Annotated in this window: 71 protein-coding genes, 2 pseudogenes and 1 riboswitch (2 of these 74 only partly in view); of the genes and pseudogenes, 26 read left to right on the top strand and 47 right to left on the bottom strand. The window is 45.1% G+C overall.

The window, feature by feature from the left end; genetic code table 11:
• The 10 genes from ACQY73_RS14305 to ACQY73_RS14260 form a co-directional block, all read right to left on the bottom strand.
• Positions 1 to 1,283, bottom strand: partial view of a sialate O-acetylesterase gene (locus ACQY73_RS14305; RefSeq protein ID WP_428667189.1) — the 5' portion only. Its footprint begins 1,387 nt before the window's first position; 1,283 of the gene's 2,670 nt are visible here — the first part of the coding sequence; the start codon lies at positions 1,281 to 1,283; its stop codon lies off the left edge, out of view.
• An 81-nt stretch (positions 1,284 to 1,364) separates the two neighbouring features.
• Positions 1,365 to 1,985 (bottom strand): hypothetical protein, encoded by a 621-nt coding sequence (locus ACQY73_RS14300; RefSeq protein WP_428667187.1) that lies wholly within the window; start codon positions 1,983 to 1,985, stop codon positions 1,365 to 1,367.
• Positions 1,986 to 1,996: 11 nt separating this feature from the next.
• The gene (locus tag ACQY73_RS14295) at positions 1,997 to 3,271 is read right to left on the bottom strand and encodes a TlpA family protein disulfide reductase (RefSeq protein WP_428667185.1); all 1,275 of its coding nucleotides are present in this window, start codon (positions 3,269 to 3,271) and stop codon (positions 1,997 to 1,999) included.
• A gap of 173 nt (positions 3,272 to 3,444) precedes the next feature.
• A complete protein-coding gene (locus ACQY73_RS14290; protein ID WP_428667183.1) occupies positions 3,445 to 4,248 on the bottom strand; it encodes an SDR family NAD(P)-dependent oxidoreductase in 804 nt (267 codons plus the stop codon).
• A complete protein-coding gene (locus ACQY73_RS14285; protein WP_428667181.1) occupies positions 4,245 to 6,350 on the bottom strand; it encodes an alpha-glucuronidase family glycosyl hydrolase in 2,106 nt (701 codons plus the stop codon). Before ACQY73_RS14285 ends, ACQY73_RS14290 begins: the two co-directional genes overlap by 4 nt.
• 186 nt (positions 6,351 to 6,536) lie before the next feature.
• Complete coding sequence (gene tnpA / locus ACQY73_RS14280; RefSeq protein WP_428667179.1) at positions 6,537 to 6,971, bottom strand: IS200/IS605 family transposase; 435 nt, start codon at positions 6,969 to 6,971, stop codon at positions 6,537 to 6,539.
• 25 nt (positions 6,972 to 6,996) lie between these two features.
• Positions 6,997 to 8,217, bottom strand: coding sequence for a mannonate dehydratase (gene uxuA / locus ACQY73_RS14275; protein WP_428667177.1), 1,221 nt, complete (start codon positions 8,215 to 8,217; stop codon positions 6,997 to 6,999).
• Positions 8,218 to 8,305: 88 nt separating this feature from the next.
• Entirely contained in the window at positions 8,306 to 9,202 is an 897-nt protein-coding gene (locus tag ACQY73_RS14270) for a PmoA family protein (RefSeq protein ID WP_428667175.1), read from the bottom strand.
• A gap of 156 nt (positions 9,203 to 9,358) precedes the next feature.
• A complete protein-coding gene (locus tag ACQY73_RS14265) occupies positions 9,359 to 10,528 on the bottom strand; it encodes a Gfo/Idh/MocA family protein (RefSeq protein ID WP_428667173.1) in 1,170 nt (389 codons plus the stop codon).
• 197 nt (positions 10,529 to 10,725) lie between these two features.
• Entirely contained in the window at positions 10,726 to 12,135 is a 1,410-nt protein-coding gene (locus ACQY73_RS14260) for a Gfo/Idh/MocA family protein (RefSeq protein WP_428667171.1), read from the bottom strand.
• Between the two features lie 388 nt (positions 12,136 to 12,523).
• On the opposite strand from ACQY73_RS14260, the gene ACQY73_RS14255 reads away from it, so the two are divergent.
• The gene (locus tag ACQY73_RS14255) at positions 12,524 to 13,684 is read left to right on the top strand and encodes a LacI family DNA-binding transcriptional regulator (RefSeq protein WP_428667170.1); all 1,161 of its coding nucleotides are present in this window, start codon (positions 12,524 to 12,526) and stop codon (positions 13,682 to 13,684) included.
• Here ACQY73_RS14255 and ACQY73_RS14250 read toward each other — a convergent pair.
• From ACQY73_RS14250 to ACQY73_RS14240, 3 genes are all read right to left on the bottom strand, one after another.
• Positions 13,671 to 15,314 carry an NFACT RNA binding domain-containing protein gene (locus tag ACQY73_RS14250; RefSeq protein WP_428668467.1) on the bottom strand — a complete coding sequence of 548 codons (1,644 nt, stop codon included), beginning with the start codon at positions 15,312 to 15,314 and terminating at the stop codon, positions 13,671 to 13,673. The two genes, ACQY73_RS14255 and ACQY73_RS14250, sit on opposite strands and share 14 nt — an antisense overlap.
• 108 nt (positions 15,315 to 15,422) lie before the next feature.
• On the bottom strand, positions 15,423 to 16,097 hold the full coding sequence (locus ACQY73_RS14245) for a ClpP family protease (protein WP_428667168.1): 675 nt from the start codon (positions 16,095 to 16,097) through the stop codon (positions 15,423 to 15,425).
• Between the two features lie 405 nt (positions 16,098 to 16,502).
• Positions 16,503 to 16,979, bottom strand: a complete 477-nt coding sequence (locus ACQY73_RS14240; protein ID WP_428667166.1) for a hypothetical protein — start codon at positions 16,977 to 16,979, stop codon at positions 16,503 to 16,505.
• Between the two features lie 412 nt (positions 16,980 to 17,391).
• Here ACQY73_RS14240 and ACQY73_RS14235 point away from each other — a divergent pair, with 412 nt between their 5' ends.
• The 3 genes from ACQY73_RS14235 (at position 17,392) to porV (ending at position 22,800) form a co-directional block, all read left to right on the top strand.
• Entirely contained in the window at positions 17,392 to 18,009 is a 618-nt protein-coding gene (locus tag ACQY73_RS14235) for a sprT domain-containing protein (protein WP_428667164.1), read from the top strand.
• Positions 18,010 to 18,149: 140 nt separating this feature from the next.
• Positions 18,150 to 21,509: a type IX secretion system sortase PorU gene (gene porU, locus ACQY73_RS14230; RefSeq protein WP_428667162.1), complete on the top strand. Its 3,360-nt coding sequence runs from the start codon at positions 18,150 to 18,152 to the stop codon at positions 21,507 to 21,509.
• Between the two features lie 118 nt (positions 21,510 to 21,627).
• Positions 21,628 to 22,800, top strand: a complete 1,173-nt coding sequence (gene porV, locus ACQY73_RS14225) for a type IX secretion system outer membrane channel protein PorV (RefSeq protein WP_428667160.1) — start codon at positions 21,628 to 21,630, stop codon at positions 22,798 to 22,800.
• Between the two features lie 337 nt (positions 22,801 to 23,137).
• Here the strand turns inward: porV and ACQY73_RS14220 are convergent, their stop codons facing one another.
• Positions 23,138 to 23,545, bottom strand: a complete 408-nt coding sequence (locus ACQY73_RS14220) for a hypothetical protein (protein WP_428667158.1) — start codon at positions 23,543 to 23,545, stop codon at positions 23,138 to 23,140.
• A 153-nt stretch (positions 23,546 to 23,698) separates the two neighbouring features.
• Between ACQY73_RS14220 and ACQY73_RS14215 the strand changes: the two genes are divergently transcribed.
• Positions 23,699 to 24,730, top strand: coding sequence for an acyl transferase (locus ACQY73_RS14215; protein ID WP_428667157.1), 1,032 nt, complete (start codon positions 23,699 to 23,701; stop codon positions 24,728 to 24,730).
• Positions 24,731 to 24,850: 120 nt separating this feature from the next.
• Here the strand turns inward: ACQY73_RS14215 and ACQY73_RS14210 are convergent, their stop codons facing one another.
• From ACQY73_RS14210 to ACQY73_RS14185, 6 genes are all read right to left on the bottom strand, one after another.
• Positions 24,851 to 25,393: an REP-associated tyrosine transposase gene (locus tag ACQY73_RS14210; protein WP_428667155.1), complete on the bottom strand. Its 543-nt coding sequence runs from the start codon at positions 25,391 to 25,393 to the stop codon at positions 24,851 to 24,853.
• Positions 25,394 to 25,562: 169 nt separating this feature from the next.
• Complete coding sequence (locus tag ACQY73_RS14205) at positions 25,563 to 26,942, bottom strand: hypothetical protein (protein WP_428667153.1); 1,380 nt, start codon at positions 26,940 to 26,942, stop codon at positions 25,563 to 25,565.
• A 21-nt stretch (positions 26,943 to 26,963) separates the two neighbouring features.
• Positions 26,964 to 27,755 (bottom strand): nucleotidyltransferase domain-containing protein, encoded by a 792-nt coding sequence (locus tag ACQY73_RS14200; protein WP_428667151.1) that lies wholly within the window; start codon positions 27,753 to 27,755, stop codon positions 26,964 to 26,966.
• 121 nt (positions 27,756 to 27,876) lie between these two features.
• Positions 27,877 to 31,422, bottom strand: coding sequence for a molybdopterin-dependent oxidoreductase (locus ACQY73_RS14195; protein WP_428667149.1), 3,546 nt, complete (start codon positions 31,420 to 31,422; stop codon positions 27,877 to 27,879).
• Between the two features lie 31 nt (positions 31,423 to 31,453).
• Positions 31,454 to 32,749, bottom strand: coding sequence for a NarK family nitrate/nitrite MFS transporter (locus tag ACQY73_RS14190; protein WP_428667147.1), 1,296 nt, complete (start codon positions 32,747 to 32,749; stop codon positions 31,454 to 31,456).
• Positions 32,750 to 32,811: 62 nt separating this feature from the next.
• Positions 32,812 to 34,347 (bottom strand): alginate export family protein, encoded by a 1,536-nt coding sequence (locus ACQY73_RS14185; protein WP_428667145.1) that lies wholly within the window; start codon positions 34,345 to 34,347, stop codon positions 32,812 to 32,814.
• 544 nt (positions 34,348 to 34,891) lie between these two features.
• Between ACQY73_RS14185 and ACQY73_RS14180 the strand changes: the two genes are divergently transcribed.
• Positions 34,892 to 36,133, top strand: a complete 1,242-nt coding sequence (locus ACQY73_RS14180) for an anthranilate phosphoribosyltransferase (protein WP_428667143.1) — start codon at positions 34,892 to 34,894, stop codon at positions 36,131 to 36,133.
• A gap of 83 nt (positions 36,134 to 36,216) precedes the next feature.
• Here the strand turns inward: ACQY73_RS14180 and mnmA are convergent, their stop codons facing one another.
• Positions 36,217 to 37,320 (bottom strand): tRNA 2-thiouridine(34) synthase MnmA, encoded by a 1,104-nt coding sequence (gene mnmA, locus ACQY73_RS14175; RefSeq protein ID WP_428667141.1) that lies wholly within the window; start codon positions 37,318 to 37,320, stop codon positions 36,217 to 36,219.
• A 243-nt stretch (positions 37,321 to 37,563) separates the two neighbouring features.
• Here mnmA and ACQY73_RS14170 point away from each other — a divergent pair, with 243 nt between their 5' ends.
• From ACQY73_RS14170 to ACQY73_RS14150, 5 genes and pseudogenes are all read left to right on the top strand, one after another.
• Positions 37,564 to 38,004: an Arm DNA-binding domain-containing protein gene (locus tag ACQY73_RS14170; RefSeq protein WP_428667139.1), complete on the top strand. Its 441-nt coding sequence runs from the start codon at positions 37,564 to 37,566 to the stop codon at positions 38,002 to 38,004.
• Positions 37,932 to 38,141, top strand: a pseudogene (locus ACQY73_RS14165) (phage integrase SAM-like domain-containing protein); the annotation flags it as partial. The gene ACQY73_RS14170 and the pseudogene ACQY73_RS14165, both read left to right, overlap by 73 nt.
• Before the next feature lie 12 nt (positions 38,142 to 38,153).
• On the top strand, positions 38,154 to 38,810 hold the full coding sequence (locus ACQY73_RS14160) for a tyrosine-type recombinase/integrase (RefSeq protein WP_428668465.1): 657 nt from the start codon (positions 38,154 to 38,156) through the stop codon (positions 38,808 to 38,810).
• 905 nt (positions 38,811 to 39,715) lie between these two features.
• Entirely contained in the window at positions 39,716 to 40,099 is a 384-nt protein-coding gene (locus ACQY73_RS14155; protein ID WP_428667137.1) for a hypothetical protein, read from the top strand.
• Positions 40,100 to 40,124: 25 nt separating this feature from the next.
• On the top strand, positions 40,125 to 44,486 hold the full coding sequence (locus ACQY73_RS14150; protein ID WP_428667135.1) for a M4 family metallopeptidase: 4,362 nt from the start codon (positions 40,125 to 40,127) through the stop codon (positions 44,484 to 44,486).
• 310 nt (positions 44,487 to 44,796) lie between these two features.
• On the opposite strand, the pseudogene ACQY73_RS14145 reads toward ACQY73_RS14150, so the two are convergent.
• From ACQY73_RS14145 to ACQY73_RS14100, 10 genes and pseudogenes are all read right to left on the bottom strand, one after another.
• A pseudogene (locus tag ACQY73_RS14145) lies at positions 44,797 to 44,990 on the bottom strand (ISLre2-like element ISRsl1 family transposase); the annotation flags it as partial.
• A 263-nt stretch (positions 44,991 to 45,253) separates the two neighbouring features.
• Entirely contained in the window at positions 45,254 to 47,491 is a 2,238-nt protein-coding gene (locus ACQY73_RS14140; RefSeq protein ID WP_428667133.1) for a xanthine dehydrogenase family protein molybdopterin-binding subunit, read from the bottom strand.
• Between the two features lie 44 nt (positions 47,492 to 47,535).
• Positions 47,536 to 48,555 carry an FAD binding domain-containing protein gene (locus ACQY73_RS14135; RefSeq protein ID WP_428667131.1) on the bottom strand — a complete coding sequence of 340 codons (1,020 nt, stop codon included), beginning with the start codon at positions 48,553 to 48,555 and terminating at the stop codon, positions 47,536 to 47,538.
• Positions 48,548 to 49,090 carry a (2Fe-2S)-binding protein gene (locus ACQY73_RS14130; RefSeq protein WP_428667129.1) on the bottom strand — a complete coding sequence of 181 codons (543 nt, stop codon included), beginning with the start codon at positions 49,088 to 49,090 and terminating at the stop codon, positions 48,548 to 48,550. The genes ACQY73_RS14135 and ACQY73_RS14130 overlap by 8 nt, the downstream gene beginning before the upstream one ends.
• 460 nt (positions 49,091 to 49,550) lie before the next feature.
• Positions 49,551 to 51,725 (bottom strand): catalase, encoded by a 2,175-nt coding sequence (locus ACQY73_RS14125; protein ID WP_428667127.1) that lies wholly within the window; start codon positions 51,723 to 51,725, stop codon positions 49,551 to 49,553.
• A 257-nt stretch (positions 51,726 to 51,982) separates the two neighbouring features.
• Positions 51,983 to 52,504, bottom strand: a complete 522-nt coding sequence (locus ACQY73_RS14120) for a ferritin-like domain-containing protein (RefSeq protein ID WP_428667125.1) — start codon at positions 52,502 to 52,504, stop codon at positions 51,983 to 51,985.
• 242 nt (positions 52,505 to 52,746) lie between these two features.
• Positions 52,747 to 53,730, bottom strand: coding sequence for a gliding motility-associated C-terminal domain-containing protein (locus tag ACQY73_RS14115; RefSeq protein ID WP_428667123.1), 984 nt, complete (start codon positions 53,728 to 53,730; stop codon positions 52,747 to 52,749).
• Between the two features lie 55 nt (positions 53,731 to 53,785).
• Complete coding sequence (locus ACQY73_RS14110) at positions 53,786 to 58,708, bottom strand: hypothetical protein (RefSeq protein ID WP_428667121.1); 4,923 nt, start codon at positions 58,706 to 58,708, stop codon at positions 53,786 to 53,788.
• Between the two features lie 70 nt (positions 58,709 to 58,778).
• Complete coding sequence (locus ACQY73_RS14105) at positions 58,779 to 70,022, bottom strand: FG-GAP-like repeat-containing protein (RefSeq protein WP_428667119.1); 11,244 nt, start codon at positions 70,020 to 70,022, stop codon at positions 58,779 to 58,781.
• A gap of 470 nt (positions 70,023 to 70,492) precedes the next feature.
• Positions 70,493 to 72,802, bottom strand: a complete 2,310-nt coding sequence (locus ACQY73_RS14100) for a DUF11 domain-containing protein (RefSeq protein ID WP_428667117.1) — start codon at positions 72,800 to 72,802, stop codon at positions 70,493 to 70,495.
• Between the two features lie 717 nt (positions 72,803 to 73,519).
• Between ACQY73_RS14100 and ACQY73_RS14095 the strand changes: the two genes are divergently transcribed.
• The 7 genes from ACQY73_RS14095 to ACQY73_RS14065 all read left to right on the top strand — a co-directional run bounded on the left by ACQY73_RS14095 (position 73,520) and on the right by ACQY73_RS14065 (position 80,496).
• Positions 73,520 to 74,221, top strand: coding sequence for a LytR/AlgR family response regulator transcription factor (locus tag ACQY73_RS14095; RefSeq protein WP_428667115.1), 702 nt, complete (start codon positions 73,520 to 73,522; stop codon positions 74,219 to 74,221).
• A gap of 56 nt (positions 74,222 to 74,277) precedes the next feature.
• On the top strand, positions 74,278 to 76,305 hold the full coding sequence (locus ACQY73_RS14090; protein WP_428667113.1) for a tetratricopeptide repeat-containing sensor histidine kinase: 2,028 nt from the start codon (positions 74,278 to 74,280) through the stop codon (positions 76,303 to 76,305).
• A 129-nt stretch (positions 76,306 to 76,434) separates the two neighbouring features.
• Entirely contained in the window at positions 76,435 to 77,745 is a 1,311-nt protein-coding gene (locus ACQY73_RS14085) for a hypothetical protein (RefSeq protein WP_428667111.1), read from the top strand.
• 37 nt (positions 77,746 to 77,782) lie between these two features.
• Positions 77,783 to 78,460 carry a sensor histidine kinase gene (locus ACQY73_RS14080; protein WP_428667109.1) on the top strand — a complete coding sequence of 226 codons (678 nt, stop codon included), beginning with the start codon at positions 77,783 to 77,785 and terminating at the stop codon, positions 78,458 to 78,460.
• A gap of 159 nt (positions 78,461 to 78,619) precedes the next feature.
• On the top strand, positions 78,620 to 79,006 hold the full coding sequence (locus tag ACQY73_RS14075) for a helix-turn-helix transcriptional regulator (RefSeq protein WP_428667107.1): 387 nt from the start codon (positions 78,620 to 78,622) through the stop codon (positions 79,004 to 79,006).
• A 429-nt stretch (positions 79,007 to 79,435) separates the two neighbouring features.
• Positions 79,436 to 79,792 carry a PadR family transcriptional regulator gene (locus ACQY73_RS14070; protein ID WP_428667105.1) on the top strand — a complete coding sequence of 119 codons (357 nt, stop codon included), beginning with the start codon at positions 79,436 to 79,438 and terminating at the stop codon, positions 79,790 to 79,792.
• A gap of 14 nt (positions 79,793 to 79,806) precedes the next feature.
• Complete coding sequence (locus tag ACQY73_RS14065) at positions 79,807 to 80,496, top strand: hypothetical protein (RefSeq protein WP_428667103.1); 690 nt, start codon at positions 79,807 to 79,809, stop codon at positions 80,494 to 80,496.
• A 219-nt stretch (positions 80,497 to 80,715) separates the two neighbouring features.
• Here ACQY73_RS14065 and ACQY73_RS14060 read toward each other — a convergent pair whose 3' ends face one another.
• The 15 genes from ACQY73_RS14060 to ACQY73_RS13990 all read right to left on the bottom strand — a co-directional run bounded on the left by ACQY73_RS14060 (position 80,716) and on the right by ACQY73_RS13990 (position 105,677).
• A complete protein-coding gene (locus ACQY73_RS14060; RefSeq protein WP_428667101.1) occupies positions 80,716 to 83,115 on the bottom strand; it encodes an ABC transporter permease in 2,400 nt (799 codons plus the stop codon).
• A gap of 481 nt (positions 83,116 to 83,596) precedes the next feature.
• The gene (locus tag ACQY73_RS14055; protein WP_428667099.1) at positions 83,597 to 84,238 is read right to left on the bottom strand and encodes a hypothetical protein; all 642 of its coding nucleotides are present in this window, start codon (positions 84,236 to 84,238) and stop codon (positions 83,597 to 83,599) included.
• 81 nt (positions 84,239 to 84,319) lie between these two features.
• Positions 84,320 to 85,135, bottom strand: a complete 816-nt coding sequence (locus ACQY73_RS14050) for a serine O-acetyltransferase (protein WP_428667097.1) — start codon at positions 85,133 to 85,135, stop codon at positions 84,320 to 84,322.
• A 64-nt stretch (positions 85,136 to 85,199) separates the two neighbouring features.
• The gene (locus ACQY73_RS14045; protein ID WP_428667095.1) at positions 85,200 to 87,218 is read right to left on the bottom strand and encodes a family 2A encapsulin nanocompartment cargo protein cysteine desulfurase; all 2,019 of its coding nucleotides are present in this window, start codon (positions 87,216 to 87,218) and stop codon (positions 85,200 to 85,202) included.
• Entirely contained in the window at positions 87,202 to 88,122 is a 921-nt protein-coding gene (locus tag ACQY73_RS14040; RefSeq protein WP_428667093.1) for a family 2A encapsulin nanocompartment shell protein, read from the bottom strand. Before ACQY73_RS14040 ends, ACQY73_RS14045 begins: the two co-directional genes overlap by 17 nt.
• A gap of 188 nt (positions 88,123 to 88,310) precedes the next feature.
• The gene (locus tag ACQY73_RS14035; RefSeq protein ID WP_428667091.1) at positions 88,311 to 89,141 is read right to left on the bottom strand and encodes a sterol desaturase family protein; all 831 of its coding nucleotides are present in this window, start codon (positions 89,139 to 89,141) and stop codon (positions 88,311 to 88,313) included.
• Between the two features lie 144 nt (positions 89,142 to 89,285).
• Positions 89,286 to 90,545, bottom strand: a complete 1,260-nt coding sequence (locus tag ACQY73_RS14030; RefSeq protein ID WP_428667089.1) for a YeiH family protein — start codon at positions 90,543 to 90,545, stop codon at positions 89,286 to 89,288.
• A gap of 37 nt (positions 90,546 to 90,582) precedes the next feature.
• The gene (locus ACQY73_RS14025) at positions 90,583 to 92,046 is read right to left on the bottom strand and encodes an APC family permease (protein WP_428667087.1); all 1,464 of its coding nucleotides are present in this window, start codon (positions 92,044 to 92,046) and stop codon (positions 90,583 to 90,585) included.
• 91 nt (positions 92,047 to 92,137) lie between these two features.
• Positions 92,138 to 93,304: an LLM class flavin-dependent oxidoreductase gene (locus ACQY73_RS14020; protein ID WP_428667085.1), complete on the bottom strand. Its 1,167-nt coding sequence runs from the start codon at positions 93,302 to 93,304 to the stop codon at positions 92,138 to 92,140.
• A 4-nt stretch (positions 93,305 to 93,308) separates the two neighbouring features.
• Positions 93,309 to 95,018 (bottom strand): amidohydrolase, encoded by a 1,710-nt coding sequence (locus tag ACQY73_RS14015; protein ID WP_428667083.1) that lies wholly within the window; start codon positions 95,016 to 95,018, stop codon positions 93,309 to 93,311.
• Between the two features lie 112 nt (positions 95,019 to 95,130).
• Positions 95,131 to 96,609 (bottom strand): RagB/SusD family nutrient uptake outer membrane protein, encoded by a 1,479-nt coding sequence (locus tag ACQY73_RS14010; RefSeq protein WP_428667081.1) that lies wholly within the window; start codon positions 96,607 to 96,609, stop codon positions 95,131 to 95,133.
• Between the two features lie 175 nt (positions 96,610 to 96,784).
• Positions 96,785 to 99,970: a SusC/RagA family TonB-linked outer membrane protein gene (locus tag ACQY73_RS14005; RefSeq protein ID WP_428667079.1), complete on the bottom strand. Its 3,186-nt coding sequence runs from the start codon at positions 99,968 to 99,970 to the stop codon at positions 96,785 to 96,787.
• Between the two features lie 103 nt (positions 99,971 to 100,073).
• Positions 100,074 to 100,955: a DUF1684 domain-containing protein gene (locus tag ACQY73_RS14000; RefSeq protein WP_428667077.1), complete on the bottom strand. Its 882-nt coding sequence runs from the start codon at positions 100,953 to 100,955 to the stop codon at positions 100,074 to 100,076.
• Positions 100,956 to 101,001: 46 nt separating this feature from the next.
• Positions 101,002 to 102,462, bottom strand: coding sequence for a RagB/SusD family nutrient uptake outer membrane protein (locus ACQY73_RS13995; protein ID WP_428667075.1), 1,461 nt, complete (start codon positions 102,460 to 102,462; stop codon positions 101,002 to 101,004).
• Between the two features lie 38 nt (positions 102,463 to 102,500).
• Positions 102,501 to 105,677, bottom strand: a complete 3,177-nt coding sequence (locus ACQY73_RS13990; protein WP_428667073.1) for a SusC/RagA family TonB-linked outer membrane protein — start codon at positions 105,675 to 105,677, stop codon at positions 102,501 to 102,503.
• Between the two features lie 929 nt (positions 105,678 to 106,606).
• A riboswitch (SAM riboswitch) is annotated at positions 106,607 to 106,703 on the top strand.
• A 181-nt stretch (positions 106,704 to 106,884) separates the two neighbouring features.
• Here ACQY73_RS13990 and ACQY73_RS13985 point away from each other — a divergent pair.
• The 6 genes from ACQY73_RS13985 (at position 106,885) to ACQY73_RS13960 (ending at position 112,718) form a co-directional block, all read left to right on the top strand.
• Positions 106,885 to 107,511 (top strand): YceI family protein, encoded by a 627-nt coding sequence (locus ACQY73_RS13985; protein WP_428667071.1) that lies wholly within the window; start codon positions 106,885 to 106,887, stop codon positions 107,509 to 107,511.
• 109 nt (positions 107,512 to 107,620) lie between these two features.
• Entirely contained in the window at positions 107,621 to 108,091 is a 471-nt protein-coding gene (locus tag ACQY73_RS13980) for a protein-disulfide reductase DsbD domain-containing protein (protein WP_428667069.1), read from the top strand.
• Positions 108,092 to 108,282: 191 nt separating this feature from the next.
• Positions 108,283 to 109,467 (top strand): cysteine desulfurase family protein, encoded by a 1,185-nt coding sequence (locus ACQY73_RS13975; RefSeq protein ID WP_428667067.1) that lies wholly within the window; start codon positions 108,283 to 108,285, stop codon positions 109,465 to 109,467.
• 359 nt (positions 109,468 to 109,826) lie between these two features.
• Positions 109,827 to 110,372 carry a carboxymuconolactone decarboxylase family protein gene (locus tag ACQY73_RS13970; RefSeq protein WP_428667065.1) on the top strand — a complete coding sequence of 182 codons (546 nt, stop codon included), beginning with the start codon at positions 109,827 to 109,829 and terminating at the stop codon, positions 110,370 to 110,372.
• Positions 110,373 to 110,384: 12 nt separating this feature from the next.
• Complete coding sequence (locus ACQY73_RS13965; protein WP_428667063.1) at positions 110,385 to 111,185, top strand: mycofactocin-coupled SDR family oxidoreductase; 801 nt, start codon at positions 110,385 to 110,387, stop codon at positions 111,183 to 111,185.
• A 372-nt stretch (positions 111,186 to 111,557) separates the two neighbouring features.
• The gene (locus ACQY73_RS13960) at positions 111,558 to 112,718 is read left to right on the top strand and encodes a CotH kinase family protein (RefSeq protein WP_428667061.1); all 1,161 of its coding nucleotides are present in this window, start codon (positions 111,558 to 111,560) and stop codon (positions 112,716 to 112,718) included.
• Between the two features lie 39 nt (positions 112,719 to 112,757).
• Here the strand turns inward: ACQY73_RS13960 and ACQY73_RS13955 are convergent, their stop codons facing one another.
• Positions 112,758 to 113,756, bottom strand: a complete 999-nt coding sequence (locus tag ACQY73_RS13955; RefSeq protein WP_428667059.1) for a glycoside hydrolase family 43 protein — start codon at positions 113,754 to 113,756, stop codon at positions 112,758 to 112,760.
• 277 nt (positions 113,757 to 114,033) lie between these two features.
• Between ACQY73_RS13955 and ACQY73_RS13950 the strand changes: the two genes are divergently transcribed.
• Positions 114,034 to 114,159: a hypothetical protein gene (locus ACQY73_RS13950; protein WP_428667057.1), complete on the top strand. Its 126-nt coding sequence runs from the start codon at positions 114,034 to 114,036 to the stop codon at positions 114,157 to 114,159.
• A 51-nt stretch (positions 114,160 to 114,210) separates the two neighbouring features.
• On the top strand, positions 114,211 to 115,343 hold the 5' end (the start) of the coding sequence (locus tag ACQY73_RS13945) for a VWD domain-containing protein (RefSeq protein WP_428667055.1). 1,603 nt of this gene lie beyond the right edge of the window; the window shows 1,133 of its 2,736 coding nt (coding positions 1-1,133); the start codon lies at positions 114,211 to 114,213; the stop codon falls past the right edge of the window.

Here is a 115,343-nt window from a genome sequence, read left to right as displayed (position 1 = left end):
AAAATTCCCTTGATTTTCAGGGGAAGAATTGGCGCGATCATGGCATTATAAAGGGCATTAGGCTGGTTTTGACGAACCAATCCACCACCAAAACCCGCAAAATTTATCGGTTGATATACTTCTCCGACTTTATACTGCCAAGTGCCTTTAAGGTCAATTTCCTGCCCGCCGGTCGTCATAAAATAGGGTTTATCAGGTACAAAACCACCTTTGCCTGCGGTATTTGTGACCCGAATCACAAAGGTGTTTTTGCCGGCTTTGAGCAAGTTAGCGGGAATTTCGTAGCGACGAGGAGGATATTGATAGGTGACATTCCCAATTTTTTTACCATTCACGTACATTTCGTCGGCATCAACGATACGCCCCATGTAGAGTTTTACGGATTGATTCACCCAATTTTGTGGAATTTCAATTTCCCGGCGATACCACACCACACCATTCAAATCTTTCAATCCTTGGTCTTCCCAAAAGCCGGGGATGTTGATGTTTCGCCAACCTTTGGGTTGATAGTCAACACTTTCCCAATGCTCAATTTGCCCTAAGTCCTGAACTTGCGGGCGAGATTGTGATAAATTGGGTCTTCTGTTGAAGGAATTGACGTAGACGGTATCTTTATTTTTTTGAATAATTTTCTGAATGTCCGGTAAACGTTTAAAGCCTTCCTCACTTATCCAAGCCTCAATGGGCGTACCGCCTACGCTGCTGTTGATGATTCCGATAGGTACTTTGTATTTTTCGTAAAGATCTCGGGCAAAGAAGAACGTAATTGCCCCAAAACCAAGCACATCTTTTGGATTGGCAGCTTTCCATTCGCCTTGCGGAAAATCATCTTTGGGGGCATTGAGTTCAGTAAGGGTTTGTACAAAAAAATTACGAATGTCGGGGTAATCAGCATTGGCAATGTCGTCGGGATATTTTTCTTTGACGCGCTCCATCGGCAAGACCATATTCGATTGTCCCGAGCAAAGCCACACATCGCCGAAAGCTATGTTTTTGAGTTTGATTTCATTTTTTCCTTTCAAAATCATTTCGGCTCCCGTTGCAGCAATCTGGGCGGGAAGTTGAATTTCCCATTTTCCGCTTTCAGGTGTAGTGGTTTTGAACGTTTTTTTGTTGAAAATCAACTCGACTTTCTCTTTGGGCGATGCCCATCCCCAAATTTTAATGGGTTGATCGCGTTGAAGTACCATTCCGTCGCTGATCAAACGGGGTAAGCGAATTTGTGCTACGCAAAGTGCGTGGCTTAACAGCAACCATCCGGCGGCTAATTTCAGTGTGCGCATGGTTTAAGAGTAGGTTCTATTTGTAAGGGTTATTGTTTGATTCGTTCCGTCAGGGTGTCGGATATTTTGAAAGCAAAGCAGTTATTTGACTGCCGTGAAAATGCGGGTTTGGGTAAGCTTGGCTTCTTCGATTTGATTTTTGTTGTGAGCGCACACAAACAGTCCAAGCAGCATCGCTTGGGGGAGATCAAAATCGGGGATTTCAACGGTCCAAAAAGGGTTGCCGATTTTGGCTACCGATACAAAAAAGCTGCGGCCACGGCGCTCCAACTGTAAAATATCGGGGTGTACAATCGGGGCTTTGATTTCCTCAATGTTGGTGCCCGTTTTTTTTCGATACTGAAAGGCGGTGAGTCCATCGGCGTGGACGGTCAACGAAACCATGGCAGCGCTGGTATCTAAGCTACTGCGGTACATCCAACCCGTCTTGCGGTGTGGATCGGTGCCTTTGCCGGAAAGGGTGGCTTGGGTAGTAGCGATAAAGTCACCAACGGTTTTGCGGTATACAAAATGCAGTTCATCTTTCTTAAACCAGATATTCTCTCCTGAGCCTAAGAGTTGATACGTTTGCGTAGCTTTGTCGTATGTGGCTGTTCCTGTGTGCAATACCTTGCCAATATCGGCGTGATTCTCAAAAATACCGACCGGATTTTGAGCCATTGCACGAAATGACAACAGAAACAGCAATACATACGATTTCATAGCAGAAGGGTTTATTCGATCAATTTCAACAATTCGGTAAGAGTATCAGGAGAACTGGGTCGGGAGGCATCGGCAAAAACGATCTTTCCGTTTTTGTCAAAAATCATGTAACGGGGAATGCTGTTGATGGAAAATTGGCGTAGAATCTGTGCATTCCAAGCTCCGTTTACGTAGCCGTGCTCGCCGGGGAGTTGTAATTTTTCCAGCGCCTGTTTCCATGCTTCCGGGGTTTGGTCAATGGAGATATAGAGAAAAACGATCTTTTTCAATTGTTTTTCCGTCAGCTTCTCGTGCATTGCTTTCGAATACGGAAATTCGGCCCGACACGGCCCACACCAACTTGCCCAAAAATCCAGATAAACGACTTTACCCTTAAAATCAGATAAATAGAATTCTTTGCCTTCGATAGTTAAGAAGGCAATTTCATCGCCTTTTTTACCTGCTTTAGCAGGTGCGGGGGCCGGCTTTTTCTCTTCTTTGCGGGTGAGGACTTCATTACACTTTTCGGAAGCCAATTTTAAATAGCGCTCAGATTGAGGCAGAGCCTTCAACAGATCGAACGTGTTTACTACGGCTTCTTTGGGAGTATTGATACAATTGGCGCGCAGCAAATGACAAAGATAGAATGGCAGTATATTGCCGGAAAAATACCGTCGGGCAAAAGCCGCTTTATCGTTCATTGCTGCTGCCAAATCGGTGTATTTATTGAAAGCGTGCTCTCTTGAGTTGAAATAAGTGACAAATACTCCCAGAAAATCTCGGTAAGCCGGGGTTAAAAACGCCTCTTCATCCGCGATTTTTTTAGGATCAAGCGCCTCGGTCATGACGTTGGGTAATGCTGACAGTTTGAGATTTTTGGTATCGGCATTGCTTCTGGTGACAGTATAATTGAGCAGCCAATGCCAATAATTCCAACGAGCTGTATTTTCGACGTAATGCTTGAACGAGTCAGAGAATTTTGAAAAATCAGGATGGTTTTTAAAAAATTCCATCTGTTTGTTACGCTCCTTGAACAGCTCAATTTCGCGACTGTCAGCCGTTTGGGCAAACAAGAGTTCATATTGTTTTTTCGGGTCAAAATCGTTGGCAAATTTTTGCTGAAATTCTGCCCAAAAAGCTTTTTGAGCAGGATTCTCCCACAAAGCATTGTACTTTTCCAATACACTTGGCGCGGCTCCCTGTTGGAAAATATCAATGGAATCTCTGCCGGTAAAAGCAGCGGTTGCCTGCGCAAAGAGGTGAGCGTTCAGTACGAAATATCCGAAAAACAATAGCAAAAATCTCATCGTATAAGGTAGTTAACTGTGTTGATTGTACGAAAAATACCCTTATCAAAAAGCATTTATCGTACCATAAATGTTAAACCCCATCTAAATCTTCCCCTTTTAGGGAAGACTTTATTTTATTGATTATCAAGCGATTTTTAGTTGAAAAACCTTGATAATTATTTTTTAGAATCTTAGAAACCAATGGAATTGCCACCGTCGACGGGCAAGGAAGCGCCTGTAATGTAAGAGGCCGCCTCTGAGGCCAGAAAAACGGCTGCCCAGCCAATGTCCTGCGGCTTGCCGAATTTCCCCATAGGTGTACGGTTAAGTGCTTTGTTCATGCGGTCAGGATCGCTGCTCATGGCAGTTTTCATCATGTTGGTTTCAATAAAACCCGGCGCAATGGCATTGACCCGAACGTTGAATTTTGAAAACTCAGACGCCAGCACTTTGACCATACCTTCCACCCCTGATTTGGATGCCGCATAGGCCACCACCCTGTCAATGCCATAATAAGCCGCCATCGACGAAATCATCAATATAGAACCGCTTTGACGGTCGATCATACGTTTGGCGCAAGTGCGGGTCAAGGCAAAAACGGCATTAAGATTGGTGTGGATGATCCGGTCAAAATCGGCGTCGGTGACTTCCAGTGCGGGCTTCTTCATGTTGATGCCTGCATTGTTGACTAAGATATCTATGTTGCCATAGGTGGCCTCAATGGTTTCCACAAGCCCTTCCAACGACTCCAATTCTGTGACGTCATTGACCACATAATGCGCTGATTCGCCCAATGCTGCCGTGGCTTCCTGAAGTGCATATTCACGTCTTCCTGTAATGATAACCGTTGCGCCGGCGTGGGTCATGCACTGCGCAATGTCGTATCCGATGCCGCTGCCGCCGCCCGTAATGAGCGCAATTTTTCCTTCCAATGAAAACACGGATTGGTTATTTACTAAGGTTAATTCGCCGGTTGAATTTTCTTTCTCTGTCATCGCAAATGATAAATTTCCACTAATTTTTTAACTTCATTTAATGTTCTTTCGGGGGGTGTCAAAGGCTTCGGAATAGGCATTTTGGCAAATTCGCCAAAGTACAATACGCACGCATCCCGCCACCAAAGCGCTTCTTTTTCCTGTATTTTCAGTCTCCCGTTTACGTTTGCGTAGGTTTCAGGGTCAATGTCTGCTTTTATACTTTCCCACGTTTTTCGCAGGTTTCCGACCTGCACCACGCCATCGTAATAGCGCACACATAATTCATCCCAAAGGCTTCGGCCGGTACTTAATTTTTTAGACCAAGGCACGTGATGAAACCAAAGCAAATAGTCGAGTGGGCATTGCTCAGGGTTGCCCCATTTTTTCTGAACCTCGGGACTGTATAACTGTAAAGCATTGCTCAGTTTTCCCGTTCGGTCAAAGCCTAATCCGATGGAATCGGCTCGGTGGTAATACATGGATGTCCAATCCGGGCGGGCGCTTTTGGCAAGCCACGGCTCCGGGCCGTAGTGGTGGCCTTCGCCCATCATGTGTGCCGTGCCCAGCGGATAGGTATAACTCACATAAATCGGGTGTGATTTCAGCATTATATCCGAAATTTTTTGCGCCACCGGTTTTGACTTGGTGAGCGTCATCTGTATCCATTCAGACGCAATTTGCGCTGATGATAATGAATGATCCCACGCCAATCGGCCAAAGGCGTACCAATTGCTTTGGTTGAACGGATGCCCGCACCAATTATCGTCTGAACCCGTATTGGCTACGCCGGCCATTAATGAATTGGCGGCATTGTAAAGACTACCGTCAATGACTTTAGCCACAGTAGACCCTTGTCCTTTAGTGTAAGTGTCTGAATCCAGGCATTCTTTGAACATCGGCGCCAAATAGGTCAGGTGCGTAGATTGCCCCAAATATTCCTGCGTGATCTGAAATTCCATGCCCAAGGTAGTTTTGGGAAAAGCCCCAAACATGGGATGGAAAGGCTCACGCGGCATGAAATCAATGGGGCCGTTTTTGACCTGTACGATTACTTTTGGATCAAAAGTACCATCAAGCGGTTTGAATTGAGCATAACCTTCTTTGAATCGGTCGCCGTTGGGATCGGCATTGTACACAAATGCCCGCCAAATGACGATACCGCTGAAAGGTCGCATGGCTTCGGCCAACATATTGGCACCGTCGGCGTGAGTGCGTCCGTAATCCTGCGGCCCGGGTTCTCCTTCTGAGTTGGCTTTGACCAAATAGCCGCCAAAATCAGGAATGTATTGGTGAATCTCTTTGGTCTTGTCGTTCCACCATTTGCGGACTTCGGGGTCCAACGGGTCGGAGGTTTTGAGTCCGCCCAGTGTTCTTGGCGATCTGAAATTGACCGAAATAAATACTTTGATCCCATACGGGCGCAGCACGTCGGCCACGGCTTTGATCTTTTCGAGGTATTCCGCCGTCAAGAACCGTGAACTGGCGTTGACGTTATTGATGGAAGTGGCGTTGATTCCGATGGATGCATTGGCGCGGGCATACATGATGTAGCGCGGATCAATGCGGTAGGGTAATTCCGTCCATTTCCACATAGAAGAACCTGCATAACCGCGTTCTACGGTACCGTTGGCATTGTCCCAATGATTGAGCATTCGGGTTTTTATCTTTGGGCTACTTGTAACGGAAATATTCGCAAGTGCTTTGCCCGTTTGAATATGTCTTAACAAATCAAAAGCGCCATATAAAACGCCTGCCTCGGTTTTGGAAGAAATAACAATGTTGCCTTTTTCTGTATAAATTTCGTAGCCTTCCTCGGATAAATTGGCGGTTGAAGGAGCATTTTTGTTCACACTCAAAATAATTCCTCCCGTCGAAGTTGCCGTTTTTACAACAGTTATTTTTTTACCCAACAGCCCTTCAATTCCCATTTGCAGTTCTTCTGTCGCTACTTTAATGGTCTGATGATCGGTAGCTGCCGCTATAAATTTCGTGAATGGCGCGTAGCTTTCCCGTTGCTTCACATCTTTGATCAAATCATAGTTAAGCCAAAGCCGCGAGCCATCATCTGCGAAGGCGGTAGAGGAAATAAATAAAAGAAAGAGAAGGATCTGTTTTGTCATTGATTCTATTTGGCTAAAGCCATTGTTGATTTTTTATTAGTTATCTCCAGCTAAAGCAGGAGGCAATTCAATTTTTAAATTTCCTATAAGGATAATTTATTTTTTATTTTCCTGTTTTCATGCATTGTCTCCTGCTTTAGGAGATAAATAGGTAAAGAATAGCATTGGCTTTAGCCAAATCTTTTATCATTTAAATTTTTGAAAATCATATTTCTCAATGAATTCATTATACTCATGAGCAAATGTTTTCTTTTGATGATGTTCTTCCTGATGCCTGATATAATTTCTTACCCTATCTACAACAGATTCAGAAACTGATACCGCAAAATATTCATCCTGCCATTCAAACTTTTCTCCACAAATTCCGTGTTTGTTGATCCAAAAAGCAGATTCCCCTTTGATCAACTGCATAATTTTACTCATACTTTGGTCAATACCGAGAGATACAAGGCAATGAACGTGATCTGTATATCCATTGATAAAATCAATATAAATACCTTTTTCTTTGGCGTTTTCTTTAATATGAGTAAAAATGGTTTGACGAATCTCGCGGGTGTGCATAAACGGGATTCTGTTTTTAGTTGACCAAACAAAATGAATCCATACTTTGATAAAAGGCATAATGTAGAAATTGACAAAGCACTGTTTATTCTTCCGAAAGATTTCTTGTGATTGCCATTTCCAAGCCGCGCAATTCGGCCAGTCCTTTCAAACGACCAAGGGCCGAATAGCCCGGATATGACTTATCACGACCTGTTTTGTTCAAATCATCCAACATCTGGTGCCCGTGGTCGGGGCGCATCGGAATTCGAACTTCCTTTTTGCCTTGTTCCTTTCTCCTTTTTCCTTCAATGACAAAAGCTTTTACGACTTCATACATGTCCACATCGCCGGCCAAATGAGCCGCTTCGTGAAAATTGAGTGGATTCTCCTCTCTTTTAGTTGTCCTAAGATGTACAAAATGGACTCGGTCGCCGAAACGTTCAACCATTTTTGGCAAATCATTATCAGGCCGTACACCCAGTGAACCGGTGCAAAACGTAATGCCGTTGGCACGCACGTCGCAGGCATCCATCAACTGCGCCAGATCTGCCTCGGTACTGACAACTCGCGGCAGGCCTAAAAGCGGCTTTGGCGGGTCGTCAGGATGAATGCAAAGATTGATCCCGACTTCTTCCGCGACGGGAGCCACCTGTTGGATAAAGTAGTACAAATGTTGTCGTAACTCCTTATCGCCGATGTGTTTGTAATTGTTCAATAATCCTTGGAAAGTAGCTAACTCAAAGGCTTCGTTTGAACCGGGCAATCCCAACAGAACGGTATTTTGAAGCGTGGCCAGTGCTTCGGATGTCATGCCTGTAAACTTCTTTTTTGCGGCCTCCTGCACTTCCGGTGTATAATCTGCTTCGGCATTGGGGCGTTGGAGAATGCACAGATCAAACACCGCAAAATCTTCCCACACAAACCGTAAAGCCAATGCTCCGTCGGGCATTTGGTAGTGAAGGTTGGTGCGTGACCAATCCAATACAGGCATGAAATTGTAGCAAACGGTTTTTATGCCGCAGGCCGCTAAATTTCTAAGTGATTCTTTATAATTATTAATGTACTGCTCCCGACTCGGTAAGCCTTTTTTGATGTCTTCGTGAACAGGTAGACTTTCCACTACTTCCCACTTCAACGGGACATAGCGATCATTACCTGCTTCAATGAGTTGAATACGTTGTTGGATAGCTTCCACGGACCAGACTTCTCCAACGGGAATTTGGTGCAGCGCCGTGACAACGCCCGTACAACCCGCCTGACGAATGTCCATCAATGAAACAGGGTCGTTTGGCCCGAACCAACGCATCGTGTGTATAAATGCCATTTTCTGTGTTTATAACATCCAGTACCACGGCCCGAACTTTGTGACACTCACTGCCGTACTCCGTGAAACTCTGTGGTTAAATAAAAAATTACTCTGCTTTATATTTCTCAAATAGACTCGCCACGTTGGCGGTTTGGTGATTGCCTGAATGAACCAACACACGATAACGAAGCGTTAATTTCTCTCCTTTTTTCATCGTTGTCGCTTTATCATCCTGCGGCCAATACATGGGTGTAGGCGAGAAAAAACCATAGTCGCGGGTGAACCACGGCGAAGGGTACCAAGGGTTGGAAGGATGTTGCATGATCGTGATGCCTTCTACCTTTTCGCCTCTTTTTCCTGAACAGTCGATCCACGGTGATTTTACGCCAAACGTGCCTTTTTCGGCTTGATTTCCTTCGGCATTGATCATCGTTCCTCCGTTGATAACGGCCAGATCAGGGTCAATGCGGCCGCTGAAAAGCGAGTGGTTCGTTTTCTGAATCGTTACATCCATCAATGTTTCCATCGTGATGTCAACATCGATCTGATAAAGGTCTTTGGAAGGAGCGGTTATGGTAATGGTACGAAAATCCTTGATGGGAGCATTTGCTTCGGGACGACGCCAGATGCACTCATTTTCAATCACGACTTTGTCGCCACCCGATTGGACAATATCTGCCCGTAACGAAATGATTTGTCCTTTTTCCAATCCTTCCTGCCAATAATTGCCACCGTTTACTTTATCGCAACCAAAAAACAACGAACTGTGGTGAGGATAATTTCCATTGCGCATAGATGTAACGCCGGCATTGGAAGGCCCATTGACGGGAAAGAAAAAGGGGTATTTTTCGTCCTGCGAAAAGATGTAACTCGTGAAAAGATTATTGTTAATGCTGATATCAATTTTTGAGTTGCTTTTTACGGCCGTAATTTTTGTTTGAGACCAACCTTTCACAGTCAAAAACACGACTGTTAAAAAGAGAATACTTTTAAAAGAAAGCATGAATTAATATAAATGGATGGTGTAAATCATTGGTTTGTTTCCTTCCCGTAGGGGCGGGCCTTGCATCTGCCCAACATTGCGTCTGCCTATCTCATTTGCCTCAAAAATTATCGATGAGAAGAAGGGCAGACGCGATGCCTGCCCCTACATGACTGTCTACGCCTTCAAATTGATCTGTTGGGCGTTTTTTTGTGCTTTGAGGGCTAATTCGGTGGCTAAGAAACAATGCGTCTGCGTCATAGCCGTTTCGGTACGATTGAGAATATCATCGACGAGTTGACGGCCGTAAGGTAATTCCTGTTGGGTACAGTCAATGTAGCGAGTCTCTTTTTGGTCGGTCAGGAACAGGTGATTACCGCCGTCGCGTCCGCCGATGTCGATGTTCTTACGGATCTCAATAAATCCGTCAGTACCTAAAATCGTCAAACGTCCGTCGCCCCATGTTTTTAACCCATCCGGTGTGAACCAGTCAACGCGAATGTAACCCATGCCGCCGTTTCCACGCAGCATTACATCGCCAAAGTCTTCAAAGTCAGGGTATTGTGGGTAATGTGTATTGCCGATCTGGGACGCTACCACTTCGGCTTGGGTAGAGTTGGTGAAGTATAAATATTGGTCAAACTGGTGAGAGCCAATGTCGCAGATAATTCCTCCAAACTGTTCTTTATGGAAAAACCATTCGGGACGTGTTTTTGGATTCATGCGGTGCGGCCCCAGTCCAATCGTCTGAATTACTTTGCCGATGGCTCCTGCTTTCACCAATTCTCCTGCTTTGACCGTGGCTCTGTTTTCAAAGCGTTCGCTGTACATGATCGAATAAATGCGACCTGTTTGTTTTTGCACTTTGCGTACTTCGGCGAGCTGTTCGAGGGTTGTAATGCCGGGTTTGTCAGACATGAAATCTTTGCCGCTTTTCATGACTCTCACCCCAAGCGGAGCACGTTCGTTGGCAATGGCCGAGCTTAAAACGAGTTGAACGGACTTGTCGTCCAAAATTTCTTTTTCGCTTGACGCGAGTTTGGCTTGTGGGTAACGTTTGGCAAACGCCGCTACCAGATCCGCTTCTTTGGCGTAGTACGATACCAACTGCCCGCCACCGCGTACTACCGATTCGACCTGGCCATAGATATGGCTGTGGTTCATACCGATGACCGAAAATTTGATGCGGGGTGTATCGTACTGAATTTGCTGAGGTGAAGGAACAACTTTCTCGGTTTTGATATGACCAAAAGCTTCATTGGAAAGCATAGGAAGTGTTATAAGACCTGCGGCCGATGCTACCGATTCTTTCAAAAAAGTACGTCGTTGATTCTCGGAATTTTTCATGGATTATCTGGTTAGTGTGCAGCTTTTTCAAAAGCTGCACCACAATTTTTTGGGTTTATTGGGTTTGTGGTGGCGGTTTTGAGAAACCGCTACCACATTTATGGACAGGTGCAGGCGGTTTCTCAAAACCGCCGACACGCGAATCAGTGAAGTGTGAAGTGGGTTTCTCAAAACCCACTTCACACTTCACTGATTGTTTAAGACATTTTTATATTGGTTGTGCCGTAAGGTTTGCGTTGCGGACGGCTCAGCATGGCGTTTGCCTCATTGTCGTTGACAAAACGCTCCGCTTTGGGATCCCACTGCAATTTACGTGGCAGTTTCATCGCAATGTGGCTTACCAAACAAACGCTGCACGCACGGTGTCCAACTTCTACGGGCGAAATCGGCGCTTTACGCGTTTTGATACATTCGAGCCAGTTGCCGTGTTGTTCGTCGCTTTTGTACAGGTGAATTTCGTTTTCACCGATAACCGACGTCAGGATTTTAGGATCGCTGGCATCTAATGCTTTACTGCTGTTGGCTTTAGAAACGGGATCACTGGCCGAGGCTACATAATTGCCTCTTGATACAAAGATCCAACCTTCGGTTCCTTCATAACGGATTCCATTGGGGAAACCTCCGCTGGTGTACATGGTGATGCCGTTGGCGTATTCGGCTTTGACCATGAAGTCTCCGTGAACATTCCACAAACCTGATTTGGGAAATTCAGCCACCGATTGTACTGAAATGGGCCCTGTTAGTTCGGTGTCCATTCCCCATGCTGCTGAGTCAAAATGGTGTTGTCCCCAGCCCGTGATCATCCCCGCACCAAATTGCTCAATGCGCAACCATCCCGGACGGCCATAGCCCTGCTGTGGGTGAACACCAATTTCGGTATAAGGCACTTCGGGAGTAGAACCAAGCCACATATCATAATTAAACCCTTTGGGAACAGGCATCGTTGGTGCCGAAGGCCCTGATGGGTCGCCGGGAAGACCTACTTTTACGGTATGCAGTTTTCCAATGCGGCCATTGCGTACCAATTCAGCCGCAATTCTGAACTGCGGTGAAGAACGTTGCTGCGTTCCTACCTGAAGCACTGTCCCTTTTTTACGAATAATATCGCTCAACATACGCCCTTCGGCAATGGTCAGGGAGGTAGGTTTTTGAAGATAGACATCTTTTCCCGCCAATGCAGCCTCAATGGCAGGTTGTGAATGCCAGTGGTCAGGGGTACTGATGATAACGGCGTCGATGTCTTTGTTGAGCAACATTTCGCGGTAATCATCGTACATTTTAGCCTCAACATAGTTGGCATTGCCCGTTTTTTTGGCGTAATAACCCTCGACGAGTTTCTTGCCGTCTTCCAGACGGTTTTTGTCCAAATCACAGACGGCAATCATGCGCGCTACATCGTGCTGCAACGTGCCGACCATGTCGTGGTCGCGACCGATGCGGCCGCAGCCGATCTGGCCGATATTAATTTTATTGCTTGGGGCATTTTTGCCGAACACCGAAGCAGGGACAATCGTCGGAACGCCAATGACCGTGGAGGCTACTGCGCCTTTGGCAGTCAGTGCTAGAAATTTTCTTCTGGAAACGGAGGTTTGAGGTGATTTTGACATAGAAATGTTTAGGATTTCTTTTGGATGAAATTTTAAAACAAACTTCAATTTTTAAGAATAAGAACGAATGGCCTCAGTAAAATGATCATATTGAAATTGTACAATTTTTTTAATTATCGGCAATGCCTGTTCTAAATGCTGTTTAGCGTAGTGTAGACTAAAATGTAGTTAATGTTAGGGGAAGATGTCTAAGTTTCAAAAATATCATTGAATTATTTTAGAAAAAATCAAAATGTATCTATCGGAAACGTTTTCGGAAACGCAACCGATAGCTATTTTAAAATGAGTTATTTTATATATTTTTGTGAAATTGTATAAAAGGCAACACTTTGCCCATAAATGAAAGCGAATTGATTTTTATTGATAAACTTGGAAAAATTCAATTTTGATGGCAGTTTGTGAAAAATGCGGTAACGGCGAAAATGTGGTAAAGTCGGGTTTTGTACGGGGAAAACAGCGCCTCTTTTGCAAAGCCTGCGGGGTTCATTTTACCGTTGTTTCGCCGCACCGAGAAAGCCCGAAAACCCCGCACCAAACAACCATTGTTGATATTGCCAAAGCGTTGGGGGTAGCACCTTCTACGGTGTCGCGGGCGCTGAACGGAAGTACGGATATCAATGCCTTGACACGTCAGGAAATTCTTCGCGTGGCAACTGAGATGGATTATCGTCCCAACTTGCTGGCACAGAGCCTTCACCGGGGCGAGACGCATACCATTGGCGTAGTTATTCCTGATATAGAACGCCCTTTCTTTGCGGGCGTATTGGCCGGAATCCAGAAGGTGGCAACTGAAGCGGGTTATCGCGTAATGATCTGCCAATCAAATGAATCACATTCGACCGAAACACTTAACGTACAGGCGCTTGTAGCGAGTCGGGTAGATGGTTTGTTGATCAGTCATTCCAAAGAAACTACCTCATTTGAGCACATCAAATTGCAGCTTAGAAAAGGGTTACCTATTGTTCACTTCGACCGTGTGTGCAATGAAGTCGAAACTGCTAAAGTGGTTCAGGAAGATTCTGAAGGAAGTTTTGCTTTGGTTGAGCACTTGGTTTTGCAGGGGTGTCGACGCATTGCTGTCTTTGCCGGTCCGCGTGAGTTATTGATCAGCAATGCACGTTTGGAGGGCTACAAAGCTGCTTTGACCAAATATGGTATTGCGTTGGATGAAGCATTGATTTACCACAGTAATTTCAAAAAAGGCGAGCCGCTATCTGCTTTGAATGAATGGATGGATTTGGCCGAAAAGCCCGACGGCATTTTTGCGGTTCATTACGCCAATGCCATCGAAATAATTGTAGAATTGAAAAAACGAAATGTAAATGTACCTTCTGATATAGCTGTTGCAGGATTTGGGGATGAACTGATCGCCGAACTGATCGAGCCTTCTTTGACGGTTTTTCACCTTTTTCCCTTCAATGTCGGTGAAACGGCCGCCGCACTTTTGATCGACAATATCATTCACAAAGATACTTTTGAGCCCGTGGTGCAAAAAGTGAAAGGTGAATTGATCATCCGGCAGTCTTCGTTAAGAATTAAACCCCTTTAGGTTCAACCATTACCACTTCTTCTTTGTCCAAGATCACTTCTCCCTCGGGCAGACCTTTGGGTTTTCGTACAAACTTTTTGGGAGTCATAATGACGGGGCAAAGGGTCTCGTTGCGTCGTTTGGAATACCACGCTGCTATTTGCGCGGCACGCTCAATGACACTGTTCGGAAACTTCTTACCGGCTTTGTATTTTACCACCACGTGCGAGCCGGCTACGTCGCGGGCGTGGAGCCAGAGGTCTTCTTTATAGGCGTACTTCTTGGTTAGCAAATCGTTGTTTTTGGCGTTTTTGCCTATTAGAATCACATAGCCCTCAAATTCCGTATGTTTGAACAGCTGAGTAGGAGATAAAATGGGCGTTTCGCTCAGCAAGTTATTTGTTTTGAGGTATTTACGTAATAATTTTAGCGACTCAAATTCTTCAATCGTGCTAACATGATTTTTAAGTTCTTCCAATTCGCCTTCTCGCAAAGCAATGTTTTCCTGCAATTTTTCGATCTCTATGCGCTCATTTTTTGATTTGCGGTAATATGTCTCGGCGTTTCGTTGAGGTGTAAGGTCGGATTTCAGCTTAATGTCAATATCTTGATTTCGGTAAAAATCAAACAAGGTCACTCGTTCGGAGCGTTCGGGAATTTGATGGAGATTCGCCATCAGGATATGACCGATCTCTTCGTTTTTTACCTCGCCGTCTTTTCCCACTAACTTCTGAAAAGAATCTTCCAAATATTGCTCGGTGCGATGAATGCGTTTTTGCAAAATTTTAAGTGCTTCTCCTTTTTCTTTGGCAATGACGCCTACGCGATTGTAAGTAGTATAGAAATCGTTGATAGCAACAATGGCACTTGTGTGTTCCCGCATCACTTCGCCAAGCGGAACAAGCGTAAGCGTAGGTTGATGATTCCAAAGACTGATCGTAAACGCAGGACGTGAGAGCAGCGTAAGCGTATCTTGGATGATCTGCCAGCGTTGCTCGGGATGTGCTGTAGGGGCAGGCCTTGCGACTGCCCCCGTAACAACGCTTGCTTGGGCAGACGCAAACAGTACGCCGCGCGGGCCTGCCCCTACAAATTGTTCTTCCAAATATGCATTCACTTCCTTTCCAAAAGTTGGAAATACTTTACGATGGTCACAATTGGCAGCTTGGTATGCTTCCCATGTCTGGTCTAGCTCACGGTCAAGTTCTGACAAACGCAGGTTATTGTCCGAAACCAATCGGTTATGAAATAGGTCAATGACTTCATCATTTTGGAATAATACAGCATTGGAACGATTGCCGAATAACTTAAAGATCAAGGTAAAATTATTTTCCAAGACCAACCCAAACGCTCGTTCATTTTCGAATTGACGGACGTCTACTACTTCCAGATCATACAGATTTTCAAACAGATCGGCACTGTTTTGGCGAGCGCGGTTGAAATCTTCGGGGAAATTAAGGCAGGCAAAATCGGGACGCAATGTGGCGCGGATGTAGAAAGGACGGTAGTAATTGTTTTTCCCACGAGCGTGAGCCAATGCAATAACCAATTCATCTTTCTCCTGACTGAAACATTCCATAAACTTCAGTCCCTTAACCAATGGACGAAGTGCTTCGGTCAAATGCCGTAAAAAATGGTAATTCTGATGCATGACACAAAGGTAGGCGTCAGGAGCGAGAAGTAAGGAATGAGTCATGAAAAAAGCGTCTGACGGTTCAAAACCATCAGACGCCCGTCACTTATATACCACAGATAATGACTATTTTTCGCGCGTCAATACCTCGTCGATCAAGCCGTATTCTTTGGCTTCAATAGCACGCATCCACTTATCGCGGTCAGAGTCAGACTCAATTTTTTCAATCGTTTGACCGGTGTGATTCGCCAAAATTTCGTACAATTCTTCGCGTAGTTTTACGATCTCACGTGCGGTGATTTCGATGTCAACCGATTGACCCTGAGCACCTCCCGAAGGTTGGTGGATCATGATACGAGCATGCGGAAGCGCTGCACGTTTACCTGCCGCACCACCTGCCAGCAATACAGCTCCCATCGAAGCGGCCAAACTGGTACAAACGGTAGCTACGTCAGGGCGAACATACTGCATAGTGTCATAAATTCCCATTCCTGCATACACCGACCCGCCGGGGCTGTTGATGTACATCAAAATATCTTTTTTAGGGTCAGCTGATTCCAAAAATAATAATTGAGCTACTACGATGTTGGCGATCTGGTCGTCGACCGGCATTCCGAAAAAGATAATGCGGTCGGCCATGAGGCGAGAAAAAACATCGACCTCACGGAAGTTCATCGGGCGCTCTTCGATGATGGCGCGTGTCATGTTTTCAACGGTATGATTCACGTAGCCATCTACCGTAAGGCCACTCATACCCAAATGTTTTACTGCATACTTTCTAAATTCTTGTCCGTGGTTCATGGTTACTGATTTATGTGCCCGGGCACAGTTAATGGTTAATAATTCTTGTTATGGTCGTCTTCAATAAATTGGAGTTACTTTAATGAACACTAAAAAACCGCTACTTGGTTCGATGGACAAAAATGCAGAATTTAGTGGTTGATTGTTGTCAGTTTAGCCAACAAATTATCAGAATTACCTATATCTGAGTAAAACGATTCAGTTTCAGCGCTTTTCAAGCAGTAACTCGGTCGTCATTTGAGGTACTTTCAGATACAGAAGCAAAAAAGGATGTAAAGAAGAAACGAAGGAGGAAGACTTAAGTGAGGCAATAAGCGTTAATTATAAAAACGACAGCCTATCAATCAACAAAAGACGTTTAATTGATTGATAGGCTGTTAATAATAAAGCGGAAGCAGAATTATTTTATTCTTCCGTTTCTTTTACTTTAGGTTTGCGGCCACGGGGTTTTCCCGTATAGGGTACCTTTTCCGCCTGATCTTTAACTAATTCCAATTCGAATGCCGTTACGCCTTCGTATTCAAATGAACTAATGATGAAGCTGTATTTGGTATCGCTGTAATCAACGCCACCTGTTTTTAATATAACCCCCAATGGAATAGTAAAACTCTTTGCCGCTTTAACCATTTTAAATAGATCCGGTTCGCCGGCAGTAGCAGGAACCAAATAAAGAGAAGAGAGTTTGCGTTTACCGGCTTGAGATCCGATTTTGAAAAGAGTGCCAGAGGGGTCAATGCCCAGTTTTTCTACGATCTTGTCAGGAAAAACAAGCTTTCCGGAACCGGAAATAGAACCTTTAAGAATAACCGGTTTGCTTGCCTTTTTTTCGACAGGCTTACTGTTTTCGAGTGGTGAAAAGAATTTAAGTGCTGAAACTTTCATACAAAAGAGTATTTTAGTGTAAATTAAAACGCAAACATACAATCAATTAAGAATTTGCTCTATATTATTTGAAAAAATATAATTAATATAATTAAAAAAAACGTGAAGTGGTCCGGTTTTTACAAAGGTATTTTCAATAAACCGGTTTTTTAAAGAGGCATATAAAAGAAAAAAAGTAATCTTCAGAAGTTTGACTGATTTTTTTAACCTTGCAACTCGTTTGTGCTATTTCACCTTAAATTTTAATTAAAAATGCCTGTTCGATTTTGTTAAGCTGCAAGCATCGCTTTAAATTAAAAGGCCTCAATTGAATCGTTCTTTTTGAAAGAATATTTATTTTTCCGGCCATTAAGGTATAATTTGTATACTGATTTTGGGATAGAATAGTTTGTTTTCAGATTTTAATTATTGCATGTTGGTGGAAGCAAAAGTGGTGATGATGGAAATTTTGGAGGGACATGTCCCGGCCGCTTCAGTAAGGTATTGTTATCAATTGTGGGAGCGTTATCAGTTTGATTTTGTGGCCTCTAAGCCCCGACGAACACGACTGGGAGATTTCAGAGCGCAGCCCGGTTATCGTGAACGCATTACGGTCAATGTAAATTTGAATCCTTATAATTTCCTGATTACTTATTTACATGAGGTGGCGCATTTAGAAGTGTATCGTACGTATAAACGCCGTCAGCCGCCGCATGGGAAAGCTTGGAAAAGTCATTTTTACGGATTACTTGTTCCCGTCATGAACGATACGGTGTTCCCTATTTCTGTTTTAACTCCCCTTCGGCATTATGCGCAAAATCCGACGGCTTCTACCGGAACACACTTGCCGCTGATGCAGGCGCTTAAAACGATTGACGCTCCTCAAACAGACTTGGTCATGGTAAGTCAAGTATCCGAAGGACAGCTTTTTCGACTGAACCAAAAAGTTTTTGTTCGAGGTACGATGCGTCGTACACGCATCGTTTGTGTAGAGAAAGTTTCTCAAAAAAAATATTTGGTGGCAGCCCATGCATGGGTTGAAAAAGTATAAAAATTTAATGGAGAGTGTGCGCAGTGAAGAAAACTACTACACAGGATTGTATTGAAAAAACGAAAGATCAAAAGGACAGGAAAAGGTCGACCGGCCTAATGTATTTTTGTTACTCGTATTATTGTTTAGTTTTTTATTTTATGTTGCAATCGGCGTTGCCCGGGATTGCTCAAACATCTGTGTTAAATGAAGGGCGTTTGTTTAAAATTGGAATTACACAAACGGGAGTTTATCAGCTTGATGCGGCCTTTTTACGGAAAATAGGGGTTAATCCTACCGAGATCAATCCTAAAGATTTGCGATTGTTCGGCAATGGAGGCGCTATGCTTCCGCAGCTCAATAAGACACCGCGCGCTACTGACCTGACCGAAAATGCGGTAATGGTAAAAGGAGAAAATGACGGACGTTTTGATGAGGGAGATGCGCTTTGGTTTTTTGGAAAAAGTCCACATGAAATAGGATATGATTCCACCCAAAAACGTATGACTCACCAATTGAATGTTTATTCGGATACTACTTTTTATTTCCTGCAGATTGGCACACAGCCCGGTTTACGCATTCAAGCACAAAAGGCAGGAACCGGCGGACCGGTATTGACTGCTTTCGACGATTATGTATTTCTGGAAAGTGAACTTTATAACCGTGTACAGTCCGGAAGAGAATGGTGGGGAGAATATTTTGGAACCCAAACGCGGCAGGAATTTAACGCTGATCTGAGCGGTGCGCTATCCGACTCATTGAAGTTAACGGCAGCCACCGTGGCGTCGGCACAGGTGGCTACAAAGTTTGTTTTCGCCATCAACGGGCAACCGGTAGGAGAGCAATCCATGGGAACAGTTTCGGCCATGAGTGCTACAAATCGCTATGATTTAAGGGGCCAACGAACACAGCAAACACACTCTGCAAAGTTGACCGTCAATGCAACGGCTCCTGCTCGTGTTACCATTACCGCAACGTTTGATAAAGCAGGCCAGTCCAATGCTGATGGGTACATTGACTTTGTAGGATTGCAGGTAAAGCGTACTTTGCGATTGTACGATCAACAAACTGTTTTTCAGAACATAAGCTCGCTTAAGCAGGATTCTGTTCGCTATAGTATCGGGCAAGCTAACGCTCAAATGCAGCTTTGGGATATTACCGATCCGCTTCGACCACGAACACAATCCTATGTTATAAATGGTTCGGAAGCAACTTTTGGGACTGCCGGCAAAACGTTGAAGCGGTTTGTAGTGTTTGCGGAGAATCAATTAAAAACACCTGTTTCATTTCAGCCCATTCAAAATCAAAGCATCAGAAGCTTGGCTACTCCCGATATGGTAATCATAACGGCGCCCGTTTGGCAGAAGCAAGCGCAAAAACTTGCTGATTTTCGGCAACAAAATGATGGACTGGAGGTGAAGGTCGTGACAACGGCACAGGTGTATAATGAGTTTTCTTCGGGACAGCCTGACCCAACGGCGATGCGGGATCTGGCCAAGTACCTGAATAATAAACAACCTAATAAACTCAAATACCTGTTGCTGTTCGGGGATGCGAGCTATGATTTCAAGAATAACCTTAAAGCCCTCTCCGGTACGGAAATAGCCAATTTTGTGCCGACATACGAAAGCAATGAATCGGCACATCCGGTACGCAGCTTTTCTTCGGATGATTATTTTGGCTTTTTAAAACCCGACGATGGCATTTGGAAAGAAGACTTGGAAGGAAATCATACGCTGGACATTGGCATCGGAAGGTTGCCGGTCAAAACAATTGAAGAAGCGGAAGCGGTAGTGAATAAATTAATAAGGTATAATTCTAAACGCTCAGAAGGAAATTGGCGGCAGCGCATTGTCTTCGTAGCCGACGATGGTGATTCAAATCTTCATCAGCAGGATGCGGATGATCTCTCCAAAATAGTGGCCGGATCGGCTCCTGCCTATAACCTGCAAAAGGTATATGTCGATGCTTATCCTCAATCGGGCTCCAATTCTCAGCGTGCCCCGGGCGCAAGTGAGGCCGTTGATCGTTACATAAATGAAGGGGCGTTTATCATGAATTATACGGGACATGGCGGAATTTCTACGTGGTCGGATGAACAGATCGTGACCTTACAAAACCTGTTTAATTGGCGTAACTTAGATAATTTACCTTTGATCGTAACGGCCACCTGCGAGTTTGGGCGCTATGATAATCCCGGAGAAGTATCCGGCGCGGAAATTGCCGTAGTAAGCCCGCGAGGTGGAGCCATTGCCATGCTCTCTACTTCGCGACCTGTGTACGCAAATACTAATTTTTTGGTGAATTCGGCTTTTTACAGGGCGGTTTTTCAACCCCTAAACGGACAGATGCCGCGCCTTGGAGATGTAATGAAAGTGACCAAAAATAAGAGTTATTACGATGTTCTCAATCGCAATTTTACGCTGTTAGGCGATCCTTCTTTGCGATTAAATTATGGCGATTACCAAGTAAGTGTTGTGGTAAATGATACCCTTAAAGCAGGCCGATTGGGTAAGTTATCGGGGGAGATAAAACAAGGCGCGGCCTTAGCAACGGATTTTAACGGAACGGCCATTGTGACCGTTTATGATAAAGAAAGTCAACTGCTTACCCTTGGCGACCAAGCCCGGGGTGAAGCGCCTTATGCAACCCCTGCTAATCCCAAAATGACGTATGGGTTATACAATAAGAAGATATTTGAGGGAAAAGTGAGCGTAAAAGCGGGTAAATTCAGCGCACAATTCATTGTTCCTAAAGATATTGACCCAAAATTTGGAAACGGAAAGGTGGAAATATATGCCGCTCGGGCAGACAGCCTGGCCGATGCAATGGGGGGTAGCACTCAACTCATAGTGGGAGGAAAAGATTTAGCTTTGAATGATACAAAGCCTCCGGTACTGCAAATGTATTTAAACAACAAACAATTTGCAGATGGCAGCCAAGTAGAAGACAGCCCTCTTTTTATTGCAGAATTAAGTGATGAAAATGGCCTGAATTTTGCTGCAAATATGACTGTAACTCTGAATGATACATTAACCATACCGTTAAATAATTATTTTATAGCAAACAAAGATGATTATCGTTCAGGTAGTATTCAGTTTCCGTTTCACAGGCTGCCTGCCGGTGAGTATACCTTAAAATTGAAAGTAGAAGATACGTACAATAATATCACAGAGGGGGCGTTGAGGTTTAGAATAGGTGAGGAGATAAGACTCATCAAAAATATAATTGCCTATCCTAATCCTTTTGTTGAACGTACTAACTTACAGCTTGAACTCGTTGATGTAGGAGATGATGTAGAAATTACGGTTCAAATTTTTGATATAAACGGAAGGATAATTCGTACCGAAGCACAGACTATTTATAATTCGGACAAAGTTTTGGAACTATTTACATGGGATGGCACCGACCACTCAATCCAAAATGTTCCAAAGGGCGTATATCTGTACAATGTATGGGTTCACTCGCTGACAAGGCAACAAACTCAGCGTCAAAGCGGTAAGTTAATAATGGTAAAATAGATTTTGAAAATAGTAATTAATATCTTTGCACATTCTTAAACAGAACTCTATTTTTGAAACGCCCATATCGTGATTTTGAGGAAGAAGGTACGGGTAATAGTGGCAAACAAATCTCCTTATGATAAGAAAAATCTCTCCCATTTTTACACTTTTGGGTTTTTGCGGTTCCTTAAATTCATTGGCACAAATTACTTCCGGTGGGCAGGATAGCACAGGTGGACGCCCGGTAGTAGCCTCCGTACCGTTTGCGGCCTTTACGCCCGATGCACGCAGTGCAGCGATGGGAGATGCCGGAGCTGCCCTGAGTCCCGATGCCAATTCGGTGTACTGGGGAGCTGCAAAATTGGTCCACGCCAAAAAGGAATACGGAGTAGCTCTCTCCTACACTCCCTGGCTGCGTAACATTACTGAGGATATGTCCTTTGCCTATTTGTCGGGCTTTAAAAAAATTGGCAAAAACCAAGCGGTCGGTATTAGCTTAATGTATTTTGACCACGGTAAATTTGAAGCCCGTAACAACTTCGGTACGTCATTAGGAGATTATTATTCAAATGAATTTTATGGTTCAATCGCCTATTCCCGGAAATTGACAGACCATTTTTCGATGGGTTTGAACGTGAAATATTTGGTTTCCAACCTCGGTAACGGCGTTCAACTCTTAGGAGGCTCTGCATTGAAAGCAGGACAGACTGCCGCAGGGGATATCAGTGCCTTTTATCAAAACGAAAATATAGACGAGGGGACCGGTAAAGGCTGGCATTACTCGGGGGCATTGATGATTCAGAATATTGGCGGAAAAGTTAATTACGGTGGTACTACAAGTGGTTTTATTCCAACTACCCTTAAATTAGGCGGTACCGCTACGCGTCACATTGACCCATTAAATAAGATCACTTTCGCGTTGGATCTGAATAAATTGATGATTCCTACGCCGGGTGGTACTGCTTCAGGACAAGATGTCGGAACTATTTCGGCAATGTTCAAATCCTTTGGCGATGCACCGGGTGGCTTTAGTGAAGAACTTCGGGAGTTTATGATCGCAACCGGTGTTGAGTATTGGTACAACGATGCATTTGCCGTTCGTTTCGGATACTTTAACGAATCCAAAACCAAAGGAAATCGCAAGTATTTCACCGTAGGTTTCGGAGCACGTATACAACAGCGTTACGGAATTGATTTTGCCTACCTTATGCCTCAAACCCAAGGAAGTCCATTGGCCAATACCTTCCGTGTCTCGTTGGTCATTGATATGTTTAAGAAAGCCGCAGACGTAGCAGAAGATATAGAATAAGAATTAGACAGATATACAAAAAAGGGCAGTTTGTTACGACAGACTGCCCTTTTTTATTGAATCTGTAATGTATCACGCAACGGGGATTTACGAGAGAGTTTCGTGCCTAAAGGTAGTTAGAAGTATCTTTTGATGAATTGCCCAAATTGTCCGGTTTTCCTTTGCCTCTATACGTATCTTGCCACCCTAAGTAAGTGTACGGGTAAGTATTGTAACAGCTATAGCACGATAACTATTCCGAGAAAACAGATTTTGTGGAACATAAAAAAGTGTTTTGGTAAAACTCCGGAGTTTTACCAAAACACTTGTAGAAAGAGAAACGATTGCGGCGTTTTTCTTACAATAAAGGTACAGAGAGTGTATCGCTTTCTACTGCATTGCTGACATTAAGAGCGCGATCACGAACTCTTATTTGAAATTTAACAGTAGTTAACTTCGCGTTTTTTGAATAAGGAAAATAAACGGCATAATCCAGTTTTCCCTCGATTGGGCCTTTTTTGCGGTCCGGTTTCAATACCGGAAAGAACAACTTAGCATTAGCGGCCAGAATTACTTCTTCAAATTTATTACCACTTACTTTCTTAAAGGTACGGAGCTCATAATTCCCCCATATGTTGTAGTTTGCATTGCCACGGTTATCGGTACTTTCGCCTAAATCACCATCGCCATCTTTAAAATCAATGGTAATGACAACCGAATCCTGTTTTGATTTTGAAAAAGGTTCAATAACCTCGAATTTATCCATGCTGTTAAACACAATTTCGGGCACAGGACTATAAGACGGGGGAGTCCAACAACTTGTTGTAGCAGCAGATAATATAAATATGGTAAGGAAAAAACGAAAGATGGTCTTCATGGTTGGTAAAGTTATCCGTAATTTGTAAAAAAGTCAAATTTGATGATTCGCCGTCAATATTTAAAACAGTTAGTGAAAAATGTTACGTCCGATAGTTTTGAGGACACAGCATTAGCGATTTTTCGTTGGCAAGCCGGCTCCAATCCGGTTTACCATGAATACCTGCGTCATTTAAATTGTGATCCTGAAAAGGTTCAGTCGCTGACGCAGATTCCTTTTATGCCGATCGGTTTTTTCAAAAAACATGCCGTTTTCACAGAATCGCCCATTATTCAGACTACTTTTGAAAGTAGCGGAACGACCGGCGCCCAAACCAGTCGTCATCATGTGGCTGATTTGGAATGGTATAGTGACATTAGCATTAAGATTTTTGAACAAACATACGGTTCATTATCGAACTGCCATTTGTTAGCTTTACTGCCATCCTATCTTGAACGAAATAACTCGTCTTTGGTGTATATGGTTCAGCAATTTATTGCGCAAACAAACTCGTCCGTTTCGGGTTTTTTTCTGCACAATGTGGATGAATTGTTGATAACCCTCAAAAATCTCGCCCCAAACCTCGACGGTCGTACCGTGATTTTGTGGGGAGTGACTTTTGCATTGCTTGATCTGGCCGAATTCAGCGAAGAAAAAGAGTTGGAATGCTTGCGAAATATTGCAAGTCTGATAGTCATGGAAACGGGTGGGATGAAAGGCCGTCGCCGTGAAATGCTCCGCGAAGAAGTACATGAGGTGTTGACAAAAACATTTGGAGTAAAGGCCATTCATTCAGAATACGGCATGACAGAATTGCTCTCTCAGTCGTACTCAAAAGGTGATGGCATTTTTAATACCTCAGCCACGATGCGGATTTTACTGCGCGACATTAATGACCCGCGAGCCGTATTTGATAAGCCGCAGGCAGGACTTCGCTATGGAGGAATTAATGTAATAGATTTAGCCAATCTTGATTCCTGCGCTTTCATTGAAACGCAGGATTTGGGCCGTTTTGTGGGAGAAGATGCTGCACAATTTGAGGTGATCGGGCGCTTTGATAATTCGGATGTGCGCGGATGTAATTTGATGATTTGACGCGGGGTTATGAGTAACCCCGGCGGCGGTTTTGAGAATTGCAGCGGCGCACCGCCCGCCTGCACGCCTAATGTGCCTTCGGTTTCTCAAAACCGAAGCAAGAGGTTGCTCACAACCTCGTTAAAATACTTCCAAATAATGCAATAGCTCAGATTGTATGTCAAAATGCCAATATTCGTAAAACTTTGCGCTTGAATAAAGATAATCAGTGGCTTCTTTAACAATTCCTGCCCTTACCGGATTTTGGTGCATGTAAGTAAGTTTAGTTTCACACACATCACGGCTGAAAATCACGACATCATCAAATTCGTCATCCCATATTTTATAGTGCTGAGACCGATGTTCATACACGAGTTCGGGTAGAATTTCCGGGTGAGTTCTAGAAATATAGGCTCTCAATTGTAACGAACTGTATTTCTTAAAATCGCGCAGGTACTTTGATAAAAAATTACGTTCCTGAAAAAATACAATGAAATGAATATGGTTGCTCATAAGAACATAACCGAGCAATTTAGCCTGATAGCGTCGATTGTAAAAACGGAAATTATCAAATAAAATATCAAAGCACTGTTTGTCAAACAAAAGGTATTTGTGTTGATAACAGGAAGTTGTAATAAAAAAGCAGCGTTCGTCGTCAGAAAATGCAACTCGTTTGGTCCCCATAATTTACGGCAGATTTTAATAACCATGCAGGCGGTTTTGAGAAACCGCCTGCATGGTTATGACGCAATAAAGAGCTATGGGTAACTTAGAAGGAGCTGTAGTGTATAGTAAGAGCGGTTTTGAGAAACCGCCTGCACATTGTAGAAAAACCGCCTGCACATTGCCTACATTAAGGCAACCTTTCCAACGTCACTTCTACAAAATCGCCGGCAGGGGCATTGCAGGTGGGGCATACATATAAAAGAGGCAAGGGCGCGGGAAGTTCGGCAACGGTGAGGCAGTGTTTACAGCGCATTACCGTCTCGGTCATAATGGGTTTGAGCGTAGCCGTTTTTCGCGTGAGGCTTGTCTTTTTTTCGGTTGAAAGTTGCTCATAATATTTCTGTGCCAAACGTCGCAGGACTTCGGGGAGGTTTTTGCGCGCTACGTCGGCCGCAAAGGTTTCCCATTCGGTATTTCCAATAAAGAAATCGGGAGAATGAACAATGCGAAAACGTTGGTAGTCAGTAGAAAGTGGCTCAATAACAATGGTTGATGTGGTGTCGGCGTTCCGTTGACCAATGCTGAAACTAAGGCTTGAAGTACGAATGCGGGTGCGTTCAAAAGCATCAACGAGCTCTGTTTTGAGACGCAGCGCCGCCGCATCTGCATCGGGCAATTGCCAGTTAAGTTCGAGCGAAGAATAATGCGTGTGAATTCCCCAAATTCCCAATAGTTTTTCCCATTGATAAATGGTTTCCTTTGGAATATCACGTATAATGAACGTTTTGAAAGGAGTAGGATAGAGGCGACCGATCTTGACATCTTTGCAAAGCTGACAAAGCGCTTCAAGAAACGACGCTTCAAATTCATTATCGCGTTGATAAAGGCCGATCCAATAGCGCTCATCGTAACGGTAAATTCCCTCGTGGTGCGGGTAAGGTTTGGGCGTAAGGTTGAGTTCTTTCTGAATACGACGCGAACGTCCCGCAAACTTGGACGTAACAAGTTGAAATAACTCATCAAAACTACGAATGGAGTCGGATGCTGACCAAACATGTTCTATTGCCTTGACCCATTCCGCAATTTGTTCTCCGTCCAATAATTCAGGCCATACCTGCATGGTTCCCAAAGCAGGTAGATTGACCGCCAAATACCAAAACGAAGGCGTTGGCGAGGCGATAAAATTAAGTTCGCCCGTCAGCGGACGAATCAATTCCTGGGTAGGGTCAATAAGGTTTATTTTGAGGCGCGGTTTAAAATCAAATTCATCCAAAATGTCTAAATAATCGCCCGACCGCAACCATGATAATTTAGGGAAAATATTCTGCGCCACCACCGATGACACAATGTTTGGATGAATCGGAATCTCGCCTTCTACCTGAAATCCTTGTAAGCTAAGGTGCTCTCGGAGCGCAGGAAGCTGAGAATCAGTACAGGGCATTAACAAATCCTGCCGAAAACCTACCTCCATTTTTCCCAGTGCCCATTGGCGTGATACTGCCGCCAATCGTTGAAGCTCGTCGGGTGTCACTACGCCGCCCGGTGTTGAAATACGGAGATAGGCCATTGGGTTTGAGTATTAACCTGTTCAGATATTTTTTTCTATTTCCTGCAAATACGCTTTTACGGCCTCCTGCGCTTCAACTTTAAGCTGAATGGTCGAATTAAAAAGATGTTTACGCAGATCCTCATAAAGTTCAATGGATTTCCACAAGGCAGCAACCAAAGAAATTTTGTTCATTTGACCTACGGTTTGGGTAAGTTCGGTAAAATCCTCAGGGGCCAATTTGGCCTCTACTTTTCGAACACCGCGCGGTTGATTTCCGTTCTTGATATGTAACAAAGGTCCCAAAACGACCATTCTTAAAAAGCCGAGAAAATCAAAGGCTTCAAACAGTTCGCCTCGGCCTATCTTCAACGTGGCATAATGGATCCAAACCCAAAACCGATCTTCGATCCATTGATAATCAGGATAAGGCCAAGCGGCTTGCGTTTTCTCAATAACGGTTGTCAGTTGATTGTCGCGTTCCCATACCACAATTGGGTTTTCCACTCGGTGATAGAATTCATCCAAAGTTATAAACTTTATGTCTACGTGCAGAAGTGGATTGGTATATAAACAGATAAGTACGCGCGAGTCGCCTACGTGTTCACCTGTAAAAGCGGAAAGAATCGTTCCGAGTTGATCGGCAACGGCTTTCATCTGCATCGGATCATCGGATAATTTGGTGGTGGAGACCAAAACAAGGTCAAGATCAGAGTACGAATCGGTTTCGTTGGTGATCCATGAACCTGCAATAGCGAGTCCGATCATGTCGGTAGACTTTCGTAAAACAGCGATGGCATTGTTGACAAAAGGTTGAAAAATAGCGTGTTGCATAACTATGTTCGTTTTGGGCAATTATTGCAAAACCTTTTCCGCAAATTGAAAGTTCACCCAATACAAGATTTATTATTTCCGGGTTTCGAAAGAATCAACTATTGACATCATCCTTCGCTTGTCATTTCTGAATTTTTTCTCCTGACTTTTCCAGACTCTTCTGAAGCATGGCTTTTACTTCCGGTCGGCAACTGCCGCAACCTGTTCCGGCACCTGTTTGTTGGCAAAGCACCTGAAAATCAGTACAGCCTCCTGCAATGGCCTCCCGTATATTTCCATCGCCGACATTGTTGCAGGAACATACCGGTTTGCCTTTGAGAGCGGGGGCACTTTTTCCGCTTCGGAGCAACTTGAGGCGTTTTTCCGAAAGTTCGGTTTGGTGTTGGATCAAAGATTTGAATTCAACAAATTCGGATTTATCTCCTAACAAAATCGCCCCAACAAGTTTATCCCCATGAATGATGCATTTTTTGTAATACCGTTTTTGCTTGTCCATAAAAAGCACTTCCTCGTATTCCGCACCTGCGCCGTTGGCGGGAATTTCGGTCATGCCCAATGAACACAGCTCTAATCCTTCCATTTTTAAAATATTCATGGAAATGGTGGGCCGATAATAACTCTGAATATCTCCGTTGAAGTAAGCGCATAATGCCTCTGCTTGCTCTTCGGCGGCGGCAGTGATGCCAAACTGTTGTCCTTCAAATTCGGCCACTTCGCCAATGGCGAAAATGGACGGATCGGAGGTTTGAAGATACGCATTCACCACCACTCCGCGCTGAACATCCAACCCTGCTTTTCGTGCTATTTCTACGTTGGGAGTTGTTCCGATTGTAAACACGACGGCGTCACAAACAATTACTTGGCCGGACGTCAGTCGTACGCCGGTTATTTTGTTGTTTTCACCTGTCAGGTATTTGACTTCATCGTTATAGTAAATATCAATGTTGCGGTCTTTGAGTTCCTCGTGCAAAAGAGCGCTGGCCGTGGCGTCGAGTTGGCGATTCATCAGGCGTGAAGCGCGGTGGATCACGGTAGCACGATGCCCGATATGGCGGAGTGAAGCCGCCAATTCCAGTCCCAACAAACCTCCACCCACTACTGCAATGTGTTTAGGTTTCTCGTTGGGAGTGAGATGATTAATGTCCAAATAGCGCATCAGACCGTCGGCATCCTGCCGTGTGCGCATGGTAAAAACACCTTCCAACGAAACATCATAATCCCGTGGCGTAGCTGCTCGGCTGCCCGTTGCAATAATCAAACGGTCATAAGAATGCGTATTTCCCTGCGAATCACGAACGGTTTTGCGCTCACGATCAATGTATTCGATACTTACCGCTTCGTGTAGATGAACCAACGCCCGTTCATCGTCCTGCATTTTGAGCAATTTTTCCCATCGCATGGCGCCGCTGATATAATCGGGCAGCATGACGCGGTTATAAAATGCAAACGGTTCTTTGCTGAATACATGAATCTCGTCGATGAGATTATGCCGGCGATGAGACGTAACAAACGTATACGCTGCGGCTCCCGCACCAATGATGATGATACGCTCTTTGGGTTTTTTGAATTTTTGTACTTCAACCGCCGAATATTTAAAGTCAGGTTCTTTGGAATAAGGGTCTACCAGATCGTTGGTAATGTTATTGGCACGGACGGCATTTTTCTGTAAAATCTTGCCCCAATGCATGGGCAAAAACACGACACCCTGACGAATATCTGTGGTGATTTTAGCGGGCACCTGTACTTGCCCACGAGGATTTTGGATCGTTACGATGTTGCCTTCTTTGATGCCGCGCTCGGCGGCGTCAAGAGGGTTAATTTCTAAAAAGGCCTTCGGAATGTGTTGATTCAACTTATTGACCTTGCCCGTTTTAGTCATCGTATGCCATTGGTCACGGATACGTCCCGTGGTCAGCACCAACGGAAATGCTTCGCTGAGTGATTCGGATTGATTACTGTCGGGAACGGCTTTAATCTGTGCTTTTCGGGAAGGTGTATAGAATTGATGATCGCCAAAAAGCCGAGGCGTTCCGTTGGATTGAGCAGTTGGTACGGGCCATTGAAATGTGCCTTGGGTACGCAATCGCTCGTGCGATAAACCACTGATATCTACATTTGTGCCTTTGGTAAGTCGTACGTGTTCATCGTAAATTTCGGCTGCATTTTGGTAATTAAACGCGTGGCCAAAACCCATTTTATGGGCAAATTTGACGATAATTTCGCTGTCGGGCAGGGCTTCGCCAACGGGTTCCATGAATTGATTAAGGTACGAAACTCTCCGCTCGGAATTGGTCATGGTACCCGTTTTTTCGCCCCATGCTGCCGCCGGAAGCACCAAGTCGGCGTAAGCGAGGGTGTCTGAACGGTTCGAAATATCCTGCACTACCACAAATTTGGCGGCTTGGAGAGCTTCTTCCACAAGGTGAACGTTGGGTAGGCTTACCAGTGGATTGGTACACATGATCCAGATGGCTTTCATGCGTCCGTCTTTGAGCGCCTGAAACATTTCGGTAGCCGTTAGTCCGGGCTTAGGATTGAGGGAAGGCACCCCCCAAAAATCCGCCACTTCTTGGCGGTGGGTAGGGTCGGCCAAATTGCGATGAGCGGGCAGGAGGTTCGATAGCCCACCTACTTCCCTACCGCCCATTGCATTGGGTTGACCGGTCAACGAAAACGGCCCCGACCCTGCCTTGCCGATGTGCCCTGTAATTAGGTGCAGGTTGAGTAAAGCCAAATTTTTGTTCACTCCGATAACGCTCTGGTTGAAACCCATGGCCCACATGGAAATAAACCCTTTGGCCTTGCCGATGTATTCAACGGCTTGGTGAATGTCGTGGAGGCTGATGCCGCAAATCTTAGCGGCCTCCCGCATGTCGCGTTCGGCCACTTGTACGCGGTAGACGTCAAAACCTTCGGTGTAATTTCTGATAAAATGTTCGTCAATGTAGCCTCTGGAAATCAATCCTTTGGCAATGGCATTGAGCAACACAACGTCGGTGCCGGGTTTGACCTGAAGGTGCAAATCAGCCATGCGTGCTGTATCTGTACGACGCGGGTCTACTACAATAAACTTAACGCGTGGATTGGCCGCCTTGTGCGCTTCCATCCGACGGAACACTATGGGATGATTCCAGGCAGGATTTGAACCTGCAATGAGAAAGCAGTCTGCCAGTTCAATATCTTCGTAGCTGCACGGAACAGAATCTTCACCCAACGCCATTTTATATCCCACCACCGCCGACGACATGCATAAGCGTGAATTGGTATCAAGATTATTGGACCCGATGAATCCTTTAATGAGCTTATTGACCACGTAATACTCTTCGGTCAAGCATTGGCCTGATGCGTAGAAACCCACAGAATCGGGGCCGTATTTCTCAATAAACGTCTTGAAAACTGCCGCAGCACGTTCCAGTGCCGTATCCCAGCTAACCCGTTGCAAAGCGGATTGCCTGTTATGGCGCATTTGAGGATACAATAACCGGTCGGTTGTATCCATGACGGTATAGTGTAGATTTCGCCCTTTGGAACAAAGCATCCCTTTGCTCGACGGGTGGCCGGGATCACCTTCTACAGAAATTCGCCCGTTGCGGGTTTTACTGACCACTACTCCGCAACCCACACCGCAGTAACAGCAAGTGGTTTTGTATGACGATGTTCCATTCATAATGACGCCGAAAAGTATTCGATGGTTTTGGTTACGCGGTTTGTAATTCCGTTTCCGTTTTTTCAATCGTTACAGTACGCCCAAAATTGACCAAAAATAACAGCAGTCCGACTGCTGCGACAATCCCGCCGATGTACATAAAAGCTTGGCCGTAAGTAATGGATTGTGACTTAAACAGGAAGCCCATCAGCATACCGCCGACGTTTCCTCCGGCCCCTACTACACCCGAGATTACTCCCACGGCTTTAGGATTGATAAATGGAACGATAGCGTACGTACCACCGTTGGCCATTTTCAGAAACATGGCAAAGGTGAGCATTGACACAATGGCCATGGTCAAATTGCCTGCTTGGGCAAACAATAAAATTCCGCAGCCTTCCAGCAGCAGCATTGAAGCAAGCATAATGCCTTTGCCCCGCATACCGTATTTTTTACCTATTTTGTCGGCCACGATTCCCCCGACCGCGCGGGCAAAAATGTTCATAAAACCAAACAGCATCGCCCAGAATCCGGCTTCCGTTTCTTCCATGTGGAAGTTATCGAAGAAGTAAAGCGCCGCTACACCGTCGAAGGTGATTTCCATGCCAAAGCAGCACGCATACGCAATCGCCAAGGCCCAAACGCGAACATCGGCGCAGGCTTGCCAAAAAGGAACGGTTGATTTAGCGTTGGTATCTCGGTTGATCTCATCGTAGTTGCCGGCGGGCGTGTCTTTGGTATATTTCCAATAGACAAAGGCCATTACCAACATCATAAGGCCCGGCACGATCATGGCCAAGCGCCACGCATCGGCTTTGACGAAACCAAACCCAATGATGGTTGCCATGATGAGCGGCATGGCCAATTGGGTAATACCTCCTCCTAAGTTACCCCAACCGCCGGCTACGGCGTTGGCCGTCCCTTTGATGTTGGGCGCAAACATGGACGAAGTATGAAATTGGGTAATGACAAACGAAGCCCCAATTACCCCAATCGCTAAACGAAACAACAGAAAGGAAGTATAATCGTGCGCCAGCCCTACGAGCATGACGGGCAGAGATCCGATCAATAACAGTGCCGTATAGGTTTTGCGAGGCCCCCAACTGTCACACAATTTTCCGATGATGAGGCGGGCAAAAATGGTGGCCGATACGGCTGCAATGATGGTATTGCCAACCTGAGGTTTGGTCAATCCCAAATCGGCCCGAATGGCCGGCATCAGGGGCGCAATACCGAACCAACCAAAGAAACAAACAAAAAAGGTCATCCACGTAATGTGGAATGTACGCATTTGGACGCCGCTGAAACGCAGCACATTGAGCTGAGAAAGTGGTTTATTGGCAGACATTGGAGGCAAAATGTTGAGGTGGAAAATAGAAGTAAGAGTACGTTGTTAATGAATAAAAGCCATTACTTGCCGGCTTTGGTATAGAGGAAATCGGGGCGAATATTGAGCATCAAATACGCCCAATTCGCACTATGTTTCGTTTTATCCATCGTTCCCAATTTGGCGTATTCGAGGCTGTTGGAGCCTTTTAGATAACAATAGCCCAATTCCACATTGGTAAACCGGTTAAGGTTGTAATTGAGAATAAAGTCAAACTCGTTGCCTAACTGACGATTTATTTTACCACCTGTAGCGTCTAAGCTGTTTTTCATATCGTTGGCCAACGCAAAATGGTGAATATCAAACGTGAAGTAGAGGTTGGGATTTGCTACATATTTGGCCTTGAAAAATGCATTTGCCAAGCCACCTGCGGGTGCGCCCGTACCTACATAAAAATAATCCATGTATCCCCAATGTTTGTGTGGCGTGCCGTAAAGCGGGTCAAAGCGGCGGTCTTTGTTGTCGGGAGAAACGGTGTTATTTCCCGAAAGAAATTCATATCCCGGTCCGAAGGAGAATTTGCCTTTTTGGATCGAAACGTTGGCACCGTAATGATATGCACTCAGGCTTTGTCCGTCGCGATTTTTGCCGCCTTGTTTGTACGCAAAGGCCTGCCACGCAATTTTGCCTGATTTAAAAGCAGCATTGGCGATCAATCCCGTGAGCATCGCTCCGTAAGTAATGCGACTGTTGACACCTTCTACGTCATACCGCCGCCCATATACTACACCGTTTGCGGTGCTGCCGAGGCTGTCTATACGGTACTTCTGAAAATCGTCTTTGAAGAAGAGCCCGGAAAATTTAGTTTGTCCAAACTTACGGCTGATGTACAACATCTGCATTGCTTTGAACATCTGATTTTGTCCGTTGGTGCTGAGAGGCGAAGCCAACACCGGTGCGCCGCCTTTGCCCGAAGTAGGCAGGAAATCTGTTGGAATACTTACAAAAACTCCTTTGGAATTAGCGACTGTTGCGGGAGCGTTACCCGCCGCATAGAATGTTCCTGCGCGGCCAAAAGCATCAGAGTTTTGGTTGAAGGCTACCCCAAAATCAATTTGCCAACCCTTTTTTACACCCTTAAGTAGCGCCATGTCAAAGCGCCGTCCCTGCTGAAGCCAATCCAGATTACCGAGCAGTCGCACGTCATCGTACACCAATTCCTGACGCCCTATTTTGAGGGAAAGGTTATCAAATGCCCTGAATTTGAACGTAGTATCGGCACGATTAGCCAAGATGATTTCGGCCCAGGCTTCGTGTAAAAACAATTTGGAACCATCGGCATTGTTGATAGATGCCGCATCCTGTCCCCACACCCGCACGTCACGAACGTTTATGCCAAACGTTAGCCGATCCCATTTGTAGCCAAAATTAAGACTTGTACGCTGAGAAGTAAAGGCTGCGGGGTTTGTACCGGATTTGGGAAGATTACCAAGACCATCGCGCAATTCAGTTCTTGTTCGAAGTTGACCTTGCAGTGAAAGTTGAGCATGAGTAATTTTGCTCAACGAAAAGATCAAAAGAAGCACACCAAAGCACTTGCCGTGTAATGGTTTTTTCATAAATTTGTAATGTTTTAAGTTAATCCCTAATTTAAAACTGCTAATAGCCCCGTCAGAACCGCCATTCTGCGGGGTTTTTCTTTTTCCTTACCAACGCGCGTCCGCCAACGCTGTTATAAGTTTACGTAAGAGCAACCGATGTTATGAGGTGGGAATGAATATATTTCTTTAAAAAATACTATTTGCATAGACACTTTCTCTTTAAAGATAAATTCTTGTAAAAAACTTAATCAAAAAATATAGTTCTTGAAAAAAAGATTATTAGAAAAGTTTATACATTTACTTTATTCTTTTATCAGAATAATATTTGCCTTTATGAGTTGCTTAATAATTTTACTTAAAGGTATTGTAAAAGTGGACTTTCTCCAAATATTAGTTCATAATTTTGAGTAAAAAACTGAAAATTCTTTATTTTTTATAAAAGTTTCTTTTAAAAAGTACTATTTGTGGGATTGTAAATTGTAAAGTGTTGAAATTTTAGTTTTTTAAACTAAGTAATTTTTGAGTAATTGTGAATGAACTTGATTTCGCTTTAAAATACAATTTGAATACTGCACTTGCCAAAGGAATTAAGCAAGTGGGTATCGGCAAACATGGCAGCAAGCCGCTCTCTACGGAGCTGGTGGAGGAATGTTTGCAGGAACTCAAAGGCGGCCAAGCCAATGAGTTACAAAAAGGCGCTTTCTTTGGCGCTTTGATGATGAAAGGTCCTACGGAAGCCGAAATGAAGTTGGAATCATACCTTGGGAAACACGCTTTTACCAATCCGGTTTTTTTTCTGAATAAATTATGCCCTGATCTACCCCAGCACCTGTTCCCAATTGGCGTGAAACTCCTCAACGGGAAATCATTGCAGGTTTCAGAGGCTCATCAATTGGGTGACTTTTTGATGTCGGAAGAGCTTTGCGAGACCTTTAAAGGGATGGCTGTGAGTATTATGCGTGTGCGATACGAAACAAATGACGAGTACCAAGGTTTGCACAATGCCGTTGCAAGTACGTACGCGCCGGGGTTTCAACGACATGTGAAAACGAAATTTCCCATTATTCAATTGGCAGAGCCGTTTGATGGCGTAGAGCATTCATACATGATCACGCCGTTGCTGGCGTATTTCTTTCAGGAACGTAACTACAATGCTGTTACGGCGTTGGGGCGCTCTTCGGGACCAAAATATAAATTTAACTCTCACGATCTATACCTTTACTTGGGAAGTTGGCTGTTGGCCGACAATCATGAGTTGCTCGAAATGAATCCTACGTTTGGTTGGGTACTTGATCAAAAAGCATTATCGCCTTCACTGGACAATTGGGTAGAGCGACGCAGAACGACCATTAAACGCCCGTTTTTTGCAACGCTCGAAAAAATCCTGAATCCGTGTGGAGCGCGCATTCTGGTTACATCGGTTTTTCATATTACGTATCAGATGAAAATGGCAGAGTTGGCCTTAATGGCGGGTTTTGATGGCGTAATGGTGTTGAAGCGCGGTCTGGAAGGCAGCCTCGCACCTTCTACGGCAAAAGCAAGTGGGTTATTATGTGCGGTAAGAAATGCCAATAATCATTTATTCTTCACCCGACTTGAACACGATTTTCCCGCTTTTACGACCTTTCGCACCGAAGCAGACGACGAAATTTCAGCTCCAACGGCTGAAATCAATGCAGCTCTTATTCGAAAATATATCCATAATGGCCGTACTGATTACGCCGATTTTGATATTCGGGTAAACTACGCCAAAGCCTTATACATGAGAGGATTAGACTGGATCGAAAGCCAGATCGGGTATTGATTAGTTTACCATATAAGACATAGAGGGGCAGATAAGAAATTCACTTATATGCTTCTTATATGTCTTATATGGTAAAAAAGGATTTACTGACGAAAGCTTTTGCTGATCCAACCGCCACCAATGACATCGTCACCTTCATAAAAAACCGCCGCCTGACCCGGTGCAATGGCGCTGACAGAATCATGAAATAATACCTGAATGCGATCGTCACCTTCCTGAATGATCGTGGCAGGCGTACCGTCGTGTTTATAACGAACTTTGGTCACAGTCTCCAACGGCCCTGCCAGACGGTCATATTTTTGAAGATTCAATTTTGATACGTACATGCCATTGCGTTCGAGGTCTTTATCGCGGCCTAACACAACTTCGTTGGATTCTTTACGGATTTCCGTCACAAAGACCGGATACCCCAACGCAATGCCTAAGCCTTTGCGTTGACCAATGGTATAAAAAGGATAGCCCTCGTGTTTACCCACCACCGTTCCGTCCTGCATTACGTAATTGCCGCCCATTACCTGGTTTTCGAGTTCAGGCATACGGCGTTTCAGAAAGCCCCGATAGTCGTTATCGGGAACAAAACATATCTCGTAACTTTCTGATTTATTGACCAAATCCATGAAGCCGCGTTCTTTGGCCATTTCCCTGATTTCGGTTTTACGTAAGTGTCCGAGCGGAAGTTTGGTACGCGCCAGACTTTCCTGCGATACACCCCATAAAACATAGCTTTGGTCTTTCCAGGTATCAACTCCTTTAGATACAAAAAAACGATCGTTTTCATGTCGCATGTTGGCATAATGGCCCGTAGCAATGAATTCACAATCAAGACGGTCGGCGCGGCGCAGCAGGGCATCCCATTTGATGTGCGTGTTGCACAATACGCAGGGATTGGGCGTGCGTCCTTCGAGGTATTCGCCCGTAAAATGGTCGATAACGTAATCGCCGAATTCTGTTCTGATGTCTAATATATAATGAGGAAAGCCCAGTTCGACGGCCACGGTGCGAGCGTCGTTGATAGAGTCCAGGGAGCAGCACCCTGTTTCTTTTTTGGATCCGCCGCTGCCGGCATAATCCCACGTTTTCATGGTCATGCCAATGACTTCGTAGCCTTGATCGTGTAATAATACTGATGCCAGAGAACTGTCAATGCCGCCGCTCATGGCGACTAAAATGCGTCCGTGTTTGCTCATAATTGTATTTGATTGAGGTTCAAAGCCTCAGGACAAATGGTTTTATGTGTATTTATCTGTACTTACTATGTGCTAATTGTCAGTGTGTTATGATTTTTGTTAATGCATAAAAAATTACTAAAAACCACATTTTGTTTTACCTCTGTTGTGCCAAATTGCTATTTTTATTTAGCCGGACAATCATAGTGATAAAGGCTAACATTTTTTTTCTGAAATCCATTCAGTCACCCCCCCCTTAATTTTATGGCATCTTCTATAAAAGTAGTCTTGAGGAAAAAAGCCAATAAGGAAGGAAAATTTCCGCTCGCCATTCGTGTTACCGTTAATAGAAAGTCATCTTTCACATTTTTAGGAATAAATTTATATGAAGATGAGTGGGATGAAGCCACTCAGCAAGTTAAGCCGAAAAAGAAACCAGGAAAGGGATCTTTTTATCAGGAAACTTTGGCAAGAATGAATAATAGTATCATTCAGAAAAAAGCTGAAATTACCAATAAATTGCCGGAAATAGGCGGGCATCAGAAAGATGTGTCTTCTAAAGCTATTTTAAAGCAGGTAAAGTCGAAAGCCGGTAATTCATTTTTGCACAGACAAATTCATTTGTTGAAAGCTTGCGTAAACAGGGAAAGTATAATCGTGAGAGTACGGAGAAACCTCGCATTAATCGGTTTCGCACATTCTTAGGTGGTAAAGATAAAGATATATCCTTTTCTGAAATCACAATTTCACTACTGAATAAATTTCAGACCTACCTGAAATCTGAACACAAAGTAGGAGAAAGAACCATTGTGAATCATCTGATTACTATCCGGACAATCTTTAATCTGGGAATTATGGAAGGACTGGTTGATCAAAAATACTATCCATTTGGTAAGGGAAAAATAAAAATTAAGATTCCGGACTCGGTCAAAATAGGATTGAATACAGATGAGTTAAAATTGCTGGAAAATGTGGACCTGACGGATGCGCCTGAGGAGCTTATGCACGCCCGAGATATTTGGTTGGTGTCATTTTATTTTGCCGGAATGCGTATCTCGGACGTATTAAGGTTAAAGCATTCTGATTTTCAAAATGAACGGTTGCATTATACCATGGGGAAGAATGCCAAAACAGGTTCTCTCAAAGTTTCGGAGAAAGTTCTCAAAATTCTTGATAAGTATCCTAAAGCAGGTAAGCATGACCTTATCTTTCCTGACCTACAAATTCTTCCTGATATAAAAGATACCTATGAAGTTCAAAAAAAAATTCCTGTAGCACTCAGACGAATAGATAGACATCTGAAAAAAGTCGTTGAAATGGCAGGTATTAAAAAGACAGTTACCATGCATATAGCACGACATACTTTTGGTAATTTATCAGGCGATAAAATACCGATTCAATTGCTACAAAAATTATACCGTCATACCTCTATTACCACGACGATTGGTTATCAGGGTAATTTCATTCATAAAGATGCAGATGATGCATTGGAAGCTGTTATTGGAGTATAATCCCGAAATACTGTTTCTTTGATTAATTGTTAAAGCCCTGCGGGTATTCTCCCACAATCTCGCATCAGACTCAATAAATAACAAAATTATATGTAAGTTAAATACTGAGTTTTAATCAATATAGCGTCAAATAGAATACTTACGGGACTTTTTCGCTGATTGACCCTTAGCATCTTTTTAAAAATTGTTGTAAAAATACCGGAATTCCGGTATTGATTTTCCATTGTTTTCTATCGTCCTTTGTCAAAAAATTATTACTATTAACACCCTAATTCAGTCATTATAAGGCATCTTTATTAATGCCGTGAATTATTGTGTAATATTTCGTTTTTGAAAAAGAAACGGTTTATTGGCGGCACTTTACTTTTTTAAAAGCTTTACAGTTGGTATTTACCTGGACCTTAAAAGTAATTGAGCCCCTCGCGGTTGTCAGGCAATAGAATGAATTTATTAGATAAATCAGATCGAAGATGCCGAAGAGAGTGCTCAAACGAATGAGTTGATCTATTCTTTTCTGGATCAGACATCTCTTGGATTATTCTCAAAAACTCGTATACGCTCTCCAAAGCTTGTGCAATAGAAATGTACTTTTTAGAAAAGCTCTAACCTTTTTCACCCATGTACATAGGTGATATATTGGTATAAATAGTATATTCCTCCAACTGAATCACTACCAATTGGAAGTCGATGCGCTATCAAACAATATTTTAGAGAAGCTCATGGCTACCTGAAAGCCAATCGGAACTAACTGTTTTATTAAAAGTATTACAGACTTAATCATATATCAATAATATCACTTCTATGAAACCTTTCCTATTTTCGCAGGATCCCAACCTATGGCGACTCTTTAGCGTTTTACAATGTTAGACTTGTTTAGACATTAAAATATTCAACTAATTAATCTTATGAAACATCTCCTCAAGCCATTACTCTATCTATTAGTATTGCTTTCAATGAATTTGAGCTGTAACAAAAAAGAACCTTGCGATGATGGCATCTGCTGTGGCCCTTCTCCTCAAAACTTAGTCCTTATTAAATCTCTGGACAATTCCAAAGCGGATGTAGGTAATTCTGGTTTAGTTATTGAAGGCGTAGGCTATGCTCGATTTTGTATCCTCCAGGAAAAACAAGAAAACTTAGTAAATCTAAAACCAACTTACGCAGATGGGCAACCACAACCTTTCAAATACCGTGTTTGGGGGAAAGTATTTGAATGTGTGAATTGCCCTACTGTGATAGTTGGAAAAGTACTCTATGTTCAGATTGGTAAAATTGAAATGGTTAATTAAATAAAAAACCTAAATCCTAAAACTTATGAAAAAACAATTATTAAGTATCATACTTATACTTGAGTTGTCCTGTATACCTACTATAGCTCAAAAATATCAACCCAAATACTTGAAAGACAAGGATGAATCATTCAATCGTCTGATCTTAAATGCTACTGAAAATGGGTGGATTGAGTTTAAAAAAGAAGCAAAAATCAATCCCAATACCTTTTTTAAAGTCTATGGAAAAAACTTGGGGCTTGATCAGCAATATGATTTCAAGCTTCTTAAAGAAGAAACCGATAAAAAACAAAATCGACACCAACGATATCAGTTGTATTACAAAAACATTCCGCTGGAAGGCGTTGAATTTACGCTTCACTCTTCTATCGAAGGAGTGCTTACACTGGCTCATGGCCGGATACCTGACGGCCTGGAATTTGATGTATCTAAACCTATTCCTGAAAGCAAGGCTTTTGATTTGGCGTTGGCTTCCATGAAATTGAGCTTAGCTGATTTTGAAAAGAAAGAAAAAAATGCCAGAAAGGGTGAGTTACTGTTTACCAAATTGTCAGAAGAAGCCATCGCAGCTAATTTTCGTTTAGCCTATGCTTTCAAAATCTATGGTAATGAACCCTTAAACGCTTTTCAGGTATATGTAGATGCTAATACAGGAGAAATAATTAAAAAAGTCCCCTTAATTCATTCAAATTTTGATCAGCAAGACAGGTCAGACAATTCAATATCAACGCAGGAGTCCTCCCCACAAATCAAGATTCCTAACACTATTACTGCACCATTAGTAGCCTCAACCTTTATTCCTAATTATGCACGTTACCTCAATGGGCAAGGCAACATTACATTTGAAACTGAAGTCAATCCTGTCGATAACACACAATTTCGGCTGAGTGCTTTTAATGGAGCTCTCATTACCAGAAGAGTAGTAAACGGAAATACTGATTGGAATACTTTACCTGATGTTACTAATAATTCCAGTAATTGGCAGGCCAACGTTCAATCTCGGGATGCTCAAACTGCCCATTGGCTTATCCAAAGAATGTATCAATACATGAGCCAAGCTCCGGATGTAAACCGAGATGGTATTAACGGTAACCTATTTAGATATCCTAGGGTTCTAACTGGTCGTCCTATATTTAATGCTTTTTGGAATTTAAATGATGCTATTGAGTTCGGTAGAGACGATACTAATAATAATAACAGTATGGTTATGATTGATGTTTTAGGGCATGAATATATGCATGCCGTTACTCAATTTACTGCTAATCTCGCCTATGTAGCTGATGAATCAGGGGCTTTAAATGAAGCAATATCAGATATTTTTGGCACGGCTCTGGAACGAAACGTATTGCCTAACGATTGGAATTGGTTATGCGGCGAAGATTTAGGGCCTAATCGGCATTTCAGAAATATGGCCGCACCGGGTTCTGTCCCAAATGAAGGTAATTTAGGCAGATATACTCAACCGGAGGTATATTGGGGTGCGAACTGGTATACAGGCAATAATGCGAGCTTATATGTTCATATTAATAGTGGTGTATTGAATAAATGGTTTCATGCAATTTGTACAGGTCAATCTGTCAATTCTAACATACAACTTCACCCTATTGATTTTGATAAAGGGATTGCCATAGTTTATAAAGCTTTAACAGTATATCTACAATCTTCATCCAGATACTCTGACATGGCTAATGCCACTATCCAAGCTGCCAGAGATTTGTATGGCAACTGTTCGATAGAAGAAGAAACAGTACAAAATGCATGGAGCGCTGCTAATATAGGAGGGTTATTTTTTCGAAGTTGTGGAGGAACAGGAGGGTTGGCCAATGGTTGTTATAATATCAAAGCAAAGCACTCAAATAAAATTCTTCAGCCTGAAAATGGGAATAATGGTGCCAGAATTCGCCAGTACGATGCAAATGCAACAGTAGATCAAATTGTAGAAATTTCAGCAGCTGATAATGAATCGTATTTTATTCAGTCAAAAGCTACTGGAAAAGCATATGAAATTCCCAACACTTCCAGTGGCGATATTCCTGTTCAAGCCAGTGATTTCACCTTTGACAATCGTCAAAAATGGTTATTGGTTCGCCGTACAGATGGCTCTTATTTAATGTTACCTAAACTGCTTCCCAGTCATGCCGTAGACGTAGAAGGAGTGAGCCAAAATAATGGAGCTGGAACCATGGTATGGGGTGGAGGAATTCACGATGGAGATAATCAGCATTTCTTTATACAATCAACAGGGTGCGAGGTAGCTCCTCCAAGTTGCAATAATACTGGTAGTATTACCTATCAACGTTGGGATAATATTGGCAGTGGAACCTCTATTCAAGACTTACGCAACAATACAAACAACCTTAACAATTCGCCCAGTTCGACTCAAACACTGTCGCTTTTTGAGGCTCCTGAAAACATTGCTGATAATTATGGAGTTCGTATTCGGGGCTATGTATGTCCTCCCACCACAGGGAATTATACTTTCTGGATTGCAGGAGATGATAATGTTGAACTTTGGATTAGTCCTAACGATCAACCAACAAATCTCAGCCGAATTGCCTACCATACAGCTTGGACTCCAGGAAAAGAATGGGGATGGTTTAGCACGCAGCAATCCAATCAAATATTCTTACAGGCAGGTCAACGTCGTTATGTAGAGGCCCTCATGAAAGAAGGGGGGGGAGGTGATAATCTTTCAGTAGGCTGGCAATTGCCCAATGGAGCTTTGGAACGCCCGATCCCGTCCAATCGAATTATTCCGTATTCAGGAGGTGGCTGTACCCCTCCCGATGCTCCCACTTTGACAGCCAGCATCAACCCAATTAATTCAGGCCAAAGCAGCACGTTGACCGCTTCTAATTGCAGTGGCACGGTCAATTGGTCCACAGGTGCTACCGGCTCCAGCGTCAGTGTAAGTCCAAGCCAAAGCACTACTTATACTGCTACCTGTACGGTCAATGGGTGTACCGGTAGCAACGGTAGTATTACTCTAAATGTGAACATTAATAATGGTTGCGGAAGTGGAACTGGTCTGACGGCCAATTACTATGGAAACCATGATCTCACAGGAAATCCTATTGCTACTCTAACACAGGGGCCTATTGATATTGCCGGAAATGAGAGCCAAACTATTTCCGGAACCGGTGTAGCAGGGCTAAATGTATCCGCTCGTTGGGAAGGACAAGTAGAAGCTCCTGTCAGCGGTAGTTATACCTTCAATATACGTACTGATGATGGCGTTCGGGCATGGTTTGACAATAATCAAGTCGTGAATGATTATGGCTACTATCCTCCCACTGACCACAATTTTACCGTTACCTTGAATCAAGGACAAAAATACAATATCAAAATTGAATGGAAGCAAGGCAATGGAGGATATGAAGCTAAACTGTTCTGGGCTTACCCGGGGCAGAGTAGCCAAATTGTACCTGTTTGCCGGTTGTATCCTACAGGAGGTGGCTGTAACGCTCCCGGTGCTCCCACTTTGACAGCCAGCATCAACCCAATTAATTCAGGCCAAAGCAGCACGTTGACCGCTTCTAATTGCAGTGGCACGGTCAATTGGTCCACAGGTGCTACCGGCTCCAGCATCAGTGTAAGTCCAAGCCAAAGCACTACTTATACTGCTACCTGTACGGTCAATGGGTGTACCGGTAGCAATGGAAGTGTCACCCTCAACGTGAATGGAAGTGGTGGGTCTTTGAACCAATGTTTAGAGTCTGAAAGTTCAACCGGAGATGGAGTTATCACCGGCGATCCCAATGCATCTAACGGTAGTACGCGTGGCCATGAAACCAATAACAATGCCCACTATGTAGACTATGTAGTGACAGGGGTTCCTTCTGCAGGTACGTACTATGCCAAACTACGCTACTACTCTGCTACCGCTCCGGTGGTCAACGTATCAGTCAATGGAGGCAGTACGACAACGATAAACTTAGCTAATAGTGGTTCATGGAATATTGTATGGACAGAGCAAACCTTCCAGGTAAATTTGACCTCGGGTACCAATACAATCAGGGTACAGGGAGCCGGTGGAGGAAATTGTCGGCAAGATCGCCTGTGTGTAAGCAATAATCCTCCACGAATTGGCGTAGTAGGGAGCAAAGAAGCAATCAGCTTGGAGAGTACCGAAGACTCCATGTTACAATTGTACCCCAATCCCACAGATGGTATGGTGACCGTCAAGTATCAACTCGCGAAAGGGAAAAAGGCTTCCTTGCAATTTATCAACATGAGTGGACAGGTGCTGGTACAAAAGGCTTTGTTAGGTGAAGGTGGCTGGCAACAAGACCAAACGGATCTATCAAGTCAACCGGAAGGTACTTATTCCGTTCGTTTGGAAAGTGATAAACAGGTCTTTACTCGCAAGTTTTCTATAATAAAGTAGTGTGTTTTTAATTGAAATAAAAATGCCCGCAAAGTTATGGAGTGCTTTATTCAGCAAATAATAAATCCATAAGCTTTAACTCTGTCGTAATGTATTTAAGAATAAAGCGGGGTTCGCCTCGCTTTATTCTTAAATACATTGTTTGATGAAATCTGTAGCCATGCACACGGCACTCAGAACTGTTTTAAAATATCAATTAAGAGGCTTTCACATTAATTGAATCATTGCTAAATAAATTATACTTTCGCTATTTTGAGTGTGTTTTTCGTAGTCTTTTGATAGTCTTCGATGGGTGCATTTCAAATTGTCATTAAGCATTGATAGGTTGGATAAGCGGTTCTATTTTATTTCTGACTATGTCCGACCTGCCACTCATTGCACAAACACATAAGTTTAAAACGCGCTGTACACCTGTTATTCCTCCTCTCTTTCCCGAGTGCTTTCATCGTTTTGGACCAACGTGCGATGTGCTGATCCAATCGCCCCTGAACCCATCAGTAACCCTGTTTAGTCAATAGTTTGTCTATGTCGGCAACTTTGAAAGTTAAATTTATGCCTTTGATGCAGGTACACTGTAAGCACCCCTAAAATCGACCGGTTGTGAACCTGAGAAGTCCTTTGAAGCAGTACGCAAAAAAGTTAGATAATGAATTTTATGTTGAGTATATCGCTAATGAAGTGCAACAGCTAATGAAGCCTTTTACCGGAACCCATAAACTCACTTCGAATACTTTAAAGAATCGTTGATTGGCAATGGGCAACCGGGTTCATAAAAGTTCATCAAAATGAATCGGCAGCTTATTAATGCGCTTGCCTGTCGCATGGAATATCGCATTGGCAATCGCGGCCGGCATGGCTACCAAGCCGATTTCACCCACCCCTTTTACACCCAATTCATTGATGAGTTCATCCTTTTCATCGGCAAAGATCACTTCCAGTTCGTTGATATCGGCATGAACGGGAATATGGTACTCACCAAGGTTTGTATTGATGTATTTGCCGATCTTTTCGTCAAGGATCGTTTCCTCATGCAACGCTTTGCTGATTCCCCAAACCATCGATCCGGCAATTTGGCTGCGTGCCGTTTTAGGATTGATAATTCTGCCGGCTGCTACCGCCGTAACGGCTCGGGTAACCGTAATGGTTTTTAATTCTTTATCGATTTCTACCTCCACAAAAGAGGCACTATGCGTCGCCAGGCTGTATTTTCTTAATTTCAGCAAATGTGGTTTTCCCATCTCGGTCGTTTTGATGACCTGCCCTTTATTGAATGCGATAATAGCTTTAAAAGAAACAAAAACAACCGGATTATTCTTTAAGTGAATGTTACCGTCTTTGAAGATCACATCGTTTTCACCTGCCTCACTCAAGGGGGAGTTTTTTATTTTTTTAGCTTTCTCTAAGAGCTTTTTTCTCAACGCCTTAGCCGCCATAATAATACCAACTCCCGTAGAAGAAGTCATGGCCGAACCGCCCTGAAACATTGAAAAGGGCTTGGCACTGTCGCCGTAACCAAACGTCACATCCTCCATCGGCAAACCCAGTGCATCGGCAGCGATTTGTGTCATGACCGTAAGGGTTCCGGTACCAATATCCGTTACTGCATTATTCACTTCCAACTTTCCTTCCTTCGTGATAATGGCCTCAACACGGGCAGGAAACTGATAAGCATCCCAGATTCCTGTTGCCATGCCGTAACCCACGAGTTTGTTTCCGCGCGTCATGCTCCCGGGCTCAGGGGTACGTTTATCCCATCCGAATTTTTCAGCCGCCTTCAAGTAGCATTCCATGAGGGCTTTGCCGGTATAGGGTTTCTCCGAGGATGGATCTGTTTCTGAATAATTTCGCAATCGGAGTTCAAGCGGGTCAATTGCCAGCTTATAAGCCAGTTCATCCATGGTGCATTCAATGGCATGCATTGCTGTAGAACCGCCCGGAGCACGCATATCGATCGGTGTATACACATCCAATGGAACAAGCTTATACTCAAAGAGGGTATTGGGAGCTGGGTATAATTTATGGCTCCATTGTGATAAGGTTTCCGAGTAGTCTTCAAACTGAGAGGTTTCTGAGATCGCCGAATGGCCCATGGCGGTGAGTTTGCCATTCATGTCCGTACTAAAGCGAAGGTTTTGAACGTTCTGTGGTCGGTGCCCGAAGGAAAACATTTGTTTGCGGTCGAGGGTTACACGAACATTGCGCTTTAAGTGAAGTGCGGCCATGACGCATAAAAAAAGCTGATATTGCGGTCGCAACCCTGCCCCGAAAGCACCGCCGACAAACGGCGCCAACACTCTTACATCTTTATAATGCAGGCCAAACACATTGGCAATAAACACTTGGTCATTGATCGTGCCCTGCGTTTTATCATAAATGGTGAGTTTACCATCCCCTTCATAGACCGTTGTAGTGGCAAACAGTTCAATCGGATTATGGTGTTCCGCACTGTGTCGGTATTCCGATTCCACTTTCACTTCGGCATTTTCAAAAGCTTCTTCAAAGTCACCGGTCGGCTTGGGTGGCGGTGGTTTTAACAGGGTGGCGAACCCTTTTCCGGCATCCCTTGCTTTGTCAAGATTATTGTCCAAACACGTTTCAAAAGGCTCCTCTTCGTATTCGAACCGTACCAAGGTTGAGGCATAGCGGGCTGTTTCAAAATCGCGGGCCACCACCAACGCAATCGGTTGACCGTTGTATTTTATTTCGTCGTCGTACAGAGGCTTAAAAACAACGCCCGGCGGCGCATCCATATCGGTATATTGCAAATCAAACCAGGCAAGACTCGGACGGTTTTCATGCGTCAACACTTCAATGACACCGGCTATTGCTTTCGCGATATGTGTATCAATACTGACAATCTTGCCTTTGGTAATGGTGCTGTTGACCACGTAGCCGTACAGCAGGTCCGGAACGTTGTATTCTCCCGCATATTTGGCCGTACCGGTTACTTTCAGTTTTCCTTCCAAACGGCTGATCGATTGTCCTACTGATGGTTGTGTTGACATAAACGCTTCATGATATGTGTTGAATGATCTATTCAAAATGATAATTACAGCGATGGCTGTGCCCCGGGTAATTGGGTTTCGGGCTGCAGGGCCATCATCGCATTTCGAATAATGGCTCTTTTGGCTAACTCTATTTTGAAAACATTATATTTAAACCCTTTGGCTTCCTGTAAAATAATATCTGCCGCAGCGGCAAAGCTCTTCGCGATGGCCGGCTTATTTTTTAAAAAATCTTCCGCTTCCTGTACACGCCAAGGCTTATGGGCTACCCCGCCTAAGGCTATTCTTGCCTCTTTGATCATATCACCCTCCAGTTCCAACCCGGTAGCCACCGACACAAGGGCAAACGCGTAGGAATGACGGTCGCGCAGTTTCAAATAAGAATAATTTTCAGAAAATCCTTTTGCCGGCAGATCAATGGAAGTAATGAGTTCCCCGGGTTGCAGGTTATTGTCCAGTTCAGGAGTCGTGCCCGGTAAACGGTGAAAATCAGTAAACGGGATACTGCGCGCTCCTTTGCTGCCGGAAACATTTACAACGGCTTCCAACGCCGCCAGCGCCACGCACATATCCGACGGGAAAACGGCAATGCAATCCAAGCTCGTGCCCAGTATGGCATGTATACGGTTATAGCCGTTGAGTGCCGAACAGCCTGAACCGGGGTTACGCTTATTGCAGGGCACATCCGGATCATAAAAATAATAACAACGGGTGCGTTGCAGAAGATTACCACCGTTGGTAGCCATATTTCTGATTTGCCCGGAAGCCCCGGCGAGGATGGCCTTTGACAGCAACGGATAACGTTGTTCAATCAACGGATGATAGGCGGTGTCGGCATTGGTCACAAAGGCACCCAATCGAACACCTCCGGCTTCTTTTTCCTCAATAGGCTGATTTTTATTCAAGTGATTGATATCCACCAGTAAGTCAGGATGTAAAAGATTGTATTTCCAAAGGTCAAGCAAATTGGTACCTCCTGCAATAAACATCGCTTTATCGTTTGTGCTTACGGCATTCAGCGCTTCGTTGATATTGCCTGCCTGTATATAGTCAAAATTATTCATAGCCGGCTCTTTCTTTTACTTCCATGATCGCATCAATAATTCCGACATTGGCTCCGCAACGGCACAGATTTCCGCTCATGAGCTCTTTTACTTCTTCCCGTGTTTTCGCCTTCCCTTCCTTCAATACCCCGATGGCGCTGCAAATTTGCCCGGGTGTGCAATATCCGCACTGAAACGCGTCATGTTCGATGAATGCTTTCTGTAACGGATGAAGCTCTTCTCCGTTGGCAATTCCCTCGATGGTAGTAACATGTGAACCATTTTTCATCACGGCCAAGGTCATGCAACTCAGAATGCGATTGCCGTCGCAAAGTACCGTACAGGCACCGCATTGTCCGTGATCACAACCTTTTTTGGTACCGGTCAGATCCAGGTATTCGCGCAGGGCATCCAACAGTGATACCCAAGGCGTTAACTCTATTCGTTTTTCGAAATCATTAACGATAAGTGTCACCCATTTTTTACGTGGCGAAGAAATTATAGGCAATCCCGGTTCTTCAGTCGTTGCCGGTTCTAACGAGGAAGATATGTCCATGTGCAGTGCGGTTTAATTATTTGTAAAACAGCTGCCTGCAAACAGTATACCGGCCGATCAAGCGTTTTTTTGGGGTATAAAATACGATCTGATCTCCCCAAATGAGTAAACAATTTCTCATTCAGGCAGGACACTTTTTACTATTCCATTCCGGTTTCAAAGTATAATTGGGTTTGACCCATGAATCGAAAAAATTGTCCGGGAAAGAAGCAGACGTGTTTTCGAAAAACAGGCAATGTATTTCAGTAGACAGGCACCGCTTGCCGGAACAGTAACCTGTTCCTTTGGCAAGAAGGTCTGTTCCATGAGTGATTTTTTCTTTCCAATCGGTATGATATTAATGTCTTAACCATAATAATCCACTCAACTCTTAGGCCGACAAATTTCAAGTCGGCAGTGCTAAAAAACCCGCAGGCTATTTGCCTGCGGGTTTTTTAGCATTTCAGGAAAGCAATCCAATTTAAGCAGGTACTTTGTCCTTCTTCTCACGTTGCCAAAAGCGGTGCAATGAGATGGCGTTTATGAAATCCGTCGCCAAATCTTTGGCCGTATCGCTGACCAATACGCCTTCCAATACCTCAGCCGTCTCTGTATAGTTTGCAGGAATTTTTCTGCCAAAATACGTAGCTTTCAATACCGGTAGTGCAGAGGCATCGGCCGCAATGGCTTTGCAATGTTTAAAGGCTTCATTCAGAAAATGAACAGCATCTGCTTCCGCTTCCAGTGCGGCAACACTGTTAGTTCCTCCGGGTACATAGACAGCATCATACAGCACCGAAGCGGCCGTTAGAAAACTTTTATCCGCTTTGATCTTTTCATTATTTTCCGAGACAATATAGCCCAGTTTCGGGGCAATTACTTCTACCACCGCACCCTGAGCCACCAAGGCTTCCTTCATGGTTTTAAGCGATTTTTCATTTACCCCTTCGGCCGCTAAAATGGCTATCTTCCGCGTGAGAACGGAATCCTTTACGGTAGAAGCCATGCTTAAGGCCTCCGAAATTTCCAGAGAGCTTTTGACGATTACGGGTTGGTAAGCAGACACATCGGCATCGGCCGGATAACTTTGGTTCAGCGGCATTTCTAATGAAGAAGGAATGGATAATCCTAGATTGTAAGCCACTTTTGCCGCCAGCCCTTTGTCGACATACCAAAGCATTTTGAGCATCCGCAAGCGGATCGCTTCCGTTTCCACTTTCCCCAATTCGAAGCTCAGCGCATCTACTATATGCGCCTGTTCGTAGTCCGACTGACTGTTAAAAAAAAGCGTTGCCTGACTGAAATGGTCAAAGAAGCTTTGGCTGCGTCCACGAATCTTGTGGGCTTCTATGCGCTCATTGTGGCTTGTAAAACCACCTTCACTTCGTTTAGCCTGAAAAGGGCAGCCGCCACTGATCGTATTGGGATCATAGCTTGTTTTGCCCTGATTAACGGTTTGCCGCATGTGCCCATCGCGCTGATTATTATGAACGGGAGCAATCGGGCGATTAATGGGAATCTCGTGAAAATTGGGACTGCCCAAGCGCGTAAGTTGCGTATCCGTATACGAAAACAGTCGCCCCTGCAAAAGCGGATCATTGGTAAAGTCAATGCCCGGCACGAGGTGTCCGGGATGGAAGGCTACCTGCTCGGTTTCGGCAAAAAAATTGTCCGGATTACGATCCAGCGTCATTTTGCCAATGCGTATTACGGGCACCAATTCTTCGGGAATGAGTTTGGTGGGGTCCAACAGATCAAATTCAAATGTATGTTCGTCTTCTTCCGGTACGATCTGAACACCGAATTCCCATTCCGGAAAATTACCGCTTTCGATAGCGTCCCACAGGTCACGCCGGTGAAAATCGGGATCTTTGCCTGAGATCTTTTGGGCTTCATCCCAACAGACCGAATGGACGCCCAATAACGGTTTCCAGTGAAATTTCACAAAGTGCGATTTCCCTTCTTCATTAATGAATCGAAACGTATGAACACCGAAGCCTTCGATCATGCGCAGACTTCGGGGAAGGGCGCGGTCGCTCATGACCCACATGATCATGTGCATACTTTCGGGCACAAGCGAAATAAAATCCCAAAAGGTATCATGGGCCGAGGCCGCCTGTGGAATTTCATTGTGCGGTTCGGGTTTCACGGCGTGGATCAAGTCCGGAAATTTGATGGCGTCCTGAATAAAAAAGACAGGGATATTATTACCGACCAGATCATAATTGCCTTCTTCGGTGTAGAACTTAACGGCGAACCCTCTGACATCGCGCGCCATGTCACTGGAGCCGCGTGAGCCCGCGACGGTAGAAAAGCGCACAAATACGGGCGTTTTTTGGGAAGAATCCTGCAGAAATTTTGCTTTAGTATATTGAGCCATAGACTCATAGACCTGAAAATAACCGTGGGCTGCTTCGCCGCGTGCGTGAACGACCCGTTCGGGAATACGTTCATGATCAAAATGAGTAATTTTTTCGCGTACTATAAAATCTTCCAGTAAGGAAGGCCCTCGCTCCCCCGCTTTCAGCGAATTTTGATTATCATTGATCTTTAACCCCTGATTGGTGGTCAGGAATTGGCCTTGGCTGTTTTCTTTGTTGACGGCAAGATCATCCTGTTTTTTGTTGGACTGATTTTCATTGGTTGAGTTTTCCATCTTTTTTTATCGGGTTGAATTTTTTGAAGAATACGATTTTCATCTATCCATTTGTTACGTATTGATTTGATAATTAATCGTAGGATCATTTTAAAAACGCCTGTCATACAATCAATTTGGCTTATTTAAAAAGAACTCTCTCCAAAGAGCGCCGGTATGAAAATACCCCCCTTCAAAGAGAGCTCCGCCAATTGCTTACAATCGGGTAAGATCAAATGCAACTTTTACCACTTTGGCCGGTCAGGCATCTGATTCTTCTACGCTTCTTCGGCGGCTTCCACGTTGATGGAGCTTTCGGCAATGGCAGACAATTTGGTGTCCGCTACTTTTTCTTCTTCCAAAGTTTCGGCCAATAATTTAGCCGCCTCTTTTTCGCCCAGTGTTTTGGCAAACGAAACCAATGTACCGTACGTGGCAATTTCATAGTGTTCCACTTTTTGACTTGCCGCGATTATTCCCGCATCCCGCACCACGCCTTCCTGTGTGCTTTCCATGATTTCTGTTGCTTCTTTGATCAACCCTTCAATGGCCTCACATTTTTTGGCCTGCGGCTCAATTCCCAGCACCTTGAAAACGTCTTCAAGTCGGTCAACATGCCCTTCTGTGACGGATAAATGTTCGATGATGGCGTCGGACAATACGCCGGAAGTTGCTTTTTTAGCCATTTTTGGAAGCGCTTTGGTCAGGGCTTTCTCAGCGTAATAAATGTCTTTTAAGCTATCTTCAAATAATTCACGCAGTCCGGTAGCCACCTCTGATTTTTTAAGATCGGTTTTCATGTTTTTTACACTTAAGAAGGTTTGAATAATGATAAGTTCGTAAATGCCATAACTCAGGCATTTATCACTATAAGCTGTAAAAAAATATGCCGAATAAATTCCGGCTGATAATGAGGCAGAAAAACCCCGAAACGACAACAGAGTTTTCTCAATGAGGTGTACCTGCCTCATCCGCTTTTCAGCAAAAATCCTCGCCGATATCATCAGCGAGGATTTTTAATTTGCAAAATTATTGATAACTCCTAGCGCGCAATGGTAAGCGCTCTTCGATACTGTTGCCCGTCGGCCGTTTTGATGATATAAAAATACGTACCTTCTGATACGCCCTTACCATCTCCGTCCAATCCGTCCCAATCGTTGCGATAGTCAGCATTGCTATAGATCAAGACCCCGAGGCGATTGTAAATCTGCAGATTGATCTTTATTCCTTTTTTATTACGTAACGCAAACACATCATTGACCCCGTCGCCATTTGGAGAGAACCCTTCCGGAATGCCCAGATCGTTGTCCTCAATGCCAATACTTACATTGGCAATGGGGTCCGGATCGGGAACCGTAACCGAAGGATCAGACGGCGTAAGGGTGGGAGGTTTGGTCGTTACCGAAGGCCCGGAAGAGGAATTAGGGGATACATTGGGGCATGCTTCGGAAATCACCGGAATGGTTACATTACTGAAACTGCCCGATTTTACCACTTTGAGCTGAAATTCATCGCCGTTGGCCACTACCTCAGACAAGCCGGATTTAGGGAACGTTTGCGGAGTATACCACAAAACCTGAGAGGGAGTGCTGATGCCGGTGTTTGTAATATCAAACTGAATTGTGGCAATACTCATCCATTCCAAGGTTACTTTTTGAGGTTTTTTTCCTGAACCGGTGTAAAAAACATTGAGAGATAACAATCCTTGAGCACTATTTTCCGAAGAGCCGTTCAAATTTTGCGTTCCGTACTCCTGACCGTTGGCCGCTTCGCGACTGAAATTTTGTTGTTGAACAATGGTAGGTCGGGACAAAAGGCGCCCGTCATAACCAAAACGAAAATTGGCATCTCCCAGATAAAAAGGTGATTCTTTCTGAATTGAACGAATTTCCACATCCATCTGCACCCGTTTATCAATACAATCCACTTTTTTGAGCGTGAGGCGGGCATTGAAAAAAGCCTCCTGTGCCAGACCTGCGCTTAATGTTGCGGCATACAGCGCAACGGTAAAAAATAGCTTTTGCATGGTTTTTCAAAGGTTAAAGCCCACTTGGTTTTGCCAAGTGGGCTTGTGAATCCAACTAACGAGGTACTACCGAGTAACGGCCGTTGTTCTTCTTCCAAATCACGCTGTCTAAGAAATTGACGTCAGCGTCCATGTTGAAGTCACCGTAGAGGTATTTGTCAAAGAAACCGCTTTCACCTTTCCACAACTGCGAATCATTGAAGTTGATGTCATAGTTATCAGTAAACGTGTCTTTCTTACCGTCAGCAGCGTGCATCATCCATTTGCCATTTACTTGGATTTGCCCAAACGATGGCGGGTTGTTAATAACGTAGCTGTCCTGTTGGGTAAAGTCGAAGTTGAGCGTATTGCTCTGCACTTTTACTTTTCCTGACATCACTCCCATGTGGTTGCGGTGCTCAATGACGAGATAGTAGTTACCCGTTGGCAGACTATAACACGCGTCTGTGAAGGTAATGTGTCCGTCGTCGTGTAACAGGGCCGCTTTGCGCAACACGGTTGAGGTAACCGAAAGCGAATCAGTACGTAATGAAACCAATACCCAATCCACCACGGTGGCAGCGTAGGTGATACTTGGTTTACCCTCAGTACCGGTGTAGTTCCAGGGAGCACCCGTATACGGTTGACCCACAGGCGTATCCACCCCGAATGGCCCTACGTGGGTTTGACCCGGCAATAATCCGCGTTGATTGAGCATTGTACCCATTTTACCGGTAGCAGAATCATACGGTCCTTCGAGCAGCACTTTCAGATTCAACGTCACACAAACCGTTGCGGAGGCATCGGCCAAATCCGGCAAGCCGTCACCGTCGCTGTCCGGCAGGGTGTATTTACCTGTACCGTCCAAAACGCCGATCTCCTGTGTATCCGGGATGTTGTCGCCATCATCGTCCGTATCGGTGGCGTTTGGTGTACCGTCGTTATCGGTATCCAACACTTTGCCCGGTGCTTCCGCCGTATCCAAGATGCCATCGCCGTCATCGTCCGTATCGGTCGCATTTGGTATGCCGTCGTTGTCGGTGTCAAGCGGTTTGGGATCCTGCGTATCCAAGATGCCATCATCGTCATCGTCGGTATCGGTTACGTCAGGGATCGTGTCGCCGTCGGTGTCTTTGGCATCGCCGTAAACTGTCGGTGCACCGTCCAACACGCCTATGATTCCGTCATGGTCAGGGTCGCAATTGGTGCTGCAAATAACTTGACCTGTCGTGGGGTCGAAGATCGACGAAGGCAATCCTGCACTCACACCATCAGGAGTGGTACCGTTGAGGGCATCGTAAGGATCTTTTTTGCCGTCGCTGTCTTTGTCACCCAAGCTGCCCAGAGCAGTAATGGCTGTCGGAATGGCTCCCGTCGTTGGATTGATCGTACCGTCGGCAATACCGTTACCATCGGCGTCGGCCAAACCCGCTTCCGCTACATCGTTGATGCCGTCATTGTCACTATCCAAATCAAGGTAGTTTGGAATGGTGTCGCCGTCGGTGTCGCAAGTAGCGGCTGCCGGAGAACAGGCGGCGTTTTCGACCGTATCCAAAATACCGTCACCGTCGTCGTCCAAATCCAAATCATCCGAAATGCCGTCGCCGTCGGTGTCTTTGGCATCACCGTAAACTGTCGGTGCACCATCGACCACACCCACAATTCCATCATGGTCAGGGTCGCAATTGGTGCTGCAAATAACTTGACCGGTCGTTGGGTTGAAAATCGACGAAGGCAGTCCTGCACTCACACCGTCCGGAGTGGTACCGTTGAGGGCATCGTAGGGATCTTTCTTGCCGTCGCTGTCTTTGTCACCCAAGCTGCCCAGAGCGGTAATTGCTCCCGGAATCGCACCCGTAGTCGGACTCACTACTCCATCGGCAATACCGTTGCCATCGGCATCAGCTAATCCCGCTTCCACTACATCGTTGATGCCGTCATTGTCACTATCCAAATCAAGGTAGTTTGGAATGGTGTCGCCGTCGGTGTCGCAAGTAGCGGCTGCCGGAGAACAGGCGGCGTTTTCGACCGTATCCAAAATACCGTCACCGTCGTCATCCAAATCCAAATCATCCGAAATGCCGTCGCCGTCGGTGTCTTTGGCATCGCCGTAAACTGTCGGTGCACCGTCCAACACGCCTATGATTCCGTCTTTGTCAGGATCACAATTGGTGCTGCAAATCACCTGACCGGTCGTTGGGTCGAAGATCGACGGAGGCAATCCTGCACTCACACCATCCGGAGTGGTACCGTTGAGGGCATCGTAAGGATCTTTCTTGCCGTCGCTGTCTTTGTCACCCAAGCTGCCCAGAGCAGTAATGGCTGTCGAAATGGCTCCCGTCGTTGGATTGATCGTACCGTCGGCAATACCGTTGCCGTCGGCGTCGGCCAAACCTGCTTCCGCTACATCGTTGATACCGTCGTTGTCGCTGTCGAGGTCGAGGGAGTTAGGGATGCTGTCACCATCGGTGTCGCAACTCGCGGCAGAAGGTGAGCAGGCGGCGTTTTCGACCGTATCCAAAATACCGTCACCGTCGTCATCCAAATCCAAATCATCCGAAATGCTGTCGCCGTCGGTGTCTTTGGCATCGCCGTAAACTGTCGGTGCACCATCTAATACACCCACGATTCCGTCATGGTCAGGGTCGCAATTGGTGCTGCAAATCACCTGACCGGTCGTGGGATCGAAGATCGACGAAGGCAATCCTGCACCCACGCCGTCCGGAGTGGTACCGTTCAGAGCATCGTAGGGATCTTTCTTGCCGTCGCTGTCTTTGTCACCCAAGCTGCCCAGAGCGGTAATTGCTCCCGGAATCGCGCCCGTAGTCGGACTCACTACTCCATCGGCAATACCGTTGCCATCCGCATCGGCCAAACCTGCTTCCGCTACATCGTTGATGCCGTCGTTGTCGCTGTCCAAGTCGAGGGAGTTAGGGATGCTGTCACCATCGGTGTCGCAACTCGCGGCAGAAGGTGAGCAGGCGGCGTTTTCGACCGTATCCAAAATACCGTCACCGTCGTCGTCCAAATCCAAATCATCCGAAATGCCGTCGCCGTCGGTGTCTTTGGCATCGCCGTAAACTGTCGGTGCACCGTCCAACACGCCTATGATTCCGTCTTTGTCAGGATCACAATTGGTGCTGCAAATCACCTGACCGGTCGTTGGGTCGAAGATCGACGAAGGCAATCCTGCACTCACACCATCAGGAGTGGTACCGTTGAGGGCATCGTAAGGATCTTTTTTGCCGTCGCTGTCTTTGTCACCCAAGCTGCCCAGAGCAGTAATGGCTGTCGGAATCGCTCCTGTGGTTGGATTGATCGTGCCATCGGCAATACCGTTGCCATCGGCGTCGGCCAAACCCGCTTCCACTACATCGTTGATGCCGTCATTGTCACTATCCAAATCAAGGTAGTTTGGAATGGTGTCGCCGTCGGTGTCGCAAGTAGCGGCTGCCGGAGAACAGGCGGCGTTTTCGACCGTATCCAAAATACCGTCACCGTCGTCATCCAAATCATCCGAAATGCCGTCGCCGTCGGTGTCTTTGGCATCGCCGTAAACTGTCGGTGCACCGTCCAACACGCCTATGATTCCGTCTTTGTCAGGATCACAGTTGGTGCTGCAAATCACCTGACCGGTCGTGGGATCGAAGATCGACGAAGGCAATCCTGCACCCACGCCGTCCGGAGTGGTACCGTTGAGGGCATCGTAAGGATCTTTTTTGCCGTCGCTGTCTTTGTCACCTAAGCTGCCCAGAGCAGTAATGGCTGTCGAAATGGCTCCCGTCGTTGGATTGATCGTACCGTCGGCAATACCGTTGCCGTCGGCGTCGGCCAAACCTGCTTCCGCTACATCGTTGATGCCGTCGTTGTCGCTGTCGAGGTCGAGGGAGTTAGGGATGCTGTCACCATCGGTGTCGCAACTCGCGGCAGAAGGTGAGCAGGCGGCGTTTTCGACCGTATCCAAAATACCGTCACCGTCGTCGTCCAAATCCAAATCATCCGAAATGCCGTCGCCGTCGGTGTCTTTGGCATCACCGTAAACTGTCGGTGCACCATCGACCACACCCACAATTCCATCATGGTCAGGGTCGCAATTGGTGCTGCAAATCACCTGACCTGTCGTTGGGTTGAAGATCGACGAAGGCAATCCTGCACCCACGCCGTCAGGAGTGGTACCGTTCAGAGCATCGTAAGGATCTTTTTTGCCGTCGCTGTCTTTGTCACCTAAGCTGCCCAGAGCGGTAATTGCTCCCGGAATCGCGCCCGTAGTCGGACTCACTACTCCATCGGCAATACCGTTGCCGTCGGCATCGGCCAAACCTGCTTCCGCTACATCGTTGATACCGTCGTTGTCGCTGTCGAGGTCGAGGGAGTTAGGGATGCTGTCACCATCGGTGTCGCAACTCGCGGCAGAAGGTGAGCAGGCGGCGTTTTCGACCGTATCCAAAATACCGTCACCGTCGTCGTCCGTATCGGTCACATCAGGAATGGTGTCACCGTCGGTGTCAAGTGCAGTTGCATTTACCTTTAATTTAGGCTGGAGATTGTTGTTATTGGGCGAGTCGTTAAACGCGGCAAAGTTACTTACCGGTTGCACATTGATATTGGTCACTTCAAAACCCGGCGACAGTGCTGTCCCGATAACTTGAAGTGTAATATTTCCGCCGCCAAAAGCAGGAATCGCCGCAGTATTGCTGCCGCGCCATGTATCCGCTCCCAAATAGGTCCAGGTAAATAAAGCCCCTCCTCCTCCGGCAGGAATGGTCGTCCCGTCTGTGGAATAGTAGTTATTAGCGGTACTTATGGTCAATTCGATTGACCCTGCCGGAATTGGGCTTGACCCTGAATTTGAAAAACTAACTGTCAAAAGCGCGGTTTGCCCCACATCAACGCTGCCGGGTACGAAATTGGCCCCCGTAATGGCCGGTTCTGCATATTGAGCAATGAGGTTAGTCAGAGTAAGCAGAACAAAAAGAAAACTCAAAATGATATTTTTCATCAGATTATTCATTTACAGTTCAAAAAAATATCAGGGATTTCCACCGGAAACCCCTGATAACGAACATCTTTTAGTTCTGTACAGACATGCTTACCACAGAAACATTGTTATTACTATTCACTTCTCCCCCTGAATTAGGAGTAACGTTGGTAGTAATACTCGCCGTTGTACCTGCGATAGTTGCCGTTACGCTGATAGCTACTCTGCTTCTGCCACCTGCCGGAATTACCACGCCTGCTTTAGAAGTAAACAGGAGCCCGGTACCGGTGTTGGTCATCGTCCATGAGGTGTTATTGACCGTTTCCGTAGTGATGACAGTTGTTGTTGTCAAAGTAGGACTGAAGTCAAACGTAAACCCGGCAGCTGATGGAACAAAGAAGGCAATCGTTCCGGTGGTTGGGTCATTTTTGATTTCATTGATGTTGATTATCACCATCTTTGAATCCCCAACATTGAACGTCATACTTCCAAACGTAGCATTAGGGAATAAGTCCGGTTGTCCAACAATCGTGCTTGGTACATCACCGTAAACTGTCGGCGCACCGTCTAACACTCCTGCGATTCCGTCTTTATCAGGATCGCAATTGGTGCTGCAAATAACTTGACCGGTCGTTGGGTTGAAGATCGACGAAGGTAATCCTGTGCTCACGCCGTCCGGGGTGGTACCGTTCAGAGCATCGTAAGGATCTTTTTTGCCGTCGCTGTCTTTGTCGCCTAAGCTGCCAATCGCCGTGATCGCTCCCGGAATCGCACCCGTAGTCGGACTCACTACTCCATCAGCAATACCGTTGCCATCGGCATCAGCTAATCCCGCTTCCACTACGTCATTGATGCCGTCATTGTCACTATCCAAATCAAGGTAGTTTGGAACGCCGTCGCCGTCGGTATCGCAGGTGGCCGAAGCCGGAGAACAGGCGGCGTTTTCAACCGTGTCGGCAATGCCGTCACCGTCGTCGTCTGTGTCCAGATCATCCGAAATGCCGTCATTGTCGGTGTCTTTGGCGTCACCGTAAACTGTCGGTGCACCATCCAACACACCCACGATTCCGTCATGGTCAGGGTCGCAGTTAGTGCTGCAAATAACTTGACCTGTCGTTGGGTTGAAGATCGACGAAGGCAATCCTGCACTCACGCCGTCCGGGGTGGTACCGTTCAGAGCATCGTAGGGATCTTTCTTGCCGTCGCTGTCTTTGTCACCCAAGCTGCCCAGAGCAGTAATCGCTCCCGGAATCGCACCCGTAGTCGGACTCACTACTCCATCGGCAATACCGTTGCCATCGGCATCAGCTAATCCCGCTTCTACTACATCGTTGATGCCGTCATTGTCACTATCCAAATCAAGGTAGTTTGGAACGCCGTCGCCGTCGGTGTCGCAGGTGGCCGAAGCCGGAGAACAGGCGGCGTTTTCAACCGTGTCGGCAATGCCGTCACCGTCGTCGTCTGTGTCCAGATCATCTGAAATACCGTCACCATCTGCGTCTTTGGCATCACCGTAAACTGTCGGTGCACCATCTAATACACCCACGATTCCGTCATGGTCAGGGTCGCAGTTGGTGCTGCAAATAACTTGACCGGTCGTTGGGTTGAAGATCGACGAAGGTAATCCTGTGCTCACGCCGTCCGGGGTGGTACCGTTCAGAGCATCGTAAGGATCTTTTTTGCCGTCGCTGTCTTTGTCGCCTAAGCTGCCAATCGCCGTGATCGCTCCCGGAATCGCACCCGTAGTCGGACTCACTACTCCATCAGCAATACCGTTGCCATCGGCATCAGCTAATCCCGCTTCCACTACGTCATTGATGCCGTCATTGTCACTATCCAAATCAAGGTAGTTTGGAACGCCGTCGCCGTCGGTATCGCAGGTGGCCGAAGCCGGAGAACAGGCGGCGTTTTCAACCGTGTCGGCAATGCCGTCACCGTCGTCGTCTGTGTCAACATTATCCGGGATGGTGTCACCGTCGTTATCGGCACACGCCTGAATCGTTACTACAACAACAACTGAGGCCGGGCTGTAGCAAGTGTTGGTTGCGTCAAAATAGAATGCGTAGTAAGTATTGGCGGTGGCTAATGTAGGAGAGCCATAAGCAGTACCCGTGTGCGCATTGTTGGTGAACCAAACCAGCGTTGTATTTGCCGGGGTTGTGCTCGTAACCAAACTGTTCAGGTTGACCGTAGCAGCAGGACAGGTATTTGTGGCAGTAGTTGCTGACAGTACAGGAGCTTTCGTTCCTGCGTTACAGATAATAAAGCCGCAAGATAAAAATGTACTCTCCGTTGCGCCTGTACCCGTTGCAAACTTCGTAGGTATGTTCGTAAAGACCGGCGTAAGCGCAAAGCTACCGCCTGAAGTGGCTAAATAAACATAAATACCATTCTGAGCCGCACTTCCGTCATCAAGGGTGGTTATGTAGTCCGCGATGCCGTCGTTGTTGACATCCGTAAAGTAGCTTTGCCGCGCACTTGTGTAATTGGCAAACTTGCCGTTGTCGCCGGCGGGTGTCGTCGTTACCAATGTGACCACAGCGGTTGTCTGGAACGTACCGTCACCGTTGTTGAGGTAGGCCCAGATTTGAGGGGTGCCGTCAAAGCTCTCAGCGTGAAGGTAGTCGAGGTCGCTATCGCCATCCACATCGGCAAATTGTGAGTATTCGCTGCTTGCCGAACCTGATGACTTGGAACCTCCTGAATTTTGAATATCCGCATCAAATACCGGAGTGGATTGGAATGTACCATCGCCGTTGCCCAGCCAAGCCGTCATGTGATTGGGGTCAAAAGTTCCGACCAAATCAATCGAACCGTCGTTGTTAATGTCGGCCACAAGGAATGATTCCGAGGCTGATACACCACTTGTATGACGGACACTAATGGTGGAACCGGTTAGGCTTGAGGTAATTCTGGTTTTGACAAACGTACCATCGCCGTTACCGAGATACACATGGATTTTATCATCATCGCCCGAGAAGATATAATCGATCTTTCCGTCGTTGTTGGCATCGCCCATCCAGCCTTGTTCTTCGGCCGACTGTCCCGCAAAGATCTTTCCGTCCGTACCGCTTTGCATTCCTGTCGTAACAATAGACGTCGTTTGGAACGTGCCGTTGCCATTGTTCAGATAGACATAAATGCTGTTGCTATTGTTTTCCGTTACGTGAATCAGGTCTTTGAAACCGTCATTGTTTACGTCTGCATTGTAGGTAGAAGCAGTAGCATCATCCCCAAATACTTCCGTGCCGTTGCCGTCGCGGTCAAAGCCCGAGATAGTGACACTGCTGGCGGTGCTAAACGTACCATCACCATTAGATGCCCAAGCCGAAATACCCAACGACGACGAGTTTGACGAATTCGCATTGTCGTCTCCGTGAATAAACGCCAAGCCCACGTCACAGGTCACAACAGTCAACTCACGCCCAAAGGTGAACACATCGCCGTTTTTAAAGTTATAAGTGGCTTGCTGACCGTTTAATGCTACTTCATCGATTGTTCCGGTGGCAAAGTTTCCATCGCCATCGGTATCCACCAACATGTAGGTAGCATTTGAGCCCAATTTTACCGTTACCGTACCCACTGTACCTGTTTCCTGCACTTTCCAGAACCGATTCATCCGTTTGAAAGGCTGCACAGGAGAGAACGATGTTGGATTATAAACAGTAGAGAAACCGATGGACTGGCCGTTATCACCCCAAAGCATGAAGCTCCTGTCGGCGGCAAAACTGTCCGCATTCGTTGCATTATCAACGGCAATACTACCCAATCCAATAATTGGTTGGAGACCGGTATTGACAGATTTCGATTGCTTTTGGAGTAATGTACTCGAGGCATCTTTACCAATCCCTGCTATATTGTTATTATAGCTACTATTGGTTGTCGAGTTCCAGATCACAGTTCCATCGGAGGCGATGTAGTTTCTGCCGGTTGCTGACCCTGCATCATTTACCATCGTTATGCCATATTTAATGGCCAGATAGGTATTGATCTTATCAATATCCGCGGCCGTCGTCTGATAGGTATTGTAGCCGATTATTTCCGCTATTGTACCCGAAAAGCCCTCGCTGCTGCCATTGTAACCAATCTCCAAGGTCGTTCCCACCGTCAGAGCAGTATTGCCGGTTCTGGTATTGATGTTGCCACCTTTGATATAGTTCTTAATGGCACCGCCGCTACCGGCCGCTAAATTGTTGAATGCGGAGGTAATCAAATCCACACCGCCGGCAGTAGGTACGTAGGTTTGGTGATACCCATTGTCCTGAAAGGCTGTGCCATCCAGGTCCATTCCAACATCTGAGGATCTGATTTCGAATGTTGGGAAATCACCCACACCGCTATTGTGCATCTCCGCGACCGTGTATTTTCCCGTTACGACAGATGGCTGCACCACGTAATAAAACGTCATGGGTGAGTTGGTCGCAAACAAGGTCGGATTGGCGGCCGTTTTTTCAAGTCCTTGGTTATTTGCTGCGTTAAAGGCAAGTCCGGGGTTGAAGTTGATCGAATTCGAGGTAAATGAAGGTTGTTTGCTCGCCGTTGACTGCGCGACTGATAAGCCGGGCGAAGCCTGATTTGTCCAACTTGTGACAGACGACCCTGTTTTAGTAACTCCGAGGTCCGCTTTTAACCATAACTGCAAGCCTGTACTTACTCCACCCGGTGCAACTGTAACGGGAGTGTTACATCCTGCGAGCCACGCATAGGAGGTGTTGGTGTTTTCGTAGAGCCACAACAAATCTAACTTGCCATCACCGTCTAAGTCAGCAATGTGGCTGCTCTCCGTTGGTGTGAAGCCTCCTAAAGCTACGGTTCCCGTGCCGTTTGCGACACTGTTGCCGGTGAAGGTTCCTATGTCTTTAATGGCCGCAGTAGCAAACGTACCGTCACCATTTCCCTTCCAGATATATGCACCGGCAGTAGGCACAGAGGGGCCGGCATCAAATAACCAGACAATGTCCAGCTTGCCGTCACCATCCGCATCCACAAGGTGTGTACTCTCGTTGCCGGAAAAGCCGATGGCTAAGTTGTTATTACCACCGGCACCGGTGTAGCCGGTTTTAATAATTGCCGTATGTTGGAAGGTGCCATCGCCATTACCCAACCAGACGTAAGTTCGGTTTTGCGACTCATAAGCCCACAGGATATCCGCTTTGCCATCGTTGTTGAAATCGGCTAAATGGGTGCTTTCGGTAGCAGTAATGCCGCCAAAAGCTACTGTTGTGCCTCCACTGGAGCTGCCTTGTGCAACGCCATTGGCAGTAAAGGTGCCTGAGCCGATGTCTTTGATCGCAGCGGTGGCAAACGTACCATCGCCGTTTCCTTTCCAGTAATATACACCGGCGTTGGCAACCGTGACGCTGGCATCATATAACCAAACGACATCGATCTTGCCATCACCATCTATATCCGCCATGTGTGTACTCTCGTTACCTGAAATACCAATCGACATTACGCCATTAGGTCCGCCGGTGTAACCGTTCTTGACAATGGCCGCGTGTTGGAACGTACCGTCACCATTCCCCAACCAAACGATCGAACGATTGGTGCTTTCGTGCAGCCAGATCAAATCAAGGTTTCCATCACCGTTGGCGTCGGCAATGAACGTACTTTCATAAGCACTTGTTCCACCCAGACCAATGTTGTTGGTGCCCTGTTGCAGGCCGTTGGCCGTAAAGGTGCCGACATCTTTGGTCACATCAGTGGCAAAGGTTCCATCCCCAAGACCTTTCCAGATATATACCCCGGCAACGGCAGGAGTAGTCATGCCGCCGTCAAATGCCCAGACCAGGTCCTTTTTGCCATCTTTATCAATGTCGACAAGGAACGTGCTTTCGTTGTCCGTCTCGCCGGGATTCATTTTATTGCCGATCCCGCCGGTATAGCCGGTCTTGTAAACCGCTTCTTTTCTCCAGATGCCCGAACTACCGCTAAAGCAAGGGTTCGAAACCGGCGAAGCGCTCGGCGTCAAGCCGTCAACCATATCGTAGGTATTGGAAGCAATTTTGGCCGGAACTGTCCCCGGAGCAGTACATCCTGCGAGCCACGCATAGGAGGTGTTTGTATTTTCAAAAAGCCATAATAAATCTAACTTGCCATCACCGTCTAAGTCAGCTATATGACTGCTTTCCGTTGCCGTGAAACCTCCTAAAGCCACATTTCCCGTACCGTTTGCTACACTATTTCCGGTGAAAGTGCCGATGTCTTGGATGGCAGCGGTCGCAAAAGTGCCATCGCCATTTCCCCGCCAGATGTATGCACCGGCATTTCCGACTGCCGGACCGGCATCAAATAACCAGATAATGTCCAGTTTGCCGTCACCATCAGCATCCGCAATGTGTGTACTCTCGTTGCCGGAAAAGCCGATGGACATTACATTACCGGAACCGGCCGTGTAACCGGTTTTAACAATGCCTGTATGTTGGAAGGTACCATCTCCATTGCCTAACCAGACAAAGGTTCGGTTTTGAGATTCATGCGCCCACAAAATATCCGCTTTGCCATCGCCGTTAAAGTCAGCCAGATGCGTGCTTTCCGAGGCGCTAATGCCGCCAAAAGCTACTGTTGTGCCTCCACTGGAGCTGCCTTGCGCAACGCCATTGGCAGTAAAGGTGCCTGAGCCGATGTCTTTGATCGCAGCGGTGGCAAACGTACCATCGCCGTTTCCTTTCCAGTAATACACACCGGCGTTGGCAACCGTGACGCTGGCATCATATAACCAAACGACATCGATCTTGCCATCACCATCTATATCCACCATGTGGGTACTCTCAGTGGCGGAGAGGCCAATCGACATTACGCCATTAGGTCCGCCGGTGTAGCCGTTCTTGACAATGGCCGCGTGTTGGAACGTACCGTCACCATTCCCCAACCAAACGATCGAACGATTAGTGGTTTCGTGCAGCCAGATCAAATCAAGGTTTCCATCGCCGTTAGCGTCGGCAATAAATGTACTCTCCGTAGCACTCGTTCCTCCCAGACCGATATTGTTGGTGCCCTGTAGCAGACCGTTGGCCGTAAAGGTGCCGACATCTTTTGTCACGGCAGTGGCAAAGGTTCCATCCCCAAGACCTTTCCAGATATATACCCCGGCAACGGCAGGAGTAGTCATGCCGCCGTCAAATGCCCAGACCAGGTCCTTTTTGCCATCCTTGTCAATGTCGACAAGGAATGTACTTTCGTTGTCTGTCTCGCCGGGATTCATTTTATTGCCGATCCCGCCGGTATAACCGGTCTTGTACACCGCTTCTCTTTTCCATATTCCCGAAGTGCCCGAAAAGCAAGGATTCGGTACCAGCAAAGCGCCAGGCGTCAAACCATCGACCATATCGTAGGTATTGGAAGCAATTCCTCCGGCACCTGTAGAATAGTGTCTCCAATCGACCTCACTTCCTGTAGCGGGATAGTAGGTCAATACACCACCTGTGGCAATATTTGCTCCTGCCGGACCAAAGAGCGCCGGGTTTTTGTCGGTCTTGGTGTTATCATCCAACCCATCTTGGTCGGCATCGGTATTCACTTTCGTGATAGCTGCCTCCTGCGTATCCAAGGTGGTATCATTGTCCGAATTGGTATCCAGATAATCAGCATTGTCGGTTCCATCGGTATTGATGGGTGTTAAGCCGGTTGTACCGTAAGCTACCAAGCGTCCCTGTGCATCGACCGAAGTGCCGGGTACTGTATATCCCGCTGTGGTTTGGGCTTCTACATTGTCGGGAATGCCGTCGCCGTCGGAGTCGAGGTCGAGGTGGTTCAGAAGACCGTCGCCGTCCAAATCCTTATCCGGGATGTTTATCAAATAACTGAAAACCTGATTGGCCGTATTGATCCCAATACCTAAAACCAGATTATCGGCATGGGCTGCGCTTGTGTTATCTGAATTGGTGGCCGTAAAGGTGCCGGTATTGATGGTTCCCGTATTGAGATTTTCTTCGTGTATAGCACCACCCGCTACAAAGTAATAGCCAAAAACACTGTTGCCTGTGCCAATGTCTACGCCAATGAAGCGTCCTTCAGCAAAGGCTGCCCGGGTATTATCGGAATTGGCGGCTGTAAAGGTGCCTGAATTGACCGTGCCGGTATTGAGGTTTTCTTCTTCCAGTGCGCCACTGCCATCGGGTTTGAGGTAATACCCGAACACCTGACCGGTGGTACCTTTTCCAAGTCCCAAAAGCCGCCCATCCAGCAATGCCGCCCGGGTATTGACGGAGTTGGCAGCGGTAAACGAGGCGGTATTTAAGTTGCCGGAATTGAAGTGTTCTTCGACAACGGCTCCTGTGGAGGTTACATAATACCCAAACGTGTTGCTTGCGTTTACGATAAGCCCCAAAAACCGATGTTCAAAGAACGCCAGGGTGGAGTTATCAGTATTGGCAGCAGTATAGAGGTTGGCCAACAGGTTGCCGTTATTAAGGAGTTCTTCGGAAATACCGGCAATAGGCAATTCCTTGGCATCGAATATCCCATCATTGTCATCGTCCAAATCGGCGGTATCGAATACGCCGTCTCCGTCGGTGTCGAGAAGTGGTTCTGTCGAGTCACGGTAATCCACATCGCCTACGTTGCCGGTGTTCGGATAGGTCGTAGCCGGATTGGTGATACCGGCATTGACCGGGCCGAAGGCGTTGTCATTTGTATCAACACTATTGTCCAATCCGTCGTTGTCCGTATCCGAATTGGCCAGCGTCAAAGCCGCCTCCGCCGTATCGTTGCCTTGAGTATTGTCCGAATTGGTGTCCAGATAATCAGCATTGTCAGTTCCATCGGTATTGATGGGTGTTAAGCCGGTTGTACCGTAAGCTACCAAGCGTCCCTGTGCATCGACCGAAGTGCCGGGTACTGTATATCCCGCTGTGGTTTGGGCTTCTACATTGTCGGGAATGCCGTCGCCGTCGGAGTCGAGGTCGAGGTGGTTCAGAATACCGTCGCCATCAATATCCATATCCGGGATGTTCAGTTGATAACTGAAAACCCCGTTGCCGGTATTAATGCCAATGCCTAAAAGCCGACCCTCCAGCAAGGCCGCCCGTGTACTAACGGAATTGGCCGCTGTAAACGTACCCGTATTGATGGTCCCTGTATTCAGATTTTCTTCGTGTACAGCACCACCCGCTACAACATAATAGCCAAAAACACTATTGCCTGTACCAATGTCTATGCCAAGGAAGCGCCCCTCAGCTAAAGCCGCCCGGGTATTATCGGAATTGGCCGCCGTAAACGTGCCTGAATTGATTGTGCCTGTATTCAGATTTTCTTCTTCCAAAGCTCCACTGCCATCAGGTTTGAGGTAATAACCGAAAACGTGGCCGGTGGTACCTTTTCCCAGTCCTAAAAGTCGCCCGTCCAGCAATGCCGCTCGGGTATTGACTGAATTGGCGGCCGTAAACGAGGCGGTATTTAAGTTGCCGGAATTGAAGTGTTCTTCCACAACGGCTCCTGTGGAGGTTACATAATACCCAAACGTATTGTTTGCGTTGACAATAAGTCCCAAGAACCTATGTTCAAAAAACGCCAACGTTGAGTTGTCGCTATTGGCGGTAGTATAAAGGTTGGTTATCACGCCACCGGTATTAAGGTATTGTTCGGAAATACCGGCTACCGGCAATTCCTTGGCATCCAATATTCCGTCATTGTCATCGTCCAAATCAACCAGATCGGCTATGTTGTCGCCGTCAGTATCGATGAAAGGTGTACTTATTGAAGAATTCCTCCAATTAACCTCACTTCCTGTAGCGGGATAGTAGGTCAATACACCACCTGTGGCAATATTTGCTCCTGCCGGACCAAAGAGCGCCGGATTTTTGTCGGTCTTGGTGTTATCATCCAAACCGTCATGATCTGCATCAGCGTTCACTTTTGTAATATCTGCCTCCTGCGCATCCGGAGTGACATCATTGTCCGAATTGGTATCCAGATAATCAGCATTGTCGGTTCCATCGGTATTGATGGGTGTTAAGCCGGTTGTACCGTAAGCTACCAAGCGTCCCTGTGCATCGACCGAAGTGCCGGGTACTGTATATCCCGCTGTGGTTTGGGCTTCTACATTGTCGGGAATGCCGTCGCCGTCGGAGTCGAGGTCGAGGTGGTTCAGAATACCGTCGCCGTCAATGTCGGAATAAACAGACGCCATGAATGTTTCCTCGAAGCCACTGTAACCGATATCATTCAGCGGGAGGCTTTGCGTAACTGCGGCATTAAATGTACCATCTCCTTTTCCGGTATATACATAGATGATATTCGCGATTTCGTTTATCTGCACGATATCGTTGTTTCCATCCCCATTTACATCTCCTAAGAATGATTGCTCAACTGTGGATAGTCCGGCATCAGCTATGGTCATTAACTGCGTTGAGACCGTATTGAATGTTCCGTCTCCAACCCCGGTATATACCCCTATAAAATCAACGAGATCATTAAACGTTACGATATCAAGGATTTTATCATTGTTTACATCGCCCAGGAACGTATTTTCAGAATTGCCTGCACCTACATCCACAATGGTTATATTCTGCGTAACGGGGCCGGTGAATGTTCCGTCTCCATTCCCTGTGTGAACATAAATATGATCGTTCTCATTAACATTGATCAGATCGTTTTTACCATCACCATTTACATCTCCCATGAAGGATTTAGATCCAAGGGAGTACCCGGCAGCAGGTACGGTGATACTTTGACTTACACCGGCCTGAAATGTACCATTTCCAATCGCTTTATAGACCCAAATAGCGTTTGCCAGTGAGTTGTATTCTACGATATCAGCCAATTTGTCGCCGGTTACATCTCCGAGAAATGTCTCCTCAGAAGCCCCTACACCTACGTCGGCAAGGGCCATGCTTTGGGTAATGGCCGGATCGAACGTGCCGTCTCCATTGCCCGGTTGTGTATGGATAAGATCCGTCCCTTCATGCACATGGACAAGGTCACCGATCCCATCTCCGTTTACATCTCCATACATCGAACGTTCGGAAATACTTTGTCCGGCGTCCGGGACATCTACCGGGTTAGTCTTCACCGGTTTAAACGTGCCGTTTCCAATGCCGCCAAAGACATAGACCGCATCTCCTGCCTCGTTGTATGAAAATATATCCATTGGCAACTCTACGATGTCCAATATTCCGTCATTGTCATCGTCTAAATCGATACTGTCGGTTATGCTGTCACCGTCGGTATCCGTTTCAATGGTTAATATCTGATTGGTTACGTCCTTAAGGTAGTTCGTCATACCGGAGATATTATGACCGATTTGGTCCTTCACACCAAAAGTTACTCCCAACATCCACAACGGAATCAGAAGTAACGGACTGATTTTTAATTGATTGAATATAAATGGTTTCATGATTTTGAAACGGGTTTAATGATACAAATAATTTTAACCTCACCTCAGTAGCACAGAGCGCCCTGCCCTTCCTATGTGAAGAAGGTTTGAGATAAGGTTGACCAATAGGCTTGCTTCAACCCGAGCTTAGGTAATACCTGTTTTTTCCAAGAGTCACAAACTCTGTGAATTTCTTCAACGCTGTTCGTCCTTCTTCACCACGTTTCTTCCTGTGCCGAGAGGGAGGCTTTCGGAAAGTAGGTACCGGCAAAAGCCACGGTATCAGCAGATGACTCAGCCATAGTATTACCCAATTCCTCCCTTGACCGGGAGGTGCAGCAGTAGTAGGTCGCTTTTTCATAAGGAACTTGTTTTGGTAAGAATAAAAAAGGTAGTACAGTAAGAATAAGGGATAGATAAAAGGGGTATTATTTTGGAATGGCCTGCCCACAAGTCATTTACGAGGTTAGGGACAGGCCGGCGCAGTTCAATTATTTGAGCAAAACACCATTCTTCTTGGTTTTTTTGACGACGAACGGAATGCACAGGTCGGCGGGGCAGCAATTGCCCGGAATGAATACAATGGGGCAGCAGCCCGAAGCGGGACAAGTTTGATCGGTGGCCGTGAAACTGTAACTTCCTATCTGCGTCACCAGAATCACATTGGTAGTCCCCACCTGCGTAGTAGTACCGTTGAAGGTGCGGTACCAGATCACGTTGGTGTATCTGGCAGGGACCGAAATCTGCGCCGCTTCATTGCTGCAAAGGGCAATCGGCACCGTCACACAGGCATTGTCGGTGATGGGTATAGTCACCGGTTGCCCATCGGTACTTACGACGGCGGCTTCGTTGAGACTCACCCCGGTCGACAGGATCTTGGACTGAACGGTAATGACTATACTATCGCCCGGTGCAATGCGAGCAATCGTCCAAAGGGCAACATTTCCGTTGATCGAAGTGGCCGTCGGTGTCGCACTTACCCATTGCATGGTTGTGGGCAGTGAGTCAACCACTATTACGTTGACTGCCGTGTCAGGTCCTGCATTTTTGATCACCAATTTGAAAGACGCGACGTCTCCGAGCTCGGCCTGTGCGGCAGAAGTGCGGGTTTTCTTAATGGAAAGTGTCACATTGCGTGGTTGGCAAAGTTGGCCCGGACAAAGGGTGAGCTTTTCAAATACCGGTGCCGGTGGTACGGGAGTCAGGGTATAGGTGTTACCCGTGATGCGGACTTCGTTCATGCCGGTTTCCGGAAAATCAACGCCCGTTTGCCAATTGAGGTCAAAACAGGAGGCATTCGTGCTGCCCACGTAGTCAAACTCAATGCAGGCTACGGCTACCCAATCAGCCGTTACCGGCTGCGCCGTTGGAGTGCTGCCCGGAGAGGGAGAATACTTGACGTTGAGCGACACAATTCCCGCCACGCCGCTGACGGCACTTCCCTGTAAATCCTGAGCGGTGTAAGGTAAGGTGGCAAAATTGGCCTGTTGCACAATTTTAGGATTAACTAACAGGGTAGTGTTGTAATTAAAACGGAAATTGGCATCGCCCATCAAAAATGTACTATTGGCGTCTTTGGCTCGCACTTTTACAAGTATCACAGCTTTTTTGGTGACGCAATCAAAGCTTTTAGCGGTGAGTTGGGCGGCGTAACTGCTTGTAGAAGCAACGGTACAATATTGGGTTGGACACAGGGTAAGGTTATTATAAATTGTACCCGATGCGGTGGCTTGAGAAGTATAGGCAAACGGAGATTGGTTGGTCACCGTTATTTGGTTCATGCCGGTAGCCGGCAGGTCGGTGCTTTTTTGCCAATTCAGATCAAAACAAGCCGTAGAGGCATCTCCCGTGAAAGTAAATTCGACCACGCCTACGCTCGTCCAGTTTGTCCCGACCGAAGCGGGAGGACTGCTGCCGGCATATTTTACATTCAATGAAACCAGGCCATTGCTGCCGCTCACACCGCTTCCCTGTAGGTTTTGAGAAGTATAGGCTCCGCCCGAATAATTATTTTGCGCAAAAAGGGTTGGGTTAGAGAGTACTGTCGTGTTGTATCCGAAACGGAAGTTTGCATCACCCATGTTAAAGATACTGTTGGCATCCTTTGCCTTGACCTGCACGTCTACCTGTACCTTTTTAGTAATACAATCAAAATTCTTAACCAATAGTTGTACCCCAAAACTGCCGGTAGAAGGGGTGGGTGTTTGGCAAATTTGACTTGGGCACAGCGTAAGTTTATTAAATACGCCACTTGCTTTGACCGAATGGTTGGTGAACGTCAACGGCGAGGCCGTGGTAACGATGATTTCGCTCATGCCGGTCACAGGCGGTGTTTTATCGGTCTGCCAGGTCAGGTCCACGCAATTGGTGGCCAACGGGGAAACCAGATCAAATTTGAGATCGGCTACGGTCAGCCAGTTGGTGGTGACCAAGGTGGGCAATGACTGCCCTCCATACAGCACATTGAGTGAGACCAACCCATTGGCCGATCCTTGGGTAGAACCCTGTAGATTGAGGCTATAGGTCGAATTGCCGCTGAGAGCTCCCGCATTGGGACTGATGGCCGGATTGGAAAGGGCTAATGAACTGTATCTAAGCCGAAAGTTGGCATCTCCGAGGAGAAAGGTACTGTCGGCATGATTGGCTTTTACCTGTACCTGAAGAGTAACTTTGTTATTGATACAATCGGTTTCTTTCAATACCAATTGTACTGCAAACGAGCCTTTTTGGGCGTACCCCTGCGCCCCGACTCCCAATAGGAATAACAATACTATGCTACTTAGATGTAGTAGTTTTTTCATGATAAAAAAAGATTGTGGAAGAAGTTAAACGTGTATAATGTAGAGAAGGGGTAACTGATAAAAGCCGTGAAGAAGCTGAAAGTCAAACGGTTATTGTTGAGCTTACAGATGAATACCAAAGCACGAAAAATGCTGCGGTAAAGAAGTACCGGACCGGTAACGGAAAAGCTTTTGCATAGTTCTCCCGTCACACCATTTTTTTGATAAATTTGCATGGTGCAAATGCTTTTAAAGTATTTGACATTTTGGGGTAAAAAGCGCAACACACTTTGGTCGGTACGGCGCGCTTTTACCCTTTTTTTATGTGATTACAAAGACATAACTTATAATCGGTCAGTATTTTTTCGCCAATGAGAAAAATGCAATTATGTCGCCGGATGCTTGAAAAAGTGCATGAAGAGTGATCAAATCAGAATAAATTATATCCAAATAGTGTTTCTGGCCTCACAAAATCCCGTTTTCTTCTTATAGGTATATATTTATCTCTATTGAGTATATATTATGGAAATTTGCTTAGTTATTTATCCCTATCAAATAGCATTTAAATAGAATGAAATGGTCGGTTTGCCTAGATAAAATCGTCTATTATTGCAATCAAATGGACGCTATCCGGCATATTTATAAACACTTTGGTATAAATCATGTGGTTTGTTTGTATTAGATTTGTATGTGCAGCTTAATCGTTGCAGTCACCCTAATTCCGCCTTTTGAAAACTCATGAAAAATTATTTACCACTGATTGTCGAAGACGACGAAAGTTCGACTTCGATACTTAGGGAGTATTTGCAAAAACTCCCCTTCCTGCAAAAACCAATTGTCTGCAAAACAGCCTTTGAGGCCTTGGGAGCGCTAAAACAACATTCTTTTGACATGGTCTTTTTGGATATGTACTTACCCGACCTGTCAGGCGAAGAGCTCCTTCAACTTCTCCCCAAACGCCCTCCTACCATTATCACCACTTCCGATCCTAACTTTGCCGTCAATTGTTTCGATTTTGATGTTGCTGATTATTTAATGAAACCCTTTTCATTTTTGCGCTGCGTCAGAGCTGTCAATCGAGCGTTGGAAATGCAGGTATCTGACAACAGTGTTGCCGATGCCCACAGTATTTTTTTGAAAGTGGGCCGCCAATTAAAGCAATTTCACTACAAAGACATTGATTACGTAGAAGCCTTTGGAATCTATTCTAAACTTATCACCCACCACCAGGTTACCGTAGTCAACGAAACCATTACTTCTCTGGAAGAGCGATTGCCTAAGCGTAATTTTGCCCGGGTTCAGAAATCATACATTGTCAATGTGGAGAAAATAGCCACGTATGATACCAAATACCTGCAGCTGGGAACAACTAAAATTCCCATTGGACTAACTTACCGTAATTCTTTGCAAGGTTTTTGGAATTTAATTGACAAAGGCTGAAAATCAATTGTTAGTACCCATTCAAGAGCCTCTACCACACTTTTATTGAAATATACATGCGATCTGTCAATGGTGAAACCCTTCATCAAGGCTTGATTTTGGCCAGTCTTTTGGGGTTATCAATGGCCTTTTATCCCCTGTTTGCCCAAAATAGCTTAAAACCCCTTCCTCAGAACTCTCCTTCTGCTCTTCTAAAACAATACGACTCATTAGCATCAGTATACCTCCATTCCGGAGAAGCTGATAAAATGTATCTTATGGTGCAAAAAGGGTGGAATCTGGCAGTTAAAGATAAAAATGAGCGTTATCAGGGAATTTTCTTATTACAGAGGGCCGGTTATTTTAAGAGAAAATATAATGCTGATTCAGGGCTTTTCTATGCAAATAAAGCCATGCCCATTCTGCAACGGCATAAAGAATGGAAACGGATTTCCCAATTGATGTATCGGAAAAGTACGTTTTATTTGGATAATCAAGACCAGGTAAATGCGGTCAGAGAACTTAGTGCTTTGCTCCATTTCAACGAAAAACACAACGAGCATAGCAGTAACGGAAGCATATATCATCTATTAGCCTTTACTTTTAATCGACTCAATGATACCATCAATGAAAAGAAGTACATATTGAAACATCTGGCGTTGGCTGAGAAACTTAAGTCTGATGGTGATCGAGCATATGCTTACAGTGCGTGGGCATATTTTCTGGGTCGTCAAAAAAAATACCGACTTGCTCAGGTATACCACGCTAAATCATATGCCATTATTAAACTTAAAAAAGAGGATGAACCGATAACGGAAAGTCTACTTTCTATGGGAGAAAATCTCATTATATTAAAAGATTACCCACAGAGCCTTAAGCTGTTGCGCAAGGCAGAAGAAATTTCGCAGAAACATGCTTCTGAATCGGGGTGGAATGCGATTCTTTCCACGAATTATGCCCACATTTCATCCCTTTTTTTGGCTACCGGAAAGCCAAGGGAAGCGCTCAAGTATGCCCGTCGCTCTTTTGCCTTAGTAAAAAATGAGCCATTGCGCTACGAATACTTAATTCGAGCCCTAAAAAATCAGATAGCAGCCCAAAAAGTGTTGGGAAGGCATAAGGATGCCCTCAATTCCTACGAGCAACTGCAAACTGTAACGCAAAGTATTGATGCAAACAAAGACCGGGAAATCGCTAAAAACATTGAAGCAAAATATCAGTTTGAGAAAATAGAGCGGGAAAAAGAATCGGCCGAGAAAAGTTTACAAATCAAAGAATTGGAGTTGCAAAATCAGCAAAAGCAGAGAAAACTGCTTTCAGCGTTATTAGGCCTTTTTGCCCTGTTATTGTGTGGCGGGTTTTGGATCTATCAAAAAAATCAGATTTATAATCACCGAATCAGTAAGAAAAATCAACAATTGGAGGTGCTGAATGAAACGAAAGACAAATTGTTTGGGATCATTGGTCATGATTTACGCGCCCCCGTCGTTGATCTGATCAACACCATTACGCTGCTTGAAAATACCGGTTTGACCGCCGAACAACTATCAGTCCAATCGTCCGTGTTACGAAAAAAAGCCATTACGCTTCAAACGATCCTCAACAATCTGTTGTATTGGGCTTTTTCACAACGACATCTCCTGCGGGCTAACCCACGACGTATTCCGCTGAAAAACAGTATTGAAGAAGCATTGGATTCTCTTAATGGATTGATGCAGGAAAAATCCCTTGAGGTAAAATGGTTGACGGTTCCAAAAAACAGGATCTATGCCGACGAAAATCACGTACAGATTGTTTTATATAACGTACTGCACAATGCCATCAAGTTTTCCCCTTATAATAGTACGATTGAAATCAATGCCACGACGGAAGCTCCTTATGCTGTGTTGCGAGTCAGCAATAAAGGGAAAGAATTTGAGTGGGAAGGTTCTGCCGTGAAACCAATACCTGCCGTATCTCATCAGGGCACTTTAGGAGAAAAAGGCACGGGATTAGGGCTGTTGGTATGTGCAGAATTGATGAAATTAAACCAAGGCACTATTCGGGCTCAGCGAAGACCTACCGAAGGTACCACTATGGTATTGGCATTTTCATCTTCCATTTAGATCGACGGTAGATTTCGCACCATTCATTATTTTGATAGGTACTTACCCGATTGATTGGAGTTAGAATTACCAAAGATGCTTGTTCCGGGAATATGCTTCCACCCTTTCTCTCAACTTTGCACGCGATTTATGAGCGCTAAACCTCTGAAATGGAGGTTTGTTTTTTGTTGGCTTTGGGTACTGTCAACGAATTCCTATGACTTATTTTCCCAAAACGAGTTAAAAACACTTCAAAAAAGCAATCGATCTGCTTCTGTCCTTTTAAAACAATACGATTCATTGGCGTCGGCTTACTACATTTCTGCCGAAACAGATAAAATGTATACTAGCCTGCATAAAGGACTGACTTTAGGAATTCAAAGCAGAAATGAACGCTACCAGGGTATTTTCTTATTACATAAGGCACTGTATCTAAAAAGAACGAAGCAACTTGATTCCGTGACTTTTTATGCGTATAAAGCGTTTTCCATTCTTCAAAGATATAAAGAATGGAAGCATGTTTCTCGAATGATGTATCTGTTGGGCATGATTCATCTGGATAAAAATGACCAGGTAGGTGCGTTGCAACAGCTGATTGCACTTATCAGATTTAATGAAAAACACAATGAACATACCAATACGGGAAGTGCGTATCATTTATTGTCCCGTACTTTTCACCGGCTCAATGATCCCCTTAACGAAAAAAAATATATACTGAAACATCTGGCATTGGCCGAAAAGCAGAATTCCGATTACCATCGACTATATGCCTTTGAAGCATGGGCAGGCTTCCTGACAGATCAAAAACAATATAACTCGGCCGCTGTCTATTTTGCTAAAGCGTATGAACTTGTTAAACGTCAAAATAATGAAGATGCCACCGCCGGTATCCTGATTACGATGGGTGCGAATTTTATCGCACAAAAAGAGTACAAAAAAGGCCTTGCGGCCTTGCGTTCGGCCGAACAGATAGCGCTTAAGTACATCCCTGAACCGGGTTGGGTTCAGACCCTTGCTACTGACTATGCCTATATTTCATCGCTGTTTTTATCTTCCGGAAAGCCGAAAAAAGCGTTGGAGTATGCCCGTCGCTCGTTGGCACTGATAGAGAAAAAACCGCTCCTCTACGACTACCAAATTCAAGGGTTAAAAAATCAGGCAGCCGCCCAAAAAGCATTGGGGCTTTTCCGGGAAGCGCTCAACTCCTATGAACGCCTGCAAGTTATAACACAAAGTATTGATATAGATAAAGAACGCGAAACCGCTAAAAACATCGAAGCAAAATATCAATTTGATAAAATAGAACGGGAAAAAGAATTGTCTGAGAAAGATTTACAAATCAAAGAGTTGGAGTTGCAAAATCAGCAAAAGCAAAGAAAGTTACTTTCAGCTTTATTAGGCCTTTTTGCTATACTATTGTGTGGTGGGCTTTGGCTCTATCAAAAAAAATCAAGTTTATAATAATCAAATCAGCAGGAAGAATCAACAACTGGAGGTGTTGAACGAAACGAAAGATAAACTATTTGGCATCATCGGTCATGATTTACGCGCTCCTGTCGTTGACCTGATCAATACTATTACGTTGCTTGAATATACGCACACAAGTGCGGGGCAATTACCGGCATTATCTTCTTCATTACGCAAAAAGGCCATTACCTTTCAAACAATTCTCAACAATCTGTTGTACTGGGCTTTTTCACAGCGCCGGCTTCTGAGGGCGAACCCAAAAACCGTATCATTAAAAAATACTGTTGAAGAAGCATTGGACTTACTTAAGGGGTTGATGCAGCAAAAATCCCTTCATACAGAATGGTTTACCGATTCTTCAGCGTTGATTTATGCCGACGAAAACCACGTACAAATTATCTTATACAACGTGATACATAATGCCATTAAATTCTCTCCCCATAATAGTGCAGTTCAAATAGTTATCACACCGGAACCTTCGTATGTAGTGTTGAGGCTAACCAATAAAGGAGAAAAATTTGAGTGGGAAGGTACCCTTACGAAACCAATACCTGCCGTATCTCATCGGGGTACTTTAGGAGAAAAAGGCACAGGGTTAGGGCTATTGGTTTGTGCAGAATTAATGAAATTGAATAAAGGGAAAATCAGAGCTTATCAAGCCTCAATGGAAGGAACAACATTGGAATTAATTTTTCCAAGGCCTTCATAGATTAACCGTTGATACCCTTGAATATGCTTTCATGATACTTATCTTTTAGTTTTATACTATTAATCAAGAAGTTCATTTCAATCGACAAAAAAGGTGCTAAAACGGCATTATTTTGGTAAAAGTATCTTTAAAATAGTTTACTTAAACCAACCGACGATTATGAATACAATACCTGCACTACAAAAAAGCAATGCTGTTTCCGATGCTTCCCTTGAAATTAAAATTCATGAATTTTACAGAGGAATGTTAATTAATCCTCTAAAAAAAATACCTCCAATTTCCACCATTGCCTCCGGCATGAATATGACCGTGCCCAAGTTTCAGGCAGCCTTCAAAAGAATCTATGGACATGCTCCTTATCAGGCTTATATGAATATTCGATTGGAATATGCCAAACAAATTTTATGCACCGGTCAATTTCGTGTATGGCAGGTTTCGGCAATGTTGGGTTACTCCCAATCCGCTAAATTTGTCTTAATATTCAGAGAAAAAACGGGCCTGACCCCTAAGCAATTTGTGCAAGTAAATAAAAAGAAACTATTATAATGAATCGTTTTCGTTAATGTGATTTGTCATCACTTAAATCGTTTTTATTGAAGAAATTTATTTACTGTATGTAGTCAAACGGAAATGGATAGAAGTTACTGAAAAAAACAAGCTTTGCGGTTGACTACATACACAATTATTAATGTGACCTGAGCCCATATTGCAGCCTCAGGAATGAGTGGGTTGTCGGTGGGTTTTTCAGGTCGTGAAAAATCAAGAGATACCTGATTTGTATAACACCGTTTGTCAAGCTATTTCAGGGATATACAAGAATGCTTGTCAGGTTTACTGAGGAAATAGCTTTTTTATAACCTGTTATCTGTGAAAAATGTCTCACCAAAGAGCGGTCCGCACTGCGGTATTTTGTGAAGTTTTAAAAAAAAATATACCTAAGATTCAGTAGTATTTAGATATTTAGTATATTTGGGAATGAATACTACTTCTCATCAACTACTTAAGGGCAGTCTCAGTGCCATCATTCTCAAACTGCTGGCCGACTCCCAATGGATGTATGGCTATGAAATTTGCCAAAAAGTAAAACAGCTAACCGATGGCCAACTTAGGATTACAGAAGGAGCCCTCTATCCCGCTTTGTATAAACTGGAAGCCGACGGCCTACTGATAACAAAAACCCTGGTAGTGGAGGGCCGTGCCCGAAAATATTATTCCATTGCACAAGATCAGCAAGGTACTGCCGAAGATCGACTGGCTCAGATCGAGCAGTTTCTCTATCAGTTGCAACGCATATTAACCCCCGGCCATTTAAGTAAGCTTTCCACTACCTAATTAACCTTATAACTATGACACACTCCCAACATTCCGGTATCGTTACCTTTCTGACCCAAAAATGTCAGTTGATCGAAACCGCCTTTATTGAAGAGATGACGGACCACTTTGTGGCCTCCGTGGAAGCTCGGATGACCGATTCACTCTCCTTTGAGGAGGCGCTCCGGCAGACAATTGATGATTTTGGTGGACAAAAGAAGATTCAAAAGATGGAATGGTGCTACCGAAAGGTTTTTCTGAAAAGTCTGCTTCGAGACTGGTGGGCGCTGGTAAAAAGTCAATTCTCGAAGACCAAACGACTCCGAATGCTGACGGTCGTCGGTCTGACTACGTTTCTAAGCTTCTATTTTGGACTGATGGCCGATTTTGAGGGTGTAATTGAACGGAACATTTTATGGACTTCAATTCAGGGGGGCAGTGTTTTCTCAGTCATCTTGTTGACCTTGTTTTTACTTCAACGTATTATTCCCCAATTCAAAAAAGTGGGGATCGTAAGGACTCCCCGCTTATTAAGGACAGTTCTTTCCTATCTGCTGTTTGCCGGAGCTTTGTTGCTGTGTATAGGCATTAGTAGTCTGGAAATGCCCATGCTCCTCAAAGCACTTAGTTATTCTATCTTATGGTCAACGTCTGCTGTATTGTTAATGGCCTACTTGGAATACTCGATGAAAACAGACCCTGACTCGTGGTACCAAACCCAATAATCGGGTAGCAGACATCAAAATTGCTTACTGTCTCAGAAAAACGCCCGTGGCTGTTGCACAACTCATGTCTCTGGTTTTCCTTCTGAGAATTAGAAAAGCAGATAGTTGTCCAACAGCCACGCCCGTTTCATGAGGCGGGCAAGCATGGCTCAGCACCGCCGAAACATTCCGAATTTCAAAGAGTCGGCGGTGCTGAGCCAATACATATTACTCCACTTGTCATTGTGCCCTCAAATAGTTCACCGGGTTGGCAACGGCGGCTTTCAGTGCATGACCCAGTACGGTTGCGGTAGTAATAAGGGCCATTAAGGCAATGGTTGTCAGGAATAACCAACCGTTCACCTCGATCCGATGCGCATACTGCTGCAGCCAGCCGGAAGTCAGCCACCAGCCGAGGGGTGCGGCGAATACAAAACCGATCGCCATCAGTCTGCTGAACTCCTTTCCAAAAATCCATAGCGTTTGTGCTGTGCGTGCGCCAAGTATCCGGCGGATTCCAATTTCTTTTGCGCGGGTTTCAGCCATAAACGTTACCAGACCGTACAAGCCAAGACAGTTTATCGCAATGGCAATGCAGGTAAAGATCTGCACGAATTCGGCTAATAATTTTTCCATTTTGCTGAATGAATTCAGGAGCCCGTCCATCGACGAAGACTTATACACTTGGTCAGGCACAACCTGATCCCAAATCCTTTGTAAAGCCCTTTCAGGCAAACTTTCCCGGTTTGAAGTGAAGGTAAGCACTGCCATCGCGGTTTGTTTCAGATCGTGGATTAAGGTAACCGGAACTATCGGAGAATGTAAGTCGCCACTTCTGAAATCTTTCACTACCCCCACAATGGTACGGTCGGCATCTTTGATCCGCATCCGTCTGCCGATCACTTGGGTCGGCGAAGAAAGACCCAGCCTTTTTACCATGATTTCGTTCACCAGAACCTGTTGCCCGGTCGTGTCAGCCACATCGAAATTGCGCCCCGCGACAAGAGTCAGTCTAAAAACCTCAAGATAGTTATCATCAACAGCTCTAACCCGCGTTTCAAATGGCTCCTGTTCACTTGCCGTGTGATAACTGAAAGAGACGGGCCGATTGTACCGTGATGCCGGTGGATCGCTTGCAAAGGTAATCGATTCAAGTCCCGGTATGCGTTGCCATCCGTGCTTCAACCTTTCATATTGGGCCGGCACCTGCTGCGGAAGCCATATAGCGAGCATCCGTTCGTGACGAAATCCCCAATCTGTTTTTTGCATATGGCGTAGCTGTGCGGTTATTACCAAAACGACAATCAGAAATAATTGGGTAAGCAGGAATTGACCTGTAATGAGTGTCCTGCGAATATTCAGCCCACCGACACCACGGCTTAACCCGCCGGTGAGTACTTTGGCGGGATTAAAACCGGAGAGCACCATCGCCGGATAAAATCCGGAAAGCACCGTAACGCCAATTAGCAGTGGCAAAAACCAGCGCAATGCGCCGGGTTTCAATAGGTCCAAAATTGTAATTGACGGTCTAAGTGTCTCGACCTGATCATTGAGCGTTTGGTTTACAAAAGGCATTGCAAGCTGTGCCAGCACTAACGCCACGACCATTGAAAGCAGCGTGATCAATCCGGTTTCGATCATAAATTGTTTTAAAAGCTGAAACCGGTTACTGCCAACGACCTTGCGGACGCCAACTTCGCGCGAACGTTGTAAGGCCTGTGCAGTCGCCAAATTGATGTAATTAATGCAGGAAGCACCTACCAGCAAGAGACCCACCGCTATTAACGCATACAGTACCGCCCTTGGGGCCATTCCGCTGCGTTGGTGGTTAAGCTCTGCCAGCGGAAGTACATGGTAGGAAAAGTGGCTTAACTCGGCCGGGGGTAAATGCTTTTTCCTGATAGCCCGCAAGGCGCCAAGCAGCTGATCTGCCGTTGAACCTTCACGCATGAGCACAAAACACATGCTCTGAAGACCCAGCCAATCCTGCATGTTCGCCTGCGATTCCAAGACCGGAATTGTAGCATAGGAAATGAGTCCGTCAAAGCGCAATTGCGTATTTGCCGGCGGATTTTTAATTATACCGGTGACCGTGAGATTAGTGCGGTTGTCAAACCGAAGTGTTTTTCCAACCGCCGCGGTTGTATTGAAGTATTTTTCGGCATATCGCTCACTGAGCACGATGGTATTTGGCGATGACAGCGAAGTTTTAGCGTTTCCGCTGATCCATTCTACCCCGAAGAGATCAAAGTATTGGGGCTCGGTAAAGCACATATTTCGGGCTTCATTAAATTTTTTTGACCATCCCCCCTTGCCGTTAGGGACGCTGATCATCCGGCCAAAGATGGTTTCCAGTCGGACAGCACTTTCGACAAACGGGTAAGTTCGGCGCAAAACGTCGGCCAATGGTCTTGGTGTGGCATCAGTTTGCATCGTCGATTCTTGATGGACGTCTGTTACTACCCAATGCGAACGGTCAACATGCGGATGATATCGGTCAAAGGTCAGCATGTAATTGACGACCAGAAAAATCACCAGGCCGCCGGCGAGCCCAATGCTTAGGTTTGCGATTCGGATAATGTTTACCTGTTTTTCACGCCGGATGCGGCGCCACGCCAATGAAAGGAAATGTACGAGCATAAGAATTATTTTTTTATACTAAAACAACATTTATATATAAATATACTATATATAAAAGATATTGTTTTCTTATTTTCTCATACTAACAATTCCGTAGGTATGGCAGATATCTTGGAAAACAGTTGCTGTTGAAAGCTCAAAAAAAACCTTTCCTGAAACAACCGCGCCTGTTTCGTGAGACAATAATTTATTTATATAGTGGAGTAGTGATAGGTAGTAGGTGGTGATGCGGGTGACTGTGTCAATCATAACTAGGGGTGATAAAACAAAAATGCTTATTTTTTTCGAACCCTCCGCGGCGGCGGTCCGACCTTTAGGGTGAGGAAGGATTCAAAAAAAATAATTTTAATGAGTTACAAGAGTCAGCGGCGTCGGCCGTCCGATTTTCGCGTAAAACTTCATAAGGAGTTCTTCGTTGTAAAGCTGAATGAGGCCGATGGCACCGGGGTGCCGGCGCGCTTGTAAAAAATCTCCCATTGCTCTAACCGCTGATTAATATCAATATCATCAGTATAATCAATAAGTTGATGAAATTCCTGTATATCCCGGGGCGGCCCTTTAGACCTAAAAGCTTTATCGCCCATTTGTGGTTTTCAGGTACTGAGCCGATCAAAATATGCAAACAACCCAACGATTTAAGATGGGGCAAAAAATGGGGAAATAACTTTTGATTTTCTTCCAATAAACGGGCTGCCTGAACGATATTCCAAGCCCCTTTTACTTCATTGCCAAATTTAATTTTTGTTACAGCGAATTGCATTTTCAGCTCAGCCCTTAAAAATCGGTTATAGGGAGAGTTTTTATCCAATTCAGAAATTGATTCGAGTCGCTCTTCTTCTTGGTCAATAAATCTTTCGTAAACTGCTTGGTTATCAGAATTAAGCGCTTCAATCATTTCTATATAGTTTTCTACGTAAATTTTGAAAGGATTTTGATTCTTTTCCAAGACGATCAATTTCTTGCCGGCCTCCAATTTCATCTTAAATACTTCAGAATACGCTTTTTGAAGGGTAGGAGTAAAGTCAAAATCATTCGCCCGGGCGTGATAAATAAGTCCTCCCAAACAGAGAAAAATAAAAATCAGAGAGCGTGATTTTGTGAAACTGAAATTTAGCAAAGCCATAGTTGTGTCTTGTTGAAAATGGCCGGAACATACGATTTCAAACGAGATTATACCGCAGCCTTTTGGATGTATAAAAACGGCTTAAGTTGGCAATTCCTGTTTAACTTCGATTCTGAGCTGATGGGTGTTGAACACCTGTGAATTGGGAGCAACGCTTTTGGTGAGAAAAACGCTTCCGCCAATCACACTGTTTTTGCCAATGACCGTTCTTCCGCCAAGAATGGTGGTTCGGGCGTAAATAATGACGTTGTCTTCCACGGTAGGGTGGCGTTTGGTTTCGGCCAGTTCTTTGGCTACCTGCAACGCGCCCAAGGTAACACCTTGATAAATAGAGACATTATTGCCAATGATGGACGTAGCTCCGATCACGATTCCGGTGCTGTGATCGATCATGAAAGGAACGCCGATCTGAGCCGCCGGGTGAATGTCCGTTCCGGTATTGCGATGCGCGTATTCGCTCAGAATTCGAGGCAAAACAGGTACATTTAGCTCTGTAAGACGATGCGCAATGCGGTACACGGCAATGGCATAAAATCCCGGATACGAAACAATGACTTCGTGAATGCTGGTAGCGGCAGGGTCAAATTCATAGATCTTATTGGCATCAAGCCGCAGGCTATTGTAAATGTGCTCGAGCGAATCATAAAAAGCAACCACAATGCTTTCAATATCAATCGTTTCAGGGTCAAGGTAACTCAAAAGAATATTCTCCAGATCGATTTGGTTTTTCTTCAAAATTCCAATATAAGTTTCCTTTTTATGCAGACGGTTATTGGGAAACAAAAACTCAAAAAGGTCATTCAACCAGCTGATGGAGCTTTGTATCTTGGGCGTAGCTTCCCATTCGGCCTTATGAGTTTGATGCAGAACATCAATAAATGCTTGACTGCTTGGCATTTTAAGAAATAGATTATACTGTTTCGAAAGCCGGAGAAGGTCAACTTCGTCCGGCTTTCATGGGTTATTTTTTTGAATGAATATGTTGCAGACGATGCAGAGTGCTTACAAGTAGATCCACGTCGGCGCAGGTATTGTAAAAGGCCAACGACGGACGAACCGTGCTTTCCAGACCGAACCTGCGTAAAATGGGCTGGGCGCAGTGGTGGCCCGTTCTGACCGCAATCCCTTCTTTATTAAGGGCTTGTCCCACTTCATCGTTGGAATACCCTTGCAGCGTAAATGACAACACGCTTGCTTTTTCATGAGCGGTACCGATCAACCGCAAGCCGGCAACTTCTTTGAGTAGTTTTGTGGCATAAACCAATAGATAATGCTCATATTGGTTGATCCGATCAATACCGATTTTTGATACGTAATCCAACGCAGCGCCTAATCCGACCGCATCGGCAATGTTGCCCGTACCTGCTTCAAAGCGGGAAGGAGCAGTGTGGTATTGTGTATGTTCAAACGTTACATCTTTGATCATGTTGCCGCCTCCCTGCCAAGGTTGAGTTTCGTTCAACAGCGCTTCCTTGCCGTAGAGTACACCGATGCCCGTCGGACCAAATACTTTATGACCCGAGAAAACAAACCAATCGGCATTGAGGTAGCGTACATCTACCCGCATGTGAGAGACTGATTGAGCGCCATCAACTAAGACTTTTGCCCCGGCCTGATGCGCCAATTCAACGATCTGTTTGGCAGGTGTTACTGTTCCTAACGCATTGGAAACCTGCGTAAACGAAACCAGTTTGGTTTTGGAATTCAACAATTTTGTATATTCGTCCAAAAGAATTTGCCCGTTGTCATCCACGGGAATAACGCGGAGTTTTAACCCTTTTTTAGCAGCCAATTGTTGCCAGGGAAGAATATTGGCGTGGTGTTCGAGGTGACTTACGATGATCTCATCGCCGGGTTGTAAGTTTTGCTCACCCCAACTTTTAGCCACTAAATTGATGGCTTCCGTTGCTCCTCTCACAAAGACGATTTCGTTGGTTGAGCCGGCATTTAAGAATTGACGAACTTTTTCACGGGCGTCCTCATAAGCATCCGTAGCACGGGCGGCCAACTCGTGGGCTGCCCGGTGAATGTTTGAATTTTCGTGCTCGTAAAAATAGCTGATTCGCTCAATGACCTGCCGGGGCTTTTGCGTGGTGGCGGCATTATCCAACCACACCAACGGGCGGCCATTTACGCGTTCCTGCAGAATAGGAAAGTCTTTTTTTATCAGATTGACGTCAAAAGGAGGACCGGCGATTGAACTTACACCCACTTTCCCGGTTAAGTCAGGCGTAGAAAACGGGCTTGTTTCGGTGACAAACGGTAAAGAAGCATTACCCGCCAAAAAATAGTAAGATGCCTCGTTAAATCCCGGAGCAGGCGAAGAGGGCAGTTGCGGTTTAACGGAAAATACATTGATTGACGCCAAAGCTTCCCTTAAATCAGTTTCATACGATTGTTCATTGGCAAATGGCAACGCTGAATAGGCATTGGTTTTTTGAGCAATGGAAGGAGAAATTCCGCTTCCCGCTACTGATTGCGGCACTTTTCCTTGTCCGGCAAAATGCGGGTCGGGCAAACTGGTCTGCGGATTTTTTAAATCTACGCCGTTGCCCTGATTTCCGGCCGAGGGGGAGATTCCGCTCCCTGCCACCGATTGCGGCACTTTTCCCTGCCCGGCAAAGTTCGGGTCGGGCAGGTTGGTTTGAGTGGGCGCTACGTTAAAAACATTTCCCTGCTGAATGGCCGAAGGAGAAACGCCGCTTCCTGCCACTGACTTAGGGATTTGACCTCCCGCAAAATGCGGATCGGGCAAACTCGTTTGCGGCTCGCCAAGATTAAAAACATTGCCTTGACTCAGCAAAGGGTCGTATTTCTTAGCAGGTACAGGCGGCGGAGTAAACCCAAACGTGGGAATACCTCCGGGAAGTGCGCGAAAAAGCTCATTGGCCAATTGCTCAATGGCTTCCGTATCTGCGAAATTGCCCGATGGAATGCGCTCATTGAGCGGCAGATCAAAAGAATCAGTAGTTATACTCATGGTATTTTCCAATTTCTACATCATCCAGTACGGCAATCGCATCGTCAACCAATACTGCCAATGAGCAATACAATGAAATCAAGTAAGAGGCAATCGCTTTTTCATTGATGCCCATAAATCGTACCGATAAGCCGGGCGATTGTTCCCCCGGTAATCCGGGCTGATATAATCCCACCACCCCTTGACGACTCTCTCCCGTCCGTAACAACAATATCTTTGATTTTCCATCTTCAATGGGCACTTTATCCGATGGAATCAACGGAAGGCCGCGCCACGTGATAAATTGAGAACCAAAAAGGGAAATGGTTGGCGGCGGTACACCACGACGGGTACATTCACGGCCAAATGCGGCAATTGCCAGTGGATGAAGCAAGAAAAAACCCGGCTCTTTCCAAACCTTAGTAATTAATTCATCCAGATCGTCAGGGGTAGGAGCGCCCGTGCGGGTTTTGATTCTTTGCGAAGGCGCAACGCTGTGCAGCAAGCCGTATTCTTTGTTATTGATCAATTCACTTTCCTGTCGCTCTTTGATCGTTTCGATGGTCAGGCGTAGCTGTTCGCTGATCTGATTGTAAGGCTTGCTGTACAAATCCGAAACACGCGTATGCACATCCAATACCGTATTGACCGCGCTTAAATTATATTCCCTCGGATTTTCGATATAATCCACAAACGTCTGAGGTAAAGGGCGTTCGTCACGGCCTGAGCAATCAACTTCTACGTTGTTGGCATCTTTTACTTTATTGAGACGATATACGCCCGATTCAACGGGAATCCAGTTCAATAAGTGCGTCAACCATCGCGGCGTAATGGTTGACATCTGGGGTACGGTACGGGTGGCAATGGCTAATTGCCTGGCAGCTACATCACCGAGTGCGGTCTGCTTTTTGTTCAGTTCTGACATGTAAAAAAGAATTATATTATATATATTGATTATATAGAGTAATTTGTACACTTTTAATCCAATTACTCTTTATGCTGCAATAATAATCCATTAGTTCTATATTATAACATACTATATGAAAATTATTTTTAAAGATTGTTTGGGGCGCCATGATGCGTTTCAGTTTTATAAAGGAAATGCATTGTCATTTATTTTGACATCTCACTTCTTTCATCCTTTGATTTGAAAATAGGATACCCAAGTTGAACATACCATGGCTCTTCATGGTAATCTTCCAGCCCAATCGTTTCGGGGTATTGGCGGGTAATTTTACCGGTTCCGAAAATGATGTCCCAAATAAAAAACATGTTTCCGTAGTTTCCATTGATCACTCCAATACCATCTTTATCGCTTGCGGCATGGTGTGCGTGATGCGTGGCAGGAGTCGAAATGACCCTTTCCACCACCCACATGACGGGATGCAGCCATTTGATAGCATACAGCGGTTTATCCCAACGAATACTTGAGTGAGCGGAAATGCCGATCAGAATCTTCAGAAAATAGCCAATAATAAATGCCTCTCCAAAGCCGAGAAATACCAAAGCGGTTGATACGATCCGTGAGGGAAAGATCAATAAATAAACCCACGAATTTCTACCGGATAAAAATACACTCATTTCGGGAGCGGAATGGTGAACACGATGTCCTTTCCAAAGCCACTCATACGTATGAGCGGCGCGATGCCACCAGTACTGAGTGAAATCTTCTAACACGCACGTAATAAGTACACCTGCCCAAAGGGAGATTCCTGCAAAATAATTATAGTAACCGGGGAAAAAGTAATTGAGCACATAGGCGGTAAACAGAAAACTCAGCGGTCGCGTAATGACGCTCGACAACGCTAAACCGGCAAAAGTGATGTGCCATTCGTTTTTGGTCCATTTTCCGCTTTTAAAGGCACCGGTCAAAAATTCGCCTAAACTGAAAAAAATCAACAGAGCGAGAATCTCGTAATAAATTAAGCTGTCAGTAAATTTCATAATTGGAAAGAATTTAAAAGTTAAAAAAAGATTTAATATTTAATATGATCTATAGATCTAGAGTATTTTTAATGATAGATTTTTACAACTGTTTCGTAGTTCCTGACACATCTAACCCTTATCAGATGTGCCGGGAACTACGTATTAGCGAAAAAGAAAATACGATACCGCCAACGTAATGAAGATGTTGAAAGTTTGAGCAATCAAAAATGCGTAGAGTGGTTTTTTGTTTTCGGCATTGAATAGATCTGAAAAATTGGTTTCCAAGCCAATGCTCGTAAATGCCAACGCAAACCATAAACCCTGTAAATTTTTAAGACTTCCTTTGACGTTGTTGACCGTTTCGGGAGTAAGAAAGAACGAAAACAGCACAGAAGCCGCCAAAAAACCAATAACAAACTTGGGGAAACGTTCCCAAATGATACCTGCCGTCGGTTTCGTGTCTTTGTCTTTGGCCAACGGGTGGTTGGTATAAGTCCAGTAAACCGAGATGGCAAATGCTGCTACACCTAAGAGGACGTTCTGTGAGAATTTAACAATGGTGCTGATTTTCAGGGCAGTTTCGCCTACCAACGTACCGGCGGCAGCCACTGCGCCGGTAGTATCAATGGTTCCTCCCAACCAAGCGCCGGTTACTTCTTCCGAAAGGCCCAACCATTTGGCAACATACGGTTGAAAGATCATCATAGGTACGGCTACAATCAACACCAACGAAATGACGTAAGAAAGTTTTTTAGAATCGCCTTTGATAGCACCTGCGGTAGCGATGGCGGCTGATACTCCGCAAATAGAAACAGCACTGGAAATAATGAGCGAAAGTTCTTCATCAATGCCCAGTTTTTTGGAAACCCAAAATGCAAAATACCAGACTGATATTACCACGATCAGGGCTTGAATTAACCCTAATGAACCTGCTTTGAGAATGTCGGAGAAAATGATGGTGGTTCCCAACAGTACTAATCCGATTTTTACAAATACTTCGGTCGAAAGTGCTGATTTGAGCCAATCGGGCAGTTTAACAAAATTGCCGATCAAAAGCCCAATGGCTAAACTGAAAATTACGGCTTCCAGATTAATGGATTTTACTCCGCTGTTGCCCGCAATGATGAGGGCAATAACGGTTAGAAAATAGACAATAGGCAGACCAATCAAAAAAGGCTTTATTCCTTTACCCGTCAGTAAGGCACCGGCAATGGCAACTGCCACAACTGCAATGAGTTGGATAAGAATAATTTGTATATTTTCTAAAGAAAGTACTTTTCTAAACAGGTCTCCGGTATCTTTCCAACCGAAGGTAGGTACGGGTAGAACAAAACCCACAAGGGTAATCAATAAAATGGCAAAGCCCAATACAACCACGGTCCAGTCTTCGGAAAGCAGCGATTTTTTCGAAACGGTTGACATATCTTAAAGGAGAGATTAGGTTTAGAAAGTAAAGAATCTATTTATTGTTTGCTTGGTCAGAAGATGCGGTTTCATTCGTTGGAAGATCATGTTTTTGATCCTGCCTAAATTGAATTAAATAATAAATCGGAATCCCCAATCCGGCAATAATCAACCCCGGCCAGGTATAAGTAGGTTTGTAGATGATAAGTAAAATACAAAACGCCAAACCCATGACAATATAAATAGCCGGCAGAAAGGGGTAACCGAAAGCTTTATAGGGTCTTTCAAGCGTTGGTTTTTTTACTCTTAATACAAAAATAGCGGTGATGGTCAGCACGTAGAAAATCACGACCACAAACGAGATCATATCAAGCAAATCACCATAACGACCGCTCAGGCTTAACACTACTGCCACCGCAAACTGAATCCAAAGCGCGTAGGAAGGAACGGCATTTTGATTCAGTTCACCCGTTTTTCTAAAAAATAAACCATCCTTGGCCATGCTGTAATAGACTCGTGCACCGGCCAGAATCATGCCATTGGCACAACCGAATGATGATACTAAGATCAACACCGCAATCACGGCCGTACCGCTGTTGCCAAAAATGGCCTGTGCCGCTACAATGCCCACACGGTCTTTTTCGGGCGTTCCGATGGCTTCAAGGGGTAATACGGCCGTAAACATCACATTGACAGACACATAAATGAGCGTGACGACGGCAGTTCCAAGAAGTAAACTCAGTCCGATGTTACGTTTTGGGTTTTTGATTTCGCCCGCCACGAATGTCACGTTGTTCCAGGCATCGTAGCTAATGACGGTCCCTACCAATGCTGAAGCAATAGCGCCCCATAAAGCCGGCGTATTGGGGTATTCTTCAAACGAACCGGTGAGTGTCAATTTTTGTAAATGAAAGGCATCTGCCCAATTGGCCTGCCACACGTCAGGTTTCAGGAAAATAAATCCGAATAAAATCAGCACCAACAAACTCAGTAACTTCGTGCCCGTGAACGTATTCTGAATGATTTTTCCCAGCTTAACTCCTTTTGTATTGAGATAAGTCAGCAGAAAAAGCAAGGCGATGGAAGACAGTTGCGCGGGAGAAATTTTGAATGAATTTCCTACTCTGAAAGCCACCAAATCTTCGCTGAAAAACGGAAAGAAATAGGCTAAAAACTTAAAAAAAGACACACATACGGCAGCAATGGTTCCCGTTTGAATTACGGCAAACAGGCTCCATCCATAGACAAAAGCCACCAGAGGATTGTAGGCCTCTTTGAGGTACACATATTGCCCGCCGGCTTTGGGATACATGCCGCTGAGTTCTCCATAACTGACGGCGGCAGTCAGCGTCATGAAGCCGCCAATGAGCCAAACAATGATCAACCAACCCGCCGAGCCGACGTTTCGAGTTACATCGGCACTGACAATAAAAATCCCTGAACCGATCATACCACTGGCTGCCAGCAAAGCGGCATCAATGAGCCCTAATTCCCGTTTAAATTCTTTCGTTTCGGTCATGTTATTATTTTTACCATATAAGGAATATAAGTGCATATGAGCTTATTTTTCAACTACTTATATTATCTTACAGGCCTTATATGGTTTATCATTAAATAAGTTCAGCAGTAGTCAGCGGCGTCACCGGTATTTCTTCAGGAATTCGATTTTGCAGGCGCGGCATGGAGACATTTGGTAAATGAGGCAAAACCAAATCTGCGAAGTAATTAGCCTCCTCAATCAAGGGGAAACCTGAGAAAATAAATGCCCGAAACCCCATATCCATGTACCGATTCAGCTTGGCAATGATTTGATCGGCGCTGCCTACCAAGCCACTGCCACAACCTGAAAACACCTTACCGATGTGTGTCCAAAGTACTTCTTCTACAAAGCCGTCTACGTCGGCCGTTTCACGAAGCTCATCCTGACGAATAACCCCCAACGAACGCGAATCTTCGCCTCGGCTTCTGATTTCCAAAGCGCGCGCTTCGTCAAATTTTAACATCAATTTTTTGGCGTAATTCCGTGCTTCCTCCTGCGTTTCACGCACAATGACGTGGATGCGTAAGCCAAAATCAATGGTTCTGCCTTCCGCCGCTGCGCGGGCGCTCATGTCCTGCATGGTCGCATACATGGATTCTTCGGATTCCGGCCACATCAAAAACACGTCGCAATGTTTGGCGCAGACTTCCCGTGAACCGGGCGAAGTTCCTCCAAAATAAAGCAATGGCCCACCGTTTTGTTGATAGGGCTTGACGGGGTCGGAGGGCATATCAAATTGGTAAATTTCGCCTTTGTGTTGAATTCGGTCTTGGGTCCAGGCTTGCTTTAAAATTTCAATTACTTCGTTACAACGTTGGTAACGTAGTGCCGGATTTTCGCGCGTACCGGGCAGGTCAGAGTTGATAATGTTTAGAATTAATCGTCCTTTCAGAATGTGATCAAGCGAAGAAATGGCCCGTGCCAACATGGGTGGGTGAATCTCACCCGTGCGAATAGCGGCCAAAAAGGTAATTTTTTCCGTTTCGGGGGCCACACTTGCGGCAAAAGTCAATACATCCTGACCTACCGTGTAAGCCGTTGGGTAGAGAATGTTACTGAAACCCAGTTTTTCGGCTTCGAGGGTAATGTCGCGGCAATGTTCGTAACTACTGCGACGGCTGTTGTCCAAGACGCCTAAATATTCGGTATCACCACCGATTATATCATTGAACCATGATATTTCAGCGACCCGTTGGGTGGTTCTAATGGGCGCTGTTGTGATGTTTTGCAGGGACATTTCGTTAATTTTTCTTGTAAATGGTTTTGCCTTCTTTGATGGTTTCCAATACCTGAACATCTTTGATTTTGGAAGGCTCAATGGTGGTGATATCATCAGAAAGTACCACTAAATCAGCGAGTTTTCCTTTTTCAATGGAGCCTTTTGTGTTTTCCTCAAAATACTCATAAGCACCGTTGATAGTTATTGCCCGCAGACCTTCAATGGGCGTGAGGCGTTCCTCGGGGCCAATGACTTTCCCCGAACGGGATTTGCGCTCTACCGAGGTCCACAACAAAAACAACTGATTGATGGGCGTAACACCAAAGTCGGTATGGTTGGTGGCGATGATGTTTTTCCTGATAGCTGTTTTTAAAGGACTCAAAAACTTAGCTCGGTCGTAGCCTAAATTTGTTTCGTGCACATCGCCCCAAAAGAAGGCGTGATTGCTGAACAGGGCAGGAAGCAAGCCCAATTCTTTGTATTTATCCAATTGGTCGGGACGCACAAACTGTGAGTGAATCACTACCGGGCGACGATTGATACTGGTAGTACCCAACACTTTATTGGCATTTTCAACGGCGGCGATGTACATATCAATGGCCGCGTCGCCATTGCAGTGCACATAAGTTTGGAGATTATTGGCAAATCCTTTGATAATAGCTTCATTGAACTGCTCCTGATTCACGACCGGAAATCCGCGGCATTCAGCATCGTTACAGCCGGGCACTTTGGTCAAGTAGGCTTTACCGAAAAAAGCCGTTTTGCCCTGCGGAGAACCATCGGACATAAACTTAAAACCGTTGATCTTAAAGTGGTTTTTCAAGACACCGTACTGATAATCAGGATTGTTCAATACCTTATCAATCACTCCATAAGAAGGTAGCGCTTCAATGTCAATGAATAATTCACCTCGTTTTGCCGCTTCTCTTAACAATTCCAATGATTCAAAGCCCGAACTGCCATCTTGTGCAGTAGTTACGCCGAAGCTGGCATAATAAGTTTGTTGTTCTTTCAGTTGGGCCAAACGGTCTTCCAATGAACTTTTGTTCGAATCCCCAAAGTTGACCCGAATAAGACCCTGTGCTTTTTCCTGAAATAAACCCGTCGGCTCTTTTGAATTGTCTTTCCGTTCCACTACACCTCCTACCGGGTCAGGTGTATCGGCATTTACTTCCGCAATTTTCAGTGCGGCCGAATTAGCCACCGACATGTGCCCGGATACGTGGGTAATCACGACCGGATTATTGGGGAATGCCGCATCAAAATCTTCTTTGTTAGGATGTCTTTTTTCGGCCAATTGATCCACATCGTACCCAAATCCGCGAATCCATTCGCCATCTTTGATTCCTTTTTGGGCTTTAAACGCCTGTAATTCACTGACTAAATCGGCTATTTTACGAACATTTCCTACCGGTGGTGGATTCAGATTGGCCATGCTTGCCCGTCCAAAACTCATAAAATGACTGTGTCCGTCAATGAAGCCCGGCGTGACCGTTTTACCGCCTAAATCGACAATTGCCGTATTTTTTCCTTTTAATTTTTGAATATCATTGTTGGTGCCGACGGCCAGAATTTTTCCGCCTTCTACCGCTATTGCCTGCGCAACGCTGTTTTGGGCGTCAACGGTAATGATTTTTCCGTTGATAAAAATCTTGTCGGCCGTTTTTTGGGCATAGCCGAGCGATGCGGTCAGGATTGTTCCGAATAAAATCGAGTAGGTTAATTTTCTCATTTTTAGTGTTTTTGGTGGTTGTCTGAATATAACCCCTATCCCCAGCCCTTTCCCCACTTAGGGAAAGGGAGCCGAAAAGTCCCTCCCTACAGGGGAGGGGCTAGGGGTGGGGTTATTTTGGCGCTAATTTGTTGTAAGCCACTTCACTGCTCGGTACATTCCAAACATAATTGCCGGCCGTTGGCAGTACTTCCGGAGCAGTACCCGCATTTCCGATTTTACTTGGCAAAGCTTGTACTCGTCTCAATAAATCGGGCGTTCTGAAACCTTCTCCCAGCAATTCAATTCTTCTTTCATTGAGAATGGTGTTAACCAATTCTTCTTTGGTTCCGATTCCTTTGGTGAATGTGTATGAAGCATCTGAGCGATTGCGAACGGCTTTCAAAAGAGCGGTCGCCGTAGTTAAATCATTGTTTTGCGCGGCGGCTTCGGCGTAGTTCAAAAGCACTTCGGCGTAGCGGATCAAAGGCACATAATCAGAGAAAGGAGCCGCGTTTTTAGCAAATTTTTTCAGCAGCTTCTGTCCGGCGGTATTGGTGGTAATCAGTCCTTTACGGGCATCACTCGAAGTTGTCGAAGCAAATACCGGATCGGAAACAATGGCCGAAGGATTCAGGTAGATCACGGGCGTAAGGTAATTGGCGGCCAACGCGCTTTGCAGTCCCGGCGCTTCGGCGGCATTCAGGAACGGAATGGTGAAAAGTGCTTCGTTGCCAATGTAAGAACCTCCAAATACAGTTGCAATGTTGGCTTCCAAACGATGCGTCAACGTTCCCGAAATGTATTGATAAGGAGCCGTGGCCGGTACCAATTTGGCCGCTTCGACAATGACATTGGCGTAATCTGCTTTAGCTAAATAGACCCGCGTTTTCAAAGCAATGGCTGTGGCTTTGTGCGCTCGCGAAGCCGTCAATACCGCTGTTGTGTAATTGACAGGTAAATCGGTTTCTGCTTCGCTGAGATCTTTGATGATTTGGGCGTACACTTCCGCGACGGTACTGAAGGCAAAATCGTTGTTTCCGCCTGAGGTTTCAGCTTTCAAACGCAGTGGTAGAGCAGGGGCAGCGCTGTTTTGGGCAAAAGGTTTGGCATAGGTTTGTACCAAACTGAAATACGAAAAAGCCCGTAGAAATTTGGCTTCAGCCACATAATTCTTTCGCAAATCTTCCGCTACTACTTTTGACGTAGACAACTTGTAAATCAGGATGTTAGCTGCGTTGATCGTCGTGTAAGCCGCACTCCAAACCGAATTGACAAAATCTCCCGAAGCTGTGATGGATTGGTTCCAAACGTTGGCTCCTGTGGAGTTATTTCCGTCATTTTGGCTAAACTCATCACCACGTTGTTCGTTGAACACAATGTGCCGTCCGCCATAAAGTGACTGACTGCTGAATTGACCGTAGAGTCCGTTTACCTGTGCCAAAATTTTGGCGGGGGTGCTGTACGCCGCCTCGGTTGAAATAGACGTAATGGGAGCTGTATCCAGCAGATTGTTGTGGCATCCCATGAGAAAAGCAACGAGTAATGTGTTAATTATCAGCAATTTGCCATTGCTTTTTAAAATTTTATTTATTTTCGGATTGATTTTCATTTTGATTCCTTCTTGTTCGTAAAAAATAAATTCTTTTTCAATCGTAGAAACGAGACTTTTATTTTGAGTCAGTTCGGATTATAAATCCGATACAATTTGGGTCCGGATTGCAAATCCGGACCAGCTCAGGTCCGGAGCGAAACGTCGCACCGTTGCAAATCCGGACCAGCCCTCACTAAAAACTGACATTTAACCCCACGGTAAACACCGACGCATTGCCCGGAACGTTTTGATCTTTGCCCGAATTGACGGAGTTCCCGTTGATGGAAATTTCAGGGTCAGACCCACGATAACTCGTAAACGTCAGAATGTTAGAAGCTTGTACGTAAGCTCTGGCCGCAGAAATGTAGTTGGCCAATCCTCCTTTTTGAACAGGAATGCGATAACTCAGAGCAATGTTTTTGAGCTTTAAGAAAGAGCCGTCTTCCACAAAGGCCGAATTGGTCGAAGAGAAACCGCCCGAAAAACTGTCACCCCACACCAATTTGGGAACGTCGGTGACCTGTCCGGCGGTGGTCCAACGGTCTTTGATGAACGTGCCGTTGTTGAAATACCGTTGATCAGAAAGCGTACCGCGCGTTCCATTGTATAATTTATTACCCCCTGAGAAAATAAAACCAAGGGTTAGATCGAAATCTCCGTAGCTGAGATTGTTGTTAAATCCTCCGTAATATGTTGGTAATGAAGGGCCTTGTATTCTGCCGTCGGCGTAGTTGTCAATGGCAGGGGCGGAGCCGCCGTCTAAGTATGTAAAGGCTTTGGTAAGGGCATTGTATTGCACTGTTTCATCTTTTCGGTTGATATACAGACGATTACCATTGGCAGGATTTACACCCGGTGAAGGCACGGCAAAGATAGACCCGACCGAATAGCCTACGCGAGTGACATTCTGAATACCGAACGTAGTCAATGAGGTAGGATAAATATCGCCGCCCGTTCCCAACGACGTTACTTTGTTTTCAAGGGTGGCAAAATTCACATTGGCACTCCACTGAAACTTCTTGGCGTTGATAATGTTGGCATTGAGGGCCAATTCAATCCCCTGATTGTACAATGAACCTACGTTGGCCGCAATAGAGTTGCCCGGAATTCCCTGCGATGACGATTGAGGCGCACTCAAGATCAGGCCGTCAATGGTGTTTTTATAGTAATCGGCTTCCAACGTAAAGCGGTTGTTGAAAAAGCCGAGGTTTAGACCAATGTCAATTTTCTTACTGGACTCCCAACGTAATGCTGCGTTGCCTGCCTGTCCGAAATAGAGCGTTGGGACTCCTGCATAAGTGCTTGAATTGTACTGAGAAAGAGCTGCATAATCATTAAGACTGCTGTTGCCTACCACGCCATAACTGGCCCGAATTTTCAACGCATTGATGGTTTCACGAAGTGCTGAGTTTTGATAGAAGGTTTCTTCTGATACGTTCCAGCCTATGGAACCTCCCCCAAAATTTCCCCATTTATTCCCCGATGCCAACGCCGATAAGCCATCGCGACGGAAGTTGAAGCTCAACAGGTATTTTCGGTTATAATCGTAAGTGATGTTACTGAAAAAAGAAATTAAACCGTTCTCTGTCTGCACGTTAGAGGCAGGAGTGATATTCGTAAATCCGCCTTGATAACTGCTGAAAAATGGATCAGCTAAACCTGTACGGGTTGCGCCCCAGCCATCTACTTTGCGGTAAATTTCCTCGTGACCAACAAGCGCTCTTACGTTATGAGTTTCGTTGAACGTGGTGCTGTACGAAAGTGTGTTTGTCCAGTTGGAACGGAAATATTTGGTCGTGGAGTTGGTGGCTGTACCGCCCGTTGGAAAACCTTCTCCACTGAATGGATTTCTGAATTCCTTGTTTTCTACTACATAGTTATTAATTCCATACACAGTTCTGAATTTCAGGTCTTTAAGAAGTTCAACTTCGGCGAATAGGCTTCCGATCAACGTGTTGTTTTCGGAAGAGTTCTTGTCCAGATCCAGTACTGTTTGCAGGTTATAAGCATTGAATACTCCTAAAGCCGAATTGTTGGGACCGTAGCCGATATTGCCGTTGGTCGTGTTGATATTATACGAACCGTCGGCATTATAAACGGGCACGTTAGGCGGCAAAATGTACGTCATCCGGGCCAAAGGCTGTAATCCGATGTATTGCGTATTTACGCTGTTTCCTGACGAAGAAGTAACGGAATTCGGGCCGATAGCGCCTGAATTGGGGCCGGCATTGATGGAATTACTGAAAGAGAAATTGGTTCCGATGCTGATGCTGCGATTGAGTTTATGCTCTAAATTCAACCGAGCGGCCTGACGTTTAAAGGTATTGGTTTTTAAAATCCCGTTTTGATCGGTGTAATTCACTGAAGCAAAATAATTGGTAGCATCGTTTGCGCCCGAAACATTGAGTGTATGATTGTGCGAGACGCCCGTTTGGTAGGCTACGTCGTACCAATTGGTGCCTACTTCGCTGCCGTCGGTATTTTTTCCCAATACAAATCCAGGCGTAAGGCCGGCGTTTACACGTGCTTCATTTTTAATGGCTACGTAGTCGGCAGGATTTAAAAGTTCGGGCAAATTGTAGGCTTTGTTCCAACTCACCCAGCCATCGTAGGTGACTTTGGTTTTGCCTTTCTTTCCTTTTTTAGTGGTAATAACCACGACGCCGTTGGCCGCTCGTGAGCCATAGATCGCAGCGGCAGATGCATCTTTTAATATGTCAATGGTTTCAATATCAGTAGGGTTGATGTCAGCCAAAGGGTTGTTTCCGACAGAGCCACCTGCTGAACCGGTGAATACCGTTACGCCGTCAATGATAATCAGCGGATAAATGGAGGAAGTAACGGAGTTGACACCTCTGATGCGAAATACGGGTGTGCTGTTGAGCGCGCCGCTGGGTTGAACAACGTTCACACCCGCGGCCTGTCCGCCCAAAAGTTGGTCTAAACTTTGAGCAGGACGGTTTTCCAATTGCTGAGACGTAACCTTTGTGGCTGAACCGGTGAATGATTTTTTGCTTTCACTGGAATAGCCCGTCACGATGACTTCGCCTAACTGGCGGGTATCTGAGACTAAGGAAACATTGATCACATTCTTTCCCTGTACTTCGATCTCTTGGGTAGTGAAACCGATGTATGTAAAGACAAGGAGGCTGTTGTCGTTAGGCACCTGAATGGAGAACTTTCCTTCGGCGTTGGTTTGGGTTCCGATCTTTGTACCTTTCAACAGCACGTTTACACCGGGCAAGCCGGCTTCGTCGCTGCTTGATACAGTTCCTGTGATGGTTTTGTTTTGGGCAAAGGCCACATTTGCTAAAAAGCAAAGTATAAACAGGGCTTTCAAAGCAATGGGCAGTAAGTGGGTAATGGTCTTTTTAAACATAATTTTAGGTTGGTAGGTTAGACTCTGAAAAGGATTTGGAGCAAGAAGAGTATGCAGTCGGTTATGAGTAACCGACTGCACATCCACCGGGAATACGCATCAATTAATGATCGCCGTGGTATTTTTCGCCGGCCTTAACAGCCAACGCCAACTTATTTTCTTTGGTTGGAAGCGGACAAGTGGCATAAGGAGTAAAAACACACGGAGGATTGTAGGCTTTGTTGAAGTCGATGTAGCTGTATCCTTCGGCATCGGGTGGGGTTGCGTCCAAAAAGCGTCCGCCGCCGTAGGTGTCGTGTTTGTTGGTTAGATCACCAAAAACAAAGTGAGGGCGTTCTTTGGAACCCACCGATTCCAGACTGTATTCTTTTCCGTCCACGGTAAAGACAAACTTGCCCGGAGATTCCTGTTCGTAGGAACGGCCGGTGATGTCAACAATGGTCAATTTTTTGCCTACCGTTGGGATAAATTTGGCTTTTACCCGCCAATCCTGACTGATCGGAAACGTTTCAATGCCTTTGAAACCCGTTACGGTAGGGCTTTCCAGGTCGCGCAAACGAATTGCAAACTTTTCGCCCCGCTGAATGATAAACCAACGTAACGATTTATGTTTCAACACGGTAGGTTTGCCCTGATACGGAAAAAGCTCGGCAGTAGAGGCCGCTTGATCTCCCAAAAATACAGAAGTGTGCTTTGCGGCTTCAAACGTCACTTTGCCGTTTTTCAGGATTATTTTTCCCAAGAAAGCGTCGCTGTGATCAGTGGGAAATACGATGCTGTTTTTAGCATCGCCGCCAATGGTATTTTCGCCTTCCTGTAGCCAAAACAAACCTGCCAAATTGAGCCACCCTTCCTCTTTTTTGAGGTCTTCGATGCGTTTTTGATGCCACGATTTAATCTCTGCTTCGTACGCAGTTTCGACCGTAAAGGCGAAAAGAAAAATCGCGAGCAACAGCAATCCCAAATTTGTTACGTTCTTTTTCATGATTCATTTTGTTTAAATAACAGTCACAGTTTTGTTGAAAAATCTATTAGTCCAGCAGTGATTTATTGGTTACTATTTCGGTATTTGGCAAGGGAAAAATGTAATTGGCATCCGACGGTTTTACCTCCGGCGCACTCAGTGCACTGCTGGATTTTGCCGGCAATGGCAACAGATTGCGCAACAGGTCATTGGAACGGAACCCTTCGCCCAGTAATTCAATGCGGCGTTCTTTCAAAATAGTATTGACCAAAGCCGTTTGCGTGCCAACGGCACTTGCCGGGAATACATAAGCGGCATCTGAACGGTTACGCACCGCTTTCAGCAACTCCGCCGACTTTGCCAAATCGCCGGTAAGAGCAGCGGCTTCGGCGTAATTGAGCAACACTTCAGAGTAACGAAGGATGGGCAGATAATCCAGAAACGGCGATGGCTTGTTGTATTTGGTCAGGAACTGAACACCCGAAGCGGTACGCGCAAACGTGCGTCTCAAATCGGTGGATTTCCACTCGGCCTCTCCCCAAATTCCCGTTGGATTGAGGTTATACTCTGAGTTGGCATTGAATACATAAGGAAAAGAAGTTTGGCCCGTTACGTTATCCAACTCTGTCATTGGTACCGACAAAATGGATTCTGTACTGGTATAATTGGTCGTGAAGATCTCCACGATATTTTGCAACTTATGCGCTACGCCCGTCGAAGCTGAGAACGGAGCCGTTGTTGATACAATTTTCTTGGCTTCTTCAATCACTTTGGCGTAGTTGCCAATGTTTAAATACACGCGGGTTTTCAGCGCGATTGCCGTATTTCGATGTGCTCTGGTAGTATTGAGCAACGCCGTCGAATACGTAAGGGGCAAGTCGGCTTCCGCTTCGTCCAAGTCTTTGATGATCTGCGCGTAAACCTCCGCGACCGAACTGCGTTTGAGTGCGTTGTTGGCTGTCGTGGTTTCAGCCTGTAAACGCAATGGCAAGCCCGGCGAAGTGCCTTTGTTCTCATTGTAAGGACGGGCATACAACGTAACAAGGCTGTAATAACTTAACGCCCGTAAAAACTTTGCTTCCGCGATGTATTGCTTGGTCAGCGTTGCGCTTACTTTGGTAGGATTGTCGTTCAATCCTTTAATGAGGATGTTGGCATTATTGATGGCGCCGTAACCCGCCGCCCAAAATCCCGCTACGAAATTGGAACCTGAATTCAACGTTTGGTTCCAGGCTTCGTAGGCCGTAAACGTGTTGCTGGTGCGATTGATAAATTCTTCGCCCCGCGCTTCGGTATAGGTGTAGTAGTTGCCTCCGTAAAAATTGCCGTTTTTAACGGCTTTGTATATTCCGTTAACCAGTCCCAAAATACGGTCGGGTGTATCGAAGGCATTGGCACCACTGATGGCCGTGATCGGATTGGGATTAAGTAATTCCCGGTCGTTGCAACCTGAGGCAGTCAATAAAAGCCCTAAGCACAAAGCACTGCTGAAACGACGGATTGATGTATCTTTTTGAACTGTTTTCATGTTCGTTTTACTTTAAATTCTTAGATCATTTAATTCCCTTAAAAACTGACGTTCAGGCCAAACGTGAAGGTTCTGGCTTGTCCAACCGAATTTTTTTCTACGCCGGGAGTGGTGTTGGAGTTTCCGTTTACCGACGATTCGGGGTCTGTGCCCGTGTATTTCGTCAACAGAAAGAGATTGGAACCCTGCGCATACACCCGAACGGTGCTGAGGCCGATCTTGCTGAAAATGGGATTAGCAGGAATCCGGTAGCCAAGCGAAGCATTTTGCAAACGAACAAAATCGCCCTTTTCCGCATTGGTAGAGACCGGGAAAGAAGAACCGCTCGACAATTGGTCGTTGTAGACCAAGCGTGGGATATCGGTGATATCGCCGGGTTTTTGCCAACGGGTCAGGATTTCGGTAGAGTTGTTGTAGGCGCGTTGGTCAAGCAGCGTTGCGCGTGTTCCGTTCATAACCAAATTGCCGCCCGAAAAGGAGAAATTGATGCCCAGATCAAAGTTTTTGTATTTGAACGTATTGGCAAAACCCCCGTACCAGGTAGGAATCGCGTTGCCAATGAGGTAATAATCTGCGCCCGTGATGGCAGGTGCTTTTGTTCCGTCCAAATACGTCCATTGGCTTTGACCTGCTGCCACGACTTGGCTGTATTGTACTTTTTCTCCTTTGGCGTTGATGAAGATCCGTTGGCCGTTTTCGGGATTCACCCCTGCTGTTTTAGCTCCGTATAAACTACCGACGGAATTACCGACCCGCGTAATATTGGTGGTTTCGTACGAAACGTGCGTAAAACCCACGATGTCCGTATTGCCATCGGCCAGCGCCGTTACTTTGTTATTTAACTTGGTGAAATTCAGTGAAGTATTCCAAGAGAAATCTCCTTTGCGTAACACGTTGGCCGTGATTCCCAATTCGATACCGCGATTGTACATTGAGCCTACGTTGCCCAAAATGGCATTGCCCGGAATCCCTTTGGAAATGGCTTGCGGAGCGCTCAAGATCAACCCATCCACGTCATTGTTGAAGTAAGTGGCTTCCAATTGAACGCGGTCATTCAGAAAACCCAACTCGAGGCCTATGTTGGTTTGGTTACTGGTTTCCCAACCCAAATTCGGATTTCCTGCCTGATTAATGGCCCACGTAGGTACGCTGCCGTACAAAGAGCCGCTGTAGAGTTCCAATGAACTATACGCATCATTCAGGTTACCATTCCCTACGCGCCCCCAACTCGCCCGAAGTTTTACGTTATTTACAATGGCAGAAAGAGGCGTGGCTTTATAAAACTCTTCTTCCGACAAAGACCAACCTGCAGATACTCCTCCGAAGTTTCCAAACTTCCGCCCTGCTCCCAGCGCAGAGTTGCCATCGCGTCTGAAATTGATAGTAACGAAGTATTTTTTATTCAAATCATAGTTCAAGCGAGAGAAAACCGACAAAAAGGCTCTTTCGCTGATGTCGTTTCCGGTGGCAGAAATCGCGCCCCAGTTGCCTTGGTAATTTTCAAAAAATGGATCCGATGTTTGCGTTCTGGAAGCGCCCCAAGCCGTGTTGGTGAATTTCTGGATGTCATACCCTACCAATGCTGAAAAGGAATGTTTGGCGGCAAAAGTTGTGTTGTACGATAGCGTATTGGTCCAGTTCCAGTTGTCACGCAGGGCTGTGGTGTTGGTCGCATTTCCTTTGCTGGAATACCCGTTTCCCTGAATGGCGCTGTCAAAACTGACGTTGTCGGTACGCAGACGGTCAATGGAGTACGAACTCGTAAAATTCAGGTTTTTCAACAACTTCGCCACCGCCGAGAGCGTACCGATGATGCGGTCATTTTCGGAAGTGTAGCGGTTTTCGCGCAGTAGTGCCACGGGGTTTCCCCAGTTACTTACTACCTGATTATTTCCCATTCCGATGGTATTGGGGCTGGCAGGATTGACGTTGTACGAGCCATCCGGATTAAAGGCCGGAACGTTGGGAGGAAGTGCCACCGCCAAACGGGCCGCGCCTACCAAGAAGAAGTTGGAATTGGGCAGTGAACCCGCATAAGGTGATTCGTTGTAGCTTGAGTTGTAAGAAACACTTCCTTTTAATTTCAGCCAATCTGTGATTTCCTGATCAATATTGAAGCGAACAGCCTTTCTTTTGAATTCATTGCCCACTAAAAAACCGCTTTGATTGGTATAATTGGCCGAGAAATAATAGGAGGTAGTAGATGTGCCGCCCGAAATGCTTACGTTATGATTTTGCGAAGTTCCTGTACGATAGATATAATCGTACCAACGCGTATCGATCGGATTTTTGTTTTCATCATAATTGGGAAAAAACAGCGCCGAAGCTACTTTGTCATTGTTGGCATTGCCACCCAAAATTTTAGCGTTCAATACGGCCTCGTTTTTGATGGCGATGAATTGTTCGGCATTCAATAACTCCGGCAAACGTACTACATCCGAAACGCCCGCCCATGTTTCGTAGGTAATGCGTGGCTTGCCGGCTTTGCCGCGTTTGGTCGTGATCAATAGCACACCGGCCGCCGCCCGTGAACCGTAGATAGAAGTAGATGCGGCGTCTTTCAATACATCAATAGACTCAATATCAGCAGGGTTGATGTCGCCTAATGGGTTGTTGGGTACGGCGGTACTGGTGGATACATTGCCCGTATTGATGGGTATTCCATCCACAACCACCAACGGATACGAACTCAGCGAGATAGAATTTACGCCTCTGATTCGAATGACCGGAGGATTGTTGAGTACGCCGTTGGGTTGCGCAATGTTTACCCCGGCGGCTCTTCCCTGCAAGGCTTGGTCAAAACTCTGAACGGGTTGTTCTTTGATGACGTCTCCGGCTACCCGCACGGCTGATCCCGTAAATTCCGCTTTGGTTTGGGTTCCATAACCAATTACCCGAACTTCACCCAAATGCTTGGTGTCTGAAATAAGGTCGATAGAAAAAGTAGATTGATTCCCGACAGGTTTTTCAATGGAGGCATATCCAATAAAAGAAAAAATGAGGGTTGCGTTTTCTGAGGCATTGAGTTTAAATTTTCCCTCCTGATCTGAGATGGTCCCGGTAGTGGTTCCTTTGATGATGACCGAAACGCCGGGCAAAGGCCCGCCCGCTTCTTTGTCTTTTATAGTTCCCGAAATCGCCTTTAACTGGGCAATTGCTGAGACACCTGTCCCAAAAAGTAAAAGAATAACGATAGGTAATTGTCTGATTTTCATACTAATGACGGTTTATTTTGATGCTGATTTTTGGAAGCCTTTCCATATATTGAAAAGCCTTTTGGAGTTGGAATAAAGTTCATGAAGTGAATTGATGGTATTTGTTTGCTTCTGCAATGCTTCTCAGTTGGAAGAACTTAGCCAGTGAGTTCTTTTGTTCGGTTACTGTTGGGTTTATTTTTTAATCCATAGAATTTATATATTATCATTGAAATAGTTCTAAACAATTTGATTTGCCTTAGACAATTACATTTTAGGGTTGATCGTCCATACGATGCGCCGGTAATCAGTTCTTTTAGATTAGATAGCCGAATGGTTTACAATCGAGGTGTCAAGCGTCTTAGTGTTACGTAAAAGCATTCACTCGAATTCAGACTTTTTGCAGGTGGTTTACAAATTGGCTGACAGTAGTTGTGCCTGTCGTTAATTTTCAGGTACGAAAATGCGTATAAGCTAAACTTATATAGGTATGTATTATTTGATGCTGCAATGTTAGAGAGTCATTTCTGAAATAGCAAGCAAAAAATTTAATTTTTTTAATATAAAATACCCTAAAATAGGTATAATTGTAGGATATAAATTAGACTATAGATTGAGTATATTAATTGATTTTTATTAAAAAAACTTACTTATATTATATTTAAAACAGGCATAGTATTAAAAAGAGGCTTTTTAGTCAGAAAAAAAAGAAAACGCTCCATTTGAAGTTGCAGTTATTTCATTCCAATGGTATAATATCCTAATAACCAATAGACTATAGGAAATTTCCAATTTATTCGATTTTCAAAAAAAAGTAAGAAAAAGTTTGGAACATTCCATTTTTTCGTCATTCCTTTGCATTGGAATTAAGTCAGTAGAGAAAAAAGAGATTTTGGTTTACTACTATTCGTTCGGGCAGATAACCACCATTGCCGGGTAAACCTAAAAAAGATTTATAACGAGTGAAGGGAGAGAGTAGGCTCTGAGAACTTCCGGCAACCTGCCAACCACCGGCAAGGTGCTCCAACCTAAGTCATACGATAAATCTGAGTTCAATTTCACAGATCATAGTACGTACCGCCCCAGAGCGATATAGATTTTATTTAATTTCCGGAGAAGCCGGTATTTCCGAAGATTTGAGAAAAGTTTGTTTTGATTTTTTTAAATATATATAATTTATAGATAAACTATTTTTAATTAACAGGCAACCATTTAATGTATTTTAACCATGAAAAAAGCAACATTATTCGCAACTGCAATGCTCATTGCCACAGGGTTTGTTCAAGCCAAGCCGGGAAAAGGCGAAAGTACCTTTACGGTCGATACCCAAAACAGTAAATTGGTGTGGGTGGGGAAAAAAGTAACGGGAGAGCACTCCGGCACAGTGCCCGTCAGCGGTGGTACACTTGTGTGGTCGGATAATAAACTGAAATCAGGAAATTTTGATATTGATGTCAAAAGCCTGACTGTCACGGACCTGACAGATAAGGAGTACAACGCCAAACTGGTTGGGCACTTGAAAAACGATGATTTCTTTGCAGTCGACAAATTCCCCAAAGCCAACTTTGCCATTACTTCCGTGACGCCCAAAGGAGGCGATAACTATGAAATTGCGGGTAAACTGACCATAAAAGGAATTACCAATGAGGTGAAATTTCCGGCCGTGGTGAAAGCAGACAAGGGACGACTGACCGCTCAGGCAAAAATTGCGGTGGATCGTACCAAGTACAATATCAAGTTCCGTTCCTCAAATTTCTTCGAAAACCTGGGCGATAAAGCCATAGAAAATGATTTTCAGTTAGATGTCAATTTGGTAGCCAATGCGGCACATGAAGCTGCCAAAACAGGGAAATGATGGGATACCGTCGGGCATAATGACCCGACGGTACTTTTTTTCGTTAAGCGACTCCTCGAAATTACCAATTTTGGTTTTGTATTTTATTCATTTTCAATAGATTAATGTTATGAAAATTCTCACTACAATGCTATTGCTGTGCGCAATTTGTTGGTTTGCAAACGCGCAACAGGAAGTGGATATCAATAAAGTGACCCATTGGCAATTCAAGTTTGCCAATGAACAATTCAATCAGGGAGAAGAGGTTGAGATTATTTTTCTGGCGGAGATTGAAAAAGGTTGGTCGCTTTATTCTTCTGATTTTAAGGCGGACATCGGGCCGCAACCTACGGCATTTGAATTTGCCGAAAACGGTTCGTTTGCCGTCACCAAAGCGATCACTGCGGTTTCTCCCCTGAAAAAAGTGGATAAAACGTGGGGAACACAGATAACGTATTTTACGCAAAAAGCTGAATTTCGATCCAAAGTCAGAATTGAAGAGATCAATTACGATGTCACGGGGACGATTCGTGGACAACTCTGTAATGACAAAAAAGGGGTTTGCATTCCTTTTCAAAAGACGTTTCATTTTATTAATTGATTGTTACGGCATTGGGCCGTAACAATCAATCATTTTTGGATTTTGCAGAAGCTGCCAACAGGCGTTTGTTCCTGCCATTATCTACATCAACAAGCTAAAATTCCAACCATCAGAAAATGCCTTTTCCTGCCGTTGAAGACGAAAGTGATGTTTTGTTTTCATCGGTAGTGAAAGTCTAACATTGACTGCCCATGAACGTATACTGCGACAACGCCGCAACCACTGCCATCGACCGTGATGTATTGGAGGCCATGATGCCTTTTTTAACCCGTTATTACGGAAATCCTTCATCGGGACATTTTTACGGGCAGGCCGTTCGCGAAGCTATCTATAAAGCACGGGAATCTGTCGCCCTGCATTTAAATACCGAGCCAAGTCAGATTTTCTTTACTTCCGGAGCGACCGAAGCACTCAATATTACGCTTTCGGGCGTGATAGAATCTTATGGTATTCAGCATATTATAACCAGCCCAATTGAACATAAAGCCATTTTAGAGACGTTGACGCAACTGGGAAAATCGAATAAACTGACGGTAAGTCTGGTAAATTTGGATGAAAAGGGAAATATAGATTTCAACCATTTGGAACGACTTTTGCGTTTTCCTTTGAAGGGTTTGGTTAGCCTGATGCACGCCAACAACGAAATTGGAAATCTGAATGACCTTCACCACATCGGAGCATTGTGTCAGGCGTTTAAGGCACTTTTTCTTTCTGATACCACCCAAACCATTGGAAAGATACCGTTTGATCTGCAAACCCTTCCGGTGGATTTTGTAGTTGGGTCGGCCCATAAATTTCACGGCCCCAAAGGCGTTGGTTTTACCTATATTCGAGAAACTCACGGATTTAAATCTTTGGTGTATGGCGGTGGTCAGGAAAAAGGTGTTCGCCCGGGAACGGAAAATACAGTGGGCATCGTTGGACTCGCTAAAGCGTTGGAAATAGCCTACCGCGACCTGAAGGTCAATCAAAAACATATCACACTCATCAAAAATCGACTTCTGTCTCGTTTGACGAGTGCTGTTTCCGGAGAAGTGAGATTTAACGGAGAAAGTGACTCCAATGACAAAAGTTTGTACAACATTCTCAATGTTGCATTTCCCAATGTACATTCGGCGGAGTCGTTGGTCAGTCAATTGAACCTATATGGGATTGCCGTGTCGGGTGGTAGTGCCTGCTCAAACCTTAACCATTCCCATTCACACGTGCTGACGGCCCTGCAAAGTAATCTTGAACTGGAAAATGTGCGTTTTTCATTCAGTAAATTCAACACGCCGGCTGACGTTGATTATATCCTGCAAAGTCTCAAAAATATTTACCATTCAGATCGGCAGGTTTACGTTGGCAGACAGCAAAGCATTCCTGTTCAATGTTAAGCATTGAGTATTACGGAATATGTAGCTACTCTAAATTATTCACTTGAAGTTTGACCCCGGATGGGGTCAGACGTTTGTAGAAAAAGCTTCATTGCTACAAACATGTGACGACAGCGGCCGTCCGCCCCATCCGGGGTCAAACTTCAAGTGAATAATTTAAAGTGATTTTGAAGAAACATTTAGAATATTTAGACTTTGTTCAACTTAATGTTTTTAACAACAGATGAATCTTGGTACTCTTTACTGCTATGCTGAAATATTTCCCGGGTTGGTATAACAGTAGATTTTGGCAAAATACTTACTTTCGATTCATCCAATGGATTTACTCGAATGACTAATTACTTAATTCTGTTTACGTTATGGCAAGAATCAAACCGTTAGTGGTGGAAGAGGCCCCGTTTGACATCAAAGAAGCATTTCAAAAACACGTATCCGATTACCCCGGCAGCCGGATCACCAACATGAAAGCCACGTTGGGACATGCTCCGTTGGCTTTTGAGGTATATATGCAATGGTATCCGCTTTACGAAAAGATCAAACAGTTTTTGGGGAACAGGCAGGCATATCTCTATTCTTTTTCAATTTCGCAGGGGTCAAATTGCCCGCTTTGCTCTACATTTTTTCGAAAAATAATCATTGAGAACGGAGAATCGCCCGACCGGCTTCAGTTGAGCGAGGAAGAAGAATTATTGTTGGAGTTTGGCAGTCAAATAGCGCAACATCAAGGGCGCGTGCCCGATGATCTATATGAAGCAATTCGTCAAAGATACTCAACACCACAGGTCATTCTTTTGGTAGCTTTTGCGGGACAGATGGTTGCTACCAACGTTTTTAACAATGCACTCGAAGTAGAAATTGATGAATATTTATCCCCTTATTTACCCCTTACCCAAACCTCACATTAACCGTTAATAAATATGTCATTAAAAAATAAAGTGGCTTTCATTACGGGAGCAGCACATGGCCAAGGACGGGCCACCGCGTTGGCATTGGCCAAAGAAGGGGTTCATATTGTGGCGTTTGATATTGCCAAACAACTTCCGTATCCGGGTTATGAATTAGCCTCAAAAAACGAATTGGAATCATTGCAGGAAGAATTGACAGCATTGGGCGTTCAATCGGTTATTTTTCAGGGCGATGTGCGCCGGAGTGAAGATGTAAAAGACGCCGTGGCGGCGGCACTTACAATCTTTGAAACCATTGACATTCTTTTCAATAACGCGGGCATTTGCGCCTACGGATTGGCGCACGAACTGACCGAAGAGGCGTGGGATTTTATGCTTGACATTAACCTGAAAGGAGCATGGTTGGCGGCCAAATACATCATTCCGCAAATGATAAAACAACATTCAGGCGTTATTATCAACAATTCTTCCATTGCGGGATTGCGCGGGATGAATCGTCTGAGCCATTATGCCGCCTCAAAATGGGGCTTGGTAGGGCTGACAAAATCGTGGGCCATTGAACTTGCACCGCACAATATCCGAGTAGTTTCCATTCACCCAACAGGTGTTAATACACCAATGAATGATGGGCTGGCTTTTCTGGAAGGTGAAACCGTTGAAGAAATTGCCGTCAAATCTGCGGGTAATCTTTTGCCTGTCCCTTGGATCGAGCCGCAGGACGTAGCGGATGCGGTACTCTTTTTAGTCTCAGAAAAAGCCCGATTTATCACCGGTTCACAATTTGTGTTGGATGCCGGGCTTTTAACACGTTAAACAGTATGTATATTGGTGGGTTGAATAATGCAAAAAGCCTTGAATCTGTGATTTGAGGCTTTTTTGTGGAAATTACAGTAATAGAGAATTTTAAACTTAAAAGAAAGCATCGGAACCGGCCTTGGAAGTGAGTTTACATTGGGGTAAATTTACCAAAATCGTTGCTTTAAAATAGCACGACACGTTAATATGAATCTCAGATATCTCCTTTTTCTGCTGCTTGTAATTGTAACCGGTTGTAAAAACAATTCGGACATCTACCCCATAAAATTTAGCAAAATCCCGGATTATTCTTGGGTCTTTCCGGAGGAGGAGGTCAGGATTATAAACATCAAGGTAGGGCAGGAAAATTGGGGCAAAATTCAAAATGATATGGAATGGCGTACGGCTCGAAAGTTTGGGAGCAATACTGCCATACCGGGAGTAACTCCGCCGGCCGGGTCGAGCTTAGATTTTGTATTTGGCGATCCGATTTTTGTGCAGGCTGAAATAAAACAGGGCGAAAATACCTGGAGTAATGTTGGTTTTCGGTTAAAAGGGAATGCGTCACTCAATGGATCTTGGCAGAGTGGTATTTATAAATTGCCTTTTAAGTTAAAATTTGATGAATTTGAAGACCAACACCCGGAGATTAAGAATCAGCGTTTTTATGGTTTTCAAGAGTTGTCGTTTGCGCCAAGCTACGGCGATGATTCTTTCCTGAAAGAAAAACTGTTAACCAAACTTTTTCGAGACAACGGCGTAATGGCCTGTAAAGTAGCCTACTACAAAGTTTTTATTGATTTTGGACAAGGCTCGAAATATTGCGGCATTTATCAGGCTATTGAGACGGTTGAAGAACACATGGTAGAGGTGCAAAGCGGTAAAAAAGTAGGTAATGTATACAAGCCGGAGTCTGACATGAAGGCATTTTTAATCAACCGATTTGAAAAACAGAACAATCAAACATTGGCCGATTATACGGATATAAAACAGTTGATCACTGTCCTCAACAGCCCATTGCGGGTAAGTGACAACGCACAATGGAAGAAAGAATTGGAGGCTATATTTGATGTAAATCAGTTTTTGAGGTATTTAGCCGTAAACAATACCGTTGGGAATTGGGATTCTTACGGGGTCATTGCGCACAATTATTTTTTAGCCAATACCGATGGGGTCTTTCATTGGATTCCTTATGACCTGAACCTTTCTTTTCAGTTGCGCGGTGGCTCAAACAATTCTAGGTTTGCCCTGAGTATGGATATGAAAGAAATGACCGATCAGTGGCCTTTAATAAAGTATATTATAGATGATCCCGACTATTTTGGGTATTACAAATCAGCAGTGAAGGATTTCATTCACAACCACTTCAACCCAACAACGATGGGCGCTTACATCCAAAAGCATAGAGCGATTTTGCAGCCTTACTTTACAGGAACAGGAGTAGAAGCCCCGCCGTACAGTCATTTGAAAAAACCTCAAAATTTTGAAACCGCAGTAACATCTTTGGAGAAATATATCAACGAAAGGTATCAGATGGCGCTTTCTTTTTGAAAAGGTAAAGGATTGATTGTTAAAGTTCTGATAAATTTCTTAAGGAATATAAGGCTTACCGACCACTAACTTGTGCCCCGAAAAGTCCACTTCAAATAAATGAGGAACACGTATGGTACGCCCATTGCTGCTTTTATGACTGTGAACTGACATTAACCATTTGCCGGTCAGTGTAGAAAACAGCATGCCATGTCCATAATTCGGGGGCGTTATGGGGGCATCTTCCTGTATCCAGGGACCATCCAATGTTCCGCTTTTTGAATAGGCAACGCCTTGTGCATAAACATCATAGATCCAACTGGTCCACAGCATGCCAAGCCTGCCTGTGCCGGTAAAGAACAAATAGGGCCCATCCGTCACTTTATTGGGAACAATTTTATCATTCGCCTTCTCACGACTCCAAGGACTTTCGCTGGCCCGAAAAAGCAGTTTACCTTCACCGATTGAGCCGCTTAGATCGGGCTTTAGCTCTATTTTTTCAATGGTTCCATTCAGATTTTGCAGCCATTCGTAGCAATAAACCATATAAGGCTTTCCATCTTTATCCACCCAAAAGGTGCCGTCTAAGGTAGGCTTGTCGGCAGGAAGATAGGTTGGGTCTTTCATAGGAACATAGGGCCCTTCGGCTTTATCGCTGACCAAAACATGAGAAGCACGGCGTTCGATGACATTCGTGCCGACCGTATCAATTTTCACCCCCCGGTTTGTGAAGGTGGCAAAATAGTAATACCTGTCTTTGTAATGATGCAGTTCGGCGGCCCAGATCATTGGGTTTTTTCCCATCCAGGATTCAGGATCTGTCTGAGCTATGGCAAAAGGCCCTGTCCATTTTTTCAGGTCATTGCTTTTCCACAACATGCCTCCCGTTCCTGTCATGTAGTATGTGGATGTTTTTTTATCAGCCAGAATAAACGGGTCGCTCAGACGAATAGAATCCAAGGGAACATCGTGCCGGAGCACCGGAATTCGGTTTTGCGACACAACCGATCTGAGAGTAACGGCGATCAATGCGTTTAGTAATAGTGCTTTCCTGATCATTGTGTGTTGCGAGTATGAATATCCTGAAAACAAATAGTTACTTCTTTATTTGCCATTGCGCTGATGACTTTAGCAGGTTGAATACCTTCGATTTTAATCTTGGGCAACCCTTCCGCTAAGTTGAAATATGACCCTTTTTAATTATACAAATAATTGAAAATCAATTGAATGTGGAGATATGGCGAGTTGTAATAATTTTTTTTTAAGAAAGGCACTTACCTTTTTGGTCTTCATCGGATTAAGAAATGAAACCAAAAAATAATTAAAAACTACAACAATGATAAGCATCAAAATCCCCGACCGGAATCAAACCGGCACAGCAGGAAGCTACGCAGGCAAAAACAGAGACGGAAAGCCTTTGAGAGTGAAGAATGAACGCTCTCATATGATCACCGCAAAATAACAGCATGAAAAATAGAATACAATCAATCACCGGAATCAAATTTTTATAACCATGAAAACATATTTTTATCGTTTAGTTTTAATGATGTGTTTCAGCCTTGGAGTACTATTGGGCTGTAAAAAAGACTCTGACTCCACAATCAACCCCGCACTTACTGAACTTCAAAAGTCCTTGGAGGACCCTCGTCCCGTTGAAGGTAATATTCGTTTTTTTATAACTGACCCTGCCCTTGAATTAGGAATAATTCAACGAGTTCCTTCTTTTAAAGTGGATGTGCTTGTGTACGGCCATAAAGATACCAATGGTTATCTTAAAGATGTAACCAAAACCATCATCTATAACCCAAATACCAAAGGGTGGGTAGAAATGTTGTACGACAACGGGTACCCTAGTCAGTATGAGACGAGTAAAGGCTATGTAGTAGAATTGAAAAACTACAACAGGAGTAAGAAAAATGTAGAAGTAACTATCAAAACCAAAGCTGATAACAAGATAATAAAGGAGTCAGTTGATTTCGCATTGAGTGCTGAGTTTTTCCAAAATATTGATGCTTACAATAAATACAAAAGTGGAAAAGTCGGCGCAGTTAATGGTATATGTAATGACAACACGGCAAGGGCAGTAGCTGCCGCGGGCGTAGCGGCCAATACATTTGGTTGTGTTTTAGGCATAACGGAAATTGCTGTTACAGGTGGTTTGGCTGCGATCCCTGTAGGCGTAGGAACATTGTTGAATTGCTATAGTGCAATAACCGGGCTATACGAAGCTTTTACAAAAGATGATATTACTGACCGGTATTTAGGACCTACCGGGGCGTGTCTTTCTAAAAGTGCCGGGAATGGATACCAGGTGGCCTATGAGTGCGTCAAAAATCCGTTAAAATTAACTACAGCCGTTATTAATTGTGCTACTCAACTGATTGCAACAGAGGCCGATTTCTACGATTGCGGATGTGACGATTCTAATTCCAAAAAAAATCCCGCCCACAGTACAGCCGACCCGCACCTAATGACACATGACGGTACAGGCTTTGATTTCCAAAGTCATGGAGAGTATATAGCGACTAAATCAACCACCGATAACTTTGAGATTCAGGTACGTCAGGAAGATGTTTACAAGACCGGACGTGTTACGATGAACACCGGCCTTGCCGTTCAGACCGGAACGGATGTGGTTTGTGTGAC

The sequence above is a fragment of the Runella sp. genome, assembly GCF_965279615.1.
In the GTDB taxonomy this organism is placed as follows: domain Bacteria; phylum Bacteroidota; class Bacteroidia; order Cytophagales; family Spirosomataceae; genus Runella.
Note: the sequence above shows the minus strand (reverse complement) of the source record. Positions and strands in the feature narration are given on the sequence as shown.

Bases quoted from the DNA above. Each gene is read 5' to 3' on its own strand.
- ACQY73_RS14055 (WP_428667099.1), bottom strand. From the start codon at position 84,238: ATGGCTTTGCTAAATTTCAGTTTCACAAAATCACGCTCTCTGATTTTT.
- ACQY73_RS14240 (WP_428667166.1), bottom strand. From the start codon at position 16,979: ATGAAAGTTTCAGCACTTAAATTCTTTTCACCACTCGAAAACAGTAAG.
- ACQY73_RS14125 (WP_428667127.1), bottom strand. From the start codon at position 51,725: ATGGAAAACTCAACCAATGAAAATCAGTCCAACAAAAAACAGGATGAT.
- ACQY73_RS14285 (WP_428667181.1), bottom strand. From the start codon at position 6,350: ATGACAAAACAGATCCTTCTCTTTCTTTTATTTATTTCCTCTACCGCC.
- ACQY73_RS14245 (WP_428667168.1), bottom strand. From the start codon at position 16,097: ATGAACCACGGACAAGAATTTAGAAAGTATGCAGTAAAACATTTGGGT.
- ACQY73_RS13950 (WP_428667057.1), top strand. From the start codon at position 114,034: ATGATAAGCATCAAAATCCCCGACCGGAATCAAACCGGCACAGCAGGA.
- ACQY73_RS14150 (WP_428667135.1), top strand. From the start codon at position 40,125: ATGAAAAAACAATTATTAAGTATCATACTTATACTTGAGTTGTCCTGT.
- ACQY73_RS14115 (WP_428667123.1), bottom strand. From the start codon at position 53,730: ATGCAAAAGCTATTTTTTACCGTTGCGCTGTATGCCGCAACATTAAGC.
- porV (WP_428667160.1), top strand. From the start codon at position 21,628: ATGATAAGAAAAATCTCTCCCATTTTTACACTTTTGGGTTTTTGCGGT.
- ACQY73_RS14020 (WP_428667085.1), bottom strand. From the start codon at position 93,304: ATGTCCCTGCAAAACATCACAACAGCGCCCATTAGAACCACCCAACGG.
- ACQY73_RS14195 (WP_428667149.1), bottom strand. From the start codon at position 31,422: ATGAATGGAACATCGTCATACAAAACCACTTGCTGTTACTGCGGTGTG.
- ACQY73_RS14190 (WP_428667147.1), bottom strand. From the start codon at position 32,749: ATGTCTGCCAATAAACCACTTTCTCAGCTCAATGTGCTGCGTTTCAGC.
- ACQY73_RS13960 (WP_428667061.1), top strand. From the start codon at position 111,558: ATGGAATGGCGTACGGCTCGAAAGTTTGGGAGCAATACTGCCATACCG.
- ACQY73_RS14095 (WP_428667115.1), top strand. From the start codon at position 73,520: ATGAAAAATTATTTACCACTGATTGTCGAAGACGACGAAAGTTCGACT.
- ACQY73_RS14160 (WP_428668465.1), top strand. From the start codon at position 38,154: ATGGAAGGACTGGTTGATCAAAAATACTATCCATTTGGTAAGGGAAAA.
- ACQY73_RS14050 (WP_428667097.1), bottom strand. From the start codon at position 85,135: ATGCCAAGCAGTCAAGCATTTATTGATGTTCTGCATCAAACTCATAAG.
- ACQY73_RS14210 (WP_428667155.1), bottom strand. From the start codon at position 25,393: ATGGGGACCAAACGAGTTGCATTTTCTGACGACGAACGCTGCTTTTTT.
- porU (WP_428667162.1), top strand. From the start codon at position 18,150: ATGTTGCAATCGGCGTTGCCCGGGATTGCTCAAACATCTGTGTTAAAT.
- ACQY73_RS14085 (WP_428667111.1), top strand. From the start codon at position 76,435: ATGAGCGCTAAACCTCTGAAATGGAGGTTTGTTTTTTGTTGGCTTTGG.
- ACQY73_RS14260 (WP_428667171.1), bottom strand. From the start codon at position 12,135: ATGTCAAAATCACCTCAAACCTCCGTTTCCAGAAGAAAATTTCTAGCA.
- ACQY73_RS14070 (WP_428667105.1), top strand. From the start codon at position 79,436: ATGAATACTACTTCTCATCAACTACTTAAGGGCAGTCTCAGTGCCATC.
- ACQY73_RS13965 (WP_428667063.1), top strand. From the start codon at position 110,385: ATGTCATTAAAAAATAAAGTGGCTTTCATTACGGGAGCAGCACATGGC.
- mnmA (WP_428667141.1), bottom strand. From the start codon at position 37,320: ATGAGCAAACACGGACGCATTTTAGTCGCCATGAGCGGCGGCATTGAC.
- ACQY73_RS14000 (WP_428667077.1), bottom strand. From the start codon at position 100,955: ATGAAAAAGAACGTAACAAATTTGGGATTGCTGTTGCTCGCGATTTTT.
- ACQY73_RS14135 (WP_428667131.1), bottom strand. From the start codon at position 48,555: ATGAATAATTTTGACTATATACAGGCAGGCAATATCAACGAAGCGCTG.
- ACQY73_RS14200 (WP_428667151.1), bottom strand. From the start codon at position 27,755: ATGCAACACGCTATTTTTCAACCTTTTGTCAACAATGCCATCGCTGTT.
- ACQY73_RS14170 (WP_428667139.1), top strand. From the start codon at position 37,564: ATGGCATCTTCTATAAAAGTAGTCTTGAGGAAAAAAGCCAATAAGGAA.
- ACQY73_RS13990 (WP_428667073.1), bottom strand. From the start codon at position 105,677: ATGAAAATCAGACAATTACCTATCGTTATTCTTTTACTTTTTGGGACA.
- ACQY73_RS14030 (WP_428667089.1), bottom strand. From the start codon at position 90,545: ATGTCAACCGTTTCGAAAAAATCGCTGCTTTCCGAAGACTGGACCGTG.
- ACQY73_RS14040 (WP_428667093.1), bottom strand. From the start codon at position 88,122: ATGTCAGAACTGAACAAAAAGCAGACCGCACTCGGTGATGTAGCTGCC.
- ACQY73_RS13985 (WP_428667071.1), top strand. From the start codon at position 106,885: ATGAAAAAAGCAACATTATTCGCAACTGCAATGCTCATTGCCACAGGG.
- ACQY73_RS14045 (WP_428667095.1), bottom strand. From the start codon at position 87,218: ATGAGTATAACTACTGATTCTTTTGATCTGCCGCTCAATGAGCGCATT.
- ACQY73_RS14255 (WP_428667170.1), top strand. From the start codon at position 12,524: ATGGCAGTTTGTGAAAAATGCGGTAACGGCGAAAATGTGGTAAAGTCG.
- ACQY73_RS14290 (WP_428667183.1), bottom strand. From the start codon at position 4,248: ATGACAGAGAAAGAAAATTCAACCGGCGAATTAACCTTAGTAAATAAC.
- ACQY73_RS14235 (WP_428667164.1), top strand. From the start codon at position 17,392: ATGTTGGTGGAAGCAAAAGTGGTGATGATGGAAATTTTGGAGGGACAT.
- ACQY73_RS14035 (WP_428667091.1), bottom strand. From the start codon at position 89,141: ATGAAATTTACTGACAGCTTAATTTATTACGAGATTCTCGCTCTGTTG.
- ACQY73_RS14265 (WP_428667173.1), bottom strand. From the start codon at position 10,528: ATGAAAAATTCCGAGAATCAACGACGTACTTTTTTGAAAGAATCGGTA.
- ACQY73_RS14105 (WP_428667119.1), bottom strand. From the start codon at position 70,022: ATGAAACCATTTATATTCAATCAATTAAAAATCAGTCCGTTACTTCTG.
- ACQY73_RS14060 (WP_428667101.1), bottom strand. From the start codon at position 83,115: ATGCTCGTACATTTCCTTTCATTGGCGTGGCGCCGCATCCGGCGTGAA.
- ACQY73_RS14220 (WP_428667158.1), bottom strand. From the start codon at position 23,545: ATGGATAAATTCGAGGTTATTGAACCTTTTTCAAAATCAAAACAGGAT.
- ACQY73_RS13980 (WP_428667069.1), top strand. From the start codon at position 107,621: ATGAAAATTCTCACTACAATGCTATTGCTGTGCGCAATTTGTTGGTTT.
- ACQY73_RS14300 (WP_428667187.1), bottom strand. From the start codon at position 1,985: ATGAAATCGTATGTATTGCTGTTTCTGTTGTCATTTCGTGCAATGGCT.
- ACQY73_RS14130 (WP_428667129.1), bottom strand. From the start codon at position 49,090: ATGGACATATCTTCCTCGTTAGAACCGGCAACGACTGAAGAACCGGGA.
- ACQY73_RS14185 (WP_428667145.1), bottom strand. From the start codon at position 34,347: ATGAAAAAACCATTACACGGCAAGTGCTTTGGTGTGCTTCTTTTGATC.
- ACQY73_RS14155 (WP_428667137.1), top strand. From the start codon at position 39,716: ATGAAACATCTCCTCAAGCCATTACTCTATCTATTAGTATTGCTTTCA.
- ACQY73_RS14010 (WP_428667081.1), bottom strand. From the start codon at position 96,609: ATGAAAATCAATCCGAAAATAAATAAAATTTTAAAAAGCAATGGCAAA.
- ACQY73_RS14295 (WP_428667185.1), bottom strand. From the start codon at position 3,271: ATGAGATTTTTGCTATTGTTTTTCGGATATTTCGTACTGAACGCTCAC.
- ACQY73_RS14065 (WP_428667103.1), top strand. From the start codon at position 79,807: ATGACACACTCCCAACATTCCGGTATCGTTACCTTTCTGACCCAAAAA.
- ACQY73_RS14075 (WP_428667107.1), top strand. From the start codon at position 78,620: ATGAATACAATACCTGCACTACAAAAAAGCAATGCTGTTTCCGATGCT.
- ACQY73_RS14015 (WP_428667083.1), bottom strand. From the start codon at position 95,018: ATGAGAAAATTAACCTACTCGATTTTATTCGGAACAATCCTGACCGCA.
- ACQY73_RS13975 (WP_428667067.1), top strand. From the start codon at position 108,283: ATGAACGTATACTGCGACAACGCCGCAACCACTGCCATCGACCGTGAT.
- ACQY73_RS14250 (WP_428668467.1), bottom strand. From the start codon at position 15,314: ATGCATCAGAATTACCATTTTTTACGGCATTTGACCGAAGCACTTCGT.
- ACQY73_RS13995 (WP_428667075.1), bottom strand. From the start codon at position 102,462: ATGAAAACAGTTCAAAAAGATACATCAATCCGTCGTTTCAGCAGTGCT.
- tnpA (WP_428667179.1), bottom strand. From the start codon at position 6,971: ATGCCTTTTATCAAAGTATGGATTCATTTTGTTTGGTCAACTAAAAAC.
- ACQY73_RS14100 (WP_428667117.1), bottom strand. From the start codon at position 72,802: ATGAAAAAACTACTACATCTAAGTAGCATAGTATTGTTATTCCTATTG.
- ACQY73_RS14140 (WP_428667133.1), bottom strand. From the start codon at position 47,491: ATGTCAACACAACCATCAGTAGGACAATCGATCAGCCGTTTGGAAGGA.
- ACQY73_RS14090 (WP_428667113.1), top strand. From the start codon at position 74,278: ATGCGATCTGTCAATGGTGAAACCCTTCATCAAGGCTTGATTTTGGCC.
- ACQY73_RS13955 (WP_428667059.1), bottom strand. From the start codon at position 113,756: ATGATCAGGAAAGCACTATTACTAAACGCATTGATCGCCGTTACTCTC.
- ACQY73_RS13970 (WP_428667065.1), top strand. From the start codon at position 109,827: ATGGCAAGAATCAAACCGTTAGTGGTGGAAGAGGCCCCGTTTGACATC.
- ACQY73_RS14205 (WP_428667153.1), bottom strand. From the start codon at position 26,942: ATGGCCTATCTCCGTATTTCAACACCGGGCGGCGTAGTGACACCCGAC.
- ACQY73_RS14025 (WP_428667087.1), bottom strand. From the start codon at position 92,046: ATGACCGAAACGAAAGAATTTAAACGGGAATTAGGGCTCATTGATGCC.
- ACQY73_RS14120 (WP_428667125.1), bottom strand. From the start codon at position 52,504: ATGAAAACCGATCTTAAAAAATCAGAGGTGGCTACCGGACTGCGTGAA.
- ACQY73_RS14270 (WP_428667175.1), bottom strand. From the start codon at position 9,202: ATGCTTTCTTTTAAAAGTATTCTCTTTTTAACAGTCGTGTTTTTGACT.
- uxuA (WP_428667177.1), bottom strand. From the start codon at position 8,217: ATGGCATTTATACACACGATGCGTTGGTTCGGGCCAAACGACCCTGTT.
- ACQY73_RS14005 (WP_428667079.1), bottom strand. From the start codon at position 99,970: ATGTTTAAAAAGACCATTACCCACTTACTGCCCATTGCTTTGAAAGCC.
- ACQY73_RS14215 (WP_428667157.1), top strand. From the start codon at position 23,699: ATGATTCGCCGTCAATATTTAAAACAGTTAGTGAAAAATGTTACGTCC.
- ACQY73_RS14110 (WP_428667121.1), bottom strand. From the start codon at position 58,708: ATGAAAAATATCATTTTGAGTTTTCTTTTTGTTCTGCTTACTCTGACT.